General features: G+C 70.3%; 101 protein-coding genes and 3 tRNA genes (2 of these 104 cut by a window edge). 30 read left to right on the forward strand and 74 right to left on the reverse strand.

The genetic code is table 11. The features are described 5' to 3' along the window. The 9 genes in view from RL72_RS17810 to hrcA are tightly spaced (at most 52 nt apart) and all read right to left on the reverse strand, a layout consistent with a single transcriptional unit that may run on beyond the window. A protein-coding gene (locus RL72_RS17810) for an NADP-dependent oxidoreductase (RefSeq protein ID WP_045252229.1) crosses the window boundary here: on the reverse strand, nt 1-520 show its 5' portion. The gene continues 422 nt to the left of window position 1, outside the view; 520 of the gene's 942 nt are visible here — the first part of the coding sequence; its start codon is at nt 518-520; the stop codon falls past the left edge of the window. A 2-nt stretch (nt 521-522) separates the two neighbouring features. Then, a complete protein-coding gene (gene era / locus RL72_RS17815; RefSeq protein ID WP_045252230.1) occupies nt 523-1,440 on the reverse strand; it encodes a GTPase Era in 918 nt (305 codons plus the stop codon). Beyond that, nucleotides 1,430-2,746 (reverse strand): hemolysin family protein, encoded by a 1,317-nt coding sequence (locus tag RL72_RS17820; protein WP_045252231.1) that lies wholly within the window; start codon nt 2,744-2,746, stop codon nt 1,430-1,432. Before RL72_RS17820 ends, era begins: the two co-directional genes overlap by 11 nt. Continuing rightward, nucleotides 2,743-3,207 carry an rRNA maturation RNase YbeY gene (gene ybeY / locus RL72_RS17825; RefSeq protein ID WP_045252232.1) on the reverse strand — a complete coding sequence of 155 codons (465 nt, stop codon included), beginning with the start codon at nt 3,205-3,207 and terminating at the stop codon, nt 2,743-2,745. The genes RL72_RS17820 and ybeY overlap by 4 nt, the downstream gene beginning before the upstream one ends. Next, on the reverse strand, nt 3,204-4,226 hold the full coding sequence (locus RL72_RS17830) for a PhoH family protein (RefSeq protein ID WP_245762895.1): 1,023 nt from the start codon (nt 4,224-4,226) through the stop codon (nt 3,204-3,206). The genes ybeY and RL72_RS17830 overlap by 4 nt, the downstream gene beginning before the upstream one ends. A 52-nt stretch (nt 4,227-4,278) precedes the next feature. Next, nucleotides 4,279-4,626 carry an HIT domain-containing protein gene (locus RL72_RS17835; RefSeq protein WP_045252234.1) on the reverse strand — a complete coding sequence of 116 codons (348 nt, stop codon included), beginning with the start codon at nt 4,624-4,626 and terminating at the stop codon, nt 4,279-4,281. Nucleotides 4,627-4,665: 39 nt separating this feature from the next. Then, on the reverse strand, nt 4,666-5,394 hold the full coding sequence (locus RL72_RS17840; protein ID WP_045252235.1) for a 16S rRNA (uracil(1498)-N(3))-methyltransferase: 729 nt from the start codon (nt 5,392-5,394) through the stop codon (nt 4,666-4,668). 4 nt (nt 5,395-5,398) lie between these two features. Then, a complete protein-coding gene (gene dnaJ / locus RL72_RS17845; RefSeq protein ID WP_045252433.1) occupies nt 5,399-6,505 on the reverse strand; it encodes a molecular chaperone DnaJ in 1,107 nt (368 codons plus the stop codon). Between the two features lie 46 nt (nt 6,506-6,551). After that, nucleotides 6,552-7,586: a heat-inducible transcriptional repressor HrcA gene (gene hrcA, locus RL72_RS17850; protein ID WP_045252236.1), complete on the reverse strand. Its 1,035-nt coding sequence runs from the start codon at nt 7,584-7,586 to the stop codon at nt 6,552-6,554. A gap of 98 nt (nt 7,587-7,684) precedes the next feature. Between hrcA and RL72_RS17855 the strand changes: the two genes are divergently transcribed. Further along, entirely contained in the window at nt 7,685-9,124 is a 1,440-nt protein-coding gene (locus RL72_RS17855) for a carboxylesterase/lipase family protein (RefSeq protein WP_045252237.1), read from the forward strand. Between the two features lie 27 nt (nt 9,125-9,151). Here RL72_RS17855 and hemW read toward each other — a convergent pair whose 3' ends face one another. Genes hemW through RL72_RS17870 form a run of 3 tightly spaced genes read right to left on the reverse strand, consistent with a single transcriptional unit; the run spans nt 9,152 to nt 12,042 of the window. Further along, entirely contained in the window at nt 9,152-10,396 is a 1,245-nt protein-coding gene (gene hemW, locus RL72_RS17860; protein WP_045252238.1) for a radical SAM family heme chaperone HemW, read from the reverse strand. Between the two features lie 13 nt (nt 10,397-10,409). Continuing rightward, nucleotides 10,410-11,060 (reverse strand): DUF1990 domain-containing protein, encoded by a 651-nt coding sequence (locus tag RL72_RS17865; protein ID WP_045252239.1) that lies wholly within the window; start codon nt 11,058-11,060, stop codon nt 10,410-10,412. A gap of 46 nt (nt 11,061-11,106) precedes the next feature. Further along, a complete protein-coding gene (locus tag RL72_RS17870) occupies nt 11,107-12,042 on the reverse strand; it encodes a DMT family transporter (RefSeq protein ID WP_156156838.1) in 936 nt (311 codons plus the stop codon). Nucleotides 12,043-12,140: 98 nt separating this feature from the next. Between RL72_RS17870 and RL72_RS17875 the strand changes: the two genes are divergently transcribed. Beyond that, entirely contained in the window at nt 12,141-12,962 is an 822-nt protein-coding gene (locus RL72_RS17875) for a LysR family transcriptional regulator (RefSeq protein ID WP_045252240.1), read from the forward strand. An 8-nt stretch (nt 12,963-12,970) separates the two neighbouring features. Here RL72_RS17875 and lepA read toward each other — a convergent pair whose 3' ends face one another. Further along, complete coding sequence (lepA, locus tag RL72_RS17880; RefSeq protein ID WP_045252241.1) at nt 12,971-14,824, reverse strand: translation elongation factor 4; 1,854 nt, start codon at nt 14,822-14,824, stop codon at nt 12,971-12,973. Nucleotides 14,825-15,164: 340 nt separating this feature from the next. Here lepA and RL72_RS17885 point away from each other — a divergent pair, with 340 nt between their 5' ends. The 5 genes from RL72_RS17885 to RL72_RS17905 all read left to right on the forward strand — a co-directional run bounded on the left by RL72_RS17885 (nt 15,165) and on the right by RL72_RS17905 (nt 21,782). Further along, nucleotides 15,165-16,148 carry an ABC transporter permease gene (locus RL72_RS17885; RefSeq protein WP_045252242.1) on the forward strand — a complete coding sequence of 328 codons (984 nt, stop codon included), beginning with the start codon at nt 15,165-15,167 and terminating at the stop codon, nt 16,146-16,148. A 1-nt stretch (nt 16,149) separates the two neighbouring features. Next, nucleotides 16,150-17,070, forward strand: a complete 921-nt coding sequence (locus RL72_RS17890) for an ABC transporter permease (RefSeq protein ID WP_045252243.1) — start codon at nt 16,150-16,152, stop codon at nt 17,068-17,070. Beyond that, complete coding sequence (locus RL72_RS17895) at nt 17,067-19,121, forward strand: ABC transporter ATP-binding protein (RefSeq protein WP_045252244.1); 2,055 nt, start codon at nt 17,067-17,069, stop codon at nt 19,119-19,121. The genes RL72_RS17890 and RL72_RS17895 overlap by 4 nt, the downstream gene beginning before the upstream one ends. 121 nt (nt 19,122-19,242) lie before the next feature. Then, nucleotides 19,243-20,946: an ABC transporter family substrate-binding protein gene (locus RL72_RS17900; protein WP_045252245.1), complete on the forward strand. Its 1,704-nt coding sequence runs from the start codon at nt 19,243-19,245 to the stop codon at nt 20,944-20,946. A 101-nt stretch (nt 20,947-21,047) separates the two neighbouring features. Next, complete coding sequence (locus RL72_RS17905) at nt 21,048-21,782, forward strand: alpha/beta fold hydrolase (protein WP_045252246.1); 735 nt, start codon at nt 21,048-21,050, stop codon at nt 21,780-21,782. On the opposite strand, the gene RL72_RS17910 is transcribed toward RL72_RS17905, so the two are convergent. Together RL72_RS17910 and RL72_RS17915 are read right to left on the reverse strand one after the other, a co-directional pair. After that, nucleotides 21,733-23,025: an MFS transporter gene (locus RL72_RS17910; protein ID WP_045252247.1), complete on the reverse strand. Its 1,293-nt coding sequence runs from the start codon at nt 23,023-23,025 to the stop codon at nt 21,733-21,735. The genes RL72_RS17905 and RL72_RS17910 overlap by 50 nt on opposite strands. After that, nucleotides 23,022-24,377, reverse strand: coding sequence for a GH1 family beta-glucosidase (locus tag RL72_RS17915; protein ID WP_045252435.1), 1,356 nt, complete (start codon nt 24,375-24,377; stop codon nt 23,022-23,024). Before RL72_RS17915 ends, RL72_RS17910 begins: the two co-directional genes overlap by 4 nt. Before the next feature lie 236 nt (nt 24,378-24,613). Between RL72_RS17915 and rpsT the strand changes: the two genes are divergently transcribed. Further along, entirely contained in the window at nt 24,614-24,874 is a 261-nt protein-coding gene (rpsT, locus tag RL72_RS17920) for a 30S ribosomal protein S20 (protein WP_045252248.1), read from the forward strand. 101 nt (nt 24,875-24,975) lie between these two features. Here rpsT and holA read toward each other — a convergent pair whose 3' ends face one another. The 3 genes from holA to RL72_RS17935 are packed head-to-tail and all read right to left on the reverse strand — an operon-like array spanning nt 24,976 to nt 29,128. Beyond that, nucleotides 24,976-26,028, reverse strand: a complete 1,053-nt coding sequence (gene holA, locus RL72_RS17925) for a DNA polymerase III subunit delta (RefSeq protein ID WP_045252249.1) — start codon at nt 26,026-26,028, stop codon at nt 24,976-24,978. A 29-nt stretch (nt 26,029-26,057) separates the two neighbouring features. Then, complete coding sequence (locus RL72_RS17930; RefSeq protein ID WP_045252250.1) at nt 26,058-28,484, reverse strand: ComEC/Rec2 family competence protein; 2,427 nt, start codon at nt 28,482-28,484, stop codon at nt 26,058-26,060. Further along, nucleotides 28,481-29,128, reverse strand: a complete 648-nt coding sequence (locus tag RL72_RS17935) for a ComEA family DNA-binding protein (RefSeq protein ID WP_082072495.1) — start codon at nt 29,126-29,128, stop codon at nt 28,481-28,483. The genes RL72_RS17930 and RL72_RS17935 overlap by 4 nt, the downstream gene beginning before the upstream one ends. A 164-nt stretch (nt 29,129-29,292) precedes the next feature. On the opposite strand from RL72_RS17935, the gene RL72_RS17940 reads away from it, so the two are divergent. Next, a complete protein-coding gene (locus RL72_RS17940) occupies nt 29,293-29,895 on the forward strand; it encodes an HD domain-containing protein (protein WP_045252251.1) in 603 nt (200 codons plus the stop codon). Nucleotides 29,896-29,927: 32 nt separating this feature from the next. Here RL72_RS17940 and RL72_RS17945 read toward each other — a convergent pair whose 3' ends face one another. Both RL72_RS17945 and leuS read right to left on the reverse strand, forming a co-directional pair. Further along, nucleotides 29,928-31,667 (reverse strand): SGNH/GDSL hydrolase family protein, encoded by a 1,740-nt coding sequence (locus RL72_RS17945; RefSeq protein ID WP_045252252.1) that lies wholly within the window; start codon nt 31,665-31,667, stop codon nt 29,928-29,930. A gap of 43 nt (nt 31,668-31,710) precedes the next feature. Then, the gene (leuS, locus tag RL72_RS17950) at nt 31,711-34,239 is read right to left on the reverse strand and encodes a leucine--tRNA ligase (RefSeq protein WP_420847435.1); all 2,529 of its coding nucleotides are present in this window, start codon (nt 34,237-34,239) and stop codon (nt 31,711-31,713) included. 212 nt (nt 34,240-34,451) lie between these two features. On the opposite strand from leuS, the gene RL72_RS17955 reads away from it, so the two are divergent. After that, nucleotides 34,452-35,498 carry an App1 family protein phosphatidate phosphatase gene (locus RL72_RS17955; RefSeq protein WP_045252253.1) on the forward strand — a complete coding sequence of 349 codons (1,047 nt, stop codon included), beginning with the start codon at nt 34,452-34,454 and terminating at the stop codon, nt 35,496-35,498. Nucleotides 35,499-35,521: 23 nt separating this feature from the next. Then, nucleotides 35,522-36,412, forward strand: a complete 891-nt coding sequence (locus tag RL72_RS17960; RefSeq protein WP_045252438.1) for a hypothetical protein — start codon at nt 35,522-35,524, stop codon at nt 36,410-36,412. A 27-nt stretch (nt 36,413-36,439) separates the two neighbouring features. Here the strand turns inward: RL72_RS17960 and RL72_RS17965 are convergent, their stop codons facing one another. Continuing rightward, on the reverse strand, nt 36,440-37,645 hold the full coding sequence (locus RL72_RS17965; RefSeq protein ID WP_248700522.1) for a glycoside hydrolase family 3 N-terminal domain-containing protein: 1,206 nt from the start codon (nt 37,643-37,645) through the stop codon (nt 36,440-36,442). A gap of 125 nt (nt 37,646-37,770) precedes the next feature. Between RL72_RS17965 and RL72_RS17970 the strand changes: the two genes are divergently transcribed. Then, complete coding sequence (locus RL72_RS17970) at nt 37,771-39,060, forward strand: threonine/serine exporter family protein (RefSeq protein WP_045252254.1); 1,290 nt, start codon at nt 37,771-37,773, stop codon at nt 39,058-39,060. Nucleotides 39,061-39,074: 14 nt separating this feature from the next. Here the strand turns inward: RL72_RS17970 and RL72_RS17975 are convergent, their stop codons facing one another. Both RL72_RS17975 and RL72_RS17980 read right to left on the reverse strand, forming a co-directional pair. After that, entirely contained in the window at nt 39,075-40,145 is a 1,071-nt protein-coding gene (locus tag RL72_RS17975; RefSeq protein ID WP_045252255.1) for a flavin-containing monooxygenase, read from the reverse strand. Between the two features lie 35 nt (nt 40,146-40,180). Further along, on the reverse strand, nt 40,181-41,200 hold the full coding sequence (locus RL72_RS17980; RefSeq protein ID WP_045252256.1) for a helix-turn-helix domain-containing protein: 1,020 nt from the start codon (nt 41,198-41,200) through the stop codon (nt 40,181-40,183). Nucleotides 41,201-41,285: 85 nt separating this feature from the next. Here RL72_RS17980 and RL72_RS17985 point away from each other — a divergent pair, with 85 nt between their 5' ends. Further along, nucleotides 41,286-41,504: a hypothetical protein gene (locus tag RL72_RS17985; RefSeq protein WP_045252257.1), complete on the forward strand. Its 219-nt coding sequence runs from the start codon at nt 41,286-41,288 to the stop codon at nt 41,502-41,504. 11 nt (nt 41,505-41,515) lie between these two features. Here the strand turns inward: RL72_RS17985 and RL72_RS17990 are convergent, their stop codons facing one another. The 4 genes from RL72_RS17990 to lanKC all read right to left on the reverse strand — a co-directional run bounded on the left by RL72_RS17990 (nt 41,516) and on the right by lanKC (nt 48,653). Next, nucleotides 41,516-43,243, reverse strand: coding sequence for an ABC transporter ATP-binding protein (locus RL72_RS17990; protein WP_045252258.1), 1,728 nt, complete (start codon nt 43,241-43,243; stop codon nt 41,516-41,518). Beyond that, complete coding sequence (locus RL72_RS17995; RefSeq protein WP_045252259.1) at nt 43,240-45,168, reverse strand: FtsX-like permease family protein; 1,929 nt, start codon at nt 45,166-45,168, stop codon at nt 43,240-43,242. The genes RL72_RS17990 and RL72_RS17995 overlap by 4 nt, the downstream gene beginning before the upstream one ends. Further along, complete coding sequence (locus tag RL72_RS18000) at nt 45,165-45,887, reverse strand: ABC transporter ATP-binding protein (protein WP_045252260.1); 723 nt, start codon at nt 45,885-45,887, stop codon at nt 45,165-45,167. Before RL72_RS18000 ends, RL72_RS17995 begins: the two co-directional genes overlap by 4 nt. A 147-nt stretch (nt 45,888-46,034) precedes the next feature. After that, a complete protein-coding gene (lanKC, locus tag RL72_RS18005; protein ID WP_082072498.1) occupies nt 46,035-48,653 on the reverse strand; it encodes a class III lanthionine synthetase LanKC in 2,619 nt (872 codons plus the stop codon). A 261-nt stretch (nt 48,654-48,914) separates the two neighbouring features. Between lanKC and RL72_RS18010 the strand changes: the two genes are divergently transcribed. Beyond that, nucleotides 48,915-50,201 (forward strand): sensor histidine kinase, encoded by a 1,287-nt coding sequence (locus RL72_RS18010; RefSeq protein WP_045252262.1) that lies wholly within the window; start codon nt 48,915-48,917, stop codon nt 50,199-50,201. A gap of 17 nt (nt 50,202-50,218) precedes the next feature. Further along, nucleotides 50,219-50,839, forward strand: a complete 621-nt coding sequence (locus RL72_RS18015) for a response regulator transcription factor (protein WP_346218199.1) — start codon at nt 50,219-50,221, stop codon at nt 50,837-50,839. Nucleotides 50,840-51,144: 305 nt separating this feature from the next. Here the strand turns inward: RL72_RS18015 and RL72_RS18020 are convergent. Both RL72_RS18020 and RL72_RS18025 read right to left on the reverse strand, forming a co-directional pair. Then, nucleotides 51,145-51,217: transfer RNA gene (locus RL72_RS18020), tRNA-Ala, on the reverse strand. Nucleotides 51,218-51,338: 121 nt separating this feature from the next. Further along, nucleotides 51,339-52,274, reverse strand: a complete 936-nt coding sequence (locus tag RL72_RS18025) for a LysR family transcriptional regulator (protein ID WP_045252263.1) — start codon at nt 52,272-52,274, stop codon at nt 51,339-51,341. A 120-nt stretch (nt 52,275-52,394) separates the two neighbouring features. On the opposite strand from RL72_RS18025, the gene RL72_RS18030 reads away from it, so the two are divergent. From RL72_RS18030 to lysA, 4 genes are all read left to right on the forward strand, one after another. Next, nucleotides 52,395-53,963 carry an aminotransferase class I/II-fold pyridoxal phosphate-dependent enzyme gene (locus RL72_RS18030; protein WP_082072499.1) on the forward strand — a complete coding sequence of 523 codons (1,569 nt, stop codon included), beginning with the start codon at nt 52,395-52,397 and terminating at the stop codon, nt 53,961-53,963. Between the two features lie 62 nt (nt 53,964-54,025). Beyond that, nucleotides 54,026-55,528, forward strand: a complete 1,503-nt coding sequence (locus RL72_RS18035; RefSeq protein WP_045252264.1) for an amino acid permease — start codon at nt 54,026-54,028, stop codon at nt 55,526-55,528. After that, on the forward strand, nt 55,525-56,427 hold the full coding sequence (locus RL72_RS18040) for a universal stress protein (protein WP_045252265.1): 903 nt from the start codon (nt 55,525-55,527) through the stop codon (nt 56,425-56,427). Before RL72_RS18035 ends, RL72_RS18040 begins: the two co-directional genes overlap by 4 nt. Nucleotides 56,428-56,470: 43 nt before the next feature. Further along, nucleotides 56,471-57,730, forward strand: coding sequence for a diaminopimelate decarboxylase (gene lysA, locus RL72_RS18045; protein WP_045252266.1), 1,260 nt, complete (start codon nt 56,471-56,473; stop codon nt 57,728-57,730). Nucleotides 57,731-57,756: 26 nt separating this feature from the next. On the opposite strand, the gene RL72_RS18050 is transcribed toward lysA, so the two are convergent. From RL72_RS18050 to RL72_RS18060, 3 genes are all read right to left on the reverse strand, one after another. After that, a complete protein-coding gene (locus RL72_RS18050; RefSeq protein ID WP_211256083.1) occupies nt 57,757-60,102 on the reverse strand; it encodes an FdhF/YdeP family oxidoreductase in 2,346 nt (781 codons plus the stop codon). Beyond that, complete coding sequence (gene fdhD / locus RL72_RS18055; RefSeq protein ID WP_045252267.1) at nt 60,099-60,983, reverse strand: formate dehydrogenase accessory sulfurtransferase FdhD; 885 nt, start codon at nt 60,981-60,983, stop codon at nt 60,099-60,101. The genes RL72_RS18050 and fdhD overlap by 4 nt, the downstream gene beginning before the upstream one ends. A 102-nt stretch (nt 60,984-61,085) precedes the next feature. Further along, on the reverse strand, nt 61,086-61,652 hold the full coding sequence (locus tag RL72_RS18060) for a TetR/AcrR family transcriptional regulator (RefSeq protein ID WP_045252268.1): 567 nt from the start codon (nt 61,650-61,652) through the stop codon (nt 61,086-61,088). Nucleotides 61,653-61,719: 67 nt separating this feature from the next. On the opposite strand from RL72_RS18060, the gene RL72_RS18065 reads away from it, so the two are divergent. Continuing rightward, nucleotides 61,720-62,193: a DUF1772 domain-containing protein gene (locus RL72_RS18065; RefSeq protein ID WP_045252269.1), complete on the forward strand. Its 474-nt coding sequence runs from the start codon at nt 61,720-61,722 to the stop codon at nt 62,191-62,193. A gap of 8 nt (nt 62,194-62,201) precedes the next feature. Here the strand turns inward: RL72_RS18065 and rsfS are convergent, their stop codons facing one another. The 9 genes from rsfS to rplU all read right to left on the reverse strand — a co-directional run bounded on the left by rsfS (nt 62,202) and on the right by rplU (nt 69,208). Then, the gene (gene rsfS / locus RL72_RS18070) at nt 62,202-62,588 is read right to left on the reverse strand and encodes a ribosome silencing factor (protein WP_045252270.1); all 387 of its coding nucleotides are present in this window, start codon (nt 62,586-62,588) and stop codon (nt 62,202-62,204) included. Further along, the gene (locus RL72_RS18075) at nt 62,588-63,940 is read right to left on the reverse strand and encodes a hypothetical protein (RefSeq protein ID WP_045252271.1); all 1,353 of its coding nucleotides are present in this window, start codon (nt 63,938-63,940) and stop codon (nt 62,588-62,590) included. Before RL72_RS18075 ends, rsfS begins: the two co-directional genes overlap by 1 nt. Then, a complete protein-coding gene (gene nadD / locus RL72_RS18080; RefSeq protein WP_045252272.1) occupies nt 63,937-64,533 on the reverse strand; it encodes a nicotinate-nucleotide adenylyltransferase in 597 nt (198 codons plus the stop codon). The genes RL72_RS18075 and nadD overlap by 4 nt, the downstream gene beginning before the upstream one ends. 9 nt (nt 64,534-64,542) lie before the next feature. Beyond that, nucleotides 64,543-64,770: a hypothetical protein gene (locus tag RL72_RS18085; protein WP_045252273.1), complete on the reverse strand. Its 228-nt coding sequence runs from the start codon at nt 64,768-64,770 to the stop codon at nt 64,543-64,545. 48 nt (nt 64,771-64,818) lie between these two features. After that, entirely contained in the window at nt 64,819-66,117 is a 1,299-nt protein-coding gene (locus RL72_RS18090; RefSeq protein ID WP_082072500.1) for a glutamate-5-semialdehyde dehydrogenase, read from the reverse strand. Nucleotides 66,118-66,180: 63 nt separating this feature from the next. Next, the gene (gene proB, locus RL72_RS18095) at nt 66,181-66,963 is read right to left on the reverse strand and encodes a glutamate 5-kinase (RefSeq protein WP_045252274.1); all 783 of its coding nucleotides are present in this window, start codon (nt 66,961-66,963) and stop codon (nt 66,181-66,183) included. Further along, nucleotides 66,960-68,495, reverse strand: a complete 1,536-nt coding sequence (obgE, locus tag RL72_RS18100; RefSeq protein ID WP_045252275.1) for a GTPase ObgE — start codon at nt 68,493-68,495, stop codon at nt 66,960-66,962. Before obgE ends, proB begins: the two co-directional genes overlap by 4 nt. Before the next feature lie 126 nt (nt 68,496-68,621). Next, a complete protein-coding gene (gene rpmA, locus RL72_RS18105) occupies nt 68,622-68,879 on the reverse strand; it encodes a 50S ribosomal protein L27 (RefSeq protein ID WP_045252276.1) in 258 nt (85 codons plus the stop codon). Between the two features lie 20 nt (nt 68,880-68,899). Then, complete coding sequence (gene rplU, locus RL72_RS18110) at nt 68,900-69,208, reverse strand: 50S ribosomal protein L21 (protein ID WP_045252277.1); 309 nt, start codon at nt 69,206-69,208, stop codon at nt 68,900-68,902. Nucleotides 69,209-69,477: 269 nt separating this feature from the next. On the opposite strand from rplU, the gene RL72_RS18115 reads away from it, so the two are divergent. After that, nucleotides 69,478-69,777: a DUF4031 domain-containing protein gene (locus tag RL72_RS18115; RefSeq protein WP_045252278.1), complete on the forward strand. Its 300-nt coding sequence runs from the start codon at nt 69,478-69,480 to the stop codon at nt 69,775-69,777. Then, a complete protein-coding gene (locus tag RL72_RS18120) occupies nt 69,774-70,394 on the forward strand; it encodes a TMEM175 family protein (protein WP_045252279.1) in 621 nt (206 codons plus the stop codon). The genes RL72_RS18115 and RL72_RS18120 overlap by 4 nt, the downstream gene beginning before the upstream one ends. A 33-nt stretch (nt 70,395-70,427) precedes the next feature. Here RL72_RS18120 and RL72_RS18125 read toward each other — a convergent pair whose 3' ends face one another. Next, nucleotides 70,428-72,788: an Rne/Rng family ribonuclease gene (locus RL72_RS18125; RefSeq protein WP_045252280.1), complete on the reverse strand. Its 2,361-nt coding sequence runs from the start codon at nt 72,786-72,788 to the stop codon at nt 70,428-70,430. A gap of 262 nt (nt 72,789-73,050) precedes the next feature. Between RL72_RS18125 and RL72_RS18130 the strand changes: the two genes are divergently transcribed. After that, on the forward strand, nt 73,051-73,677 hold the full coding sequence (locus RL72_RS18130; RefSeq protein WP_045252281.1) for a vitamin K epoxide reductase family protein: 627 nt from the start codon (nt 73,051-73,053) through the stop codon (nt 73,675-73,677). Nucleotides 73,678-73,751: 74 nt separating this feature from the next. Here RL72_RS18130 and ndk read toward each other — a convergent pair whose 3' ends face one another. The 4 genes from ndk to ileS are packed head-to-tail and all read right to left on the reverse strand — an operon-like array spanning nt 73,752 to nt 79,282. Continuing rightward, nucleotides 73,752-74,168, reverse strand: a complete 417-nt coding sequence (ndk, locus tag RL72_RS18135) for a nucleoside-diphosphate kinase (protein ID WP_045252282.1) — start codon at nt 74,166-74,168, stop codon at nt 73,752-73,754. 1 nt (nt 74,169) lies between these two features. Then, the gene (locus RL72_RS18140; protein WP_374703405.1) at nt 74,170-74,598 is read right to left on the reverse strand and encodes a DUF4233 domain-containing protein; all 429 of its coding nucleotides are present in this window, start codon (nt 74,596-74,598) and stop codon (nt 74,170-74,172) included. Next, on the reverse strand, nt 74,595-75,950 hold the full coding sequence (locus RL72_RS18145; RefSeq protein WP_045252284.1) for a bifunctional folylpolyglutamate synthase/dihydrofolate synthase: 1,356 nt from the start codon (nt 75,948-75,950) through the stop codon (nt 74,595-74,597). The genes RL72_RS18140 and RL72_RS18145 overlap by 4 nt, the downstream gene beginning before the upstream one ends. Further along, complete coding sequence (gene ileS / locus RL72_RS18150) at nt 75,947-79,282, reverse strand: isoleucine--tRNA ligase (protein WP_045252285.1); 3,336 nt, start codon at nt 79,280-79,282, stop codon at nt 75,947-75,949. Before ileS ends, RL72_RS18145 begins: the two co-directional genes overlap by 4 nt. 430 nt (nt 79,283-79,712) lie before the next feature. Here ileS and RL72_RS18155 point away from each other — a divergent pair, with 430 nt between their 5' ends. Next, nucleotides 79,713-80,357 (forward strand): pentapeptide repeat-containing protein, encoded by a 645-nt coding sequence (locus RL72_RS18155; RefSeq protein ID WP_045252286.1) that lies wholly within the window; start codon nt 79,713-79,715, stop codon nt 80,355-80,357. On the opposite strand, the gene RL72_RS18160 is transcribed toward RL72_RS18155, so the two are convergent. The 4 genes from RL72_RS18160 to RL72_RS18175 are packed head-to-tail and all read right to left on the reverse strand — an operon-like array spanning nt 80,354 to nt 85,278. Continuing rightward, nucleotides 80,354-81,877: an ATP-binding cassette domain-containing protein gene (locus RL72_RS18160; protein ID WP_045252287.1), complete on the reverse strand. Its 1,524-nt coding sequence runs from the start codon at nt 81,875-81,877 to the stop codon at nt 80,354-80,356. The two genes, RL72_RS18155 and RL72_RS18160, sit on opposite strands and share 4 nt — an antisense overlap. Beyond that, a complete protein-coding gene (locus RL72_RS18165; protein WP_045252288.1) occupies nt 81,874-82,686 on the reverse strand; it encodes an ABC transporter permease in 813 nt (270 codons plus the stop codon). The genes RL72_RS18160 and RL72_RS18165 overlap by 4 nt, the downstream gene beginning before the upstream one ends. Continuing rightward, nucleotides 82,683-83,654: an ABC transporter permease gene (locus RL72_RS18170; protein ID WP_045252289.1), complete on the reverse strand. Its 972-nt coding sequence runs from the start codon at nt 83,652-83,654 to the stop codon at nt 82,683-82,685. Before RL72_RS18170 ends, RL72_RS18165 begins: the two co-directional genes overlap by 4 nt. 4 nt (nt 83,655-83,658) lie before the next feature. After that, nucleotides 83,659-85,278, reverse strand: a complete 1,620-nt coding sequence (locus RL72_RS18175; protein ID WP_045252290.1) for an ABC transporter substrate-binding protein — start codon at nt 85,276-85,278, stop codon at nt 83,659-83,661. Between the two features lie 164 nt (nt 85,279-85,442). Between RL72_RS18175 and valS the strand changes: the two genes are divergently transcribed. Together valS and RL72_RS18185 are read left to right on the forward strand one after the other, a co-directional pair. Beyond that, nucleotides 85,443-88,064: a valine--tRNA ligase gene (gene valS / locus RL72_RS18180; protein ID WP_045252291.1), complete on the forward strand. Its 2,622-nt coding sequence runs from the start codon at nt 85,443-85,445 to the stop codon at nt 88,062-88,064. Beyond that, on the forward strand, nt 88,064-88,324 hold the full coding sequence (locus RL72_RS18185; RefSeq protein ID WP_045252292.1) for a hypothetical protein: 261 nt from the start codon (nt 88,064-88,066) through the stop codon (nt 88,322-88,324). Before valS ends, RL72_RS18185 begins: the two co-directional genes overlap by 1 nt. 28 nt (nt 88,325-88,352) lie before the next feature. On the opposite strand, the gene RL72_RS18190 is transcribed toward RL72_RS18185, so the two are convergent. From RL72_RS18190 to tdh, 4 genes are all read right to left on the reverse strand, one after another. Then, nucleotides 88,353-88,571, reverse strand: coding sequence for a hypothetical protein (locus tag RL72_RS18190; RefSeq protein WP_045252293.1), 219 nt, complete (start codon nt 88,569-88,571; stop codon nt 88,353-88,355). Then, the gene (locus RL72_RS18195) at nt 88,568-89,224 is read right to left on the reverse strand and encodes an ArsR/SmtB family transcription factor (protein WP_045252294.1); all 657 of its coding nucleotides are present in this window, start codon (nt 89,222-89,224) and stop codon (nt 88,568-88,570) included. The genes RL72_RS18190 and RL72_RS18195 overlap by 4 nt, the downstream gene beginning before the upstream one ends. 147 nt (nt 89,225-89,371) lie before the next feature. Continuing rightward, nucleotides 89,372-90,550 carry a glycine C-acetyltransferase gene (locus tag RL72_RS18200; protein WP_045252295.1) on the reverse strand — a complete coding sequence of 393 codons (1,179 nt, stop codon included), beginning with the start codon at nt 90,548-90,550 and terminating at the stop codon, nt 89,372-89,374. Between the two features lie 8 nt (nt 90,551-90,558). Further along, nucleotides 90,559-91,602: an L-threonine 3-dehydrogenase gene (gene tdh, locus RL72_RS18205; protein WP_045252296.1), complete on the reverse strand. Its 1,044-nt coding sequence runs from the start codon at nt 91,600-91,602 to the stop codon at nt 90,559-90,561. Between the two features lie 87 nt (nt 91,603-91,689). Here tdh and RL72_RS18210 point away from each other — a divergent pair, with 87 nt between their 5' ends. Then, nucleotides 91,690-92,592: a LysR family transcriptional regulator gene (locus tag RL72_RS18210; RefSeq protein ID WP_045252297.1), complete on the forward strand. Its 903-nt coding sequence runs from the start codon at nt 91,690-91,692 to the stop codon at nt 92,590-92,592. Nucleotides 92,593-92,662: 70 nt separating this feature from the next. Then, nucleotides 92,663-94,714, forward strand: coding sequence for a M3 family metallopeptidase (locus RL72_RS18215; protein WP_045252298.1), 2,052 nt, complete (start codon nt 92,663-92,665; stop codon nt 94,712-94,714). A 46-nt stretch (nt 94,715-94,760) separates the two neighbouring features. Here the strand turns inward: RL72_RS18215 and clpX are convergent, their stop codons facing one another. The 11 genes from clpX to RL72_RS18270 form a co-directional block, all read right to left on the reverse strand. Next, nucleotides 94,761-96,029, reverse strand: coding sequence for an ATP-dependent Clp protease ATP-binding subunit ClpX (gene clpX / locus RL72_RS18220; RefSeq protein WP_045252299.1), 1,269 nt, complete (start codon nt 96,027-96,029; stop codon nt 94,761-94,763). A 172-nt stretch (nt 96,030-96,201) separates the two neighbouring features. Next, on the reverse strand, nt 96,202-97,587 hold the full coding sequence (locus RL72_RS19290; RefSeq protein WP_052674498.1) for an FG-GAP repeat domain-containing protein: 1,386 nt from the start codon (nt 97,585-97,587) through the stop codon (nt 96,202-96,204). A gap of 130 nt (nt 97,588-97,717) precedes the next feature. Continuing rightward, nucleotides 97,718-98,569: an aldehyde dehydrogenase family protein gene (locus RL72_RS18230; protein ID WP_045252300.1), complete on the reverse strand. Its 852-nt coding sequence runs from the start codon at nt 98,567-98,569 to the stop codon at nt 97,718-97,720. Continuing rightward, nucleotides 98,566-100,080 (reverse strand): aldehyde dehydrogenase family protein, encoded by a 1,515-nt coding sequence (locus RL72_RS18235; RefSeq protein ID WP_045252301.1) that lies wholly within the window; start codon nt 100,078-100,080, stop codon nt 98,566-98,568. Before RL72_RS18235 ends, RL72_RS18230 begins: the two co-directional genes overlap by 4 nt. A 13-nt stretch (nt 100,081-100,093) precedes the next feature. Then, on the reverse strand, nt 100,094-101,062 hold the full coding sequence (deoC, locus tag RL72_RS18240) for a deoxyribose-phosphate aldolase (protein WP_248700528.1): 969 nt from the start codon (nt 101,060-101,062) through the stop codon (nt 100,094-100,096). A 41-nt stretch (nt 101,063-101,103) separates the two neighbouring features. Then, on the reverse strand, nt 101,104-102,060 hold the full coding sequence (locus RL72_RS18245) for a sugar-binding transcriptional regulator (RefSeq protein WP_245762786.1): 957 nt from the start codon (nt 102,058-102,060) through the stop codon (nt 101,104-101,106). A 146-nt stretch (nt 102,061-102,206) separates the two neighbouring features. Then, nucleotides 102,207-102,857 carry an ATP-dependent Clp protease proteolytic subunit gene (locus tag RL72_RS18250; protein ID WP_045252303.1) on the reverse strand — a complete coding sequence of 217 codons (651 nt, stop codon included), beginning with the start codon at nt 102,855-102,857 and terminating at the stop codon, nt 102,207-102,209. A gap of 17 nt (nt 102,858-102,874) precedes the next feature. Beyond that, nucleotides 102,875-103,474, reverse strand: a complete 600-nt coding sequence (locus RL72_RS18255) for an ATP-dependent Clp protease proteolytic subunit (RefSeq protein WP_045252304.1) — start codon at nt 103,472-103,474, stop codon at nt 102,875-102,877. Nucleotides 103,475-103,554: 80 nt separating this feature from the next. Then, nucleotides 103,555-104,049, reverse strand: coding sequence for a tetratricopeptide repeat protein (locus RL72_RS18260; RefSeq protein ID WP_045252305.1), 495 nt, complete (start codon nt 104,047-104,049; stop codon nt 103,555-103,557). A 74-nt stretch (nt 104,050-104,123) separates the two neighbouring features. Beyond that, nucleotides 104,124-105,608 (reverse strand): trigger factor, encoded by a 1,485-nt coding sequence (gene tig, locus RL72_RS18265; RefSeq protein WP_045252306.1) that lies wholly within the window; start codon nt 105,606-105,608, stop codon nt 104,124-104,126. A gap of 63 nt (nt 105,609-105,671) precedes the next feature. Then, nucleotides 105,672-105,745, reverse strand: a tRNA-Pro gene (locus RL72_RS18270). 133 nt (nt 105,746-105,878) lie between these two features. On the opposite strand from RL72_RS18270, the gene RL72_RS18275 reads away from it, so the two are divergent. Next, nucleotides 105,879-105,952: transfer RNA gene (locus tag RL72_RS18275), tRNA-Gly, on the forward strand. 52 nt (nt 105,953-106,004) lie between these two features. After that, the gene (locus RL72_RS18280) at nt 106,005-106,373 is read left to right on the forward strand and encodes an A1S_2505 family phage non-structural protein (protein ID WP_045252307.1); all 369 of its coding nucleotides are present in this window, start codon (nt 106,005-106,007) and stop codon (nt 106,371-106,373) included. 93 nt (nt 106,374-106,466) lie between these two features. Here the strand turns inward: RL72_RS18280 and RL72_RS18285 are convergent, their stop codons facing one another. From RL72_RS18285 to uvrC, 9 genes are all read right to left on the reverse strand, one after another. Continuing rightward, nucleotides 106,467-106,823 carry an RNA polymerase-binding protein RbpA gene (locus RL72_RS18285; RefSeq protein ID WP_045252308.1) on the reverse strand — a complete coding sequence of 119 codons (357 nt, stop codon included), beginning with the start codon at nt 106,821-106,823 and terminating at the stop codon, nt 106,467-106,469. Then, nucleotides 106,823-107,071: a preprotein translocase subunit SecG gene (secG, locus tag RL72_RS18290; protein ID WP_045252309.1), complete on the reverse strand. Its 249-nt coding sequence runs from the start codon at nt 107,069-107,071 to the stop codon at nt 106,823-106,825. Before secG ends, RL72_RS18285 begins: the two co-directional genes overlap by 1 nt. Nucleotides 107,072-107,170: 99 nt before the next feature. Next, nucleotides 107,171-107,962, reverse strand: a complete 792-nt coding sequence (tpiA, locus tag RL72_RS18295) for a triose-phosphate isomerase (protein ID WP_045252310.1) — start codon at nt 107,960-107,962, stop codon at nt 107,171-107,173. Beyond that, nucleotides 107,953-109,179 carry a phosphoglycerate kinase gene (locus RL72_RS18300; RefSeq protein ID WP_045252311.1) on the reverse strand — a complete coding sequence of 409 codons (1,227 nt, stop codon included), beginning with the start codon at nt 109,177-109,179 and terminating at the stop codon, nt 107,953-107,955. Before RL72_RS18300 ends, tpiA begins: the two co-directional genes overlap by 10 nt. A gap of 10 nt (nt 109,180-109,189) precedes the next feature. Continuing rightward, the gene (gap, locus tag RL72_RS18305; protein WP_045252312.1) at nt 109,190-110,200 is read right to left on the reverse strand and encodes a type I glyceraldehyde-3-phosphate dehydrogenase; all 1,011 of its coding nucleotides are present in this window, start codon (nt 110,198-110,200) and stop codon (nt 109,190-109,192) included. A gap of 100 nt (nt 110,201-110,300) precedes the next feature. After that, a complete protein-coding gene (locus tag RL72_RS18310) occupies nt 110,301-110,927 on the reverse strand; it encodes a superoxide dismutase (protein ID WP_045252313.1) in 627 nt (208 codons plus the stop codon). 197 nt (nt 110,928-111,124) lie between these two features. Beyond that, complete coding sequence (whiA, locus tag RL72_RS18315) at nt 111,125-112,102, reverse strand: DNA-binding protein WhiA (protein WP_045252314.1); 978 nt, start codon at nt 112,100-112,102, stop codon at nt 111,125-111,127. Between the two features lie 87 nt (nt 112,103-112,189). Next, complete coding sequence (rapZ, locus tag RL72_RS18320) at nt 112,190-113,059, reverse strand: RNase adapter RapZ (RefSeq protein WP_045252315.1); 870 nt, start codon at nt 113,057-113,059, stop codon at nt 112,190-112,192. A gap of 27 nt (nt 113,060-113,086) precedes the next feature. Beyond that, on the reverse strand, nt 113,087-113,375 hold the 3' portion of the coding sequence (gene uvrC, locus RL72_RS18325; protein WP_082072502.1) for an excinuclease ABC subunit UvrC. 1,706 nt of this gene lie beyond the right edge of the window; only the last 289 of its 1,995 coding nucleotides appear in the window; its start codon lies beyond the right edge, outside the window; its stop codon occupies nt 113,087-113,089.

The following is a 113,375-nucleotide window of genomic DNA, read 5'->3' on the forward strand; positions in this document are numbered from 1 at the left end:
TGACCCGCACGCCGCGCAGCGCGGCCAACTGCAGCACCATCACGCCGACGGCGCCGGAAGCACCGTGCAGCAGGAGGGTGTCCCCGGACCGCGCATGCACCCGCTCGAGCATCTCCGCGGCCGTGGTGCCCGCCAGGAGCAGGTTGGCCGCCTGGGCGTGCGACAACGGCGCGGGCTTGCGGAACGCCTTCTCGGCGGCGAGCGTGAGCGCGGTCGCGTATCCGCCCTGCACGCGGAAGGCGATCGCCTCGACGCCGACCTCGGCCTCGCCGGATCCGATCCTCGTGTCGGGGCCGATCGCGACGATCTCGCCCGAGACCTCGTAGCCGATCGGCACCGGCAGCGAGACGCCGGGGCGGGGAGCCGCGACGTGCTTCCGGTCGGCGGGGTTCATGCCCGCGGCGCGCACCCGGATCGTGACCTCTCCGGGCCCCGGATCCGGCACGATCGTCTCGACCAGCCGCCACTGCTCCGGCGGCCCCCACGCGGGGGCCACCCAGTGCCGGGCGTCGAGTGCCATCGTCAGAACCCCAGCCGCCCGAGCTGCTTCGGGTCGCGCTGCCACTCCTTGGCGACCTTCACGTGCAGGCCGAGGAACACCCGCGTGCCGAGGAGCTCCTCGATCCCCGCGCGCGCAGTGGCGCCGACCTCGCGCAGACGTGCGCCCTTGCGACCGATGATGATGGCCTTCTGGCTGTCGCGCTCCACGACGATCGAGGCGTGCACGTCGGTCAGGTCCGAGTCCTCGCGGGGGGCGATGTCGTCGACGACGACGGCGATCGAGTGCGGGAGCTCGTCGCGCACGCCTTCGAGCGCGGCCTCGCGGATCATCTCGGCGATGCGGTCCTCCGTGGACTCGTCGGTGACCACGTCGTCCTCGTAGAGGGACGGCCCTTCGGGCATGAGCGCGAGCACCTCATCGGCGAGCACGTCGAGCTGCACGCGGGTGAGCGCGGACAGCGGGATCACCGCGGCCCAGTCCTCGCGCAGCGAATCGACCTCCATGAGGCGCTCCGTGATCTCGTCGCGCTCGGCGACGTCGACCTTCGTGACGATCGCGATCTTCTTCGCGCGCGGATAGCCGTCCAGGGACGCGGCGATGCGGCGATCGCCGGGGCCGACCTTCTCGGTCGCCGGAACGCAGAACCCGATCACGTCCACATCGCCGAGCACCTGCTCGACGAGGTCGTTGAGCCGCTCGCCGAGGAGCGTGCGCGGGCGATGGATCCCGGGGGTGTCCACGATCACGAGCTGCCCGTCGGGCCGGTTCACGATGCCGCGGATCGCCCGCCGCGTGGTCTGCGGCTTCTCGCTCGTGATCGCGATCTTCTCGCCGACCAGGGCGTTCGTCAGCGTGGACTTGCCGACGTTCGGGCGTCCGACGAACGTCACGAAGCCGCTGCGGTGCACACCCTCGTTCGCATCGCGCTCATCGCTCATCGTGGTTCTCCTTGCTGGACCTCTCGGGCCCGTCGTGATCCTCCGTGAGCGGCTCCTCGGCCCGCTCCACGAAGACGTATTCGATGCCGCGCCCGCGACCGCGCGACGCGCCGCCGGTGAGGAGGAGCCCGCGCACGACGGCCTTCGCGCCGGGAGTGGGGATGCGACCGATCTCCTTGCCGAGCAGACCGCCGATCGAGTCGACGTCGTCGTCCTCGAGCTCGACGCCGAACAGCTCGCCCACGTCCTCGAGATCCATCCGGCCACTGACCCGGTAGCGACCCGGTTCGAGCTCGACGACCTCGGAGTTCGGCCGGTCGTACTCGTCGGAGATCTCGCCGACGAGCTCCTCGATGAGGTCCTCCAGCGTCACGAGCCCCGCGATGCCGCCGTGCTCGTCGATCACGACGCACACGTGCACGGCATCGCGCTTCATCTGCTGCAGCAGCGTCTCCGCCCGCATCGACTCGGGGACGAAGACGGCGGGGCGCGCGATCTGGCGCACCGAGGCCGCACGCCAGCTGCGGTCGTCGCGGTAGGCGAACTGCACCAGATCCTTGAGGTAGAGCACGCCGACGACGTCGTCCGCCTCGTCGTCCACGACCGGGATCCGCGAGATCCCTCGGGTCAGGAAGAGGTCCATGGCCTCCGACGTCGTCGCCGTGGCGTCGACCGTGACCATGTCGGTGCGCGGCACCATCACGGCCCGCACGAACTGGTCGGTGAAGTCGAAGACGGAGTGGATCAGCTCGCGGTCGTCGGCCTCGATGAGGTCGTGCGAGGCGGCCTCGTCCACCATGCTGAGCAGCTGCGTCTCGCTGGCGAACGTGCTGCGCCCGGTGCCGGGCGTGACCCGGCTGCCGAAGACGGCGAGCCCCTGCGCGATCGGGCCCAGGATCAGGCGCACGGCGCGGATGGTCGGCGCGCACACGCGCAGCATCGCGTCGGCGTGCTGCCGTCCGAAGGAGCGGGGGCTGGCGCCGACGAGGACGAACGTGATGCCCGTCATGATGACGGCGGCCGCCAGCATCGCCCACCAGATCTGGTCGTCGAACAGCAGCACCAGCGCCACGGTCACGAGCACGGCCGCCGCGGTCTCCACGAAGACGCGCATGAACGCGACCGCGTTCGCGTGCGGCTCGGGGTCCGCGGCGATCCGCGCCAACGCGGGGGCGTTGCGGCCTTCGGATCCCATCTCCTCGAGGTCGGCGCGCGACGTCACCGACAGCGCGGCGTCGATCGCCGCCATGAGGCCGCCGAAGGCGACGAGCAGGACCGCGCCGGCGAGCAGCAGGAATGGAGTCATCGACCGTGGGAGCGCTCGTCGGCCGCGAAGCCGGCGATGAGCTCGCGCTGCAGGCCGAACATCTCCTTCTCGTCCTCGGGCTCGGCGTGGTCGAATCCGAGAAGGTGCAGCAGACCGTGCGTGGTGAGCAGGATGAGCTCGTCCATCAGCGTGTGCTTCGCGGTGGCCGCCTGCGTCTCGGCGACCTGCGGACACAGCACGATGTCGCCGAGCAGACCCGGAGGCGTCGGGCGGTCCATCGTGCCGGGGCGCAGCTCGTCCATCGGGAAGCTCAGCACATCGGTGGGTCCCGGCTCGTCCATCCACTGCACGTGCAGCGCCTCCATGGCGCCTTCGTCGACGAGGACGATGGCGACGTCGGCGTCGGGGCTGACGTTCAGCTGCGCCAGGTTGCGCTCGGTGAGGCGCAGGAGCACGGTCTCGTCGATCGCGATGGCCGACTCGTTGTTGATCTCGATCACTTCAGGCCTCGTTTCGGCATGCGGTCTCGGGGGCCGGGGCGGAGCCCGGCACGGCGCTCGGCCCGGTTGGCGAACTCCGACGCCTGCTCGCGCTCCGCGCGGGCGGCCGTGCGCTGCTCGTCGTATTCGGTGTACGCGTCCACGATCCTGCCGACCAGCGAGTGACGCACGACGTCGTCGCTGGTGAGCCGGGAGAAGTGGATGTCGTCGATGTCCTTCAGCACGCGGGTGACCACCCGCAGGCCCGACGCGCCCGTCGGCAGGTCGATCTGGGTGATGTCGCCTGTGACGACCATGCGCGTGCCGAAGCCGAGGCGGGTGAGGAACATCTTCATCTGCTCGGGAGTGGTGTTCTGCGCCTCGTCCAGCACCACGAACGAGTCGTTGAGGGTGCGTCCGCGCATGTACGCGAGGGGCGCGACCTCGATCGTGCCGCTCGCCATGAGACGGGGCACGATCTCCGGATCCATCATCTCGTTGAGCGCGTCGTAGAGCGGACGCAGGTACGGGTCGATCTTGTCGGTCAGGGTGCCCGGCAGGAAGCCGAGCCGCTCCCCCGCCTCGACCGCCGGACGGGTCAGGATGATCCGCTCGACCTCCTTGCGCTGCAGCGCCTGGACGGCCTTCGCCATCGCGAGATACGTCTTGCCGGTTCCGGCGGGGCCGATGCCGAACACGATCGTGTTCTCGTCGATCGCGTCGACGTACTCCTTCTGGCCGAGGGTCTTGGGGCGGATGACGCGACCTCTGGTCGAGAGGATCGCTTCGCCGAGCACCTCGCTCGGGCGCACCCCCTCCCGCTCGAGCATGCGCGCGGACTGCGCGACGTCGCTCGGGTGCAGCGCGTGCCCGGTGCGGGTCAATTCGATGAGCTCGTCGACGAGCTTCTGCGCCGCGCGGACGGCCGCGGGGGCGCCGGTCAGGGTGACCTCGTTGCCGCGCACCAGCACGTCGACCTCGGGGTGCTCCTTCTCGAGCATGCGCAGGAGGCGGTCCTGCGGACCGAGCAGCTGCACCATCGCGACGCCGTCCACCTCGATGCGTGCGGTGGTGATCGATTCGGCCGTTTCGTCAGAAGCCAACGAGCTTGTTCTCCTCGAGGTTGCCGAGCACATGGGCGTGCACGTGGAAGACGGATTGCGCGACGCTCGCGCCGTTGTTGAAGATCAGCCGGTACTCACCGTTGGCGTGGTCGTCGGCGATCCGCTTGGCCGCGGCGACGAGCTTCGCCAGCAGGGCGGGATCCCCGGCGGCCAGCTCGGTGACGTCGCGGAACTGCTCGGACTTGGGGATCACGAGCACGTGCAGCGGCGCCTGCGGGTTGATGTCGCGGATCGCGAAGACGTCGTCGGTCTCCAGCAGGATCTCGCCGGGGATCTCCCCGTCCAGGATGCGGGTGAAGATCGAGGGTTCGCTCATGGGCTCAGTCTATCCGCGCGATGTCGCGGGACGGCGGACCTACCAGCGGCCCCGCGCCACGTTCAGCACCGCGATCGCGGCGGGGCCGGCCGTCGAGGTGCGCAGCACGGTGTCGCCGAGCAGCACACGCTCCGCGCCCGCCGCCACGAATCGCTCCACCTCTTCAGGCGCGATGCCTCCCTCGGGGCCGACGACGAGCACGACGTCGCGCTCGTCCGGTGCGATCGCCGAGAGCCGGACGGTCGCCGTCGGATCCAGGATCAGCACGCGCTGGGCCCCGGCGCGTCGCACGAGGTCGGCGGTGCCCTCGACCGCGGCGACCTCGGGGATCCACGACCGGTGCGCCTGCTTCGCCGCCTCGCGCACGATCGTCGCCCAGCGCTCGCGCCCCTTGGCCGCCTTCGCGCCCTCCCAGCGGGAGACGCTGCGGACCGCCTGCCACGGCACGATCTCATCCACGCCGAGCTCGCACGCCGCCTGCACGGCGAGCTCGTCGCGGTCGCCCTTCGCGAGCGCCTGCACCAGCACGATCCGCGGATCCGGTCGCGGGTCTTCGCGACGCGCCACCACGCGCACCTCGACGAGCGACGGCGCCGCGGAGGCGACCTCCCCCTCGAGCCAGACACCCGCGCCGTCGCCGAGGGTGATCGGCTCGCCGACCCGCACCCGGCGCACCACGGCGGCGTGCTTGGCCTCGGCGCCGGTGAGCGAGACGACGGATCCGGCCGTCGCCCCGGTCGCCTCAGGCGTCACGAAGTGCAGCGCCATGACGTCAGCCGCGGAACCGGTCGCGCAGCTTCGAGAACAGCCCCTGGTGGAACTCGGCCAGCTTCGGCTCGGGAGCCTTGGTGCGCTTGGCGAAGTCCTCGATGAGCTGCCGCTGCTTGTGGTCGAGCTTCGTGGGCGTCAGCACCTGCACGCCGACCCGCAGGTCGCCGCGCTGGCTGCCGCGCAAGGGCGTGATGCCCCGGCCCTTGATCGTCAGCACATCGCCGGACTGGAGTCCCTGGCGGATCTCGAGCTCCACCGGGCCGTCGAGCGACTCGATCGTCGTCGTGGTGCCCAGGATGGCGTCGCTCATCGCGACCTCGAGGGTCGCCAGCAGGTCGTCGCCCTCGCGGCTGAAGCGCGGGTGCGGCGTGACCGTGACCTCGACGTACAGGTCTCCGTTCGGGCCGCCCGCACGCCCGACCTCGCCGGATCCGGGCAGCTGCAGGCGCAGACCCGTCTCGACGCCGGCGGGGATGTCGAGCCCGACCGTCCGGCGCGAACGCACCCGGCCCTGTCCGTTGCAAGTCTGGCACGGGAACGGGATCGTGGTTCCGAAGCCCTCGCACGAGCCGCACGGCGCGGTCGTGATGACGTTGCCGAGCAGGCTGCGCACCTGCTGCTGCACGTGACCGGATCCGCCGCAGATGTCGCAGGTGACGGGCGAGGTGCCCTCCGCGCAGCAGGATCCCTGGCACGTCTCGCAGAGCACGGCCGTGTCGACCTCGATGTCCCGGTGCACGCCGAACACGACGTCGGCGAGGTCCAGGGTCACGCGGACGAGGGCGTCCTGGCCGCGCTCACGACGCGACCGGGGACGCGCCGCACGCGCCCCGCCGCCCCCGAAGAACGTCTCGAAGATGTCGCCGAAGCCTCCGAACCCGCCGAAGCCGCCGTTGCCGTTCTGGTCGCCGCCCATGTCGTAGCGGCGCCGGGAGTCGGCGTCGCTGAGGACGTCGTAGGCGTGCGTCACGAGCTTGAACCGCTCCGCCGCCTCCTCGCTCGGGTTCACGTCGGGGTGCAGCTGCCGCGCGAGCCGCCGGTACGCCTTCTTGATCTCGTCCTCGCTCGCATCGCGCGAGACGCCGAGGACCTCGTAGTGATCCGTCACCATCGCCTTTCCGGGCCGCCAGCGGCGGCGTGTGTTCTGCGGCCGATCAGCGGCCGGACTCGTCTTCTTCGAGCAGCCGCGACAGGTAGCGGGCCACGGCCCGTGCCGCCGCGAGGTTGCTCTGATAGTCCATCCGGGTGGGGCCCATCACGCCGACGCGTGCGGTCCCCGAGTGGGTGAGATAGTCGCTCGCCACGATGGAGGCCTCGCCGAGGCCGAACGCGGCGTTCTCGGTGCCGATGCTCGCGGCGAGCCCGTGCTCGTCGACGCGCATCTCGCTCATGAGCCGCAGCAGCGTCACCTGCTCCTCGATCGCCTCGAGGAGCGGATGGATGCTCCCGCGGAAGTCGTGCTCGCGACGGGCCAGCGTCGCGGCGCCCGCCATCACCAGGCGCTCCTGCCGGAACTCGGCGAGCTCCTCGGCGACCGCCCGCAGCAGCGCCGCCCTCGCGGCGTCGACGCGCGGGCCGAACGCGGTCTCGCCCGCGTCCTGGACGCGTTCCGCACCGCGCCGCACCGAGCGGCCGGTGAGGAGCTCGGTGACGCCGGCGCGCAGCAGTCCGACCTCGGACTCGTCGAGCTCGACCGGCAGGGGCACGATCCGCTGGGACACTCCGCCCGCATCCGTGACCAGCACGATGAGCAGGCGGTTGGGGGCGAGAGCGACGAGCTCCACGTGCGTGACGTGCGCGCGGGCGAAGGACGGATACTGCGCGAGCGCGACCTGACCGGTGAGGCGGGTGAGGACCCGGACCGTGCGCACCATGAGGTCGTCGAGGTCGGCAGGATCGGCGAGGAAGGCCGTGATCGCGCTGCGCTGGGCGGCCGAGAGCGGCCGCACCTGCGCGAGATGGTCGACGAACACGCGATAGCCCTTGTCGGTGGGCACGCGCCCGGACGAGGTGTGCGGCGCGGCGATGAGCTCCTCGTCCTCGAGCTGCGCCATGTCGTTGCGGATCGTCGCCGCGGACACGCCGAACGCATGGCGCTCGACGATCGACTTGCTGCCCACCGGCTCGTTCGTCTCGACGTAGTCCTCGACGATGGCGCGGAGCACCTGGAGTCCGCGTTCTGAGACCATCGCTCCTCCTCACCGCTGGCACTCGTACGTCCTGAGTGCCAATCCTATCCTGTCGACCCGGGTGCAGGCCGAGACACGACACTCCCTAGGATGTGCCCATGGATCACGAGGCCGTCCGCACCAGGATCTCCGCCGGCGAACTCGTCGGTCGCCGCAGCGACGGGATCGACCGCTATCTGGGCATCCCCTACGCGGCGGCGCCGTCGGGTCTTCGACGCTTCCGCGCCCCGGAGCCACCCGAGGCCTGGGCGCGCCCGCGCGAGGCCGTCGCCTTCGGGCCCACCGCCCCGCAGCTGCCCTACACCGGAGCGACGGCCGAGATCCTCGGGACCGTCCGCATCGACGGCGACGAGATCCTCACCGCGAACGTCTGGTCGCCCGCCGGGGCGACCAGGGCGCCCGTGGTGCTGTGGATCCACGGCGGCGCGCTCGAGCGCGGCACCGCGGCCCTCTCGCTCTACGACGGCACGAGCTTCGCGCGGGACGGCATCGTGTTCGTCAGCATCAACTACCGGCTGGGCTCCGAGGGATTCTCGGTGCTCGACGACGCCCCGCGCAACCTCGGCCTGCAGGACGCGGTCGCCGCGCTGCACTGGGTGCGCGCGGAGATCGCCGCCTTCGGCGGGGATGCCGACCGGATCACCCTCATGGGGGAATCCGCCGGCGGGGCCCTCGTCGCCGCCCTGCTCGCCAGGGAGGACACCCGGGCCCTCGTCCGGGGCGGGATCGTGCAGTCCGGACCGCTGCAGGCGCAGACCGCGAAGCGCGGCGGCAGGGTGACGCGCCGCCTCGCGAAGCTCCTCGAGGTCGCCCCGACCCGCGCCGCGTTCTCCGCGCTCACGCCGGAGGCCTTGCTCGACGCGCGCCGGACCCAGTCCGCGGGCTCCTCGCCGCTCGGCGGCGCTCCCGGCTTCCAACTCATCCTCGACCAGGACTCGCTGCCGCGCTCGCCGCAGGAGGCGCTCGCCGACGCGGACGTGCCCCTCCTGATCGGCACCAACACGGACGAATACCGGCTGTGGTTCCCGCCGGCGGCGCTCGACGCGATCCGCCCGTCCCAGCTGCTGCTGGCCCGGCTCGCCTTGCGGATCCGGGCGGCGGCCGTCCGCGCCGTTCGCGCGGACCACCCCGGCGCGAGCACGGGCGAGGTGTTCGGCCAGCTCGCGACGGACCTGCTGCTGCGCGCCCCGGCGACGCGGGTGGCGCGTGCGCGCAGGGCGCCGACGTTCCTGTACGAGTTCTCGTGGCCGAGCCCGGTGCGCGACCTGCGCGCGGCGCACGCGCTGGAGATCCCGTTCGTGTTCGACGGGCTCGCGGATCCGGAGACGGCGAAGATCGCGGGCACGACCCCGCCGCAGCAGCTCGCCACGGCGATGCACGCGGCCTGGGTGCGATTCATCCGCGACGGGGATCCGGGCTGGCCCGCGTTCGATGCGCAGCGCACGACGGCGCTGTTCGACGGGCTCGGCGACGGCCCGATCGTCGGCCCGCAGCGGCGCACCGCCGCGGTGGATCTGCTTCCGGCCGAGAGGGGCTGACGGCGTCGCCGCCCGCGCGGGACGGCGTCAGTCGGTCAGGGCGCGCACCACCGCGTCGGCGAGCAGGCGTCCCCGCCGCGTGAGCACGAGGGTGCCGCGCAGCGCAGCGCCGGCATCGACCAGGCCGTCGGCGATCAGGCCCGCGACCCTGGTCCGCGCGTCGGCCGCGAGCGCGTCGAGCGGGAGCCCCTCGGCCATCCGCGAGCGCAGCAGGATCCGTTCGAGCTGTGCGGCCTCCGCGTCGGGGCGCTCGGTGCCGGCCGCCGGCGACTCGCCCATCGCGAGGCGCTGCGCATACGCCGCGGGATGCTTGACGTTCCACCACCGCAGTCCGGCGACGTGGCTGTGCGCCCCGGGCCCGAAGCCCCACCAGTCGGTGCCGCGCCAGTACGCCATGTTGTGCCGCGACCGCTGATCCCACTCCCCCGGAGCAGCGCCCGTCACGGCGCGTCGCGCCCAGTTGCTCACCTCGTACCAGTCGAACCCCGCGTCCGCCAGCACGGCGTCGGCGAGCTCGTACATGTCGGCCTGCAGGTCGTCGTCGGGGGCGGGCACCTCGCCGCGGCGGATCTGGCGCGCGAGCTTGGTGCCGTCCTCGATGATGAGCGCGTAGGCGGAGATGTGATCCGGATCCAGGTCGACGGCGGTCGTGAGCGACGCACGCCAGTCGTCCAGGGACTCCCCCGGCGCTCCGTAGATGAGGTCGACGCTGACGGCGAGCCCGGCCGAGCGGGCCGCGTCCACGGCGGTGCGGACGTTCTCCGGGCGATGCGTGCGGTCGAGCGCCGCGAGCACATGCGGCACCGCCGACTGCATTCCGATCGACATCCGCGTGACCCCGGCCTCGGCGAGCTCGCGCGCGACCGCGGAGGTGACCGTGTCCGGGTTGGCCTCGACCGTGACCTCGGCGCCGCCGACGATGCCGAACGCGTCGACGGCCGCGCGGAGCATGCGCCCGAGGTCACCCGCCGGCAGCAGCGTCGGGGTGCCGCCGCCGAAGAACACCGTGCTCAGAGGACGCAGCGGGCCGCGCTCCGCGAGGACCTCGCGGGCGAGGGCGATCTCCTGGATCAGCGTGTCGGCGTAGGCGTCCTGGCGCGCCCCGCGCAGCTCGGACGCCGTATAGGTGTTGAAGTCGCAGTAGCCGCAGCGCACCCGGCAGAACGGCACGTGCAGGTACGCGGAGAACGCGGACTCGGGCTCGATCCGCAGGTCGGCGGGCAGCCGCCCGTCCGCCGGCGCCGGATCCCCGAGCGGGAGCGGGCCGGCCATCAGGACCGCGCCATCAGACGGGCGTCGCGTACAGCGGGGAGATCGCGCGCAGGTAGCGGGCGAACAGCTCGCGCCGGCGGCGCTTCACGAGGTAGGGGAAGCTCCGGTACAGGAAGCTGTTGGGCCGGTCGAAGGCGCGCACCGTGAACCACACCTCGTCGGCGTCGTTCCACTCGATGTCGAAGGACTCCTCGCCGCTCACCACGGAGCCGGCGACCGTGCCGAGCACGAATCCGATCCGATGCGTCTGCTCGGTCACGGAGATCACCCGCAGCTCCGCGTCGGCGCGCATGCCGCCGACACGGCCGTGCAGCTTCAGGGTCATACCGGGACCCGCCCAGGGCGTGCCGTCCTCGTCGTAGCGGGGTTCGATCTCGGTGCTGCTCGGCGCGACGGGATGCCCCTCCGCATCGAAGCTCACGCCGGCATAGCCGGGGCTCGAGGCGGGGCGCACATCCGTGAGCTGCAGTCCGGCCGCGCGCTGGGCCGTCCAGGACAGCAGGGCGTCGCCCGCCGTGCGGAACCGTTCCTCACCGCTGCCGAGCCGCCAGGACTCCTCGGCCGGGATGCTGTGCTCCGGCGGATACTGCATCAGGTCGGGCGCGTGGGTCGCGCCCACGGCGGCATAGTCCACCGTTCCTTCTCGGAATGTCCCGCGACGCATGAGAACCAGACTACTGGCCGGGCGCGACTCACTCACTCAGGTTCTCCTAAGGCTGAGGTGCTGAGCGCGCGGGCACGCGCGACTCGTCCTCCGCCGCCTCGGCGGGCGGATCCGCCGCGGCGGGTCGTTCGTCGCCGAGTCGCAGCACGGAGGCGGCCGCCCCGAGCACCAGCCCGGTCACGCCCGCGACGGTGAGCGGCTCCCCCAGCACGATCAGCGCGGCCACGGCCGTGGCCGCCGGGATCACACTGAACAGGATGGACGCGGCATCGGCGCCCACGGCGCGCACGAGCGCCGAGTACAGAGTGGTGCCAGCGAGACCGATCGCCACGATCCCGCCGAGCAGCGCCCAGGACGCCGGATCCGCGGGCGGGCGGGGCGGTTCGGTCCACACGAGCGCACCGGTCACGGGCACGGACACGAGCACGCCGATCAGCGTGAACATCACCGGATGCACGGTGCGCAGCGATCGTCCCTGCCAGAGCGCACCGAGCGAGACCGCCAGCAGGGATCCGCCGACCGCGAGGATCATCGGGCCGATCCGCGGATCCGACAGCACGATCGGCAGGCAGGCGACGAGCACCGCCGCCGCGCCGAGAACGACCGCGAGCAGAGCACGGCGCGAGCTGCGTCGACGCAGGATCAGCCGCGACAGCACCACGGTGACGACGGGGTTCATGGCGATCACGAGTGCGGTGAAGCCGGCGCCGACGCCGTGCCCGAGCGCCCAGTACGCGCCGACGAACTGACCGGCCTGGGACAGCAGCCCCGCGCCGGCGGCGGCGCCGATGAGACGTCCGCGCGGGATCGGCGTGCGCAGGAGCGCGCACACGACGAGCAGCACGACGACGGAGATGCCGAAGCGCAGCAGCAGGAGCAGGAAAGGGCTCATCGTGCGCAGCGCGAGCGCGGTGAGCGCGTAGTTCACCGCATAGAGCGTCACCATGGCGCAGGCGGACACGGCGATGGTCGATCTGGTCATGCCGTCAGGCTTTCCCGCGCTCACCACGGCGCACGCATCACATCACGAATCCTGATGGATACTCACCTCCCGGACGCCACGTGCCGGAGGATGGACGCATGAGCAGCATGGAGATCGCCGAGCTGCGCAGCCTCGTCGCCGTCGCCGCGTTCGCCGGCGTGGGCAGGGCCGCCTCGGCCCTGCACGTGACGCAGCCGACGGTCTCGGCGCACCTGCGCCGGCTCGAGGCGACGCTCGGCGTCGCGCTCGTCGAACGCCGCGGACGGAGCATCGCGTTCACCGTCGCCGGTGAGTCCCTCGTGCGCGACGCGCATCGCATCGTCGCCCTGCACGACGAGGCCCTCGACCGCATCCTCGGGACTCCGGAGGACGACATCGTCGTGGCATCGACCGACATGGCCAACGCCTCGGTCCTGCAGACGGTGAGCGGAGTGCTGTTCGCCCGGCACCCGGAGCGACGGGTGCGCTTCCGGTTCCACCGCACGGACAGCCTGCGCCGCTTCGTCCGCACGCATACCGCCGACGTCGTCCTCGGCTACGGCGACCTCGGCCCCGGGCGGACCGAGATCGGCCCGGTCCCGCTCGCGTGGTTCGGCGCGGCGGACACACCGGCCGACGCCGGACTGGTCGTCTTCTCGGCCCCGTGCACGCTGCGCGACGCCATCCTCGCGGCACCGGGGGCCCGAGGACGCGAGGTCGTGCGGGAGTGCCTCGACCTCTCCAGCGTGCTCGCCGGCGTGCGCTCCGGTGCGGGGATCACAGCCCTCCCGGCGTTCCACCGCGCCGAGACGCAACTGCGCGAACTCGCTCTGCCGGCACCGCCGCCGCTGCCGTTGACGATGGTCGCCTCGTCACGCATCCCTGCGGAGACGCGGGGCGCCCTGGTCACCGCGCTCCGACGCGCCGTCGCGCGCGTCTGAGGCGGCTCCTACTTCTTGTCCTTGCCCTCGACGTCGCCCGAGAGCGCGGCGATGAACGCCTCCTGGGGGACCTCGACGCGGCCGACCATCTTCATGCGCTTCTTGCCCTCCTTCTGCTTCTCGAGGAGCTTGCGCTTGCGCGTGATGTCGCCGCCGTAGCACTTGGCGAGCACGTCCTTGCGGATCGCGCGGATGGTCTCACGGGCGATGATCCTGGCGCCGATCGCGGCCTGGATCGGAACCTCGAACTGCTGGCGAGGGATGAGCTTGCGCAGGCGCTCGGCCATCATGGTGCCGTACGCGTAGGCCTTGTCGCGGTGCACGATCGAGCTGAACGCGTCGACCTTCTCGCCCTGGAGCAGGATGTCGACCTTGACCAGGTCGGCCTCCTGGGATCCGCTCGGCTCGTAGTCGAGCGACGCGTACCCCTGCGTCTTCGACTTGAGCTGGTCGAAGAAGTCGAACACGATCTCGCCGAGCGGCATGTTGTAGCGCAGCTCGACCCGCTCCTCGGAGAAGTACTCCATGCCCAGCAGGGAGCCGCGGCGCGACTGGCAGAGCTCCATGACCGTGCCCACGTAGTCCTTGGGCAGCAGGATCGCCGCCTTGACCATCGGCTCGGACACGGATCCGATCCGCCCGTCCGGGTATTCGCTGGGGTTGGTGACGGTGACGGTCTCACCCGTGTCGCTCGTGAGGACCTCGTAGATCACGCTCGGCGCGGTCGTGATGAGGTCGAGCCCGAACTCGCGGGAGAGGCGCTCGGTGATGATCTCCAGGTGCAGCAGGCCGAGGAAGCCGCAGCGGAAGCCGAAGCCGAGCGCGACCGAGGTCTCCGGCTCGTACTGCAGCGATGCGTCGGAGAGCTTGAGCTTGTCCAGAGCCTCACGCAGCTCCGCGTAGTCGCTGCCGTCGATCGGGTAGATGCCGCTGAACACCATGGGCTTGGGGTCGGTGTACCCGGCAAGGGCCTCGGCGGCGGGCTTGCGGGCGTTCGTCACGGTGTCGCCGACCTTGGACTGGCGCACGTCCTTCACGCCGGTGATGAGGTAGCCGACCTCGCCGACGCCGAGGCCCTTGGTGGGCACGGGCTCGGGGCTGGAGACGCCGATCTCGAGCAGCTCGTGGTTCGCGCCGGTCGACATCATCTGGATCCGCTCGCGCGGCGAGAGCTTGCCGTCCACCATGCGGACGTAGGTCACCACGCCGCGGTACGCGTCGTACACCGAGTCGAAGATCATCGCGCGGGCCGGGGCGTCGGCGTCGCCGACCGGGGCCGGGATCTCCTGCACGAGCCGGTCGAGCAGATCCTCGACGCCGGCGCCGGTCTTGCCGGAGACGCGCAGCACGTCGTCCGGGCTGCCGCCGATGAGGTCGGCGAGCTCCTTCGCGTACTTCTCCGGCTCGGCCGCGGGCAGATCGATCTTGTTCAGCACCGGGATGATCGTGAGGTCGTTCTCGAGCGCCAGGTAGAGGTTCGCGAGGGTCTGCGCCTCGATGCCCTGCGCGGCGTCGACGAGCAGGATGGCCCCCTCGCACGCGGCGAGGGAGCGCGACACCTCGTAGGTGAAGTCGACGTGGCCCGGGGTGTCGATCATGTTCAGCGCCACGGTCTCGCCGTCGACCTGCCACGGCATGCGCACGGCCTGGCTCTTGATCGTGATGCCGCGCTCGCGCTCGATGTCCATCCGGTCCAGGTACTGCGCGCGCATGTCGCGGTCGGAGACCACGCCGGTGATCTGGAGCATCCGATCGGCCAGGGTCGACTTGCCGTGATCGATATGGGCGATGATGCAGAAGTTGCGGATCTGCTGCGGCGGCGTGGCGGCCGGCTGCAGCGGAGTGAGGGCGCGAGGTGACATGGGGTCCTGAACGATGCGGGGTCCGGCGGGCGGATCGGGCTGTCCCGGCGAACCGGGTATCCCGACGATTCTACGGGAGCGCCGGACGGGCGCGGAGGCGGCTCGACCGCAGGACGGGCTCGGACGGGGCCGCGCGCGATATACGGGTCAGCGCCCGCGCGGTGATAGTCTCGCGAAGTTGCCGCGATCCGGAACCGGGTCCCAGCGTCGGCAGCACTCCGTCTCGCCGCTTGCGCGCGCGGAGCACCGAGTCACCGGTTCGGTTCGTGTTGAATGACAACGACCCAGCGCTGCGTCGGAGATCCCGCACGGCGTCTGTGACAAGAGAGAGAACACCGTCTTGATCAAGTACCTGCTGCGCCGAACGCTCGGCTGGCTCCTCATGATCGTGGTGGCGACCAATGTCACGTACTTCCTGGCATGGGCCTTCCTGGACCCGCGCAGCAACTACGTGGGCCGCAAGCCGCCGCTGTCCCATGACCAGATCTCACGGCTGCTCGAGCCGCGCAACCTCGACGACAGCGCGCCGATCCTGCAGCGCTGGTGGAAGTGGTTCACCGACATCGTGCTGCACTGGAACTGGGGCGTGAGCCCGGTCGGCCAGTCCGTGAACGACCAGATCGCCTACCGCATGTGGGTCTCCGGCGAGCTCGTGCTCGGCGCGACGATCATCGCGGCCGTGCTCGGCGTCGCGGTCGGCGTCTACACCGCTTCGCGCCAGTACAAGCTCGCGGACCGGGTGTGGCAGGGGATCTCGATCGTCACGATGAACATCCCGATCATCGTCGCCGCGCTCGGCATCGTCCTGATCGCCATCAGCATCAACAACGCCGTCGGCTTCCGGCTCTTCTACGTCACCGGATCCAGCTCGGACGGCGTGAGCGGGTTCTTCCCGGTCCTGATCGACAGCCTGCAGCACCTGATCCTGCCCACGATCGCGCTGGTGTTCATCGGCTACTCCAGCTACCACTTCCTGCAGCGCTCCCTGCTGCTGGACAACATCAAGGCCGACTACGTGCGCACGGCGCGGGCGAAGGGACTGACCAAGCAGCAGGCCATCCGCAAGCACGCGCTGCGCACCTCGCTGATCCCGGTCGCGACCCAGCTGGCGTTCAACATCCCGACGGTGTTCACCGGCGCGGTGCTGACCGAGACGATCTTCGCGTGGAACGGCATGGGCCGGTACTTCATCGACACGATCAGCAAGAACGACGTGCACGGCGTGGTGGCGATCGCCGCCTTCACCGCCGTGCTCACGGCCATCGGCGCCATCCTCGCCGACATCGCCGTGGTGGTCCTCGATCCGCGAGTGAGAGTGAGCTGACATGTCCTCTGCAACGGTTCAGCCCCCGGTCGGGCCCGACACCACCGCGGCCCGCATCCCGCGCAAGCGCATCGGCACGTTCCGGCTCTACTACCGGCGCTTCGTGCGCAACCGTCCCGCGGTCGCCGGGGTCATCATCTTCGCGCTGCTCGTGGTGTTCGCCATCGTCGGCCCGCTGATCGCCCGGTTCACCCCGATCTACCTCGACTTCACCGCGCTGGGCACTCCCCCGGACAGCACCCACTGGTTCGGGACCGCGGCGGACGGCGGCGACCTGTTCGCCCAGACCGCGGTGGGCCTGCAGCGCTCGCTCATGATCGCGCTCACCGTGTCGATCGGCACCACGGTGCTCTCGGCCATCGTCGGCACCGCCGCCGCCTACTTCGGCGGAATGACCGAGCGCATCATCCTGCTGATCATCCACTTCCTGATGGTCGTGCCGACGTTCCTGATCCTGGCGCTGATCTCCTCCAACGCGGGCGGCGACTGGCGCGTGATCTCGCTCGTGATGATCTTCGTCGGCTGGTTCTTCCCGGCCCGCGTCATCTGGACGATGGCGCTGTCGCTGCGCGAGCGCGAGTACGTGCAGGCGGCTCGCTACATGGGCGTGCCCGGCATGACGATCGTGCTGCGGCATCTGCTGCCCAACATCGGCTCGCTGCTGGTGATCAACTTCACCCTCGGCGTGGTCGGCGCGGTGATCTCCGAGACCGGCCTGTCGTTCATCGGCTTCGGCGTCAAGATTCCCGACGTCTCGCTGGGATCCCTCATCGGAATCGGCGCGAACTCCGTCTCCAGCGCGCCGTGGACCTTCTACTTCCCCGCGCTCGCGCTCACGATGCTGACCGTCTCGATGGCGCTCATCGCCGACGGCCTGCGCGACGCCCTCGATCCCACCTCGGCGGCGGGAGGCCGCGCATGACCGCTCCTCTGCTCTCCGTCCGCGACCTGCACGTCAGCTTCGCCTCCGAGTCCGGGCGCGTCGACGCCGTCCGCGGCGTCTCCTTCGATCTCGAGCCGGGCCGCACGCTCAGCATCGTCGGCGAGTCCGGGTCGGGCAAGTCGGTCACCTCGCTCGCGATCATGGGCCTGCTCGACGAGAACGCGAAGGTCACCGGGTCGATCATGTTCGACGGCATCGAGCTGGTCGGCAAGAACGACAAGGAGCTCTCGGCGCTGCGCGGCAACGGGATCGCGATGATCTTCCAGGATCCGCTGACGTCGCTGACCCCGGTGTTCACGGTGGGCGACCAGCTCATCGAGGCGCTCACGGTGCACCGCAGCATGTCGACCGCGGACGCCACGGCGCGCGCGATCGAGCTGCTGCGCCTCGTCGGCATCCCGAGCCCCGAACGGCGCCTGAAGTCGTTCCCGCACGAGTTCTCCGGCGGCATGCGCCAGCGGGTGGTGATCGCGATCGCGATGGCCAACAACCCCAAGCTGATCATCGCGGACGAGCCGACCACGGCCCTCGACGTGACGATCCAGGCTCAGATCCTCGATCTCATCGGCACGGCCCAGCGCGAGACCGGCGCCGCCGTCATCATGATCACCCACGACATGGGCGTGGTCGCGAAGACCGCCGACGACGTGCTCGTCATGTACGCGGGCAAGCCGGTCGAGCAGGCGCCCGTGCGCGAGCTCTTCCACGAGACCCGGATGCCGTACTCGATCGGCCTTCTCGGCGCGATCCCGCGCGTGGACAAGGCGGAGAAGCAGCCGCTGGTGCCGATCAAGGGCAATCCTCCGCTGCTGATCAACCTGCCCGACGAGTGCCCGTTCGTGGCCCGCTGCCCCATCGCCACCGAGGCGTGCCGGGTCAGGGAGCCCGAGCTGCGGCCGATCACGACGGGCGAGGGCGGCGAGCACCGGGTCGCGTGCGTGCGCGCCGACGAGATCGAGAACGGCCTCATCGGAGGCGTGCCGGTCTATCCCGTGCCCGAGCTGCCGACGAGCGCGCTGGATCGCATTCCGCGCGAGGAGCGTCCGATCACGCTCGACGTCCGCAACATGCGCAAGACGTTCCCGCTCACCAAGGGCGCGTTCCTCAAGCGCAAGGTCGGCGAGGTGCACGCCGTCAAGGGCCTCACCTTCGACATCCGCGAGGGCGAGACCATGGCGATCGTGGGCGAGTCCGGCTGCGGAAAGACCACGACCCTGCTGCAAATCATGGATCTGGTCACGCAGACCGACGGCGAGATCACGATCGCCGGCACCAAGGTCTCGGAGCTGCACGGCGGCAAGGCCGAGCGCACGGTCCGCCGCGACCTGCAGATCGTGTTCCAGGATCCGATGGGCGCGCTCGACCCACGGCTCACTGTGGCGGACGTGATCGCCGAGCCGCTGCGCGCGATCGGCGTGCCGCGTGCGGAGGCCGACCTCCGGGTCGACGAGCTCATGGACCTCGTGGGACTGGATCCCGCCCACGCCAGCCGGTTCCCCGGAGCCTTCTCGGGCGGCCAGCGCCAGCGCATCGGCATCGCCCGCGCGCTCGCGACCAACCCCAAGATCGTCGTCCTGGACGAGCCGGTCTCCGCGCTGGACGTGTCGATCCAGGCCGGCGTGATCAACCTCCTCGACGAGCTCAAGGTCAAGCTGGGGCTGTCGTACCTGTTCGTCGCGCACGACCTGTCCGTGGTGCGCCACATCGCCGACCGGGTCGGAGTCATGTACCTGGGCGAGTTCGTCGAGCACGGCGACGTGGACGAGATCTTCGACAACCCGCAGCACCCGTACACCCAGGCGCTGCTGTCGGCCATCCCGGTCCCGGATCCGGACATCGAGCGCACGCGCGAGCGCATCGTGCTGCAGGGCGATCTGCCGAGTCCGGCCGACCGCCGCGACGGCTGCGCCTTCACGTCCCGCTGCCCGCTGTACAAGATGCTCCCCGAGGACCAGCGCGTCCGCTGCGAGACGGTCGTCCCCGTCCTGCACGGGACGGATGCCCAGGCGAACGCCTGCCACTGGCGCTGAGTCGGAGTATTCCGGTTGACATCGGAACGGTAACGGTTGCGTCGATGTACCGGGCGGTTCCGGTTCACGCCGGTTAACTGTCCCCTGTCCCCAAAACGCCGAAAGGCATCGAAGGAGAACCATGAAAAGGCAGCACAAGCTGTGGGGCGTCGTCGCCCTCACAGGGGCGCTGGCAATCGCCATCAGCGGTTGCTCGGCACCGGGAGGCTCGAACGGCGGCACCGACAAGCCCGCCGAGACCAAGACCGCGGACTACAACCCGCAGCCGCGTGAGAACCTCAAGCAGGGTGGCGAAGTCCACTTCGGCATCAACGAGATCACGCCGCAGATGAACCCGTTCCAGGCGGACGCGTCGGCCGACACCACGCGCCTGGCGAGCTGGTACACCCCGCAGGTGCTGCTGATCAGCGCAGACGGCAAGGTCTCGCCGAACCCCGCGTACCTCGACAAGTGGGACATCGGCGAGAAGGACGGCAACACCGTCATCACCGGCAAGATCAACGACAAGGCCGTCTGGAACGACGGCACGCCGATCGACTGGACCGCCTTCGAGGCGACCTGGAAGGCGAACAACGGCACCGACGAGGCCTACAAGGTCAGCTCGACGGACAACTGGAAGAACATCGAGTCGGTGACCAAGGGCGCCACCGACAAGGACGTCATCGTCACCTTCAAGGGCAAGTTCGCCTGGCCCGAGGCCGTCTTCTCCACGATCCTGAACCCGAAGGTCAACTCGGCCGACGTGTTCAACACCGCCTACGTGGAGAACGCGCACCCCGAGTGGGGCGCCGGCCCGTACAAGCTCACCAAGTTCGACACGAAGGGCCAGAGCGCGACGCTCGAGCCCAACGAGAAGTGGTGGGGCGACAAGCCGCTGCTCGACAAGGTCACCTTCACGGGGCTGGACTCGACCGCGCGCATCAACGCCTTCAAGAACGGTGAGATCGACGCCGCCGAGACCCCCAACAAGGACGCTCTCGCGCAGGTCGCCGGCATGAAGGACGTCGTCACCTACCGCGCCCAGCGCACGTCGAAGACGGTGCTGATCGTCGACTCGTCCAAGCCGCAGTTCAAGGACATCAAGGTGCGTCAGGCGTTCTTCCTGGGCGCCAACATCGATGAGCTGAAGAAGGTCATCTGGAACGGTCTCGGCTACTCCGAGAACGCCGTGGGCTCGATGAACCTCTACAGCTTCCAGGACGGCTACGCCGACTCCTTCAAGGAGGCGGGCCTGAAGTTCGACGCCGCCGGCGCCAAGAAGCTCCTCGACGAGGCGGGCTGGAAGGAAGGAAAGGACGGTGTCCGTGAGAAGGACGGCGTCAAGCTCTCCGTCGTCTTCCCCAACCACAACGACTCGCCGACCATGATCGCGATGCTGAAGGCCCTGCAGCAGCAGGAGAAGGCCATCGGCATCGACATCAAGATCGAGCAGCGTCCGTCGTCCGACTTCTCGACCGACTTCACCACGAAGAACTGGGACGCGTTCTCGCTGCAGTTCACCGACGGCGACCCGTTCGGCCCGGCGTACTTCTGCCAGCTCTACTGCTCGGACAGCTCGCTGAACCTGTCCGGCACGAGCACGCCGGCGATCGACGAGAAGATCAAGAGCGACGTCGAGTCGCAGACGACGGCCGAGGCGTGGACCAAGGCCGCGATGAAGCTCGAGCCGGAGATCGTCAAGGAGACCTGGGGCGTCATCCCGCTCTACAACGGTCCCTGGATCGTCACCGCCAAGAAGGGTCTGTCGAACCTGACCCCGGAGCCCTACGTGGGCCTCGACGGGTTCGGCGTCCAGCCGGTGGAGAACGTCGGCTGGGAGAAGTAAGCACCCGCCGTTCCGGAGCGGGGCCGGTGGTTCGCCACCGGCCCCGCTTCTGCGTGCCGGGCGGGCGCCGTACCCGCGTTGTGCGGCTTAGACTGGCGCCCATGCGTCGCCGTACCGTCCCGCCGGCCTCGGTCGTCTTCGTCCACGGGATCCGCACCTCCGCGACCATGTGGCGCTCGCAGCAGGAGTATCTCGCCGAACGCGGCACTCCCTCGGTCGCCGTCGACCTCCCCGGCCACGGCACCCGCATGGACGAGCCGTTCACCCTCGGGGAGGCGATGCACACCGTCGACAGCGCAGTGCGCGAGGCGAGCGGGCGCGTGCTGCTGGTGGGGCACTCGATGGGCGGCCTGCTGAGCACCGCGTACGCGGGGGCGGAAGAGCCCGCCCCGATCGCCGGCTTCATCGGCGCCTCGTGCACCGCCCTCCCCCGTGGCGCAGGACTCGCCGCCTACCGCATGCTCGCGGGCGCGCTCAACGCGATGCCCGACCGCGGGATGTGGTTGAGCCGCCGCGTGCTCGACGCCACGCTCCCGGCCTCGACGCGCGACGACTTCGGCGCGGGCGGGTTCGCGATGGCGGCCCAGGACGCGGCGCTGCGCGCGCTGTCCGAGCTGGACCTGGTCGCCGCGGTCCCCCGTATCGGCGTGCCGACCTGGTTCGTCAACGGCCAGTTCGACCAGCTCCGCACCCACGAGACGCTGTACCGGCGACTCGCTCCCGACGCGGAGTTCGTGATCGTGCCGCGCACCACGCACCTCGTCACCGCGATGCGCCCGCGCGTCTTCAATGCGGTGCTGGAACTCGCGCTGGCGACGCTGGAGACGTCGTCCTGACCGCGTAGGTCATCGCCGCGCCCACCACCGACAGCACGGCCGCGGCGCCGAACAGCAGCCAGAATCCGCCGACGAGGGCCACGAGGCCGGCGCCCAGCAGCGGGCCGAGCAGCTGCCCGAGCTGCGCGGACACGTTGACGAGGCCGAGATCGCGCGCGTGGTCGTCCGGATCCGTGAGCAGGTCCGTCGCGAAGGCGAGGCTCACCGCCATGTAGGCGCCGTAGCCGGCACCCATGATCGCCGCGGCGACCGAGGTCATCACGAGCGACGGGCTGATCAGGATCACCACGCCGGAGAGCGCCTGCACCACGGCCGACACAGCTGTCAGCGTGCGCCGCCGGCGGAGGGGGTCGGCCGAGCGGCGGTCGGACAGCATGCCGGCGACGATCGAGGCGATCACGACGAACACGGTGTAGATCACGATGAGCAGCAGCAGATCGTTCTCCGCATCGGCGGAAGGAACCCTCACGCCGTAGAGCAGGAAGAACAGCAGCAGCGACGTGCCGAACGCATTGCCGATGTTCACGACGAGACGACTGACCAGCAGCCAGAGGAAGTCGCGGTCGCGCCAGGACGCGCGTCGGCCGGCCGCACGCGGCGCAGGCAGCGCGAGCTCGTGCGCCGGGGCGTCCGGCAGCAGCAACGCGGTGCCGATCCCGATGACGGCGATGACGGCGGCCAGCAGCAGATACGCCGGCCAGACGTCGAGCCCGAGCAGCACGACGGCGCCGACCCCCACGACGATGCCGACCGCCTGGGCGGAGCTCGCGGCCGCCGATGCCGAACCGCGCTGGGTCGTCAGCTGATCGGCGATCATGGCCGTGAGCGCGGCCATCGCGACCGACACGCCCACCGACACCACGATCCACGCGCCGCCGACGGCGATCGGGCCGCGTGCGAGTCCGGTGAGCACGAGCCCCGCGGCCGCCAGCACGGAACCGCCGATCGCCCACGGACGACGACGGCCCCAGCGCGAGCGGGTGCGGTCGGACCAGCGCCCAGACACCGGGCCGGCGACGATACCGACCAGCCCGCCGGCCGAGAGCACGATCCCTGCCCACACCACGCCGGAGATCCAGTCGTCGCCCGTGCTGTGGGTGTCGAGCTGCAGCGGCAGCAGCAGCTGGATCGGGGTGAGCTGCACCGTCCACACCGCCAGCCAGGCGAGCGTGAACAGCACCATCCACAGCGGTCCGACGCGCTTCGCAGCCGCGCCGGTGACGGCACCCGAGCGCTCGGTCATGAGCGTGCCTCCTCGATCAGTGCGCGGAACCAGGCGTAAGAGGCCTTCGGGGTGCGCCGTCCCGTGGCCATGTCGACGTGCACGAGCCCGAATCGCTGGGTGTACCCGTCGGCCCATTCGAAGTTGTCCAGCAGCGACCACACCGTGTAGGCGTCGACACGCACGCCCGCGCGCAGGGCATCGAGCACGGCGCCGATGTGCCCGCGCAGGTAGTCGATGCGGTCGGCGTCGTCGAGCGGACCGTCGACCTGGTCCGGCTCGGGGAACGACGCCCCGTTCTCGGCGATCACCACCGGCGGCAGCGCCTCGCCGTAGCGCTCCTTCGCGTCGACGAGGAACGCGGTGAGGGCCTCCGGCACGATCGGCCACAGCGGACCGAACCCGGTCACGGGTGCGCCGGGCGTCGGAACCACCTCGAAGGGCACGGGGCCGGCGGCCGCGGCGACCGTCGTGGGGTTGTAGTAGTTGACGCCGTAGACGTCGCAGGGAGCGCTGATCAGGGCGAGGTCGCCGTCGTGCACGGGCAGCGCGGAGACGTACGGCTCGAGGTCGGGATAGCGCCCGAGCAGCACAGGGTCCGCGAACATCCTGTTGTGCACCAGGTCGTACAGGTACGCGGCCTGGAGGTCCTCCTCCGACCGGGAGGCGGGCAGCACCTGGGTGTGGTTGTTGACGATGCCGATCCGGGTCGCGCCATGCCCGCGAAGGATCCGCACCGCGTATCCGTGCGCGAGCAGCTGGTGATGGGCGGTCGGCAGTGCGTCGAAGAGCAGGGTCCGCCCCGGCGCGAGCTCGCCGATCGCATACCCCTGCAGCGTCGTCGAGACGGGCTCGTTGATCGTGTACCAGTGCCGCACCCGGTCGCCGAGGGCGTCGGCCACGACCTCGACGTACTGCGCGAACCGCTCGGCCGTCGCGCGGTTCAGCCAGCCGCCGTCTGCCTCCAGCCGCGAGGGCAGGTCCCAGTGGTACAGCGTGGGGGTGGGCGTGATGCCGGCGTCGAGGAGCCGATCGACGAGGCGGTCGTAGTACGCGAGCCCCTGCGGGTTCGGACGGCCCTCCGGCAGCACGCGCACCCAGGAGAGCGAGAACCGGTACTGGTCGACGCCGAGGTGCGCGAGCAGCGCCACGTCCTCGGCGACGCGGTGATAGCTGTCGGGTCCTGGATCGGCCGTGCTGCCGTCGCGCACGCGCCCCGGCGTGTCGACGAAGTCGTCCCAGATCGATCGGGAGCGTCCGTCCTCCGCTCTCGCCCCCTCGATCTGGAAGGCCGCGGTCGCCGCGGAGAATCCCAGGCGCCGCAGCAGCGCGCGATCGAGCGGCGGTGCGCCGTGTGCAGGGGGTACGGGCATGGACGACTCCTTCGGGTCCTTCGCCAGCATGCACCATCGCGTCCCTACGTCCCGCGCGCGACGCGCCCGGATCCGGGCCCTTCCCTGCGCAGTGTTCCGGTTCGGCTCCTGCGCGGATCCCTGATAAGATCGGTGATTGGCTTGCGTGTCAGGTCCCACCCCTGCACGCTGCCGGAGGCGCCCCTCTACCGCCAGGCCGGCACAACCATCCATCACTCGAACGAAGGTTTCCATCCGTGGCGAACATCAAGTCGCAGATCAAGCGCAACAAGACCAACGAGAAGGCGCACGAGCGCAACAAGGCCGTCAAGAGCGAGCTCAAGACCGCCGTCCGCAACACCCGCAAGGCGATCGCCGGTGGCGACAAGGCGGCCGCCGAGGCCGCCCTGAAGGCGGCGACCAAGAAGCTCGACAAGGCCGTCAGCAAGGGTGTCATCCACGCGAACCAGGCGGCTAACCGCAAGTCGTCGATCGCGAAGCAGGTCTCCGCTCTCTGAGCGATTCTCTTCCGAAGGCCCGTCCCCGCTGGGGGCGGGCCTTCGTCGTTCCCGCGGGAGGCCGGCGCACGTCCGGCTCCGGAGGCGTCGCTCGGCGTCGCTCAGCGGCCGCCGGCACCGTAGGGCGCGCGGGTCGCGATCACCGTGACCATGCGCTCGAGCGCGAAGATCGGATCGCGCGCCGCGCCTTTGACGTCGGCGTCGGCGCGGGCCGTGGCCTGGATGGCGAGCCCGAGCGTGCGCTCGTTCCAGCCGCTGAGGTCCCGACGCGCGCGGTCGACCTGCCAGTCCTTCATGCCCAGGCGCGCGGCGAGGGCGGCGTTGGACTCCCGGGATCCGGCGACGCGCGCCATCGACCGCAGCTTCATCGCGAAGGCGGCCACCATCGGCACGGGATCCGCGCCGGACGCGAGCGCGTGCCGCAACGCCACCAGCGCCTCACCCAGACGTCCGGCGATCGCCGTGTCGGCGACCACGAAGGCCGAGACCTCGACGCGCCCGCCGTAGTAGCGCTCGACGATCTCGGGGGTGACGTCGCCCGGCACGTCGATGATCAGCTGCTGGCAGGCCGCGGCGAGCTCGGTGACGTCATCGGAGAAGGCCGAGACGAGCGCCCGCAGCGCCTGCGGGGCGATCCGGCGCCCTGCGGCCCGGAACTCTCCCGCAGCGAAGTCCGCCTTCTCGTCGTCGCGCTTGATGGCGGGGCAGGCGATCTCGATCCCGCCGCCGGTGCCGGCGCGGACCGCGTCCAGCAGCTTCTTGCCGCGGACGGTCGCACCGGTGTGCCGCAGGACGACCGTCGCGCCCTCCTGCGGGTGCTCGAGATAGGCCACCGCCTCGGCGAGGAACGCATCCGTGCACCGCTCCACGCCGGAGATGCGCAGCAGACGCGGCTCACCGAACAGCGACGGCGAGGCGAGCCCGAGCAGGCTGCCCGACTCGTAGTCGTCGGCGCGGAGATCGCTCACCTCGAGCGCCGGATCCTCCGCACGCAGGTAGGCGCGCACGCCCGCGATCGCGCGTTCGGCGCAGATCTCCTCCGGGCCGGACACCAGCACGATGGGGGCGGGACGAGGCTCTCGCCAGGACACCTGCGGGATGTTCGTCCCCTTGCCTCCACGTCGTGCGGCGGAGGAAGAGCGCGGTGCAGGCATGCCACCAGCGTACCGGCGGGCACGGACCTTCACGGCGCTCGCGCCGTCGTCCCCGGGGTCGGCCCCGGCGTCTCCGCCGGCACCGGGCGCGCGGTCCAGACGCGCAGGCCGTCCTCGCCCTCGGCCACCAGGATCGTCCCGCGCTGATCCGTGCGGAGGACCGGCGTCTGCAGGGCGCTGAGCATCTCCAGGGTGCTCGCACGCGGGTGACCGTAGTCGTTTCCCGCCCCGACGGAGATCAGCGCGAGCGCCGGATCCAGGTCCGCGTAGAGCTGCGGATCCTGATCTGCACTGCCGTGATGGGCCACCTTCACGACCGTCATGTGGCGGGGATGCGCCATCCGGCGCAGCATGCCCTGCGACGCGGCGGAGAGATCGGCGAGGAAGAGCGACCGGGGCACGCCTCCCCCGGCGACCTCGAGGATCACGCCGACGTCGTTTCCGGGCGGGAACACCTTCTCGGCTCGGCGCGGCCACAGCACGCGCCAGTCCGCGCCGCCGAGGTGCCCGGTCATTCCCGCCGCCGCGTCGATGAGGCGCGCTCCCCCGTTCCGGAGCCGATCGAGCTGCCCCTGGTGCGCGGCAGTGTCGACCGGTCCGTGCAGCACCACGTCGGCGCGTCCTCGAAGCAGGTCGGACGCGCCCGCATGATCGTGATCGAAATGCGTGAGCACCAGGACGTCGAGCCTGTCGACGCCGAGATCCGTGAGGCATCGCTGCAGCGGCTTCGGATCCGGCCCGGTGTCGATGAGCATCGTGCTCCCTGCGCTGCGCACCAGGATCGCGTCGCCCTGCCCGATGTCGCACATCGCGATGCCCCAGTCCGCGGGCCGTTGCAGGAGCACCACGGGTCCGCTGACGAGTCCCCATCCGGCCGAGACGCCGAGCAGCACCGCCACCGCACCCCCGACGATCGCACGCCAGGGGTGCGGAAGCGGCCGGTGCGGCGCGATCACCCAGAACGCCGCCGCGCTGAGCGCCGCCACGGCGAGAGACGTGAGGATGCCTGCGGGAACCTCGATGGTCGCGATCGGAAGACCCGCGGTGGCGACGGCGGTCTGCGCGATCCAGGCCGAGGGCAGCCACGCCGTCGCCGCCAGCAGGTCGGCGAGAGGCGGGATCGGCAGGGTGAGGCAGGCGAGGAGACCGAGCACGGTCGCGATCGGCGACGCCGGCTCCGCGAGCAGGTTCGCGACGACCGAGACCAGTGACTGCTGCGCGGCGAACAGGGCGATGATCGGCCCGCAGGCGAGCTGCGCCGACAGCGGCACCGAGACGGCGAGCGCGACAGGACGGGGCAGCCATCGCGCGAGCCCGTCGGAGAGCGGGGGCGCGAGCACGATCAGTCCCGCCGTCGCGGCGGCGGAGAGCGCGAAGCCGGGTGCCGCGGCGAGACGGGGATCCGTCAGGAGGAGCACCGTCACGGCGAGCAGCAGCACCGACAGGCCCGCACGCGGCCGGCCGAGCAGAAGCGCCGTCATCGCTGCCGCCGCCATCGCCGCCGCCCGGATGACGCTCGGCTGCGGTGTGACCAGCACGACGAAGCCGGCCAGAGCGAGTGCGGCGACCGCGACGCGCGTCCTCCGTCCCCCTCCGCACAGCGCGACGACTCCGAAGGCGGCTGCCGCGACGAGCGCCAGGTTGCTGCCACTGACCGCCGTCAGGTGCGAGAGACCGCTCGCCTTCATGGCGTCGCCGAGCTCCGCGCTCACCGACCGGACGTCGCCGACGGCCAGGCCCGGCAGCAGCTCCGACCCGGGCTCCGGCAGCCGCTGGGCACGGACGATGAATGCGGCGCGCACGTCGCCGGCGATCGTCTCGACCGGACCCCCGCGGGACACCTGCACCACCGGCTGCTGAGCGAAGAGCACGACCGCGGCGCGCTCTCCGGCGTCGGCCGCCTTGACCTGCGCCGTGAACCGCAGAACGGTTCCCGGTCCGAGGGAGCTCCAGCGCTCCTCCGACCGCACTCCGACGCGCACGGGCACCGACAGGGGCGCCGGATCGTCCCCCGTGCCGAGCCGCACCGCATCCGCGTCGGCCCAGAGCCGCCCGTCGGCGCCGAGCGAGGGCAGCGAGCGCACGCTCACCTCGGCGCCCACCACATGGCCGGCGAAAGCGGCGGCACGGTCGCGTGCGGGAGCGTCCCCCGCCGCCGAAAGGCCGATCGCAGCGGCGACCGCGAGACACACCACGGCCAGCGGACCGGCGTGCGCGAGCAGCCGGGCCGCGGCGCCGTTGCCTGGTCGGCGACGGGCGAACAAGATCAGCACCACGGCGAGAGCCGTCGCCCCCGCGAGCGGCCCTCCCGACGCGGGCAGGAACGAGACAAGCAACCCTGCCAGCCAGGCCGTGACGGCGACCGGGACCATCCGCACATCCCGCAGCCGGCGAGGCGGCGTGCGCGCCCCTCCCGTCCGCGACGGCACGCGGACGGCGCCCGACGTCGCGCTCATACGCGCACTCGATCCCGGATACCGGCGAGCATCTTCTCGCCGATGCCGGAGACGCCGAGCAGATCGTCGACGCTGGTGAACCGACCGTTCGCGGTGCGCCACTCGATGATGCGCTGCGCGATCGCCGGACCCACCCGGGGCAGCTCCTCGAGCGCTGCGGCATCGGCCGTGTTGAGATCGATCAGCGCACTCGTCGTCGCGGGGACGGCCGTCGATGGGCTTCCGGCAGACCCGGCGGAGTCCGGCGTCCCGCCCTGCGCGGGCACCAGGATCTGCTCCCCGTCGGTGAGGGGCCGCGCGAGGTTCACCGCAGCCAGATCGGCGGTCGGCAGCGTGCCGCCCGCCGCGGCCAGGGCATCGGCCACCCTCGCCCCGTCGTCGAGCACATAGAGTCCCGGCGTGGCGACGTCGCCCAGCACATGCACATACACGCTCCCCGCCGAGATCCCTCGGCCCCCGGCGCTGGGCTCCGCGGTGACGGCGATCTGGGCCGGGCCGGTCGAGCGGCTCACCAACCCGATCCCGACGGTCACCGACACGGCCGCCAGCGCCACGACCACCGCCGCGCCGAGCCCGAGCCGGAGCCGCCGCCTCCCCGGGACGACGACGGGCTCCGTGCTCTCGGACTCCGCGATCTCTGTCACACGGTGACGTTAGGCTCCGCGACATGTCCGGCGCGGGACGCCCGCAGAACCCGTGCGCAACCCCGGCGAGTGCTGCCGTGTGGAGGGCGCAGGGGCGACCGCCCGCCCGTGCCGCACCGGATACGCTGAACCCGTCCCCCGACACGCGATCGACCGGAGCGACCATGCGCCTGCACGACTTCCTCCCGCCCCACACCGCCGCCGCCCGCGGCGCCCGAGAGCTGGTCGCGCAGTTCCACTCCTCCGCGCTGTCGAACCACGTGCACCGCAGCTGGCTCTGGGCCGAGGCCTTCGCGCTCGTCGAGGGACGCACCGGCATCGACCACGAGTTGCTCTACACGGCCGCGCTGCTGCACGACATCGGCCTCGCCCCCGAGTACGACAACCACGTGCTCGGCTACGAGGAGGCGGGCGGCTTCGTCGGGGAGGCGCTGGCCGCCGGCGCCGGCTGGCCGGCCACGCGGCGGCGGCGCGTCAACGAGGTCATCGTGCGCCACAACTGGCCCTCGGTCGACCCCGATCTCGATGTGGAGGGCTACCTGCTGGAGACTGCCACCGGACTCGACGTGTCCGGACGGCGCGACGAGGAGATCCCCGTGGAGTTCCGCCGCGAGGTGCTCGCCGCCTACCCCCGGCTCGATCTGGCCGACGAGTTCGGCGGGTCGGTGCGCACGCAGTCGGAGCGCAAGCCGCACAGCCACGCGCGACGCCTCATCGACGGCGGTCTGATCGGCAAGCTCGCGGCCAACCCGCTCGAGCGCCTCTGAGCGGATCCGGGATCCCCCGCGAAGCCGCCCCCTCAGCGCCCCAGCGCGGCGCGCAGCGCGTCGGCGTAGTGCGGGCCGATCCTGTCGTGCCCTGCCTGCGTGAGATGCACGTTGTCGGCCTGCGGCGCCGCGTAGTCGCTCACCCACCCCGCGACCGACACGGCGTGGACGCCGATCCGCCGGGCCTCCTCCGTCACCGCCGCGTCCATCGCCCGCCGCGCCGCATGGGCCGCGTCGCTGCGGCTCATCACGCCGTTGACCACGATCGCGGCGTTCGGATAGGCCTCGCGCAGCATGCCGATGAGCTGATCCTCAGCCGCCGCCACCTCGGTGGAGGGGCGCTTCTGCGCGGCGTCGTTGCCTCCCAGTGTCACGATCACGACACCAGGATCCCCCTCGGGGAGCAGGAGACGGTTGCTGGACACGCTCTCGGTGAATCCCGCGCCGAGCCCGCTGATCGGCGCCAGGTAGCCGGATCCGCCGAAGCCGAGCTTCACGATGTGGGAGAACCCGGCTCCCTGCGCTCCCTGCTCGATCCAGGAATTCCCTCCGCACTGGGAGTCGCACAGCAGCACCGCCGTGGATGCGTCGACCGGAGTCGAGGGAATCGTGAGCAGTCGCCCCGCGCGCAGCACGGTCTGCCCCTTCTGCCAGTCCTGGTGCGATCCGCGGTCGTCGCTCCAGGAGTCCTTCGTCGGCCAGCCGAACCTCGCCGGATCCGCCGTCCAGACCGCGAAGTTCGCCGCATCCAGCCGGAACACCCCTGAGCCCTCGTGCCACAGCAGCACGCCGCCGGTGAAGCTCTGATAGCGGCCGCCGGGCACGTCGACCTTGTCGCCCGTGGGAGGACCCAGTTCGCCCTCGGGGCCGCCGAGCTCCTCGTAGCGGTTCTGGATGTCCCCCGCCGTGGTCGCGCGGATCGTCCCGTCGCTGTCCGATCGGTACAGCACGCCGCCCTGGAAGGACTGCATCGAGCCGCCCTCGAAGCGCGACGCCTCGGCCGTCGGAAGGCCGAGAGCCCCATCGGCTCCTCCGCGCTCACGGTACGACGCCAGGAACGGCGTCTGGACCGAGTGCGCTCCCGTGCCCGACGACCACCACACCTCGCCGCCGTCGAACTCCTGCACGAGCCGGTCACCCGACGCGCGCTGGGTGCTCTTCGGATAGCCGAGCGGGCCGGAGGCCGAGCCGGCACGGCGATGGGCGTCGGCGATGTCGGAGACCGTCAGCACGGCTCGCCCGTCCCTGACGTAGACGACGCCGTTCACGAACTCCTGCACCCGGGCGCCGCGCCGATCCGCGTGCTCCGTCGTCGTGGGGAAGCCGAGCCCCCCGCGCTCCTCGGAGTACCGCAGCCACGACCGCCAGACCGCGCCGCGCACAAGGGTCGTCTCCTCGCCGTCCGCGAAGATCCCGGCCCGCTGGAAGGCCTGCCACGGCCGGTCGGCGGAACCGCTCTCGTCCGCGATCGGCAGGCCCAGGGACGCGACCCCGCCGAGCTCGTCGAAGGCTTCGCCCACGGCATCACCGCGCACGATGTGCGCGAACCCGCTCGGGCCCGCGTAGATCGACCCTCGGCGATAGTCCTGCGAGCACACCCCGCCGCTGCATGTCTCACGGTTCCACGCGGCGCCCAGCTCATCGCTGTGCCGGTGCCAGAGCACGCCGATCGCACTGGTGTCGCTCACCGGGCGCGGCAGCTGCCACGCCAGCAGCAGACCGGCGCCGGCCAGCGCCGCGATCACCACCGCCGTGCCGAGCACGCGCCTCATCACCCGGAGGGCGCGCGCTCCTTTCCCCCCGGAGCGCACGGACTCAGCCCTTGACGGCGAAGTTCACGATCTTCGGGGCGCGGACGATCACCCGCACGATCTCCTTGCCGTCGAGGGCGCGCTGCACCTTCTCGTCGGCACGGGCGAGCGCCTCCAGGTCGGCTTCGCCGATCTTGGCGGGGACGTCCAGCGTGGCGCGCACCTTGCCGTTGACCTGCACGGCGCAGGTGGCCGTGTCCTCGACGAGCAGGAGCGGATCCGCCTGACGCCAGGTCACCAGGCCGACGGACGGCTGGTGGCCGAGGATCTCCCAGATCTCCTCCGCCGTGTGCGGGGCGACCAGGTCGAGCATCACGGCCAGGGTCTCCGCGGCCTCCCGCACGGCGGGATCGGCGGCCCCGGCACCGGTGTCGATCGTCTTGCGGATCGCGTTCACCAGCTCCATCAGACGCGCGACGAGCACGTTGAACTTCGTCTGCTCGACCAGCGCCGGGGCATCCGCCAGCAGGTGGTGGGTGACGCGGCGGAGGGCCGCGTCACCGCCGGCGAAGACGACGTCGACCGGGCTCGCCACGTCGTGCGCGACGCGCAGCGCGCGGGCCAGGAACTTCTGCGCACCGGTGGTGGAGACGTCCTTCCAGTCCTTGTCGTCCTCCACAGGACCCGCGAACGCCAGGGCGACGCGCAGGGCATCGGCGCCGTAGGCATCCAGCTCCTCCTGGAACAGCACCAGGTTGCCCTTGCTCTTGGACATCTTGGCGCCGTCCAGGATCACCATGCCCTGGTTGATCAGGCTGGAGAACGGCTCCGTGAAGTCGATCAGCCCCATGTCGAACAGCACCTTGGTGATGAACCGGGCGTACAGCAGGTGCAGGATCGCGTGCTCGACGCCGCCGATGTAGGAGTCGATCGGCGCCCAGCGCCGCGCCTCGTCGACGTCGAACGCGACGGTGTCGCTGTTCGGCGACAGGAAGCGCAGGAAGTACCAGGAGCTGTCCACGAACGTGTCCATGGTGTCCGGGTCGCGCAGCGCCGGCTCCCCGGTGGTCGGGTCGACCGTGCGCACCCACGACTCCGCGGCGCCCAGCGGGCTCGATCCCTTCGGGGAGAGATCCAGGCCCTCGACGCTGGGCAGGCGCACGGGCAGCTGGGCCTCCGGCACCGGCACGATCTCGCCGTCCTGCGTGTGCAGCATCGGGATCGGGGTGCCCCAGAAGCGCTGACGCGAGATCAGCCAGTCGCGCAGGCGGTAGTTCTTGGCTGCACGCCCGGTGCCCGCCGCCTCCAGCTGCTCGATCGCACGGGCGATCGCGTTGCGCTTGGACAGGCCGTTCAGCTCGCCGGAGTTGATCATGCGCCCGTCGCCGGTGAGGGCGACACCGGTCTTGCCAGGGTGCTGATCGTCGAGCGACTCCAGCGGCTCGATCGGAACGCCGTCCTCGTCCACCTCGATGACGGGCAGCGCGCCGGTGATCGGGGCCGTGGTGTCCACGACCACCTTCACGGGCAGGTCGAAGGCGCGCGCGAAGTCGAGGTCGCGCTGGTCGTGCGCGGGCACGGCCATGACCGCCCCGTGCCCGTAGTCGGCGAGCACGTAGTCGGCCGCCCAGATGGGCAGGCGCTCGCCGTTGACCGGGTTGATCGCGTAGCGGTCCAGGAACACGCCGGTCTTCGGACGGTCGGCGGACTGCCGGTCGATCTCGCTGGTCTTCTGCACCTGGGTCAGATAGTCCGCGAAGCGCTTGCGGACATCCTCATCCGCCCCCGCGGCGAGCTCCGCCGCCAGGTCGGAGTCCGGGGCGACGACCATGAAGGTCGCGCCGTGCAGCGTGTCGGGACGCGTGGAGAAGACCGTGACCACGCCCTCGCGTCCCTCGATCTCGAAGTCGACGTCGGCGCCGACCGAGCGGCCGATCCAGTTGCGCTGCATCTGCAGCACCTTGTGCGGCCAGAAGCCCTCGAGCTGGTTCAGGTCGTCCAGCAGCCGGTCGGCGTAGTCGGTGATCCGGAAGTACCACTGCGTGAGGTTCTTCTTCACGACCTCGGCGCCGCAGCGCTCACAGCGTCCGTCGACGACCTGCTCGTTCGCCAGCACCGTCTGGTCGTTGGGGCACCAGTTGACCGGGCTCTTCTTGCGGTACGCCAGACCGCGCTCGTACAGCTTCAGGAACAGCCACTGGTTCCAGCGGTAGTACTCCTCATCGGACGTGTGCAGCTCCCGGCTCCAGTCGAACGAGACGCCGTACGTCTGGAAGCTCGCCTTCTGCTGGGCGATGTTCTGATACGTCCACTCGCGCGGGTCCGCGCCGCGGCGGATGGCCGCGTTCTCGGCGGGCAGGCCGAACGAGTCCCAGCCGATCGGGTTCAGCACGTTGTGCCCGCGGTGCCGCCAGAACCGCGCGACGATGTCCGAATACAGATAGTTCTCGGCATGCCCCATGTGGAGGTCGCCCGAGGGGTACGGGAACATCGCGAGCACGTACTTGCGCGGGCGGACGTCCTCGGCGCCGCCGGCGCGGAACGTCTGGTTCTGCGCCCAGTACGCCTGCCACTTGTCCTGGAGCTCGCGCACCGACAGCGAGTCGTCATTCGACGGGGAGGCGGTGTGGGACGGGTTCTCAGACAACACGACGACCATTCTTTACGGCACGGAGAAGAGCGCCCCGAACAGGGCGACCTCCAGATTATCCCAGGCCGTGCCGGGCAGGGCTTCTCACCCGACCACCCCCACCATCCCCCGCGGGGAAGGAAAGAACGGGGCGGGCATGAAAGACTAGAGCCGCTATGCCCTCCTCCTCATCCCGACCGGAGCGGATCCACTGGTTCGCCCGCCTGGAGCACCGTTTCCACGCGTGGCGCGAACGGCGTGCCCGCAAGCGCGGTCGCACCGCGACGATCGTGCCGTTCCCCGGGTACGGCGGCCCGGGCTGGGTCCGCGTCGTCGGACGCGTGCTGATCCTGCCGAAGACCCGCCGCGGCGGCAGGGATGCGAGCGTGCGCGGCTGGCGCAGCTTCGTCGGGATCCCGGTGAGCTTCGCGACCGTCACGATCACGGTCGCCGGGCGCGCGCACGAGGTCGCCGCCGACCGCGGAGGCGTGGTCGACTGCCGCATCGACGCCGACCTCCCGTCGGGATGGCAGGAGGTGACGATGTCGGTCGAAGGGCAGGATCCGATCCCCGCCCGCGTGTTCATCGTCGCCGAAGACGTGCGCTTCGGCGTCGTCTCCGACGTCGACGACACCGTCATGGTGACCGCTCTGCCGCGTCCGCTGATCGCCGCGTGGAACTCGTTCGTCGTCGACGAGCACGCCCGCACCCCGGTTCCGGGCATGGCCGTGCTCCTGGAGCGGCTGATGCGGGACAACCCCGGCTCGCCCATGATCTACCTCTCCACGGGCGCGTGGAACGTGGCGCCGACGCTGAACCGGTTCCTCTCCCGGCATCTGTTCCCGGCCGGATCCATGCTGCTCACCGACTGGGGCCCCACCCACGAGCGGTGGTTCCGCAGCGGCCGCGAGCACAAGCTGCAGAACCTCGGCCGCCTCGCCGAGGAGTTCCCGCACGTGCGCTGGCTCCTGATCGGCGACGACGGCCAGCACGACGAGGCGATCTACGGCCAGTTCCTCATCGAGCACCCGGACAGCGTCGCAGCCGTCGCGATCCGCCGCCTGCTTCCCGCCGAAGGAGTGCTGGCGGGGCGACGCGCCGCCGCGCGCGCCGACGGAGAGCAGGCCGAGCCCGACGATCTCGCCCCGTGGGTGAGCGCCGAGGACGGGGCCGGGATCCTCGACGAGCTCATCGACGCCGGCGTCGTGCGCACCGAGCCATGACCTCCGTCGCCGGGATGCCGGTCATGCCGGATTCCGGCGCACCGGGTCCGCGCGGCCGTCTCGACCGCGCGGCCTGGACCGAGCGCGCGGAGGCCCATGCCGCGCGCGCCGACGCGTTGACCGCCGAGCATCGCGCACGGCAGGCGCGGCGGGAGAAGCACCCGGTGCACGACTTCCTCTTCACCTATTACGGCTACAAGCCGGGTCAGCTGCGCCGGTGGCACCCGGGAGCGGGCGTGACGCTCGAGGACGCGCCGGAGCGGGCCGCATGGCGCTGGTACTCCCCCGCCCCGGGATCCGAGGCGCTCGCGCCCGACGCCGCGGCGTACGCGGCGGAGAAGCCGGAGCTCGCGCGCCTCGTGCGCCTGATGCTGGCGCGCACCGCGGCGCGCCCCGGCCAGTTCGGCTGCTTCGGCCTGCACGAGTGGGCAATGGTCTATCGCACGCCGGAGCACCGCCACGAGGTCCCGCTGCGCCTCGGGCAGGCCGGAACCGACGCCGTGGTCGAGCAGGGCGAGTTGCGCTGCACGCACATCGACGCGTACCGCTTCTTCACGCCCGAGGCGGTGCCGCGCAACCGCCTCGCCCCGACCCGTGAGAGCCAGCCGCACCTGGAGCAGCCGGGGTGTTTGCACGCCGGGATGGACGTGTACAAGTGGGCCATGAAGCTCGGCCCGCTCGTGCCGGGCGAGCTGCTGCTGGACGCGTTCGAGCTGGCCCGGGACATCCGGATCCTGGACATGGAGGCGGCACCCTACGACCTCTCGGACTGGGGAGTCGAACCGGTGCGCATCGAGACGGCGGAGGGCAAGGCCGAGTACGTGCGCCGTCAGCGGGGATTCGCCGAGCGGGGCAACGACCTGCGGATGCGGATCCTCGACGCCTGGGGCCCCGCTCCGCTCCCCGCGTCCTGAGCGAGCCGCCGGCGCGCCGAAGGACGCTCAGCGCGGGTGCTGATCCGCGATCTGCAGGCGAAGGGCGACCGTGTGCGACGCCGCCTCGGCGAGCCGCTCCTTCGGCAGCCCGCCGCCGTGCACGGCGGCCGTCACACCGTCGGCGATCCGCCGTGCCGTGTCGGGTCCGGCACCGTCGAGGGCGAGCACGAGATCGCTGCCGGCCGCGATCGAGCGGACCGCGTCGGCCACCTCATCGGCATACGCGGGATCCCCCGAGTCGACCAGCATGTCGAGGTCGTCGGTCACGATCACTCCGTGGAAGCCCAGGTCGTCGCGCAGGATCCGGTGCCAACGGGGCGAGAGCGAGGCCGGCTGCGCGTCGACGGCGGTGTAGGCGAGATGCCCCATCATGACCAGGGGCGCCCCGGCCCTGATCCCGGCGAGGAACGGCGGCGCGACCTGTGCGCGCCAGGTCTCGAGATCCATCCCGGTGGCGGGGACCGCGTGGTGCGAGTCGCCCTCCACCGCACCGTGGCCCGGGAAGTGCTTGAGCGTGCTGAGCACCGAGGGCGCCTCTCCTCGCACGGCCGCGTCGACGCGCTCCGCCGCCGAGGCCGGATCCGTCCCGAAGGAGCGGTCGTACATGAAGGAGTCCGGCCCCTCCGCCACATCGGCGACCACGCCGAAGTTCACCGAGACGCCCGCCTGGGCGAGCAGCGTCCCGCGTGCCGCGAACGCGGTGCCCGCCGCACTCGCCGGCTCCGACTTCAGCACGTCGGCCCCGGGCTCGGTGTCCCAGGGCAGCCGCACCACGTCCCCGCCCTCCTCGTCGGTCGCGATCAGCGGAGGCAGCTGCGGATCGACGGTGAGCGCGGAGGTCACGGCGCGGAGCCCGTTCGGGGTGGGAGGAACGTTGCCTCCCATCAGGATGAAGCCGCCGAACCCTCCCGTCATCAGGGCGTGCAGCGTCGCGGGGTCGGTGCCCGCCGTGTTGCCCATCACCACGGCCGCCGCCTGCTGGGCGACGTCCATGCGGTCCACGATCCGCCGGGCCCGCTCGTCGACGGACGGGACGGCCGTCGCGGCCGGGGTGGGCGATGCCGTGCGCTGCGCCGATGGGCTCGCACTCCCGGGCGCGCTCCCCGGAGAGGCGCACGACGCGACGAGGAGCAGAGCCCCGACGATGGCCCCTGCCGCGACGATGCGGCGACCGCGCCTGGGCTCGCCGGCCATGTCCGATCGCCCCTGCATGCCTTCCAGCCTATGCGGCTCGTCGGCACGCCATCGGGCGGGAGCCGTACGGTCTGGAGGGGGCGGCACGCCCGCGCGACGGCCGCCGCGCGGGCGGAAGCCGACAGGTTCTACGATTCTCTGTGATGTCCCCTACCGAACCCGTCTCCGCGGATGTCGCGCTCGGCGATCTCGGAGCGCTGCTGCTCGACTCCGGCGTCTCCGTCACCGACGTGCGCGGCACGCTGGAGCGCGCCCGCGACGCCGTCACCCCCGACACCGAGCTGGCCTTCGCGGTGCTCCCCGAGCACGTGTTCGTGAGCCGCCCCGGAGTTCCGCGGGCGACCACCATCGCCGCCGGCGGCGGACCGGGTCTGACGTTCCGGCAGACCGCGCACGCATCGCTGCTCGCGCGCCGGCTCGAAGCGGGCCGGGTCACTCTGGATCAGGTCCCGGCACACATCGCCCACATCCGCGGCCTCGAGCGCCGTCATCCGGTGCTGCAGACGGCTCTCGGCGGGGCGCTCCTGTCCGCGGGGCTCGCGGTGCTGTTCCGCTGTCCGTGGTGGGCGGTCGTGCTGGCGCTGCTCGTGGGCGCGCTCGTGGCGTCGATCGTCCTCATCACCGAGCGCATCCGCGCCGCCGCCGCCGTGATCCCGTTCGTGGCATCGCTGATCTCGACGCTCGTCGTCGGAGTGGTCGCCGACCGGCTCGACTTCGGCGCGGTGCCCCTCTTCGCCGTCTGCGCTCCCGTGGCGCTGCTGGTCCCCGGGGCGCTCATCACGAACGCGCTGCTGGAGCTCACCGCCGCCGACATCGTCACCGGCGCCTCGCGGCTCGTCTACGGGCTGATCATGCTCACGTTCATGGCGGCGGGGATCTTCACCGGCGCCGCCGCGACCGGGCTCCGCGTCGATCCGCATTCTGCGGCGCTGGTGGGCGAGACGTCGCTCGTCACCGGCCACGGCGGATGGGAGGCCGTACCCCCTCTGGCCGGGAGCTGGATCGGGGTCGTGGTGCTCGCGATCGGGATCGGCCTGAGCTTCGGATCCGGCTTCCGGCTCACCATCGCGACCGTGATCGTGATGATCTGCACCTATGCGGCGCTGATGCTGCTCAGCCCCTTCACGGGCAGCACCGTCGCCACCGGCATCACCGCCGGCCTGCTCTTCTTCGCCGCCCGCGTGCTGGAGAGGGTGACGCTGGCCGTCCCCGCGACCGTGTCGTTCCAGCCCGCGTTCCTGCTGCTCGTGCCGGGGACCGTGGGACTGGTCGCGCTCGCCTCCTTCGACGCCGCCGCTCTCGCCGCCGCGCCGATGATCTTCATCAGCCTGTGCATCGGCACGAAGGTGGGTGCCCTCCTCGCGGATCTGCTGCGCGTCACGCGCCCCGTGTCGCCGTCGACCGCGACGGGCTCGATCCGCATCATCCGCTGAGCGACCGGGATCCGCTACCGGACGTCGGCCGCGACCCGCGAGCGCGTGAGGAACTGACGCACGCCCCGGGCCGCCGTGCGTCCGGCACGGTTCGCACCGATCGTGCTGGCCGAGGGCCCGTAGCCCACCAGCTGGATCCGCGGATCCTTGACGGCGGTCGTCCCTCGACCCCCGTGGTCGAGCTGGATCCCGCCGAGCTCGCTGCGCAGGTGCAGCGGGGCCAGATGGCCGATCGCGGGCCGGAAACCCGTGGCCCACAGGATCGCGTCCACCCGTTCGAAGGAGCCGTCCGCCCAGCGCACGCCGTCCGGTTCGATGCGCGCGAACATCGGCCGCCGCGCGTCGTAGACTCCGAGGCGCGCCGCCTCCTGCTCCTGCGGCCTCAGCATCAGGCCGGTCACGCTCACCACGCTCTGCGGAGCCAGCCCCTGCGCGACCCGCTGCTCCACGAGGGCGACCGCGGCCGCCCCCGCCTCAGGCGTGAAGTCGTCGGTCCGCCAGACCGGCGGCCGGCGTGTCGCCCAGACGACGTCGGCGATCGGCGCGAGCGCACCCAGGAACTGCACCGCGGACGCTCCGCCGCCGACGACGAGCACCCGCTTGCCGCGGAAGTGCTCCGGGCCCGGATAGTCGACAGTGTGGAACTGCTCGCCCAGGAACGTCTCCATGCCCGGGTAGTGCGGGACGAACGGCTGCGTCCAGGTCCCGGTCGCGTTCACGAGCGTGCGCGTCCGCCACTCGCCCTCGGTCGCGTGCACCAGGAGGACGCCGTCCTCGTCGGTCACGCGGTCCACGTGCACCGGCCGGAGCACGGGCAGCTCGTGCTCGCGCTCGTACTCCGCGAAGTACGAGGGCACCGCGCGGTTGGCGTGCGCCGTGGTGCGCGGGGGCGGGACGGCTCCCGGCAGCTCCGCGACGCCGTGCACGTCCTGCATGGTGAGCGCGTCCCAGCGGTGCTGCCAGGCGCCTCCCGGCGCGTCGTCCGCGTCGAGCACGAGGTGCGGGATACCGAGCCGGCGCAGATGGTACGAGCTCGACAGGCCCGCTTGCCCTGCGCCGATCACGATGCTGTCGAGGATGTCCACGGGCTGTGCAACGCCCGGAATGCGGCGCCTGTTCCCTAGTGCGCCGCGACGAGGTCGCGTTCGGGCGTCGCCGCGATGGTCTCGAGCATCTCCGCGACCTCGCAGGCGTACGACCGGCGGTAGGCGCTCGGCGCGATGCCCACCTCGCGGGTGAAGTGATGGCGGAAGAGCGTGGCGCTGCCGAAGCCGCACGACGCGGCGATCTCCTCGATCGACGCGTCCGTGGTCTCGAGCGCCAGGCGCGCCTGCAGCACCCGCTGCGAGGCCAGCCACTGCATCGGCGTCACGCCCGTCTCCGCCACGAAGCGGCGCGCGAAGGTCCGGCTCGACATGTGCGCACGCTGGGCGAGCGCGGCCACGGAGTGCGCCTCCGCGAGCCGGTCCTCCATGTAGGCGAGAACGTCGCCCAGAGCGTCCGAGGACACCTGGGGCACCGGCCGCTCGATGTACTGCCGCTGCCCGCCGTCCCGCTGCGGGGGCACCACCATGTTCCGCGCGATGACGTTCGCGATCGCGCTGCCGAGCTCCCGGCGCACGAGGTGCAGGCTCGCGTCGATGCCGGCGGCGGTGCCGGCGCTGGTGACGAGGTCGCCGTCGTCGACGAACAGCACGTCAGGATCCACCCGCGCGGTCGGATACCGGCGCTGAAGCTCCTCGGCGTACCGCCAGTGCGTCGTGCACGGGCGCCCGTCGAGCAAGCCGGCGGCTCCGAGCATGAAAGCGCCCGAGCAGGCGCTGAGCAGGATCGCGCCCCGATCCGCCGCGCGGCGGAGGGCCTCGAGCAGTTCTTCCGGGTACTCCTCGGCGGGCCGGACCTGCGCGGCGGGGACCGCGATGACGTCGGCGTGCTCCATCGCCTCCAGGCCGTAGGCGGGAATGACCTGGGCGCCCACCTGCGTGGTGACCGGGCGATCTGCCTCGAGACCGCAGACGCGGAAGTCGAACGCGGGGACGTCGGAGTAGACGCTCCGATCCAGGCCGAACACCTCGCTCAGGAGGCCGAACTCGAAGGCGGCGAGACCGTCGATGACAGGAAGCGTGATGCTGTGCAGCATGCGACCAGCGTAGTGGCTGGATCTTTATGACGAAAGTCTTTCCGCCACCTGGTGGCAGGAAATGCACGCTCGTACCTTTAGAGCCATGACTGAGACCACAGCTTCGCACACGTCCTTCCGGAGCCTGAACCGCGCGCACGCCGGCGCTCGCTCCGTCCCCCAGCCCACGTCCACACGCCGCGTGCGGATCGGATTGCCGATCTGGCTCCCCCGCGCGATCCTGCAGCGCGGCGGCATCGCGACCCGCGACGACGTACGCGCCCTCCGCGACCTGGAGGCCGCCCGCGACCGCAGCGACTGGTGAGGAAGTCGTAGTCAGGCACGAACGTTCTGCTGCGCGGCGAGGTCGCGGTACAGATCATTCCTGTCCATCAGCTCGTCGTGTGTTCCAGCGTCCACGATGCTGCCACGATCGATGACCACAATCTTGTCGAAGTGGCGCACTTCGGCGAGTCGGTGGGACGCCATTACGACAGTCTTCTCGCGTGCACGATCACGAACCAGTGAAGACAGTCGTTCCGCGGAGATGACGTCCAAGCTCGATGTCGGTTCATCCAGCAGCAAGACACTGCGGCCGGAGAGGAGAGCTCGCGCAACCCCCAGCCGTTGCCGCTCACCGCCGGACAGATTGTTCCCGGACGCTGTTAGCTGACGGTCGAGCACGTCTGCATCGCGGTCGACGAACAAGCCAACGTCCTGCAGCGCTTGGCGAAGCACATCGTCCGGCAGTCCGCGCTGCTCGATATCCAGATTCTCACGCACAGTGCCGCCTAGCGGTGGTGAGTTCTGCGGCACCCATGCCAAGCGGTCACGGTAGTCGGTCAATGAAATGTCCCGCGCTGCGACACCGTGCAGCCGCACGCTTCCGCTGCTCGGCTCATAGAACCGTTCAAGGAGCGCAAAGATCGTGGACTTCCCTGACCCGGACGGCCCGACGAGTGCGACGTGTTCACCCCGGCGAATGGTGAGGTTGAGCGGGCCGATGCCGGTCACATCTCCGACGGACGTGTGCGGGTACTCGAAAGTCACATGGTCCAACGCGAGCAACCGCTCCCCCGCGTCCACGCTCCCCCGCAGGGGTTCCGCCCGGTTTTCTCCCTCCGCGGCCGCCGAGGCGATCTCCTCGACGCGGTCGACGGCGGCGAGACCCGTCTGAATGCTGACGAACGTCGAACCCACCTGCGATACAGGCCCGACCATCATCATCAGGTACATCAGGAACGCTATGAGCTCACCCAGCGACAAGGTGCCGTCAGCGACGCGGATGCCTCCTACTGCGAGAGTGACGATGAGGAGAGCTTGAGCGGCCAGGGTCATCACCGGTTGCATGTACGCACCCAGCCGCGCCAGCCGAACAGCGTTGTTCCTCACGTCACCGGCATCAGCAACGACAAGGGCGAGCTGCTGTTGGCTGACGCTGTAGGCGCGGATCAGCGGTAACGCGGTCAACGTGCGTTCAAAACTGCCGGAAAGTGTTGCCGTGGCGGCCTGTGTCTGCGCAGATGCCGCGCGCACCAGTCGCCCCATGACGGTGGAGAGCACGGTGGCAAAGACGGTGATCGCCAGCGAAAGCACGAACAGCACCGGGTCAATGGTTGCCATGAGGGTCGCGGCGACGACGAAGGTGACGACCGCAGCCAGCAGTTTGAAAACGCCTGTAGTGAGGACGGTCGATGATGCAGCCGTGTCAGAGACCATGCGGGAGAGGAACTCTCCCTGCGGCACACGCTGCAGGTGCACCATCGGCAGTGAGAGGATGCGTCCCGCCACACGAGTGCGCAACTGGAGTACGAGATCATGCGCGGTGCGCGCCAGAGCGTAGGACTCCACGCCGGCAAGGAGCGCCTGGGTGATCACCACCGCCGTCAGGATCAGCACCGCTGGCACCGAGACGGAGCCGGAGGTGAGGCCGTCGAACATCTGCTGCAGAAGGAGAGGCTGGGCAAGTCCCAAGCCCGCGCCAAGAAGCGACAACACGACCAGCGCGCCGAGTCGCCAGCGGTGGCGTCGGATGAACTCCCGGAGTGTGGCGCTTCGGATCATCTTTTGGCCCTCCGAGTCGCGATGATTCCTGCGACGAGCACTGTGAGGGTGAACAGGCATGTCACTCCCACGAACGTGAGCGCGATGTCGCCCCACGGGATGGCGCCGAACGCGGTCGCCATCTGTTCCGGGTCTTGGGCGAGGTAACGCCACGCGATGAATGCGAATGCACCGGCAAGCAGCACGCCGCTGGAGACGATGAGGACGAGAGCCTCGGACAGCAACGTACCGACCGTGCGCAGACGAGAGATGCCGAGCAGGTTCAGCAAACGGAACTCGTCTCGCCGATTCAAGACGGACGCGGCGAGCCCCTGGATCATGGCGACGATGGTGAGGCCGTAGATGGTGCCGAACAAGGCGATGTTGCCGGTGGCGGCGTTGCTCTTACGAAGGGCGATTCGGGAGTCGATGAACTCCTTCTTCGACATCGTTGGGGCGTGGTCGTCGACGGAAGCGGCGATGCTCGCCACAGCGTGCTTGTCCGCTTTCACGAACACGCGGATGTCCCATACCTCCGGGTCAAGTGTGCTCAGCATCTCCCAATCGATGAGCAGCCCTGTGTAGAGCCGGGATGTGACGACGGCGGCGATCGTGAGCGTCGTCGTGTTCCCGTTCGGGGCTTCCACCGTGACGGTGTCGCCGACCTCGTCACCTTCCCGGGTGGAGACGACGGCCCCGTGTCCGGCGCTGTCGAAGTCGCCGGACTTCGCTCCAGTATCGAAAATGCTCCGGTACGAGTCGAGGTCGACGAAATTGAATACGGTGAGGAAAGTGCCGTCAGCACGTCCCTTCTCGATGAGCCGCGTCGTCGACGCGGAGCGCATCGCCGCGTCGACACCCTGCTCGTCGACGATCCGCGCGACGATGCTGTCGGCTTCCTGGACGGTGGCAGGTTCGGCGATGAGGTCAGCGTCGAGCTGCGTCTCAAAGCTGGCTTGCATTGTGGCCTGATCAGGCCCAGCCCCAATGGCGAAACCGCCCATCACCGCCATGAGGACGAGCAGCGGCAGGACGTTGGAAGCGAATCGTTGCGAATCCCGCCAGGCGCGCTGTGCGACGAGGACTCCGGAGCCTCCGATGAGCGGCCGGAGAACCCATCCCCAGGCGCGGGCGACGACGGGAACGAGGATCGGCGCGAGCGCTCCGAGTGGGAAGACGATGAGCAGCGGCACGATGATGGACGCGATGGGGTTCTCGCTGCCGGTGTCCGGCATGAAGATGAGGAAGGTGGCGAGTCCGATGACGGACCCACCCGCGACGATGACTCGGACGACGCTCATCCGCTTCGCGGGCGTACCGGTCGCGGATGCGGTAAGGGAAGCGAGGACGTCGTTCGTCTGCTTTGAACGCAGACTCAGCCAGGCGGCAACCATGGAGCAGAGGATCATCCCGGTCGCGACCGCGATCAATGTCAGGATGGGGAACCCGAAGTCCACCCGCAACGACTTGCCGAACACGCCCACATTCTGGAGGAGCAGGTAAAACGGATGGGCGAGGACGCCTCCGATGACGACGCTCGGCACGGCGACCATCGCCGCAAACACGAGCGCCTCGCCGGTGACCATGACGCGGACGCGAAGAACGCTGGCTCCTGCGAGGCGGAGCTGACCGAGCTCCCGCCGGCGCAGGGCGAGCATGTTCCGAAAGCCCAGGTAGACCAGGACGAGTGCAATCACCACGGTGGTGAAGCACATGACTTGCAAGATGCCCTGCGACGCCTTCACCGCGGCGCGTACGACGCGCGCATCGAACTCGGACAATGCGCCGACCCGCAGCGCCTGTCCGCTCGCCAGTCCGGTGAACAGGACCATCTCCGCTGTGGCGACGACCGTAGCGATGCTCAAGAGGGCGGCAACACCTAGGTACGCCGAGCGATGCCGCCGAACGAACGCGACGGAAATGGGCAGCTGCTGAGCCGCGCTCATCGGGCGGCGCTTTCCAGACCTGTCATCCGTGAGCTGACAGCCTCCGCGCTCGGCGCCTCCATGACGTCGACGAGGCGTCCATCAACGAGGAACAAGACGCTGTCGGCGTATGCGGCAATCTTCGGATCATGGGTGACCATCACGACGGCGGTGCCGACCTCACGGAACTGCCTAAGCTGATCCATCACGAGGAACCCGCTCTTGCGGTCGAGGGCTCCGGTGGGCTCGTCGGCGAAGATGACCCGTCGAGTCTGGGCGAGGGCACGCGCTATTGCCACTCGTTGCTGCTGCCCCCCGGAGAGTTCTGCCGGGTACGAGTTGAGCTTCCCGGCGAGGCCGACGCTTGCGAGAGCTGCCTCCGCTTGGTCTCGGCTGATCACGGCTCCCCCGAACAGGGATGGCAGCGTGACGTTCTGCAGTGCGGTGAGAGCCTCGATGAGGTTGAAGCTTTGGAAGATGAACCCGAACTGATCGCGTCGCAGAAGGTCGAGCTGACGTTGCTTCGCAGTGGTCAGCTCGGTTCCGTCGAACGTCACGGATCCGGTGGACGCGCGGATGAGGCCGGCGAGACAGTACAGCAGGGTCGACTTTCCTGATCCGGACGGTCCCATGATGGCCGTGAACGACCCCGGTTCGAACGTGCAGCTGACGTCGTCGAGAGCACGCGTTTCCACCCGTCCGTTCGAGAACGTGTGGCCCAGTCCAGTCGCCGCAAGCATTGTTCACCCTTTCAGTGATGAAGCGTGTGGGACGCGCATCAATGCGCGTCCCACACGTCCGTGTATCAGTTCGGTCCGCAGGAGATGCTGATACCGCTGTTGTTGCCGTCACACCAGATGCTGATGCCGGATCCGAAGAGACCGGCCTCAGGCTCGGACTCGTTCGACAGGCCCTGCAAAGAAAGCAATGCGCTCATTGTGTTCACCTCGTTCAATGTCATCGTCGATGGGCGTGGGAAGAGTCACCGGAAACCACCGGTTCGGGTCCTCTTCGAGCTGAGAAAGGAGCGCGCCGACATATCCGGCGGCTCCGGTGGAGAAATCTGCCGAGAGATGGTGACCGTTGTCGCCGAGCACCATCCGTGTTTCTGGGTCGTCTCCGCAGAACAGGAAGCTGTCGGCGGTGAATGTCATCAGCCTCGCCCGCTCGCCGCCAGAAGCGGATACGGGAAGGAGCGCACAGGCGACGCCCGCCGTTCCCCGAAAGAGACCGCCGTTCATGCTGATGAGGCCGTCCACGGCCTGAGTGAGCCGTGCGATCTCATCCCGGTACCGGGCCGGTGCGCATTGTGCGAGGGCGAACGCGATCCCCGCGGCGCCCTCGGAAAGGTAGCCGTAGGAGACACGGGAGTAGTCAACGCGAAGGGCCCCGCTATCCGCCGTGGTGAGCTGGGCGAGTTCGCGGTGGAAGCAGATATCCATCAGGTGTTCCCAGGAGTCATCTCCCGTCACTTCCGCCAACCGACGACAGGCCAACCCGACTCCGACCCATCCATCGAACAACCCGATCGCGTTGCCCGTCTCCGACTGCGGGCTGACGATGTCCGCAGCCCCCGTGATGCGGGCTGCGAGCGACGCCGCACACCGGTCGAGCAAGCTGCGGGCCACGCCATCCCGGTCGCCGGCAAGGTCGCACAAGGCGAGGACGGTTCCGGACAGGCCACTGCGCACCGAGAGATCGGCTCCCGGATCGGGGCTTGATGCTCCAGCGAGGAGAATCACTTCGGCAGTGTCTGCATCCCCGAGTTCGGCGAAGACGGACGCGATGCCGGCGCTGCCTCGGAGGAGACCGTGAAAGGGGATGTGGTCCGTATCGCGCAGGCGTGCGCTCAACCAGTTACGGTCCTCGGTGACGTCGCGGCCCGCTCTCGCGAGCATGAGCATGACTCCCGCTGCCCCGGTCTCGATGTTCAGGAGCGCACCGGCGCCGTCCGCGAACTGTGTCGCGTCGCCCGGGTATCGCCGATGGCCGTCGCGCCGGGACCATTCGATGCCATTGCACACCTGGTCCACGAGGCGATTCGCCGGCACGAGCGCGCTACCTGCGGCGTGCCGGAATGGGTGCGAGGTTGCCACGGCGTCCACGGGCACCGCATCGACAAGTGCGTTCACGAGCTCGGACACGTCTGCGGGGAACTGTTCCGCGACTTTCCGGGCCCGGTACGTGAGCACGGACGGGTCAAACGACCCTGCCAGTGATGGCGAAAAGAGGTGCAAGACCACCGCTGCGAGTGCATATCTGTCCCGGTCGCGGTTCGATGTACGCACGTGCGGGACGAACCCGGGAGTGCCGATGCTGCCGACAGCCGACGCTTCCAAGGGTCGAGCTGCTTCCATGTCGATGAGACGGACACGGTTCCCGTCGATGAGGATGTTCTTCGGCTGCAAGTCGAGGACGCTCCACCCGGCGTCGTGGATCTGCGTCAGGGCCGCGACCATTTGCTGGGCAAGCGGTAGAGCTCTCACGGCATACGCGCTGAGACCGGTGGGATCGGTGCTGAACGGATAGTTGCTCGCCACCCATGCCTGCACGGTGACACCGGGGATGTACTCCTCGATGAGGAACTCGTGGTCACCGAGGACCCGGTAGTCGACCGCGTCCACGACGGCACCGACATGGGCGAGCGCGGTCAAGGCGCTATGTTCGTTGCGCAGACGTTCGGTGGCGTCGGTGGAGTCTGAGCTGAAAGCAGACCAGCGCCGAGCCTCCTTCAGCACGAACCGACCCCTGTCGGAGTCGGCAAGGTACACGCCACCGGCGTTGCTGAAATGAAGGCTAGAACGCACGACGTACGGGTGAAGGAGCTCTTCCAGTTCACCGGGCGCAGGGTTCAGGCGCTCCTCGACGAGTGCACGGATCAGGTCTGGCGGCTCAACGAAAGCGGGGAGCGTGAAGACCGCGGCACGGTTGTCGTGGACCTTCTGCCCGTCCGGAGCTTGGATGGCGTACCCCGTCGAGCCGTCGGCGTAATCAAGGCGGTCCATGAAGAACGCTCCGTAACGGAAGTAGACCGGGCTTTCGCCGAACTTCACGTCGGAGAGGATGTACGGGCCGTCGAACCCGCGAAGAGCCATATCGAACAGCGGCAGAAGCTCGCAGAACTCCTCATCCGTGCGAGGGAAGACGGTGATGAACATTCCGGCCGAGCCTCGGTTGGCGTACTTATTGCTTGTACGCTGCAGCTCCGCCTCGTCCGAGAGGTGTTTGAAAGGAACGCGCCGCTCGACGCAGATGTCAGCGACAAGACGAAGTGTCTCATGGGCCGTGCCGGGGTGGGTGCTTATGTGGATCTTCCACCCTTGGCGAGGGAGTGCACTGCCATCGTGCGGGTGGAAGACAGTCCAAGGACCGAATCGTGTCGACGACCACGAGGCGGGCATGGGGTGCACGAAGCCTCGCGTGGACGCGCTGGAGGTAGTCTGCTCGTAAAACGCCCTGCCGGGCGCGCAGTGCTGCAGCCGGATCATCGACCGGTTGCGGTACATCAGGGCTCACCTCGCCCGCCAAGACATGCTGGCGCCGGTGCAGCAAGGCTTGGTGATGCGGAACACGAATGAGTTGTCATCGCATCCCCTTCCGCTGCATCGTGGTGGACCGATCGCCTCCTGGTCTCGGCGTCCTACACCCATAGAACCCAGCGGCGGCGGTGGGCACGATGTCCCCTACCCCCCTCTTTGAGGTAGGGCTGGCCATACCTTCTGACGACGTTCGCGATGCGGGGCACGGGGAATCCCTAGGCTGGACCCATGACGGCGGCGGGTCACGTGTGGGCGGCGATGAAGCTGCCCCCTTGGCGCTTCGCTCTCAGCGGTTGGCCGTGGCGTGCGCTGCTGTACCTCATGCTGAGTGTGCTCATCGGCGCGGCTCTCGTTCCGCTCGCGGTTTTCACGCTGCTTTTTGTGCCGTTCTGGGCGCTCATCCTCGGATCGCTTGAACGTCGTCGCACCAGCCTGGTCGGGTTTCCTCGACAGGCGAGCGCCCATGGTGTCATCGACGCGAGCGAACGGCACCACTGGATCAACATCCGTCTGACCGAGCGAGCGACATGGCGGGAGACGCTTGCGCTCGTGTGGGACCTGTTCTACGCGCTCATCGCCCTTACCGTGTTGTTCTTCGAGACGATCACTCTTCTGGCGCTCGCAATGGTCGCTGTCGCGGGGATCACCGGGCCGACGCCGACGCAGTTCTTCGGGGATGCCGAAGGCATCATGACTCCCACCAATTGGTGGCCGGTCGCGCTGATCACCCTCGTCGCGCTCGTATTGTTCGGGTACATCAACGCCTGTTTGGCCATCGGACAGGCGTGGGTTCTGAGACCGCTGTGCGGTCCGCGTGCGCGTGGTCTTGACCCCGATGTCCAGCGTCTCCTCAATTCACGTCGTGCCCTTGCTGAGTCGTCCGATGCGGAGCGCCGCCGCATCGAACGCGACCTCCACGACGGCGTCCAGCAGGAGCTCATCGCTCTCGGCGCGCGCATCGGGATGATCGGTTTAGAAGTCGATGAGCTCGCCTCTCGAGGCATCGACGCCGCTCACCTTCAGCGAGCCGTGGACGAAGCGCAAGCCCAAGCGGAGCATGCGATGTCCACCCTCCGTGACACCGTTCGCGGTATCCACCCCTCCGTGCTCGCCGACTATGGTCTACGCGCGGCGCTGGAGGAGCTGTCCGAGCGGAGCAACATCCGGGTGACTCTCGAAGGAAGCCCCGGCGTCCGCGTCCCCGCCGCCCTTGAAACCACTGCCTACTACCTGGTCGCCGAGGCTCTGACGAACATCGCCAAACATGCTTCAGCGACATCCGCTGTCGTTGCGACCGGCACAGATGGAGAGTCTTTCATCGTCACGGTCACCGACAACGGAAGCGGTGGTGCCGACGAGCGCAACGGGACTGGCCTTCGAGGACTCTCCGACCGTGCGGAAGCTCTGAATGGTCGCCTAAAGGTCACAAGTCCTGCTGGTGGGCCCACCGTTGTACGGATGGACCTGCCCCTCCCCCACGAAGGAGACACGTCGCATGCGAATACTCATCGCTGAGGACTCGGCGCTTCTGCGTGAAAGCCCTCATCGCCCTACTCGAGCGCATCGGCCACACCGTCGTCGGCGCCGCAGAGACAGCTCCACAGCTGGAGGAGGCTTTCGCCGCTCTGGAGCGCGCGCCTGACATCATCATCACTGACGTCCGCATGCCCCCGGGAAACAGAGACGACGGTCTACAGGCCGCCTTGCGTATCCGTGAGCTGCAGCCTCACCAGCCGATCCTGGTCCTTTCGCAGTACCTTGCCGACACGAATGCCCGCCGTCTTCTCACCCTCCCGCAAGGAGCTGTCGGGTACCTGTTGAAAGACCGGATCAACCGGGTCCGCGACTTCGCCGGCGCCCTGCAGAACATCGCGAGCGGGGGAACCACCATCGACCCTCACGTCGTCCAGCACCTCCTCAGTGCGGCGCATCCAGGCCCACTGGATACTCTCACGCCGCGGGAGACGGAAGTCCTCGTCCTGATGGCGGACGGCCAATCAAACGCCGCCATCGCGGAGAAGCTCGTACTCAGCGACCCCGCTGTCGGCAAACACGTCGGGCGCATCTTCCAAAAGCTCGGACTCAGCCCGGTGGACGAAAACCGGCGCGTCAGGGCTGTGCTCACGTACCTACAAGCCTCGCGAACCCCCTAGGCCATACGTCTCGTTGAATCGTTCGCTGGCGCTCGATCCCGGCGGCCGCCCTGGACGAGAGCTGGCCGGACTTCGTCCGCGTCGCCTTCCTCTCCGAGCATCTGCTCGATCGCTCCCCGATCGCTCCCCGATGAGCCCGATCATCCGCCTCCGGAGCGACGGATGAGGAGATCGCCCGATTCGGACGACGAGGCTGACGCGGCGCGACAGACGCGACGCCGCAGTCCGACTTCACCTCTGCGAACGCCCCGCGCGTGAGCGAGAATGAGAGAAGCCCCGAGCGCTTGCTCGGGGCTTCTTGTCGGTGGACCTGAGGGGACTCGAACCCCTGACCCCCTGCATGCCATGCAGGTGCGCTACCAGCTGCGCCACAGGCCCATCTGCTGCTCGCGGCTTCCCGCGACAACTCCCTCAGCTTACAACACCGCTTCGATCGGATGCGAATCGACCCGGCGAATCGCGGAGGCCGGGCGTGTCCGGAGACCCGCATCCTCGCCCCTCACTCGGCCTCCGCCTCGGCGCGCAGAGCGGTGAAGCCGTCGCGGACCGCGGCGACGAGCTGGCGCACCGCCGCAGACGGACGCCGGGCGGCCCCTGCCGCCGGCACGGCCACGAGGATCGATCGCACGAACGCCGGATCGTCGATCGGTCGCAGCACGATCCCGGGGTGCGTCCCGACGGCGGCCATGCGGGGCACCAGGCCGATCCCCATGCGCGCGCCGGTCATGGCCAGCATCACCTGGAAGTCGTCCGTGCGGATCGCGATCTCGATCGTGTGACCAGCGGCGGCGAAGGTGTCGACGACGATCGTGTCCATCGAGTCGCCCCCCGCCGCCGCGAACATCCACCGCTCCTCGTGCAGCGTCAGCAGCGTGGGGACGTCGATCGAGGTGCGCGATGCGAGCGGATGCCCCACCGGGAGCGTCAGCAGGAGCGGTTCCCGGTGCACCTCGATCGCCGTCACCGTGGAGCGGAAGGCGAGCCCGTACCCCGGCACCGTGTAGACCAGCGCAGCGTCGACCTCGCCGCGGTTGCTGCGGTCCACGAGGGAAGGCACCTCCTCGAGCACCACGTCGACCTCGATCCCCTGGTCGTTCAGCCGCAGCACGACGGGCGGCAGCAGCTGCGCCGCCGAGGTGAAGGTGCCGAAGCGCAGCCGCGTCCGGCCCGTCTGCGTCAGCTCCCGAGCGTCGGTGATCGCGCGCTCGCTGAGGGTGAGGATCTCCTGCGCCCGCTCCAGCAGGAGCATCCCCACGGGTGTCAGCCGACTCCCCCGCGGCGAGCGCACGAGCACCTCGGCGCCGACCAGGCGCTCCAGATTCTTGAGGTGATAGTCGACCGTGGGCTGCCCCCAGCCGAGCCGACGCGCGGCCGCCGTGACGGAGCCTTCCGCGTGGACCGCCCTGAGGGCTTCGAGCTGACGGAGATCGACCATGAGACACCAACCTCCTATGTTGATCCAGCTTCCCAGAAGCTCTGAGTCACATACAGGATATGGTGGGCGGGCGAACTTCGGGGGATTCCTCGACGAACGCCGCAGCCTCACCATGGGGGAATGCACGCTTCCGAGTCCGTCCTCGTCGCACCGTCGCCCACTGGCGCGTCTGAGCCGGGCACCCTGCGGGTCGGCGACACCGGCCGGCACGCGGCGACCCCCTACGCCGACGCCCTCGAACGGCACGCGAGCCGATCCCCGATCCAGCTGATGGTGCCCGGCCACAGCGGCAACGGCTCCGGCATCAGCGGTCGTCTGGCGGACTACTTCGGCGAGCGCGTCCTGCAGCTCGACGTGCCGATGCTCCTCGACGACATCGACCTCGGCGAGAACTCTCCCCTGTCGCAGGCGCTCGAGCTCGCCGCCGAGGCCTGGGGTGCACGCCGCACCTGGTTCCTCGCCGGCGGCGCCTCGCAGGCGAATCGGATCGCGGCGCTCGCGGTGCGCGGTCTCGGCGCGAACGTCCTGTCCCAGCGCAGCGCGCACTCGAGCTTCAGCGACGGCGTACTCACGGCAGGGCTCACCCCCTCGTTCGTGCTCCCCTCGGTCGACGCCCGGTACGGGATCGCGCACGGCGTCTCCCCCTCCGCGCTCGACGACGCCCTGACGGCGGCCGCCGACCGCGGGCAGCCGGCGAGCGCCGTCTACATCGTCTCGCCGAGCTACTTCGGGTCCGTCGCCGACGTCGCCGGTCTCGCCGAGGTCGCCCATGCGCACGGCGCCCCGCTGATCGTGGACGGCGCCTGGGGGCCGCACTTCGGCTTCCACCCGGATCTGCCGGAGTCGCCGACCCGCCTCGGCGCCGACCTGGTCGTCTCGAGCACGCACAAGCTCGCCGGATCCCTCACCCAGTCGGCCATGCTGCACCTCGGCGACGGACCGTTCGCCGATCGCCTCGAGCCGCTCATCGAACGCGCCGTCTCCACCACGTCGTCGACCTCCTCCTCCGCGCTTCTGACGGCATCCCTGGACATCGCCCGGCACGCGCTGATGACCGGTGCCGACGCGATCGGCCGGTCGATCGCCGGAGCGGACGCATTCCGCGCGGCGCTGCGCGAGGATCCGCGCTTCTCGGTGGTCAGCGACGGCTTCGGCGCGTTCGACGACATCGTCGGGGCCGATCCTCTCCGTGTGCCGATCGACGTCTCCGCCACGGGCGTGAGCGGCCACTGGCTGCGTCAGCACCTGCTCGAGGTCGAGGGCATCTACTTCGAGATCTCGACCGCCACGGCGCTCGTCGCCCTCATCGGCGCCGGCAAGACGCCCGATCTCGCGCACGTGCACCGCGTGCTGTCGGCAGCGGTCGACTCCGAGGAAGCGCACGCCGAGCGCGCCCAGGCCGACGCCGCCGGCTTCCCCCCGCTGCCGCCCTCCGGCGCGCTGCGCATGCTCCCCCGTGACGCGTACTTCGCGGCCACCGAGCTCGTCCCCGCCGCGCAGGCGGTCGGCCGCATCTCGGCCGACACCCTCGCCGCCTACCCTCCGGGGATCCCGAACGTCATCCCGGGCGAGGAGATCACGGAGCAGACCGTGGCCTTCCTCCAGGCCGTGGCCGCGTCGCCCAGCGGATACGTCCGCGGCGCGGTCGATCCGGACGTAGCGCGATTCCGGGTGACGAGAGAAGACTGACTCCCGATCCTGCCGAACCCGCATCGCGCGCAGGATCACACATCCAATCAAAGGAGACTGGAATGACCACCATCGCCCAGCAGTTGCTGCGCCGGAAGCCGACCACGCCGGTCGGCGCCGGCGAAGTGCACCTGAAACGAAGCATCGGGCTGTTCTCGCTGACCATGATCGGCGTCGGCGGCACGCTCGGCACCGGAATCTTCTTCATCCTGTCGCAGGCCGTGCCCGTCGCCGGCCCCGCGGTGATCTGGTCGTTCGTGATCGGCGGCGTCGTGGCAGGCCTCACGGCCCTCTGCTACGCCGAGATGGCGGGCGCCGTGCCGGTGTCCGGATCCACCTACTCCTACGCCTACGCGACGCTCGGCGAGGGGACGGCCATGGCGGTCGGCGCGTGCCTGCTGCTCGAGTACGGCGTCTCCACGGCGGCGGTCGCGGTCGGCTGGTCGCAGTACGTGAACCAGCTTCTGCAGAACCTGTTCGGCTGGCAGATCCCGGTGCAGTTCTCGCAGTCCCCCGAGCAGGGCGGCATCATCAACGTGCCGGCCGTCATCGTGATCGTGCTGTGCGGCCTGCTCCTGCTGCGCGGCGCCCGTGAGTCGACCCTGGTGAACAGCATCATGGTGGTCATCAAGATCTCGGTGGTGCTGTTCTTCTGCGCCGTCGCCTTCACCGGTTGGAACGCCGACCACTTCCAGAACTTCGCCCCTGCGGGCTTCGCGGGCATCGTCGGCGGCGCCGGGATCATCTTCTTCTCGTTCGTCGGTCTGGACGCCGTCTCGACGGCCGGAGACGAGGCGAAGAACCCGAAGCGCAACCTGCCGCTCGCGATCATCTTCGCCCTCGGCATCATCATCACGCTGTACGTGCTCACCTGCCTCGCGGCCCTCGGCGCGCAGGCCCCGGCGAAGTTCGAGAACCAGGACGCGGGCCTCGCCGCGATCCTCCAGAACATCATCGGATCCACCTGGCCGGGCACGGTCGTGGCGATCGGCGCGATCATCTCGATCTTCTCGGTCACGCTGGTCTGCCTCTACGGCCAGACCCGCATCCTGTTCGCGATGTCGCGCGACGGCATGATCCCGCCGGTGTTCGCGAAGGTGGACCCGCGCACCCTGTCGCCCGTGAACAACACGATCATCGTGATGATCGCCACGAGCGTCCTCGCCGCCGTCGTCCCGATCAACTTCCTCGCCGAGATGACCAGCATCGGCACGCTGGTCGCGTTCCTCGTCGTCTCGATCGGCGTGATCATCCTGCGGGTGCGCGAGCCCGAGCTGGAGCGCGGCTTCCGCCTGCCGCTCGGCTGGACCATCCCGATCCTGTCGATCATCGGCTGCATCGCGATCATCACGCAGCTGCGCTGGATCACGATCGTGGTGTTCCTGGCGTGGGCCGCCGTGTTCCTCGTCTTCTACTGGTTCTACGGCCGCACGCACTCGGCGCTGGCCGTCGGGCACCCGGTCGTCGCCGCGGCCGACGTGCCGTACACCACCGCCGTCGCCCAGCCCAGCACCGGCGAGGTGCGCCAGGCCGCAGCCGCGCGCCGCAAGGACGGCGAACGATGAGCCTGCTCGTCGGTCTGAGCCCGGCGAGCCGCTCGGCGTCGGTTCTGCACCTCGCGGCGATGCTGGCGCGGTCCACCGAAACCGACCTGATCGTCACGACGGTGGTCCCGCAGACCTGGCCGCGCGCGGCGACCGCCCGCGACGACGCGGAGTGGCACGCGTTCACGCGCGACGCCGCGAACGCCGTGCTCGACCACGCCGCCGCCGTCCTCGGCGGCACCGTGCCTGCGGAGTTCGTCCTGCATGAGGCGTCCTCCGCGCGGCGCGGGCTGCTCGAGCTGGCCGAGGCCCGCGACGCGGGCATGATCGTGATCGGCTCGTCCTCTGCCGCGCCGCTCGGGCGCATCGCGCTGGGGTCCGAGAGCGACGCGCTCCTGCACGCCTCGGCGGTGCCGGTCGCGATCGCGCCGCGCGGGTTCCGCACCAGGGGTGAGGCCCGGGTGGGCCGCGTCACGGCCGCCTACCGGGGCACCGACTCGTCGGCGGACCTCGTGCTCGGCGCCGCGACCGTCGCCGGCTCGGTGGGCGCCGCGCTGCGCATCGCCTCGTTCGCGGTCGTGCCGAACGTGTCGGGCGCGGCGGGGGCAGGGCTCGACGCCGAGCGGATCATCGCCGACCAGTGGGCGGCCGACATCCAGGCGCACGCCACGCAACTCCTCTCGGAGGTGTCCGCCCTGCCGGGCGCCCCCGAGCTCGCCGGCACCGTGATCGGGATCGGGGACACCTGGGAGACCGCGGTGGACGACGTCGAGTGGGACGCGGACGAGGTGCTCGTCGTGGGATCGAGCAGTCTCGGGCCCCTCGCGCGGGTCTTCCTCGGATCCAACGCGACCAAGGTCGTCCGGCACTCCCCCGTTCCCGTCGTGGTCGTCCCGCGCCGCGCCCTGGATCCCTCCTGACCCGGCCGTCGTCCCGGCCACCCCGACCGCGAAGGACCTGACCATGTCGCACCCCATCCTCGAGCTCCTCCCCGAGGGGACGACCGTCGACGCCGACGGCACCCTCCGCTTCGGGGGGTGCCGGGTCGACGACCTGGCACGCGAGTTCGGCACTCCCGCGATCGTCGTCGACGAAGGCGCCCTGCGGGCGCGGGCGCGGGAGTACCGCACCGAGCTGACCTCGCGCTGGCCGAAGGCCCGCGTGGTGTTCGCCTCGAAGTCGTTCCCCGCGACCGCCGTGCAGCGCGTCATGGTCGAGGAGGGGCTGGGACTCGACGTCGCGGGCGGCGGCGAGATCCTCGGCGCCCTGCGCGCCGGCGTGGATCCCGCTCTGCTCGTGCTGCACGGCAACGCCAAGTCGACCGAGGAGCTGCAGATCGCGGTCGACGCCGGACTCGGCCTGGTCGTGGTCGACAACGCGGACGACGTCGACCGGCTCGAGCAGCTCGTGCCCGCAGGCCGCACGCAGGACGTGCTCGTGCGCATCATCCCGGAGGTCGAGTCCTCGACGCACCCGCACGTGCAGACCGGCCAGGTCGGATCCAAGTTCGGGCTGACGATCCCGGCGGCGAAAGAGCTCATCGCCCGGATCGAGGCCAGCCCGAAGCTCTCGATGCGCGGAGTGCACGCCCACGTCGGATCGCAGATCATGGATCCGTCCGAGCTGGCCGCCGCCGTCGCCCCGCTCGCCGCGCTCGGCACGTTCCCGGTGTACGACCTCGGCGGCGGGCTCGGCGCGCGCTACACCTACGACGAGCATCCGGCCACCGTCGCCGAGTACGTCGAGGCGCTCCTCGCCGCCGCCCGGGAGCACCTGCCCGCGGACGCCGAACTCATCATCGAGCCGGGCCGCAGCATGGTGAACGACTCGGCGATGACGCTGTACTCGGTCACCACCGTCAAGCGCGACGCGCGCACGTTCGTCGCGGTCGACGGCGGGATGGGCGACAACCTCGAAGTGGCACTGTTCGCGCAGCGCTACGAGGCCGCGCTCGCCGGCCGCCTCGACGAGGAGGCCACGGAGGACGTCGTGGTCGTCGGGCGCCACTGCGAATCCGGGGATGTGCTCATCGACCCGCTTCAGCTCCCCGAGGTGCACGTCGGGGACCTCCTCGCGGTCCCCGCGACGGGCGCCTACACGCACACGATGGCCAACAACTACAACGGCTACCGTCGCCCGCCGGTGGTGTTCGTGCACGACGGGCAGGCCCGCGCCGTCATCCGCCGCGAGACCTGGGACGACCTCTTCGACCGGGATCTCTGAGAGCGGTCGGCGCCCCCGGCGGTGGTTCAGGCCGCGGAGGGCGCCACCGTCACCTGGATGCTCTTCATGAGCGGCTGGTCGCTCTGCACGCTGAAATCGGCGTGCCCGATGAGCACGTTGAGCTCGGGCATGTACCCCGCGGCGTTCCCTCGCGGAAGGTCGTACGGCACCGCGCGGAAGGCGTGCACGATCCTCGTGGATCCGTCCTTCGACGTCGAACGGATGTCGACGAGATCCCCCTCGGCGATGCCTCGCGCGCGCATGTCGTCCGCGTGCAGGAAGATCAGCTCGCGCAGGTTCTTCACGCCGCGGTAGCGATCGTTGTTCGAGTAGATCGTGGTGTTCCACTGGTCGTGCGAGCGCATCGTCTGCAGCACCAGGGTCTCGTCCGAGGCGGGGATCACGTCGGGCATCGGCGCGAGCGAGAACTCGGCCAGACCCGACTCCGTCTGGAACACCCGCTCCCGCGCGGGCTGCGGGATCCGGAAGCCGTGCCGACTCTGGATCCGCTGGTTGAAGCCCTCGAAACCGGGCAGCACCTGAGCCATCACGTCGCGGATCCGGTCGTAGTCGGCGATGTACTCGTCCCATGGCGTCTGCGTGTCCGGAAGCGTCGCCTTGGCGATCCCGGCGATGATCGCGGGCTCCGAGCGCAGGTAGGCCGACGCCGGGCGCTTGCGTCCGATCGAGAGATGCACCATGCTCATCGCGTCCTCGACCGTCACGCCCTGCGGGCCGGCTTCCTGCTGGTCGCGCTCGGTGCGTCCGAGACACGGCAGGATCACCGCCTTCTCCCCATGCACGAGATGGCTGCGGTTGAGCTTGGTGCTGACCTGCACCGTGAGGCGGCACTTGCTGAGCCCCTCGGCCGTGTACGGGGTGTCCGGGGCGGCGAGCACGAAGTTGCCGCCCATACCGACGAACACCTTGACGGTGCCGTCGTGCATGCCGCGGATCGTCTTGACCGTGTCCAGCCCCTCGTGCCGCGGCGGATCGATGCGGCAGACCTCGGCGAGCCGGTCGGTCCACGCCGGCGGGCGGTGGTCGATCCCGCACGTGCGATTGCCCTGCACATTGCTGTGTCCGCGCACGGGCGACGGGCCCGTGCCGGGGCGCCCGATGTTGCCCCGCAGGAGCAGCAGGTTCACGATCTCGCGCACCGTGTCCACCCCGTGCTCGTGCTGGCTGACGCCGAGGCACCAGCTGATGATGGTGCGCTCCGAGCCGAGGTAGACCGCCGCCGCCGCACGGATCTGCTCTTCGGTCAGCCCGGATTGACGCACGAGCTCTCCCCAGGGCGTCGCCTCGACGAGCGCGCGGTACTGCTCGACGCCGTTCGTGTACTCGCGCAGGAAAGAGGTGTCCAGCACGGTCGGATCCGTCCTGGCCTCCTCGAACACGACCTTGGCGATGCCGCGGATCAGGGCGAGATCGCCGCCGATGCGCACCTGCAGGTTCATGGTGCTCGTGTCGGTGCTCTTGAACAGCGCCATGTCGACGAACTCGTGCGGCACGATCGTGCGGGTCGCTCCGGCCTCGACCAGCGGGTTCACGTGCACGACCTGCGCTCCGCGGCGCACCGCGTCCGACAGCGCGGTCAGCATTCGCGGAGCGTTCGAGGCCGCGTTCACGCCCAGGATGAACAGCGCGTCGCACTCCTCCCAGTCGCGCAGGTCGGCGGTTCCCTTGCCCGTGGCCAGAGAGGCCTTCAGCGCGCGACCGGACGCCTCGTGGCACATGTTGGAGCAGTCCGGGAGGTTGTTGGTGCCGTACTCGCGCACCATCAGCTGGTACAGGAAGGTCGCCTCGTTGCTCAGACGGCCGGAGGTGTAGAAGCTCGCCTCGTCGGGGCTGTCCAGCCCCTGCAGCTCCTCGCCGATCAGGGCGAACGCCTCGTCCCACGAGATCGGGACGTAGCGGTCGGTGGCCGGGTCGTAGCTCATCGGCTCGGTGAGCCGGCCCTGGTCCTCGAGGTCGAAGTCCGTCCACTGCGCGAGCTCGGCGACCGTGTGCTGCGCGAAGAACTGCCGGTCGACGCGCTTGTGCGTCATCTCCCAGGTGACGTGCTTGATGCCGTTCTCGCAGATGTCGAGCCGAAGGTTGCCGAGATCGTCGGGCCACGCGCAGCCGGGGCAGTCGAAGCCCGAGCGCCCGTGGTTCATGATGAGCATCGCCTCGGACCCGGCGATCGGCTCGCGTTCGCGCAGCAGCACCTTCCCCACCGACATCGCCGCTCCCCAGCCGGCCGCCGGGTGGTGGTAGGGCTTGCGGGACCAGGCTGCCGTCGTGCGCGGCCCGTAGCCGCCCTGGCGGGGCTCTTCGGGCATGAGGCCGAAGGCCGTGCCTCCGCGTGCGTCCACGTCGTCGCTCATCGCTGTGCGCGTCCTTCCTGAACGGGGGCGTCGCCCCGCGTCACCGCATCGATCCGCACACGATGCTCGTGCGCGTACACGTTCATGGATCGCCCTCGGACGAAGCCGAGCAGCGTCAGCCCGGACTCCTCAGCCAGCTCCGCCGCCAGCGACGACGGCGCCGACACCGCGGAGAGGATCGGGATCCCGGCCATCACGGCCTTCTGCACGAGCTCGAAGCTCGCACGCCCGGAGACCTGCAGCACGGTGCCGCGCAGCGGCAGCCGTCCCTCCTGCAGCGCCCAGCCGATCACCTTGTCGACCGCGTTGTGCCTGCCGACGTCCTCACGGATCACCAGCTGCGCGCCGGTGGCGGCATCGAACAGTCCCGCCGCGTGCAGTCCCCCGGTCTTGGCGAAGGCCGCCTGTCCGGCCCGGAGCCGGTCCGGCAGCTCGGAGATCCACTCGGCGTCGACGGTGACGTCGTCCTGCATCACATCGTGGTGCGAGATCGTGCGCACCGCGTCGATGCTCGCCTTGCCGCACACGCCGCACGAGCTCGTCGTGTAGAAGCGCCGGCTCTCGTCCGCGGTCGGAAGGCGCACTCCGGGCGCGAGCGTCGCATCGAGCACGTTGTAGGTGTTCTCCGCGCCGCCCGTGCCGGGGCCTCCGCAGTGGATCGCGGCGAGGAAGTCAGAGCGGTCGGTGATCACGCCTTCTGAGACGAGGAACCCGATCGCGAGCTCGACGTCGTGCCCGGGCGTGCGCATCGTGACGGCGAGCGGTGCTCCCCCGATGCGGATCTCGAGCGGCTCCTCGACCGAGAGAGTGTCGGCGCGGCGTCGTACGCCCTCGCCGAGAGCGATCCGAGTGACCGGCCGCAGCGTCGTGATCCGTCCCACGGCTCGACCCTACCCGTCGATCGCCGTCCGGCGGGGTCACCCGACCGTCTTTGTCAGCGAGGACAAAGGACGCGCTCGCCCGGCACCGGTGCGCGCCGGATCTCAGCCGCGGCGTTCGAACAAGGCGACCATCGCGGCTCCCCGGGCCTCGTCGAGCTCCGCGTCGAGACGGCCGTGCGCGTCGAGCTGGCTTACTCCGTGCAGTGTGCTCCAGAGCAGCTCCGCACGCACCGCGCGCTCGCGGGCGTCCGCTCCGCCGACCGCGTCCTCCAGCAACCGGAATCCGCGGCGGAGCACCGCCGGCGTCTCGTCCGCCGCGAAGACGACGCTGCTGCGCGCGGACGCCATGGCCTCGTACACCGCCGGATGCGCGCGGGCGAAGTCGAGGTACGCCGAGACCAGGGCCCGGAGCCGGTCCGCACCGTCTGCGGCGACGTCCATCGCCTCGGCCAGCTCCGCGTAGCCGTCGACGACCACGCGGGCGACGATGTCGTCGCGTCCGCCCGGGAAGTGCCGGTACAGGATCGGTTGGCTGACGCCCACCGCGTCCGCGAGGCGGCGCACCGTCACCGCCGGCCAGCCCTCGCTCTCGGCGATCTCCCTGGCGCTGCGGACGATGCGGGCATCGCGCTCGCGAATTCTCTCGGCGTCTTGCGCTGATCGGGCCATGGTCGTACCTTAGCATTGCTAACAGTTAGCATCGCTAACACCAGGATCCCTCTCGATCGGAGAAGCAATGTCCCTCGTCATCGGCATCACCGCCGTCCTCGCCGTGCTCGGCCTCGCCGTCATCTTCGGCACCGACATGAGCGTCGCCGTCGTGCAGCGCGCCGTCTACGCCGAGCTCGACGACCGCACCCTCGTGCAGGTCGTCGGCCGCGGCCACCACTACGGAGACCGGCGCTTCCCGGTCGTCGGCATCGGAGGGACCATCGCCACCGCGGCGACCGCACTCCTCGCCTTCCTCGGGGGCATCGCCTGGACCGGACTGCTCGCCGCCGCCGCGCTCGCGCTGGTGATCGTGTGGCTCGTGCTGTTCGTCGGCGTCGCGAAGCCCATCAACACACGGTTCACCGCCGCCGCGGCCGCCGGAGAGATCCCCGCGGACGCGCGCGCCCTGCAGGCACGCTGGGAGTCGATCATCCCGCTGCGCGCGGGGCTGCTCGGAGCGGCGATCGCCCTGCTGTGCGCGACGCTCTTCCTGCTCTGACGCGGTGCTCAGTCCTGGTCGACGGACGCGCTCAGCGGAGCGGGCTCGGCGATCGGCACCACGGGGCAGTCCTTCCAGAGGCGCTCGAGGCCGTAGTAGGTGCGCTCCTCCTCGTGGAAGACGTGAACGATCAGGTCGCCGAAGTCGAGCAGGACCCAGCGCGCTTCGCTGCGACCCTCGCGGCGCACGCGCTTGTACCCCGCCTCGATCATCTTGTCCTCGACCTCGTCCGCGATGGCGGCGACGTTGCGCTCGCTGTTGCCGGTGACGAGCAGGAAGATGTCGACGAGCGGCAGAGGCTCCGACACGTTCAGCGCGAGCAGATCCTCTCCACCCTTGGATCGGGCCGCGTCGGCGGCGATCTGCAGCATGTCCGCTGCGGAGGGAGACTGCATCAAGAGAACGCTCCAGTGGTGATGGCGACGATGAGAGCCCCGACCAGGGCCACCGCGAGTGCGCCGGCGGTGATGGTCAGCGCGAGCATGAGCTTGTTGCCCTTCTCGGGCTCCGGCGGTCGGATGACCTCGCCGGCAGGCTTGATGGTGCCGATGGCGGCGCTCGCCGCGATCGGGGTGGGCGAGGACGCCGGGGCGAGCTCGCCGTCGACGAGGATCGCGTCCACCTCCTTGCCGTCGGCCACGCCGTCGGCGTGACCGCGAGAGCCCAGTCCCGCGGGCAGCTCGTAGCTGCCGGTCACGAGGATCTCGCCGGTCGACGCGACGGGGCCGGACAGCGAAGGCGCGGTGGGCGCCTGCTGGAAGATCAGCGCGTTGGGCGCCGCGTGGTGCGATCCGGTGGAATCGCCGATCAGCGTGTCGAACGACTCGATCGCCGGCGCCTTCGGCTCCTCCGTCAGCACCCGCTGGCCGAAGGCGGGGTTGAGCGAGGATCCGGATCCCGCGGACGGGGCGCGGTCGTCGTCGGCGCCCGACGGGGTCGCCCGGACGGACTCGGACTCCGCGACGAGAGCCGACCATGCGGCCGGCTGCGCGGTCTCGGGCGCGGCGGCGGCAGGCGTCTCGGGCTGGGCGGCCGGCGCGTCGACGCCGGAGTCCTCCGGAGCGGTGGTGGCGTGCCAGGTGCGCCCGGTCTCCTCCTCGGCCCGCATCACTGCCGAGGCGGACACGGGGGCGACACCCTGCTCGGCATCGTCCACGCCGTCCTGCTCATCGAGCGAGCGCGCGGGCTCGGGCGTCAGCGGGGCGGCAGGCGCGTACGAACGACGACGACTCGGGTACGCCGGACGCGGGACGTCGGTGATCATCCCCTCCTGCGCAGGCGCAGCCTGCGGTGCGCTCTCGGCGGCCGATGCGGGCGTCGCAGACGGAACCGGCGGCGCGGGGCGCTCCGGGACGACCGCCGGGACAAGAGGCGCCACGGGCTCCGGGAGCGCCTCCGGCTCGGGGAGCTCGAACGGCGTCGAGCCATCGGTCACCGGCAGCGACCCGGTGCGGATGCGCTCCTGCTCCCGGATCTGGCGACGGGTGAGCGGCTCCTCGACGTCCTCGACGGCTTCGGGCTCAGCCTCAGGCTCCACCGCGTCGACCTCGGGCGCGGCGTCGACGGCTTCGGTCTTCGCCACCGGCTGAGCGTTCGCCGCGCTCAGCAGACGAGCCGCCTCCGCCTCCTCCTCCGTGACGATCGGGGTCGATCCGGTGAGGCGGGCCTCCCGCAGCTGCTTCCGGGTCAGCTGGCCGTTGCCCGCTGACCGATCAGCAACATGCCCGTGCTGATCCGATGTGCTCATGACGTGCTCCGATAAAGATGATGCTTCGCGATGTACTGGACCACCCCATCCGGTACCAGGTACCAGACCGGGTCTCCCTCACGGACACGGGATCGACAGTCGGTCGACGAGATCGCGAGGGCGGGGACCTCCAGCTGGCTGACGTCGTCGCTGGGAAGACCGTCCGTGCTCAGCACGTGCCCCGGTCGGGATACCGCGACGAAGTGGGCCAGATCCCACAGTTCATCATGATCCCTCCAGCTGAGAATCTGCGCCACGGCGTCCGCGCCGGTGATGAAGAAGAACTCGGCGTCGGGGCGCTGCGCCTTCAGATCGCGGAGCGTGTCGATCGTGTACGTCGGACCGTCGCGGTCGATGTCCACGCGGCTGACCGTGAATGAGGGGTTCGACGCCGTCGCGATCACCGTCATCAGGTAGCGGTGCTCGCTGTCCGACACGCCGCTCTTCTGCCACGGCTGGCCCGTCGGCACGAAGATCACCTCGTCGAGGCCGAACGAGTGCGCGACCTCGCTCGCAGCCACGAGGTGACCGTGATGGATGGGGTCGAACGTCCCGCCCATCACGCCGATCCGCGGCGCCGGAGTGGTCGTCATCGGCTCAGCTCAGTGACCGTGGCCGGCCCCGTGTCCTTCGTGACCGTGCTCCGCCGCCCACGCCTCCGCCTTCGCGGCGTGGCGGTTGGCGACGTTGCGGTAGGAGAGCGCGACCAGGCCGAGCAGCGTGAACACGCCTGCCGCGATGAAGAAGAACGGGAGCGTCTCCAGCGTCACGTTGCCGTTCTGCTCGGTGTTCTCTGCGGCGGTCTGCACGAGCTGTGCGACGAGGTTCATCGATTCTCCAGAGTGATCAGGGTGGATCTCAGCTCCTCAGTCTAGTCCTCAGGCGCGCGTCTGCCCCGCCCCACGCGCGAGCCACTTGGTGCTGGTCAGCTCGGCGAGCCCCATCGGACCCCTCGCGTGCAGCTTCTGGGTCGAGATGCCCACCTCGGCGCCGAAGCCGAACTCGCCGCCATCGGTGAAGCGCGTCGACGCGTTCGCCATCACCACGGCCGAGTCGACCTCGGCGAGGAACCGCTCGATGGAGAGGGCGTCGGTGCTGATGATCGACTCCGTGTGGCCGGTGCTGTACTGCCGGATGTGCGCGAGCGCGCCGTCCAGATCGTCCACCACGCGCATCGACAGGTCCAGGCTCAGATGCTCGAGAGCCCAGTCCTCGTCGCCGGCCGGGACGGCGTCGGGAACCAGGCGCCGGATGTCGTCGTCGCCGTGGATCGTGACGCCCTGCGCGATCAGCGCCGAGGCCACCGCGGGGACCAGGCGATCGGCCGCGCTGCGCAGCACCAGCACGGTCTCGACCGCGTTGCAGACGCTCGGACGCTGCACCTTGGCGTTCACGACGATGTCGCGTGCCCAGTCCAGGGGTGCAGTGTCGTCGAGGACGATGTGCACGACGCCCGCGCCCGTCTCGATCACGGGAACGGTCGACTCGGTGACGACGGTCTCGATCAGTCCCGCACTGCCCCGCGGGACGAGGACGTCGATGAGCCCCCGCCCGTGCATCATCGCGGTGGCCCCGACGCGCCCGAAGTCGTCGACGGTCTGGATCGCCTCGGGGGTGATCCCGACTGAGGCGAGGGCGTCGCGCATGACCTGCACCAGCACGGTGTTGCTCTCGCGCGCGGCGCTGCCTCCGCGCAGCACCGCGGCGTTGCCCGAGCGGAGGGCGAGGGCGGCGATGTCGACGGTGACGTTGGGCCGGGCCTCGTAGATCGCCCCGACGACGCCGAACGGGACGCGCACCTGCTCCAGGGCGACGCCGTTGGGCATGCGGTGACCGCCGACCACGCGACCCACCGGGTCGGGCAGTGAGGCCACCTCGCGCACGGCGGCGGCCAGCGCCTGGACGCGCTTCTCGTCGAGGCGCAGCCGATCCAGCAGTGCGTCGCCGATGCCCTCCTCCGCCCCGCGGGACAGGTCCCGGGCGTTCGCCGCGATGATGTCGGCCGATGCTGCGACGAGCGCCGAGGCGATGGCCTCCAGGGCGGCGGTCTTGCGATCGCTCGTCAGACGCGCGGTCTCGCGGGCCGCCTCCTTCGCGGCGCGCATGCGCGCCTCCGGGGAATCCGTTCCGGCAGAGGCTTCGGCGGGCACGGCGAAATCGGCGATCACGGTGGACATGCGGTCAGTGTACCCACGCAGCGCACCGCCGGGGCGCGGGATGACGGATCCGCCCCGTGCGCGTCAGACAGCGGGTTCGAACCAGGTGCCGATCGATGCGCCGGACAGGGCCTCCCCCACGAGATCCGCGCTCGTGACGAGCACGCCGATCCCGCTCGCCGCCGCGAGCCGCGCGGCCGAGACCTTGGTCGCCGCTCCTCCGGTGCCCACGCCGTTGACGACGGACGCCCCGAACTCCAGGCCGGACAGGTCGGCTCCCGCGGCGACCACGTCGAGGGGCTCTGCGGCCGGATCGGACGGCGGCCGCGTGTACAGCGACTCCACATCGCTGAGGAGCACCAGAGCGTCGGCCCCGGTCAGCTGAGCGACGAGCGCGCCGAGCCGGTCGTTGTCGCCGAAGCGGATCTCCTGAGTGGCAACGGTGTCGTTCTCGTTGACGATCGGCAGCACCCGCAGGCCGAGCATCCGCTCCATGGCCCGCCGCGCGTTGCTGCGCGAGGTGGGATGCTCCAGATCCCCGGTCGTCAGAAGCACCTGGCCCGCCACGATGCCGTGCGGGCGCAGCGCCTCCTGGTAGCGGTAGATCAGCAGGTTCTGACCGACGGCGGCCGCCGCCTGCTGCGTGGCGAGGTCGGTCGGACGGGCGTCGAGCTGCAGGAAGGGGATCCCCGTGGCGATGGCGCCCGAGGAGACCAGCACGATCTCGGTGCCGCGGGCGTGCGCCGCGGCCAGCGCCTCCACCAGGACGGGGATGCGCCACGCGGACTCGCCGCTGATCGACGAGGAGCCGACCTTGACGACGAGGCGCGCCGCCCCGGGCAGATCCGCCCGGGTGAGCGCCGTCACAGCGTGTCCTCGCCGGCGTCCTCCACGTCCTCGCCCTCCGCCGCACGGCTGGCGAGGCGCTGCTCCTCGAGCTCGGCGCGCGCGGCCGCCTTCGCGTCCATGCGCTCGTGGTATCGCTCGCGGCGCTCGCTCGTGGTGCGTCGGGTGTTCGGGTCGAAGCGCGAGTCGAGACCGCGCGGGGACGTAATGAGCTCGGCCGCAGAGCTCAGCTGCGGCTCCCAGTCGAAGACGATGCTCTCGCCCGGGCCGATGACCACCGTGGATCCGCGCACCGCTCCCAGGCGGAAGAGCTCGTCCTCCACCCCGAGCTTCTCGAGGCGGTCGGCGAGGTAGCCCACCGCCTCCTCGTTCTGGAAGTCGGTCTGCTGCACCCACCGGACCGGCTTGTCGCCGAGGATCCGGTAGATGTTGCCGTAGCTGCCGCCTTCGACGCGGATCTCGAACTCGCGCTTCGCACCCCTCGGGCGGATGACGACGCGCTCCTTCGGCGCCTCCGCGGCGGCGGCCAGCTCCGCGCGATGCGCGTCGACGAGCTCGCCGAGGGCGAAGGTGAGCGGGCGGAGCCCCTCGTGCGAGACGGTCGAGATCTCGAACACGCGGAAGCCGCGCTCCTCGAGCTCCGGGCGCACGAAGTCGGCGAGCTCCCGCGCCTCGGGCACGTCGATCTTGTTGAGCGCGATCACCTGCGGGCGCTCGAGCAGCGGAACCTGACCCTCGGGGACCTCGTAGGCCGCGAGCTCCGCGAGGATGACCTCGAGGTCGCTGATCGGGTCGCGGCCCGGCTCGAGCGTGGCGCAGTCGAGCACGTGCAGCAGCGCGGAGCACCGCTCCACGTGCCGCAGGAACTGCAGGCCCAGACCGCGGCCCTCGCTGGCGCCCTCGATGAGGCCGGGCACGTCGGCCACGGTGTAGCGCGAGTCGCCGGCCTGCACGACGCCCAGGTTCGGGTGGAGCGTCGTGAACGGGTAGTCGGCGATCTTGGGGCGCGCCGCGGAGATCGCGGCGATCAGGCTCGACTTGCCGGCGGACGGATAGCCGACGAGCGCGACATCGGCCACCGTCTTGAGCTCGAGCACGACATCGCCCTCGAACCCGGGGGTACCCAGCAGCGCGAAGCCGGGGGCCTTGCGCTTCGGCGTGGCCAGGGCGGCGTTGCCCAGGCCGCCCTGACCGCCCGCCGCCACGACGAATCGTTCGCCGGGGGTGACCATGTCGACGAGGACCTCGCCCTCGGGCGACTTGACGACCGTGCCCACCGGCACCGGCAGCTCGAGGTCCTCCCCGTCGTAGCCGGAGCGGTGGTCGCCCATGCCGAAGCCGCCGTTCTGCGACGTGCGGTGCGGCGAGTGGTGGTACGAGAGCAGCGTGCCGGTCTGCGGGTCGGCGACGAGCACGATGTCTCCGCCGTCGCCGCCGTTGCCGCCGTCCGGCCCGCCGAGGGGCTTGAACTTCTCCCGGTGCACGGAGACGCAGCCGTTGCCGCCCTTGCCCGCGCGCAGGTGCAGCGTCACCCTGTCGACGAACGTGACCATGCGGGGATCCTCCTGGAATTGCGGGGTGGGGACTACGGGTTTCGTGCCGGGATATGGAAACGGGGCGAGCCGAAGCCCGCCCCGTTGCCGAAGCCTGCCCAGCCGCCGGCCGGGCCCGCCGAAGCCTTACTCGGCGGCTGCGACGATGTTGACGACCTTGCGGCCGCCCTTCGCGCCGAACTCGACCGCGCCGGCGGCGAGGGCGAACAGCGTGTCGTCGCCGCCACGGCCGACGTTGACGCCGGGGTGGAAGTGCGTGCCGCGCTGGCGGACGATGATCTCGCCGGCGTTGACGGTCTGGCCGCCGAAGCGCTTCACGCCGAGTCGCTGTGCGTTGGAGTCACGACCGTTGCGGGTCGAGCTCGCACCCTTTTTGTGTGCCATTTCTCAGCTCCTCTTCGTGCTTACTTGATGCCGGTGATCTTGACGCGCGTGAGGTCCTGACGGTGGCCCTGGCGCTTCTTGTAGCCGGTCTTGTTCTTGAACTTCTGGATGACGATCTTGGGGCCGCGGAGGTGGCTGACGACCTCGGCCGTGACCTTGACCTTCGCGAGCTTGTCGGCGTCGGTGGTGACCTTGTCACCGTCGACGAGGAGAACCGCGGCGAGCTCGACCTTGTCGCCCTGGGCCGCCTTCAGACGGTCGAGCTGAACGATCGTGCCGACCTCGACCTTCTCCTGGCGTCCACCGGCGCGCACTACTGCGTAAACCACTTCATACCTGTTTCGTTGGGGAGCGGGACTGCTCCGTAATCTCACGGGAAGACTGTGCTTGCATCGCGCCACAGCAGAGGGATCCGCAGTGGCGGGCGCGAGTTGCATGATCCCGCGGCGGCCGAGTGGGGCGTCCGGCGCGGTGCACCAAGGAGCTACTTTACCGGATGCCCGGCGACCTCGCAAAGCGAGCCCGACCGTGTCCGCCTCCTCCCTCCGCTGCCGGCGGAAACGGGCCCGCCGTCGGCGCCGCGCCCTAGGATCGCCGCATGGCGATACTCGTGGACGATCCGATCTGGCCCGCGCACGGCCGGCTCTGGGCGCATCTGGTCAGCGACGCGGACGTCGAGGAGCTGCACGCGTTCGCCGCCGCGCACGGTATTCCCGCGCGGGCGTTCGACCTGGACCACTACGACGTGCCGGACGATGCCCTTCCCCGGCTCGTCGCCGGCGGCGCGGAGCACGTCGGCGGCAAGGAGCTCACGCGTCGCCTCATCGCCTCGGGGCTGCGCGTGCCCGCGCGCGACCGCGTCGGCGGCCATGACCACGGCACGAGGATCGCACGATGACCTCAGGGCGCCTCGAGGCGTTCAGCGACGGCGTCCTCGCGATCATCATCACGGTCATGGTGCTCGGCCTCGCCGTGCCGAAGGGCTCCTCCTGGACCGACCTCGTGCAGACCTCGGGCCTGGGTCTGCTCACGTACCTGCTGAGCTTCGTGTACGTCGGCATCTACTGGAGCAACCACCACCATCTGTTCCAGCTGCGCCCTGCCGTCGACGGCGTGGTGCTGTGGGCCAATCTGCACCTGCTGCTGTGGCTGTCGCTGTACCCGTTCACGACGGCGTGGCTCACCGAGACCGACGTCGCCGAGGTGCCGACGATCGTGTACGGGCTCAATCTCCTGGGCGCGGCCATCGCCTACACGATCCTGCAGCGCACGATCGCACGCGGACCCGATCGCGACAGGGTCCGCGAGGCCTTCGGGCGCGACGTGAAGGGCATCGCCTCTCTCGTCCTCTATCTCGCCGGCATCGGGCTGGTCTTCGTCGCCCCGTGGCTGGGCCTGATCCCGTTCGTCGCCGTGGCCGTGATCTGGCTCGTGCCGGATCGGCGCGTCGAGCGCTACCTGCGCGCCCACGCGGCCGTCGGCTCCCCCGACGACGAGGAGGGCCCGACGCCGTAGCGTCGAGCCCTCCTCGGACGGTCTGGGTGCCGGTCAGCCCTGCTCGCGCGGCGGCGCAGCCTCGGTCGTGTGCACGACGGCGGTGCCCGCGGAGAGGCCCGCCGTGCTCACCCGGCGTCGGTTGCGGCCCTGGCCGGGCGCCTTGGGCTCGGGCAGCGCGTCCAGCACGGAGTCGAGCAGCTGCTCGGTCTCGGTGCGCGGCGCCTTGGCGCGGTCGGATCCGCGCTTCTTGCGCTGCTTCTTGGTCCGCTCGGCGACGGGAGCCTCCGCGGCGACGTCCTCGGACGCGTCGGCCGGGGCCGGGGCCTCACCGGCGGGTCGGGTCGAGGCGGCGATCTGGGCGAGCGCCGACTTCGCGCCCTCCGGGATGCTGTGCGTGCCTCCGTTCGCCGGCGCCGCCGGGGCGGACGGCGGGTTGCCGCCGTTGGAGGATCCGCCGTTGGAGGATCCGCCGCGCTGACGACGGTTGGAGCTCTGCTGGGGGGCGGCCGCACGGTGCTTCACGACGGGGTCGTGGTGCACGATCACGCCACGCCCCGCGCACACCTCGCACGGCTCGCTGAAGGTCTCCAGCAGGCCGAGGCCGAGCTTCTTGCGCGTCATCTGCACGAGGCCGAGCGAGGTGACCTCGGCGACCTGGTGCTTGGTGCGGTCGCGGCTCAGGCACTCGACGAGGCGTCGCAGCACGAGGTCGCGGTTGGACTCGAGCACCATGTCGATGAAGTCGACGACGATGATGCCGCCGATGTCGCGCAGGCGCAGCTGACGGACGATCTCCTCCGCCGCCTCGAGGTTGTTCTTGGTGACGGTCTCCTCGAGGTTTCCGCCCGATCCGACGAACTTGCCGGTGTTGACGTCGACGACCGTCATCGCCTCGGTGCGGTCGATCACGAGGGATCCGCCGGAGGGCAGCCAGACCTTGCGATCCAGGGCCTTCTCGATCTGCTCCGTCACGCGGTACGCGTCGAACGGATCGCGCTCGTCCTCGTAGGCCTCGACCCGGTCGAGCAGATCCGGGGCGACACTCTCCAGGTACGACCGGATGGTCCGCCCGGCGTCGGCGCCCTGGATGCGCATGCGGGTGAAGTCCTCGTTGAAGACGTCACGGACGATCTTGACGAGCAGATCCGGCTCCGCGTGCAGCAGTGCAGGAGCCTGCTGGGTCTCGACCTGCTTCTGGATGTAGCTCCACTGCGCGGTGAGGCGCTGCACGTCGTTGGTGAGCTGCTCCTCGGTCGCACCCTCGGCCGCGGTGCGCACGATGACGCCGCTGGACTCGGGGAGCACCTCCTTGAGGATGCGCTTCAGGCGCGCACGCTCGGTGTCCGGGAGCTTGCGCGAGATGCCGTTCATGGAGCCGTTCGGCACGTACACCAGGTAGCGGCCGGGCAGCGAGATCTGGCTCGTCAGACGGGCGCCCTTGTGCCCGACCGGATCCTTCGTGACCTGCACGAGCACGCGGTCGCCGGCCTTGAGGGCGAGCTCGATGCGTCGCGGCTGGTTGCCGGTCTCGACGCCGTCCCAGTCGACCTCTCCGGAGTACAGCACCGCGTTGCGGCCGCGGCCGATGTCGACGAACGCCGCCTCCATGCTCGGGAGCACGTTCTGGACCCGGCCGAGGTACACGTTGCCGATGAGCGACGCGTCCTGGTTGCGGGCGACGTAGTGCTCCACGAGCACGTTGTCCTCGAGCACGGCGATCTGGGTACGGCCGTTCTTGGAGCGCACGATCATCTCGCGGTCGACGGCCTCGCGGAGAGCGAGGAACTCCGCCTCGGTGACGACCGGGCGGCGGCGACCCGCGTCCCGGCCGTCGCGGCGGCGCTGCTTCTTGGCCTCGAGACGGGTGGATCCCTTGATCGCCTTGGGCTCGGTGATGTACTCGACCACGCGCTGACGCTGACGCGGCTCGCCTCCCTCGCCGCGGCCACGGGCGCGACGGTCGTCGCTCTCCCGGCTCTCCCGCGTGCGCGCCGGAAGCGGCACGATCGTGGGCGCGTAGAAGTGCAGCTGGGTGGACACCCGCGACACGAACACCTCGGGGATCAGCCCCAGGCTCACCGCGGTGACCGCCTCGGGCTCGGTCGGCGCCTGCGGCGCGGCCTCGGCCGCAGCGTCCGCGGCGGGCTCGGTGCTCGCCTCGGAGGATGCGCCGTCGGCGGCCTCGGGCTCGGCCGGGACAGCCGCCACCTCAGGCTCGGCCGGGGTCTCGGCGACCTCGGACTCGGCCGGGGCCTCCGCAGCCTCAGGCTGCGCCGGTGCGACCTCGTCGGTTGCGGACTGCACAGCCTCGACGGCGTCCTCCCCCGTCGTCCGCTCTGCGGAGTCGAGCGCTACCGGCAGCAGCGCGTCGAGGTCGAGGGTAGGGGTGTTGTCATTGTTCTCGTCGGCCATCTCTGGCGTACTCCCTGCACGACGGCCCTGCCGTCGTGAATTCTCTCGTGCGGTGCGCTCGGCCCCGCGAACTCAATCGGTCTGCGATCGGCGTGTGCTCTGATCGCTGGAGGCCGGAGCCCCCGAAGTCTGTATCCGTCGTCCGCCGTCCTGGCGGTGCGACCCGTCCATTATCGCACCATCTGCGCGGGATGCCCGCCTCGACGCGAACGGATGCGCGCCCGTGCATCCCGCACAGAGGGGCGACTGCCATAATCGCGACATGTCTGCACAGCGCAACCTCTCGGGCCACCGCCCCGTCGGCTACGCCATCTGGCTCATCGTGGCGAGCGTGGTCGGCTGGTGGGCGGCGTTCCAGCTCACCCTCGACAAGCTCGAGGTCCTGGCCCACCCCAAGGCGGCCCTGGGCTGCGACATCAGCGCCTTCGTGCAGTGCGGGGCGAACCTGGAGTCGTGGCAGGGATCGGTGTTCGGCTTCCCGAACCCGCTCATCGGACTCACCGGGTGGATGGCACCGCTCGTGGTCGGCGTCGCGATCCTCGCGGGCGCCCGCTTCCCGCGCTGGTTCTGGGCTCTGTTCGGTCTCGGCATCACGGGCGCCTTCGTGTTCATCGCCTGGCTGATCGGGCAGAGCTTCTTCGCACTGCACACCCTGTGCCCCTGGTGCGGACTCACGTACATCGTCGTGATCCCCACCTTCCTCGCCACGATCCAGCAGCTGTTCGCGAACGGCACGTTCCCGATCAGCCGCAGCGCGCAGGAGACGGCCCGCAAGCTCGGAGTCTGGGTGCCGCTGGCCTCGATCCTCGCCTTCGCCGTCGTCGTGGTGCTCGCGCAGTCCGCAGGGGTCGACCTCGTCGGCGAGGTCGTCCGCCTCGTGCGCGGCTGACCCGCACCGACGCAGAACGCCCTGCCGGCCCTTCGGAAGCGAAGGAGCGGCAGGGCGTTCTGCGTGTCGGCGACTCAGCCGAACCAGATGCCGAGCTCGCGCGCGGCGGACTCGGGCGAGTCGGAGCCGTGCACGAGGTTCTGCTGGACCTTGAGGCCCCAGTCCCGGCCGAAGTCGCCGCGGATCGTGCCGGGCGCTGCGGTGGTGGGGTCGGTCGTGCCGGCCAGCGAGCGGAATCCCTCGATGACGCGGTTGCCGGCGAGACGGATCGCGACGGAGGGACCCGAGAGCATGAACTCGAGCAGCGGCTCGTAGAAGGGCTTGCCCTCGTGCTCGGCGTAGTGCGCGGCGAGGAGGTCGCGGTCCGGCTCCACCAGGCGGATGTCGACGAGCGCATAGCCCTTGGACTCGATGCGGGCGAGGATCGCGCCGGTGAGGCCGCGGGCGACGCCGTCGGGCTTGACCAGGACGAGGGTCTCTTCGGTGGGCATGTCAGTCACTCTCTGTCGGATGAGCGGGGGCTGAGGGATGTGCGGCCGCGGCGCGGTCGGCGCGGCCGCCGACGATCATCGCGTAGGTCCACATGCCGCCGAAGACGATCGCGACCAGACCGATCGCGGGCACCAGGAAGGCGGACAGCAGGACGATGACCTGCAGGATCCATCCCATCACGATTCCGGCCCGGCTGCCCATCAGGCCGGCGGCGACGATCATCGCCAGCGCGACGACCGCGCCGCCCACGATGCCCCACCAGGGCTCGATGTCGGGCCCCAGGGCCTTGAGCCCGAAGACGGTCAGGCCGGCCAGTCCCACGACGACGGCCTCGAACACGAGCACGATCGATCCGAGCTTCTGGGCGAGCCCGCGGGGCGCACGGGCGCGCCGGCCCGCGGGCCGACGACCCTGCGGCGCGCCCGTCACGCCCGCCATCCGCTCTTCCAGTCCTCGTCCTCGGCGAGGGCGATCGCCTCACCGGCGAGCACGACGGATCCGGCGATGATGACGGCGCGGCGATCCGCCGACGCCGCCCACTCGCGGGCCGCGTCGGCCGCCTCGACGAGCGCCGGGTGCACGGTCGCCCGCCCTCCCACGCGCTCGACGAGATCGGCCAGTGCGTCCGGATCGCTGGCGCGATCCGAATCGGGCGCTGTCGCGAACACGTGCTCGACGGCCGGCAGCAGCGTCTGCACGATGCCCGCCGCGTCCTTGTCGCCGAGCACGCCGAGCACGAGCCCCCACTCGTCGAAGTCGAAGCTGTCCTTCAGAGCCGCGGCGAGCGCCCTGGCACCGTGCGGGTTGTGCGCGGCATCGACGATCACGGTCGGCGCGACGCCGAGCAGCTGCAGGCGCCCCGGCGAGGTCGCGCCCTGCAAGCCCTCAGCCAGCACGTCGCCGACGATGGCGCGCTGCGACCCGCCGATGAGCGATTCGACCGCCGCGATCGCGAGCGCGGCGTTGAAGCCCTGGTGCTCGCCGTACAGCGGCAGGTACTCCTCGCGGTACTCGCCGGCGAGCCCGCGCACGGTGATCTGCTGCCCGCCGACCGCGAGCCGCTGCTCGACGAGCGCGAAGTCCTGCCCTTCGAACGCGATGGAGGCGTCCCGCTCGGCCGCGACACGGCGCAGCACCGCCTCGGCCTCCGGCGCCTGCCGCGAGGAGACGACGGCCGCGCCGTCCTTGATGATGCCGGCCTTGACCTCCGCGATCTTCTCGATCGTGTCGCCGAGCCGGTCCGCGTGATCCAGGTCGATGGGCGTGAACACCGCCACGTCGCCGTCGGCGGTGTTCGTCGAGTCCCAGGATCCGCCCATGCCGACCTCGAGCACGAGCACGTCGACCGGGGCGTCGGCGCAGGCGACGAACGCGAGCACCGTCAGCAGCTCGAAGAACGTCAGGGGCGCATCCCCGGCCGCGTCGAGCTCGGCGTCGACGATCCCCACGAAGGGCTCGATCTCCTCCCAGGCGTCGGCGACGGCGGCGTCGGCGATCGGCTCGCCGTCGATCATGATCCGCTCCGTGAAGCGCTCCAGGTGCGGACTCGTGAACAGTCCGGTGCGCAGGCCGTGCGCGCGCACCAGGCTCTCGATCATCCGCGCGGTCGACGTCTTGCCGTTCGTGCCGGTGAGATGCACGACGCGGTACGTCTTCTGCGGGTCGTCGAGGAGCTCGAGCAGGCGCGCGGTGCGCTCCTTGCGGGGCTGCACCCACCGCTCCCCCGCGCGCTCCAGCAGCGCGGCGTACACGGCGTCAGCGCGTTCGCGATCATCGCTCACGATGCGTCTCCGATCCGGCTCACGGCGACGGAGAACCCGCCGCGGTTGGCGTAGGTGCCCGCGGCGATGTCCGCCACGAACTCGGCCACGGCGAAGTCCGCCCCCGCCTCGAGGACGACCGCCTCGACGGCGAGCGTCTCCTCGGCGACCCCGGCGGCGTCGAACGCGCTGCGGACCGCCGTGGCGTCGTCCGCGTCGTCGAAGCGCAGCTGCAGCCGGATCCGGTCGCTCACGTCGAAGTCGGCGTTCTTGCGGGTGTCCTGCACGGCGCGGATCACGTCGCGCGCGAGGCCCTCGGCCTCGAGCTCGGGCGTCGTCGCGGTGTCGAGCAGCACGAAGCCGCCCGTCGGCACGACGGCGAGCGCCTCGCCCTCGGGCCGCCCCGTGGTCTCCAGCGCGAGCTCGTACTCGTGCGGCTCCAGCGCGATCCCGTCGGCGGTCACCACGCCGCCCTCCTCGGTCCAGAAGCCGTCCTTCGCGGCGCGGATCACCCGCTGCACGTCCTTGCCGAGCCGCGGACCCGCCGCGCGGGCGTTGACACTGAGGCGGTGGCTGATGCCGTACTCCGCGGCGGTGCCCTCGCCCTGGGCGACCAGCTCGACCGCCTTGACGTTGAGCTCGTCGCGGAGGATGTCCTCGAACGGCGCCAGCGCCGCGGCCTGCGGGGTGACCACGGTGAAACGGGCCAGTGGCAGCCGCACCCGCAGCTTCTCCTTCTTGCGCAGCGCGTTGCCGACGCTGGAGAGCTCGCGCACCGCGTCCATCGCGTCGCGCACGTCGTCGGCATGCGGGAACAGCTCGGCATCCGGCCAGTCGGCCAGGTGCACGCTGCGCCCGCCGGTGAGCCCCTGCCAGACGCGCTCGCCGACCAGCGGCACGAGTGGCGCCGCGACGCGCGTCAGCGTCTCCAGCACCGTGTAGAGCGTGTCGAACGCCTCGGTCGTCGTGGGGTCGGACGGGTCGACACCCACCCAGAACCGATCCCGGGAACGGCGGATGTACCAGTTCGTCAGCACCTCGGCGAAGTCGCGCAGGCGCGAGGCCGCCGTGGTCGAGTCGAGGCCCTCGAGGTCCTCCTGCACGCCGCGCACGAGATCGCCGGTGCGGGCGAGGATGTACCGGTCCAGCACGTCGGTCGAGTCGGTGCGCCAGCGCGCCTCGTACCCGGAGCCGTCGGGACCGCCCGCCGCGTTCGCGTAGGTGGCGAAGAAGTACCAGGAGTTCCACAGCGGCAGGATGAACTCGCGCACGCCGGCGCGGATCCCCTCCTCCGTCACGGACAGGTTGCCGCCGCGCAGCACGGAGCTCGACATCAGGAACCAGCGCATGGCGTCGGATCCGTCCCGGTCGAACACCTCGGAGACGTCGGGATAGTTACGCAGGGACTTCGACATCTTGTAGCCGTCGGAGCCCAGCACGATGCCGTGGCAGCTCACACCCGTGAACGCCGGGCGATCGAACAGCGCCGTCGACAGCACATGCATGAGGTAGAACCACCCACGCGTCTGGCCGATGTACTCGACGATGAAGTCGGCCGGCGAGTGCGAGTCGAACCACTCCTGGTTCTCGAACGGGTAGTGCACCTGCGCGAACGGCATGGATCCCGAGTCGAACCACACGTCGAAGACGTCCTCGATGCGGCGCATCGTGCTCCGCCCCGTGGGGTCGTCGGGGTTCGGCCGGGTCAGCTCGTCGATGTACGGGCGGTGCAGGTCGACCTCGCCCTCCGCATTGCGCGGAAGGCGCCCGAAGTCGCGCTCGAGCTCTTCGAGCGAGCCGTAGGCGTCGACGCGCGGGTGCTCGGGGTCGTCGCTCTTCCAGATCGGGATCGGGGATCCCCAGTAGCGGTTACGGCTGATCGACCAGTCGCGCGCGCCCTCGAGCCACTTGCCGAACTGGCCGTGCTTGACGTTCTCCGGCACCCAGGTGATCTGCTCGTTGTTCGCGAGCATCTCGTCCTTGAAGTCGGTGACGCGGACGAACCAGCTCGAGACGGCCTTGTAGATGAGGGGGTTCCGGCAGCGCCAGCAGTGCGGGTACGAGTGCAGGTAGCTCTGCAGCCGCAGCAGCCGTCCGGACGCACGGAGCAGCCGCACGAGCGGCGTGTTCGCGTCCATCCACAGCTCGCCCGCGACATCGGTCACCTGCGGCAGGAAGCGTCCTCCCTCATCGAGCGAGAGGATCGTCGGGATCCCGGCGGCGCCGGCGACGCGCTGGTCGTCCTCGCCGTACGCGGGCGCCTGGTGCACGATCCCGGTTCCGTCGCTCGTGGTGACGTAGTCGTCGACGAGGATCTGCCAGGCGTTCTCCGTGCCCCAGGTCGCGGTGTCGGCGTAGTAGTCGAAGAGGCGCTCGTAGGTCACGCCGCCGAGCTCCGCTCCGGTCACCGTCTGCTGCACCGCGGCGAGCGCGTCCTCCGCGCTCTCGTAGCCGAGGTCCTTGGCGTAGCCGCCCAGGAGGTCGCGGGCCAGCAGGAAGCGGTCGCCCTGCGCACCCTCGGCCGCTCCGTTCGGCCCGGCCGGGACGACGGCGTACGCGATCTCCGGCCCCACGGCGAGCGCGAGGTTGGTCGGCAGGGTCCACGGCGTGGTGGTCCAGGCCAGGGCGCGCACGCCTCCGAGGCCCAGGGAGGCCGCCTTCTCCCCGGTGAGCGGGAAGCTCACGGTGACGGACGGATCCTGGCGCTCCTTGTAGACGTCGTCGTCCATGCGCAGCTCGTGCGCCGAGAGCGGGGTCTCGTCGCGCCAGCAGTACGGCAGCACGCGGTACCCCTCGTAGGCGAGGCCCTTCTCGTAGAGCGTCTTGAACGCCCAGAGCACGCTCTCCATGTAGCTCAGGTCGAGCGTCTTGTAGCCGCGCTCGAAGTCGACCCAGCGCGCCTGCCGGGTGACGTAGTCCTGCCACTCGTGCGTGTACGCGAGCACCGAGTCGCGCGCCTTCGCGTTGAAGACGTCGATGCCCATCTGCTCGATCTCGTCCTTCTCGGTGATCCCGAGCTGCTTCATCGCCTCGAGCTCGGCCGGCAGGCCGTGCGTGTCCCACCCGAACACGCGATCGACCTTCTTGCCCCGCATGGTCTGGAAGCGCGGGAACAGATCCTTCGCGTAGCCGGTGAGCAGGTGACCGTAGTGGGGCAGGCCGTTGGCGAACGGCGGGCCGTCGTAGAAGACCCATTCCTCTGCGCCCTCGCGCTGCGCGATCGACGCGCGGAACGTGTCGTCGGCCTCCCAGAACGCGAGCACCTCGCGCTCGATCTCGGGGAAGCGCGGGCTCGGGGTCACGGCGGCCGGGCCGAAGGAGGATCCGGTGGGAGAGGTGCGCGGGTAGGTCATCGTGTCTCGCAGTGTCGGTGGCGGATGCTGCTCGCGGGGACGATCCTGTGCTGCGTCGAGCCGAGGACCGCGGTACCACCCTGCGTTGCTCTCGACCTGGGCCGAGAACCACTCTCACTGCGGCTGTGACGGGCCTGCCCCGCTCGGTTCTACTGACTCGGCCGCTCAGCCGGCTGCGCCTGCGCTGAGCGTGTCGAAGCGTTCTTCCGAGAGCTCCCCGGTGATGGCCGGATCGATGCTCGTGCGCCCAGTCTACGTCCTCCCGGGGCGACCGCGATCAGGCGGATCGCCCCCGGACGAGGAGATCCCGCGCGGATCCGCCTTCTGCCGGTCGATCCGCCTCCTGCGGAGCGTCGTCGCGGAGCCCGGTGCCGCACTGCGGCGACGCCGGCCGGGTACGGCTGTCGGCGGGCCGCCGTAGGGTCGTGGCATGGCCCGCAGCACCGAACGCCCCCTGCCGCCCCGCGTCTCGCCACCGGATCTGCCGGAGGAGCTCGCCGAGGCCGAGGGCCGCCGGCACGGCGACCATCTGGGCCAGCGGATCCCGCTCGCCGAGGATCTCGCGCACGCGCAGTTCGAGCAGTGCGTGCTGTGCGGCTCCGCGGACCGGGTCGACCTCACCGGCGCGACCCTGCTCGACGTCGAGATCGCCGACGCCAGGACCCCCGTGCTGTCGCTCCGGGACGCGACGATCCGGCGGCTGCGCATCGCCGGAGGCCGGATCGGCACGCTGGATCTCTCCGGCGCGCACGTCGCCGAGCTGATCCTCGAGCACGCCCGCGTCGACTACCTCTCCCTCGCCGCGGCCAGGGTCCAGGACTCCCTCATCGCCGACTGCACCGTGGCGACGCTGGATCTCCCCTCCGCCACGATGACCCGGGTGCGGTTCGAGCGCAGCAGGGTCGACGAGGTCGACACCCGCGGTCTGCGTGCCGATTCCCTGGATCTGCGCGGGCTCGACGCCCTGGCGTTCCTCGATGTGACGGCTCTGCGCGGCGCCACGCTGACCGGCCGTCAGGTGGAGTCGCTCGCCTCCGTGTTCGCGCAGGCCGCCGGCATCGACGTGCAGGACTAGTCGAGCCCGGAGGCGGCGACCAGCTCCCGGGTGAACGGGTGCTGCGGATCGCGGAGCACGGCGGCGGACGGTCCCTGCTCGACGATCGCGCCGTCCTGCATGACGAGCACGTCCTCCGCCGCGGCGGCGACGACCGCGAGGTCGTGCGAGATCAGCACCATGGTCAGGCCGCGCTCGCGCTGCAGACGGTCCAGCAGCGCGAGGATCCGTGCGCGCACGGTCGCGTCGAGGGCGGACACCGGCTCGTCGAGCACGAGGACCTCCGGATCCGCGGCGAGAGCGCGGGCGATCGCCGCACGCTGGCGCTGCCCTCCGGAGAGCTCCGCCGGGCGCCGCGCGGCGAGCCCTGGGTCGAGGTCGACCTCGCGCAGCAGCGCCGCCACGCGCTCCCGGCGCACCGTGCGGGGCGCGCCTCCCGCGGCGAGCGCCTCGCGCAGCGAGCGTCCGATCGTCCAGCGCGGGTCGAACGCGCCGAGCGGGTTCTGGTGCACGAGCTGGATCCTGGGCCGCGTGCCCCCGGCCCACGCGATGACGCCGTCGTCCGCGCGCTCGACGCCGATGAGGATGCGGGCGAGGGTGGTCTTACCCGATCCCGACTCCCCCACGATGCCCAGGGTGCGCCCGTGTCGCAGTGAGAACGCGACGTCCCGCAGCACCGGCCGGTCGAAGCGCTTGCGCAGCCCTGTCACGGTGGCGAGCACCTCGGCGTCGTCCCCGTCGAGCGCTCGCGGCGTCGGCGCCGCGGCGCGCACCAGCTCCCGGGTGTAGTCCTCCCTGGGCGCGGCGAGCAGCTGCGCCGCCGTCCCCTGCTCCACGACGCGGCCGCCGCGCAGCACCACGACCCGGTCGGCGATCCTGCGCACCGCGGCCATGTCGTGGCTCACCAGCACCACGGCGGTGCCCGCGTCCGTGATGAGACGGAGCAGGGCGAGCACGCGGGCCTGCACCGTCGCGTCGAGCGCGGTCGTCGGCTCGTCGGCGATCAGCAGCGCGGGATCCCCCGCGAGGGCGCTCGCGATCAGCGCGCGCTGACGCAGCCCGCCGGAGAGCTCGTGCGGGCGCTGCCGTGCGCGTCGGAGCGGATCCGGCATCGCGACATCCGTCAGGAGCTCCTGCACACGCGCGCTGCGCTCGGCGCGGGTGAGGCGCGCGTGGATCTCGAGGGGTTCTGCGACCTCGGCGCCGATGCGGCGCAGCGGATCGAGCGACACCAGCGCGTCCTGCGAGACGAGGGCGACCCGGGTTCCGCGCAGCGCGCGCCAGGCGCGGTCCGGCAGCGCCCTCGCGTCCACCCCGCCCACGTCGAGCGTCGCCGCCGACACCGCCGCGCCGACCGGACTGAGCCCGAGCAGCGCCCGCACGGTGAGGGACTTGCCCGCGCCGGACTCGCCCACGAGAGCGACGCACTCGCCGGGCGCGACCTCGAACGACACGTCGTCGACCAGCGCACGTCCGCCGATCGCGATCCGCAGGTCCGCCACGCGCAGCGCAGGACGGATGCCGGACAGTGCACCGCTCATCCGCGCCTCCCTTCGGCGCGGGCGCGCAGAGCACGCCCGAGGAAGGTCGCCGAGAGCACCGCGAGCATGATCGCGACGCCGGGGAAGACGGCGATCCACCAGGCCTGCCCCAGCACGTTGCGCCCGCCGGCGAGCATGAGACCCCACTCCGGCGCGGGCTCCGTCGGACCCAGGCCGAGGAAGCTGAGCCCTGCGGCCGCGAGGATGCTGGATCCGAGGCCGATCGTGGCGAGCACGCTGAGCGAGCCCAGGACGCCGGGGGCGACGTGGCGGCGGAACGCGGTGAAGGCGCCCACGCCGAGGATCCGCGCTGCTTCGACGTGCTCAGCCCGGCGCAGCACCTGGGTCTGGGCGCGCGCGAGGCGCACGTACACGGGGATCGCGGCGAGGGTCACGCCGATCGCCACGTTCGCCGTACCCGGACCGAGGATCGCCACCACCACGAGCGCCAGCAGGAACTCCGGGAACGCCATGAGCACGTCGTTGGTGCGCATGAGCGCGACGTCCACCACCCGGGGGGCGATACCTGCCGCCGATCCCACGAGCAGGCCTGTGACGAGGGCGAGCACGGTCGCGAGCAGGCCGATCCCGAGCGAGCGCCCCGCGCCGTGCACGACGCGCGCGTACACGTCGCGCCCGCTCTGATCCGTGCCGAACGGATGCCCGGGGCCGGGCGGGAGCAGTGCGTCGCGCACATGGGTCTGCACCGGATCCGCAGGGGCGAGCAGACCGGGTGCGAGGGCCGCGAGCACGACGAGGGCCAGCACGAGCAGCGCGAGGACGAGCAGTGCTCGCCGAAGGGCCGTCATTCCACATCCTCCGGGCGTGCGAGCGCCGGGACCGCCGGCACGCGCGCACCGCGCAGACGCGGATCCAGGAACGGCGCCGCGAGCTCCACGGCGGTGTTCACGACGACGAACACCAGCGCGCTGAACAGGATGATTCCGGTCACGACCGGCAGGTCGCGGCCGGTGATCGCCGCGAGCGTGACCCGGCCGAGGCCCGGGCGTGCGAACACCGTCTCCACCAGCACCGCCCCGCCGAGCAGGGAGCCCACAAGGTAGGCGCTGAGGGTGAGCGCGCCGATCGAGCCATGGCGCAGCGTGTGCCGCAGGGTGAGCCGGGCGTGGTCGGCCCCGCGCGCACGGACGGTCAGAGCCCACGGCTGGCGCTCCGCCGCCTCCACCCCGTCGCGGACCACCTGCCCGAGCAGCGCCGCGACGGGCAGCGCGAGCGTCAGCGCCGGGAGCACCAGGCTCGCACCGGTACGGCTGCCGGCGACGGGGAACCAGCCCAGACCGAACGCGAAGACGGTGAGCAGCAGCAGCCCGATCCAGAACACCGGCGACGAGAGCACGATCAGCTCGCCCGTCGCGATCAGCCCGCGCGCGAACGGCCGGCGCGCGAGGAGCACCCCGGCGAAGGCGAGCAGCACCGCGATGGCCAGCGCCAGGCCGGTCAGCTGCAGCGTCGCGCCGAGCTGGCGACCGATCACCTCGCTCACCGGCAGCCGCAGCTGATACGAGGTGCCGAGGTCTCCGCGCAGCAGATCCCCGAGCATCGACAGGTACTGCTGCCAGAGCGGGCGGTCCAGCCCGAGGTCGGCGCGGATCCGGTCCTTCACCGCCTCACCGACCTGCGCCTGGGGCCCGAGCATGACGCTCACGGGGTCGCCGGGAAGCACTCGGAAGGCGAGGAAGGACAGCGTCGCGGCGCCCCACAGCACCAGCGCGATCGACAGCGCGATGCCGCCGAGCCGGCGCAGCAGGGGCCGCATGCGACTACTTGACGCTGGTGCCGAAGAACAGCGGACGGCCGTAGATGTCGAAGGTCAGGTCCGACACCCGCTCGCCCGCCGCCGTGATCGCCGAGGTGACGTAGAGCGGCACGATCGCATCCTGCTCGGCATTCCACTCCTGGACCTGCGCGTAGACCTTCGCGCGCGCGGCGTCATCGGTCGTGGCGATGCCGTCCTTGAGGAGCTGGTCGAGCCTCGGGTCGCTCACCGAGGACGCGTTCTGGAAGCCGTCCGTGGCCAGGTGCGGACGCAGCAGGTCGGGGTCGACGCCGGAGAAGTCCCAGTCGGTGATGTCGAAGGTCTTCGGTCCGTACTTGGCGTTGTAGGCGCCGGGCTCGAGCGTCTCGCGCGTGATCTCGAAGCCGACCGCCTTGAGGTCGGACTGCACGGCGTTCGCGAGGGCGGCGTGATCGTCCGAGACCGGGGTCCAGGCGATCCAGTTCGCCGTGAGACGGTGGCCGTCCTTCATGCGGACGCCGTCGGCGCCGCGCTGGGTCCAGCCGGCCTCGTCGAGCAGGGCGTTCGCGCGGTCCTTGTCGAACGGCCAGCTCTTCTCGAGGCCTTTGTCGTACCCCGGGGTGGTCGGCCCGAGGATGCTCCACGCGCGGGGGAACTGACCGAAGAAGATCTTGTCCACGGCCGTGTCGACGTCGATCGCGCGCGTGAACGCCTCGCGCACCTTCTGGTCGGAGAACACCCCGTTCTTCTCGTTGAGGAACAGCGAGTACGGGAGCCCCGGAACCCGCACCGAGGTCACGGCCGCCTTCCCCTTGACCTGGGAGACGAGATTCGGCGGCAGCTGCGACGCGAGGTCGATCTCCCCCGAGGTGACGGACCCGCTGCGCACCGAGGCCTCCGGCAGGATCTGCACGCGCAGCGTCGTGAACTCCGGCGCCTTCATGCCCTCCGGCGCCCAGGAGTACTTCGCGTTGCGGGTGTACACGATCTCCTGGTCCGGCGTGTAGGACGAGATCCGGAACGGGCCGGTGCCGACGGTGACGCCCTTGCCGCCCGCCGCGAGGTCGGCCGCGTGCTCCTTGAGCACCTGGGGAGCGTAGAAGCCGAGCTGCGCCGTGCTCGCGGCCTGCAGGAAGGGCGCGTACGGCTGCGAGAAGGTGACCTTCACGGTCGTCGGGTCGATCACCTCGGTGCCCTTGTACAGCTCCCCGCCGAGCATGCTCGCCGCCTGCGCGGACTTGGTGGCCGGATCGGCGATCCGATCGAAGTTGGCCTTGACCGCCGCCGCGTCGAACTTCTCGCCGTCCGTGAACGTCACATCGTCGCGCAGGTGGAACGTGTACGCGGTCCCGTCCTCGGAGACCTCCCACTTCTTCGCCAGCCAGGGGACGAAGGATCCGTCGGGCTTCTGGAACACGAGCGAGTCCAGCACCGCCCGCTGCACCATCGCGGTCACGTCGAGCTGGCTGGTCTGCGGATCCATCTTCCCCGCCGACAGGAGGCTGCCGTCGACGCCCCAGACGAGCTCGCCGTTCGCGTCGGAGGACGCCGCGCCGGACGACCCGGAGCAGGCGCTCAGCGCGAGCGCGGCGGCCGCGGCGAGCGCGGCGAGGGGCAGGATTCGACGCCGGAGCGGAGAAGGCATGGGGGTTCCTCGGGAGTGCTGTGTGCGGGACACTCCAGGCTACCGGTTTGTGGACAGAGTGGATCTATCGGGGACGGCGACGCGGGGCCCGGCCGGTAGACTGTCGGCACACCCCACACTCAGGCACGCTCACACGGTGCCGCACACATCGCACGAGGAGATCCATGTCGTCGTTGAACGCGATTCCCGACAAGCCCGCGCTGGAAGGCCTCGAAGCGAAGTGGGGTGAGCGCTGGTCGACGGACGGCACGTTCCTGTTCGACCGGATCCGCGCCGCGCAGAGCGGTCGGGACGGCGTCTTCTCGATCGACACCCCGCCGCCCACCGCGAGCGGCAGCCTGCACATCGGGCATGTGTTCAGCTACACGCACACCGACATCAAGGCGCGTTTCGAGCGCATGCGCGGCAAGAACGTGTTCTACCCGATGGGCTGGGACGACAACGGCCTGCCCACCGAGCGCCGCGTGCAGAACTACTACGGCGTGCGCTGCGACCCGTCGCTCCCCTACGACCCCGATTTCACCCCGCCCTTCGAGGGCGGCGACAACAAGTCCTCCCGCGCCGCCGACCAGCTCCCGATCAGCCGTCGCAACTTCATCGAGCTCTGCGAGAAGCTCACCGAGGAGGACGAGAAGCACTTCGAGGCGCTGTTCCGCCAGCTCGGCCTCAGCGTGGACTGGACGCAGACCTACCGCACGATCTCCAACGAGTCGATCCGCCAGAGCCAGCTCGCCTTCCTGCGCAACCTGGAGCGCGGCGAGGCGTACCAGTCGCTCGCCCCGACGCTGTGGGATGTGGACTTCCGCTCCGCGATCGCTCAGGCCGAGCTCGAGGACCGCGACCAGCAGGCCTCGTACCACACGATCGACTTCCCCTTCGCGGACGGCTCAGGGCACATCACCATCGAGACGACGCGACCGGAGCTGCTGCCCGCCTGCGTGGCGATCGTGACGCACCCCGAAGGCCCGCACAAGCACCTCATCGGCACCAAGGTGCGCACTCCGTTCTTCGACGCGGACATCGAGATCCACGGCCACCACCTCGCCCAGCCCGACAAGGGCACGGGTGCGGCCATGGTCTGCACCTTCGGCGACGTGACCGACATCGTGTGGTGGCGCGAGCTGCGCACGACCGACGGCCGCGACCTGCCGAACATGACCACGATCGGCCTGGACGGCCGCTTCCTGCCCGATGCCCCGGCCTCGGTGACGGACGCGGACGCCGCGGCCTGGTACGGGGAGAACATGGCGGGCAAGACGGTGTTCTCCGCCCGCAAGGCCCTCGTGGAGAAGCTGCAGGAGACGGGCGCGATGACCGCCGTCGGCAAGCCGTTCAACCACGCCGTGAAGTTCTTCGAGAAGGGCGACCGGCCGCTCGAGATCGTCTCCACGCGCCAGTGGTACATCCGCAACGGCGCGCGCGACGCCGAGCTCCGCGAGCAGCTGCTCGCGAACGGCGCCGAGCTGAGCTGGCACCCGGAGTTCATGCGCGTCCGCTACGAGAACTGGGTGGGCGGCCTGACCGGCGACTGGCTCGTCTCGCGGCAGCGCTTCTTCGGCGTGCCGATCCCGCTCTGGTACGCCCTCGACGAGAACGGCGAGCGCGACTACGACCGCGTGCTCACCCCGGATCTCGCGTCGCTGCCGATCGACCCCACCTCCGACGTGCCCGCGGGCTACACCGCGGAGCAGCGCGGCGTGCCGGGCGGCTTCGACGCGGAGGCGGACATCCTGGACACCTGGGCCACCTCCTCGCTCACCCCGCAGCTCGCGGGGGGCTGGGAGCGCGACGCCGAGCTGTGGGATCTCGTCTCGCCGATGGATCTGCGTCCGCAGGGCCAGGACATCATCCGCACCTGGCTGTTCTCGACCATGCTGCGCTCGACGCTCGAAGACGGGCGCACGCCGTGGCGCAACGCGGCGATCAGCGGCTTCATCGTCGATCCCGACCGCAAGAAGATGTCGAAGTCGAAGGGCAACGTCGTCACCCCGGCGGACATCCTCGACGCACACGGATCCGACGCCGTGCGGTACTGGTCGGCGTCCAGCCGCCTCGGGGCCGATGCCGCGTTCGACCCGCAGAACCCGACGCAGGTGAAGATCGGCCGCCGCCTGGCCATCAAGATCCTCAACGCGGCCAAGTTCGTGCTGTCGTTCCCCGTGCCGGAGGGCGCCGAGATCACCCACGCCCTGGACGCGTCGATGCTCGCCACCCTCGACGAGGTGATCCGCGACGCGACGGCGGCGTTCGAGAACTACGACCAGGCCCGGGCGCTCGAGATCACCGAGGCGTTCTTCTGGACGTTCTGCGACGACTACCTCGAGCTCGTCAAGGAGCGCGCCTACGACCGGACGAACGTGGGTCAGGCCTCCGCCGCCCTCGCCCTGCGCCTCGCCCTCTCCGCGCTGCTGCGCCTGCTCGCGCCCATCGTGTCGTTCGCGACCGAGGAGGCGTGGAGCTGGTTCGAGGACGGCTCGGTGCACACGGCGGCCTGGCCCGAGCCGCTCGGTCCGCTGCCCGGTTCGGCCGAGGCCGGGGACCCGGTGATCCTCGCGACCGCGAGCAAGGCCCTGATCGGCATCCGCCGCGCGAAGACCGAAGCCAAGGCCTCGCAGAAGACCCCGGTGTCCTCGGCCACGATCAGCGCGCCCGTCGCCGACATCGCCGCCCTCCAGGCGGCGGCCGACGACCTGCGCGCCGTGGGCCGCATCGCCGAGCTCGCCTTCGCGGAGGCGGACGATCTCGCCGTCACGGCCATCGAGCTGGCGCCCATCGAGGGGGCGTGATGCAGCTCGGCACGCGCTGGGCCGCGGGTTCCGAGCCGCCGGCTTCGGTCCCCGCGGCGCTGCGCCCGGCGATCGCCGAGGCGGAGGCGCTCAGCGTGGCCGGCGGCACCCTGAGCCTGCAGACCGGGGCCTTGAACGTGCTGCGCGGCACCTGGACGCTCACCTGGCTGGAGGGCCGGCCGATCGCCGAGCTCGACACCGGGTGGGAAGTGCTGCGCACCGCCTCCGGCGAGGTCGTCGTCCGGCCCTTCGAGGACTGACCTCCCGACGGCCCCGGTCGGCGCGTCCTCAGCGCGAGCGCGAGCCGATCATCTGCAGCGCATGCTCGAGCAGGTAGGGATCGGACCGGCGCGACTGCTGCTCCCGCAGCAGGTCGAGCGCCAGCAGCCGGCGCTCGGCGCGGCGCTCGATGCGCCGGCGCACCCGCATGGTGATCGCGTCGGCGATACGAAGTCCCGTCCGCTCGACGAAGGTGGGCGCGGCGATGTGCAGCGTGGCGGCGGTCATGACAGCTCCTCGGTCTCAGTGGTGCGGAGGGCGACGGCGCCCTCGGGGCGTCCGTCGGGAAGATCGAACAGGTCGGCACGGACGGTGACCCGTCGCACTCCGGGACCGGTCTGTCCCCGGTAGCGCTGCACGGCCGCCTCGACGAGGGCGTCGATCTGCTGCGCCAGCTCCTGCAGCTGCGGCGCGGTCATGTCGAGCATCGTCGTCATGTGATGCGCCGCGTCGCGCCACTCCTGGGGCACCTCCGACTGGGGGCGGTGCAGGTGATCCATGAGGCGCTGGTGCCGGTTGCGGAAGAACTCGTCCTCGACGATCTGCGCGGCCGCCCGGCCCGAGGGCGTCATCTCGTCGTTGGGTCCGGAGAACGACATCCGGCCGCGCGGGCGCTCCCACCAGCGCTCGCGCGCCGTGCCCCGCCCCGCGACTTCGCGGATCAGATCGCGGGCGGCGAGTGCGCGCAGGTGGTAGCTGGTGACGCCCGAGCTCTCCCCGATCAGCGCGGCGAGCGAGCTCGCGGTCTGCGGGCCGCGTTCGGCGAGCAGATCCAGGATCCTGACCCGCAGCGGATGCGCGAGCGCCTTCAGAGCACTCGCATCGAGGGTGCGCATCTCATCCGTCGCGGTCTCCTGCGCGGGGTTCTCGTTCGAGGTCATGATGCAAAGATAGCTTTGCAAGCATCTCTTTGCAAGAGTTTCTTTGCATCCACGTTGTCTGCGCGATGCGCGGAGGACGCAGAGCAGCGCCCCTCCGGTCGCCGTCGCCGAGTGGCGCGGATCGGAGGGGCGCTGCGAACAGAACGATCAGGCGGCAGCGGCGCGCGCCGCCACGAATGCCGCGACGCAGCGCTCCACCTGCTCCGCGGTGTGCGCCGCGGACAGCTGCACGCGGATGCGCGCCAGGCCCCGAGGCACCACGGGGAAGCTGAACGCGGTGACGTAGACGCCCTGCTTCTGCATCTCCGCGGCGATGCGTGCCGTCAGCGCCGCGTCGCCGAACATCACGGGCACGATCGGGTGCTCGCCGGGCAGCAGCTCGAAGCCCTCCTCCGTCATCCGGCGGCGGAACAGCGCGGCGTTGGACTGCAGCTCGGCGCGGAGCGACCCCGATCCCTCCACGAGGTCCAGGGCCTGCAGCGTCCCGGCGACGATCGACGGGGCGAGCGTGTTCGAGAACAGGTACGGACGCGCGCGCTGGCGCAGCAGCGCCACGATGTCGCGGTGCCCTGCGACATAGCCGCCGCTCGCGCCGCCGAGCGCCTTGCCGAACGTTCCCGTGTAGATGTCGATGCGCCCCTCGACGCCGCACAGCTCAGGCGTGCCGCGGCCGTGCTCCCCGATGAAGCCCACCGCGTGGGAATCGTCCACGAACACGAGGGCGTCATAGCGCTCCGCGAGATCGCAGATGTCGGCGAGGGGCGCGATGTAGCCGTCCATCGAGAACACGCCATCGGTGACGATCACGCGGAACCGCGCGTCCGCGGCGGCCTTGAGCTGCTCCTCCAGGTCCGCCATGTCGCGGTTGCGGTAGCGCAGGCGGCGCGCCTTCGACAGCCGGATGCCGTCGATGATCGACGCGTGGTTGAGCTCATCCGAGATGATCGCGTCCTCGGCCGTGAACAGGGTCTCGAAGACCCCGCCGTTCGCATCGAAGCACGACGAGAACAGGATCGCGTCATCGGTGCCGAGGAAGCCCGACAGACGCCGCTCCAGCTCGAGGTGCTGCTCCTGCGTGCCGCAGATGAAGCGGACGCTGGCGAGACCGTATCCCCAGTCGTCGAGGGCTCCCTTCGCCGCGGCGACGAGGCGGTCGTCGTCCGCGAGGCCGAGGTAGTTGTTCGCGCAGAAGTTGAGCACCTCGGCGCCGTCGGCGATGATCTCCGCCCGCTGCGGGCCGCGGATCCCGCGCTCGTGCTTGGTGAGGCCCGCCTCGTCGATCCCGGCGAGCTCCGCCGCCAGGTGCTGCTGGAATGCTCCGTACATCGTGTCTCCTACAGTTCGGTCCAGTCGAGGATGATCTTGCCGGTGCCGGCCGAGGCCGCCGCCGCGAACCCCTTCTCCCACTCGCGGGCGGGCAGCACCTCCGCGATGATGCGGGAGATCGACTCGCGCAGCACGGGGCTGGTCTGCAGCATCGCGCCCATCGCGTTCCAGGTCTCGAACATCTCACGCCCGTAGATGCCCTTGACCGTGAGCATATGGGTGACGATCTTGCCCCAGTCGACGCCGAACGGGCCGGTGGGCAGTCCCAGCATCGCGATCCGCCCGCCGTGGTTCATGTTGTCGATCATCGCGGGGAGTGCACTCGGCGCCCCGCTCATCTCGAAGCCGATGTCGAAGCCCTCGCGCATGCCGAGTGCACGCTGCGCATCCCGGATGTCCTCCCGGGACACGTCGACGACCGCGTCCGCGCCCATCTGCCGGGCGAGCTCGAGGCGGGGCGCGCTCACGTCCGTCGCGGCGATGAAGCGCGCGCCCACGTGCCGCGCGATCGCGATCGCCATGAGGCCGATCGGGCCGCACCCGGTGACCAGCACGTCTTCACCGACGAGCGGGAACGCGAGCGCCGTGTGCACTGCATTGCCGAGGGGATCGAAGATCGCGCCCAGCTCCGGGGTCACGTCGGAGTGATGCACCCAGACGTTGGTGGCGGGCAGCGTGAGGTACTCGGCGTAGGCGCCGTCGCGCTGCACGCCGAGTCCGATGGTGCGGATGCACATCTGGCGGCGACCGGCCCGGCAGTTGCGGCACATGCCGCACACGATGTGCCCTTCGCCCGAGACCCGGTTGCCGACGGCGATGTCGTGCACGAGGGGGCCGACCTCGACCACCTCGCCGTAGAACTCGTGACCGGGGATCAGCGGCGCCTTCACCGCGGACGCCGCCCAGTCGTCCCAGCGCTGGATGTGCAGGTCGGTGCCGCAGATGCCGGTGCGCAGCACGCGGATGACCACCTCGTCGGGTCCGGCCACGGGGTCCGGCCGGTCGACGAGCTCGAGGCCCGCGTGCGGGCCGTCCTTGTAGAGAGCCTTCATGCTTCGATCCCACCGCGAACAACCCTGTAGATCAATCCCTACCTTCTGGAGTAACCATTAAGCATCGCTACATGCTTGAATGATCATATGCAGTTGCAGCAGCTCCAGATCCTGCGCGAGCTGGGCGCTCTCGGCAGCGTGACCGCCGTCGCCGAGGCGCTGCGGGTGACGCCGTCGGCGGTGTCCCAGCAGCTTGCCGCGCTGCAGCGCGGCGTCCGCGCCCCGCTGACCAGGAAGCAGGGGCGCACGCTCGTGCTCACCCCCGCCGGTGAGGCCCTCGCGGAGGCGGGCGCCGCCGCGCTCGACGCCATGGCGGCTGCCCGATCCGCCGTCGACGAGTTCGAGGCGGCCGAGGGCGGCGTGGTGACGATCAGCGGCTTCCTGAGCGCGGCCCAGGCGCTGTTCGGACCGCTTCTGCGCGAGCTCGGATCCGGTCCGGACGTCCCCGCGATCCGCTTCACCGACGAGGACGTGGCGCAGAGCGACTTCCCGGCTCTCACGGCGCGCTACGACCTCGTCCTGGCCCACCGCATGGAGCACAGCCCGCCGTGGCCGAAGACCGGCATCCGCGTGCTCACCCTCGCCGCCGAGCCCCTGGACGTGGCGCTGTCCCCCGAGCATCCGCTCGCGCAGCGGGCATCGCTGCAGCCGTCCGACGTCGTGGGCGAGCGCTGGGTGACGAGCCGCGCCGGGTACTCCCCGGACGATGTGCTGCGCACGATCTCCGCGATCACGAACCGGCCGGCGGAGATCGTGCACCGCATCAACGACTACGGCGTCGCCGCCTCGGTGATCGCGACCGGCGACGTGATCGGCGTGCTCCCCCGCTACACGTCGCCGGGCACCGACGCCGTGGTGCGGCGCCCGCTGCAGTACGTCAGCACGAACCGGATGATCGACGTCCTCGCGCGCCCGGAGAACCTGCGTCGTCGCTCCGTACGGCTCACCGCGGAGGCGCTCGGCCGGGTGATGACGCGACTCGCCCGCTGACGGCGGAAACCTGCTGCCGATCCCCGGGATCTGTGCACACGCGCCCCGGGGCGTCTCCTAGGCTCGGAGCATGACGGTCGAGACGAATCCGCTGCTCACGCCCTCCCCGCTGCCCTACGCCGTGCCCGACTACGGGCGCATCCGCGCGGAGCACTACCTGCCGGCCTTCCGGCAGGGATTCGACGAGCAGCTGGCGGAGATCCGGCGGATCACGATGGCGCGCTCGATGCCCACATTCGAGAACACGATGGAGGCCCTCGAACGCAGCGGGGAGCTGCTGGACCGCGTCGCGCATGCGTTCTACACCGTCAGCTCCGCGGATGCCACGGCCGAGATCCAGGCGATCGACGAGGAGCTCGCGCCTCTCATGGCCGCCCATCACGATGCGATCCTGCTGAACGCCGCCCTGTACTGGCGGATCTCGCAGCTGCACGCGCAACTCGGCGTCCTGCCGCTCGAACCCGAGCAGCGCCGTCTCGTCGAGCGCTGGCACCGCGAGATGACCCTCGCCGGCGCCGCCCTCGACGATGAGGCGAAGGTGCGCCTCACCGACCTCAATCAGCGTCTGTCCTCGCTGAGTGCGACGTTCGAGAAGAACCTCCTCGCCGACACCAATGAGCTCGCCGTGGTGTTCGAGGACCCCGCCGAGCTGGACGGCCTGAGCGCCGGCGAGCTCTCGGCCGCGGCACGGGCGGCCGCCGAGCGCGGCCTCGACGGCGGGTACCTGATCGCACTCCCCCTGTTCACCGGGCATCCGGCTCTGGCGGTGCTGACGAACCGGGAGAGCCGTCGCCGGATCATGGAGGCGTCGCGGTCGCGGGGCTCTCACGGCGGCGAGCACGACAACCGCGCCGTCCTGAGCGAGATCGTCGCGCTCCGCGCAGAGCGCGCGGCGCTGCTCGGCTACCCCACTCACGCGGCTGCGGTGACGGCTGATGAGACGGCCGGGACCCCCGAGGCGGTGGAGCGCATGCTGCGCGACCTCGCCGCGCCCGCGGCGCGCAACGCCGAGACGGAGCGCGCCGCGCTGCAGCAGCTCATCGACGAGACGGAGGACGAGCCGTTCCCCCTCGAGGCGCATGACTGGGCCTATTACACCGAGAAGCTGCGCACGGCGCGCTACGACATCGACACCGCGGCGCTGCGGGCCTGGTTCGAGGCGGAGCGGGTGCTGCAGGACGGGGTGTTCGCCGCGGCGGGCCGGCTGTACGGCCTGTCGTTCCAGGAACGGCCCGACCTCCCCGTCTACCACCCCGGCGCCCGCACGTTCGAGGTGTTCCAGGAGGACGGCTCGCCGCTCGGCCTGTACGTCCTCGACCTGTACACGCGCGACAGCAAGCGGGGCGGCGCGTGGATGAACGAGATCGTGAGCCAGTCCGCCCTCCGCGGCACGAAGCCGGTGGTCGCGAACAACCTGAACGTGGCGCGCCCCGCCGACGGCGAGCCCACGCTGCTGACGCTGGACGAGGTCAACACGCTGTTCCACGAGTTCGGGCACGCGCTGCACGGCCTGTTCTCGGACGTGACGTATCCGCACTTCTCCGGGACGGAGGTGTTCCGCGACTTCGTCGAGTTCCCGAGCCAGGTCAACGAGATGTGGATGCTCTGGCCCGATATCGTGGGCGCCTACGCCCGCCACCACGCGACGGGCGAGCCCCTCCCCTCCGACGTGATCGCGCGTCTGCAGGCGACGGAGACTTTCAACCAGGGATTCGAGACGAGCGAGTACCTCGCTGCGGCCTGGCTCGACCAGGCGCTTCACGCGCTGCGCGCGGGGATGCGGATCGACGACGTCGCCGCGTTCGAGGCGAACGCCCTCGTCGACATCGGCCTCGCCGACCCGGCCGTGCCCACGCGGTACTCGTCCGCCTATTTCGCGCACATCTTCGCCGGCGGTTACAGCGCCGGCTACTACTCGTACATCTGGAGCGAGGTGCTGGATGCCGACACCGTCGAGTGGTTCCGGGAGAACGGCGGGCTCACGCGCGCGAACGGCGAGAGGTTCCGCCGACGTCTGCTCGCGGTCGGCGGTTCCCAGGATCCGCTCGAGGCCTACCGCGGCTTCCGTGGTCGTGATGCGGAGATCGCCCCGCTGCTGAAGCGGCGCGGGCTGGACGTCTGAGAGGGCTGTGGGCGGCGCGCAGGCGCCCGCCCACAGCAGGGGGGGCTCACGCGCTCTTGCGCTTGCGGGCCAGCACGAGCGTGGGAGGAGCACCCTCATCGACGGCGGCGCGGGTCACGACGACCTTCTGCACGTCTTCCGCCGACGGGATCTCGAACATGATCGGTCCGAGCACGTCCTCCAGGATCGCGCGCAGACCGCGGGCGCCCGTCTTCCGCTCCACAGCAAGGTCGGCGATCGACTGCAGCGCATCGTCTTCGAACTCCAGTTCGACGCCGTCGAGCTGGAACATGCGCTGGTACTGCTTGACCAGGGCGTTGCGCGGACCGGTGAGGATGTCGATGAGGGCGGCCTGGTCGAGCGGGGTGACCGAGGCGACGACGGGAAGCCGGCCGATGAACTCCGGGATCAGGCCGAACTTGTGCAGGTCCTCCGGCAGCACCTCGCTGAAGAGGTCCAGATCCTTGCCCTTGTCGTGCAGCGGGGCGCCGAAGCCGACGCCGTGCTTGCCTACGCGCGAGGAGATGATGTCTTCGAGGCCGGCGAAGGCGCCCGCCACGATGAAGAGCACGTTCGTCGTGTCGATCTGCAGGAATTCCTGGTGCGGGTGCTTGCGTCCGCCCTGCGGCGGCACCGACGCGACGGTGCCTTCGAGGATCTTCAGCAGCGCCTGCTGCACGCCCTCGCCGGAGACGTCGCGAGTGATCGAGGGGTTCTCCGCCTTGCGGGCGATCTTGTCGACCTCATCGATGTAGATGATGCCGGTCTCCGCGCGCTTGACGTCGTAGTCGGCGGCCTGGATGAGCTTCAGGAGGATGTTCTCCACGTCCTCGCCGACGTAGCCCGCCTCAGTGAGCGCCGTCGCATCGGCCACCGCGAACGGCACGTTGAGCCGCTTGGCGAGCGTCTGCGCGAGGTAGGTCTTGCCGCAGCCGGTGGGCCCGATCATCAGGATGTTGCTCTTGGCGATCTCGATCTCGTCGGCCTTCTGCTCGGCCGGCTGCAGCGTTCCGCGTGCGCGAACACGCTTGTAGTGGTTGTAGACCGCGACCGAGAGGGCACGCTTGGCCTGGTCCTGCCCCACGACGTACTCCTCGAGGAAGGAGAAGATCTCGCGCGGCTTCGGCAGGTCGAACTCCGCGACCTCGCCGTTGGCCGACTCGGCCATGCGCTCCTCGATGATCTCGTTGCAGAGCTCGACGCACTCGTCGCAGATGTAGACGCCGGGACCCGCGATGAGCTGCTGCACCTGCTTCTGGCTCTTGCCGCAGAACGAGCACTTGAACAGGTCGGCGCTCTCACCGATTCGTGCCATGTGCGTCCTCCTTCGAGACGTGGGCCGCGGTCGCCGCAGCGCGTGCGATCACGACGTGATTCACCGTGCGGCGGAGCCGCGATTCGAGCCTAACCGCTGCACCCGACATCGGGCCGTATCGCCACGGATCGCCGCCCTTCCCCGCTTCGCGCCCGGCGAACACGCCGACCCCTCAGCTGATGAAGCGGAACCCGCCCCAGCCGTTGCCGATCTGCTGGTACGAGCCGATCGTCCCCGATCCGGTCCCCCGATAGAGCCAGAGGGTCTGATCGGTTCCGTTGCGGCCGATGATGTCTGCGTTCCCGTCGCCGTCGTAGTCGCCGGCGCCGGTGATCGTCGAGAAGATGTTCCAGCCCCAGCCGATCTTCCGCGGAGCGGTGAATCCCGTGCTGAGTCCGAAGTAGGCCCACAGGTCGCCGTTCACGTCACGGGCGATCAGATCGCCCCGTCCGTTGTTGTCGAAGTCGCCTGCGACGAGCGCCGTCATCCCCGACCAGCCGTTGCCGATCTGGACGCGGCCTCCGAACCAGCCGTTGCCCAGGCCGGGATAGGCGTACAGCGCGGCGTCGGGTCCTCGGGTCACGAGGTCGGGCCGCCCGTCGCCCGTGAAATCCACCCCGCCCGTGAGCAGACTGTAGGCCGATGTCCATCCCGACCCGACCTGCAGGCCGCTGTAATGACTCGATGCGTCGCCGGAGTAGTAGAACAGCCTGCCGTCGGTGCGCGTCTGAAGCAGATCCCCGGCCCCGTCCCCGTTGAAATCGCCGTGCACGATCGCCGAAGTCGTCTCCCACCCGTTGCCGAGCGTGTTGCCCGTCAACGCGACCGCGCCCGTGGGGCCGTAGCTCAGGTACTCGACCAGGTAGCCGTCGTCGCGCACTCCCAGCAGATCCGACTTCATATCGCCGTTCAGATCGAAGGGGCCGTTCGGCGCCAGGCCGCCGACCCCACCGCGGTATTCGAAGTGGTTGTGATCGCAGGAATCCTCGAACTGCGTCCATTGCGCCGGGACGCTGAGGGGGCTGCGGCATTGATACTGCCCGAGCCCTGCGGGGGCGGGCAGCGCGGTGAACATCGAGTTGATCAGCGCAAGGTCCTGCGCCGTGGCGCCCGTGGAAGGGACGCCGTTGACGCGGGAGATGTCCACCGCGTGGCCGCCTCCCGATCTCCAGTGATAGCTGCTGGTCCCGATCGAGCTGAGTTCCCCGGTGCAGAACCTGTTCAGCGACGCGACGTAGAGGGAGAACTTCCTGTCGACGATCGTCGTCTTGAGCGCTTGGAGGATCACCGGGTCGATGAGGCAGTCGCGTACCTGGCCGCCGACGACGTGAGAGAACAGCGCGCCGTTCGCGTACCCGCGGATCTGCGCCATCGGCTCCGGATTCCCGCTCAGCATGCCGCTGTTGACGATCTGCTGCGCCAGAGTCTGGGACGCGGTCGGAGGGGCCGTCGCCGACGCGGCGCTCCTCGGCACGACGACACTCGTCGCCACGAGGGCGGCAGCAAGTACCGCGAGCGTGAGCCGCCGCAGGGAGTTCGGGTGCACGAATCGCTTCACGCGTTCAATATATTGCCTGCGCTCACCACTCTCGAACGCGCACTCGCGTCCTCGCCGTCACGACGACAGGGCCCGCCCCGCATACAGCGGAGCGGGCCCTCAGAGCCGCGGAAGCCTCGCGGCGGTTCGCTCAGACCATGCTCTTCGGGTGCCAGACCGTCTTGACCTCGGTGAAGGCCGCGATCCGCTGCGGGGAGGCGACGACCTCACCCGGCGTGAGCACCCGCTTGAGCGTGTCCGCCGCCGTGATCTGCAGATCGACCCAGTCGATCCCGCCGGCGCCGGACAGATCCAGCGCGTTCACGTCGGCGTGCGCGGCGAGCCACGGCGCGAGCTCCGCCGCAGAGCCGGTCAGCACGTTGACGACGCCGCCGGGCAGATCACTCGTGGCGAGCACCTCCGCCAGGCTGATCGCCGACAGAGGGTAGGCCTCGCTGGCGACGACGACCACCGCGTTCCCGGCGACGAGGGCCGGCGCGACGACCGAGACCAGGCCGAGCAGCGCCGAGTCCTGCGGCGCGATGATCGCGACGACGCCCGTGGGTTCCGGCGCGGAGATGTTGAAGTAGGCGCCCGCGACCGGGTTCAGGTTGCCCGCGACCTGCGCGTACTTGTCGCACCAGCCCGCGTACCAGACCCACCGGTCGATGGCCTCGTCGACCTGTGCGCCCGCGACGGCCGCGGACACGCCCTGCTGCGCCACGATCTCGTCGACGAACTGGGCGCGGCGCCCCTCGAGCACCTCGGCCACCCGGTACAGCACCTGACCGCGGTTGTACGCGGTGGCCTTGGCCCACCCGCCCTGTGCGCTGCGGGCGGCCTTGACCGCGTCGCGGGCGTCCTTGCGCGAGGCCTTCGCGGCGTTGGCCAGGAACGCGCCCTTCGGGGTCGTGACCTCGTAGGTGCGGCCGGACTCGCTCCGGGGGAACGCCCCGCCGATCGCGAGCTTGTAGGTCTTGGGAACGGTCAGTCGCGCGCTCATGCCGCGCCCCCCTTCTTCGCGGCGACGGCTTCGCCCTTCGCGTCCGTCCGCCCGGCCACGGCGCGCGGCGCGGCCGATGCCGGACGCAGGTACGCGGCCAGGCCCTGCTTGCCGCCCTCACGGCCGTAGCCCGACTCCTTGTAGCCTCCGAACGGACTCGACGGATCGAACCGGTTGAACGTGTTGGCCCACACCACACCGGCGCGCAGCTGGTCGGCGACGGCCAGGATCCGGGATCCCTTGTCGCTCCAGATCCCTGCGGACAGGCCGTACGGCGTGTTGTTCGCCTTCGCGATCGCCTCGGCGGGGGTGCGGAACGTCAGCACCGACAGGACCGGGCCGAACACCTCCTCGCGCGCGATCCGGTGCGAGGCCTCGACGCCGGTGAAGATCGTCGGAGCGAACCAGAAGCCCTTGTCCGGGATGACGCAGTCGGCCGTCCAGCGCTCGGCGCCCTCGTCCTCGCCGACCTGGCTGAGCTCGCGGATGCGGGCCAGCTGCTCGGCGGAGTTGATCGCGCCGATGTCGGTGTTCTTGTCGAGCGGGTCTCCGAGGCGGAGCGTCGACAGGCGCTCCTTGAGCCGGTCGATGACCTCGTCATGGATCGACTCCTGCACCAGCAGGCGGCTGCCCGCACAGCACACGTGCCCCTGGTTGAAGAAGATGCCGTTGACGATGCCCTCGATCGCCTGGTCGATCGGCGCGTCGTCGAACACGATGTTCGCCGCCTTGCCGCCGAGCTCCAGGGTCAGCGCCTTGCCGGTGCCCGCGACGGCGCGCGCGATCTCGCGCCCCACCGCGGTGGATCCGGTGAAGGCCACCTTGTCGACGTCGGGATGGCGGACGACCGCCGCGCCGGTCGCGCCTGCCCCGGTGACGATGTTCACGACACCCGCCGGCAGATCGGCCTGCTGCAGGATCTCCGCGAAGATCAGTGCGGTGAGCGACGTCGTCTCGGCCGGCTTCAGCACCACCGTGTTGCCTGCCGCGAGAGCCGGGGCGACCTTCCACGCCAGCATCAGCAGCGGGAAGTTCCACGGGATGACCTGACCGGCCACGCCGTGCGCCTGCGGATTCGGACCCGCACCCGCATAGTCGAGCTTGTCCGCCCAGCCCGCGTAGTAGAAGAACCACGAGGCGACGAGCGGCACGTCGACGTCGCGCGACTCCTTGATCGGCTTGCCGTTGTCCAGGCTCTCCGCGACGGCGAGCTCGCGAGCACGCTCCTGTACGAGGCGGGCGATGCGGAAGAGGTACTTCCCGCGGTCGCGCCCGCTCATCTTCGACCACACCTTGGTGTAGGCGCGGCGCGCGGCGGCGACGGCGAGGTCGACGTCCTCGTCGGAGGCGTGCGCGATCATCGCGATGCGCGATTCATCGGCAGGCGAGATGGTCGCGAACGACGCCCCGCGTCCCTCGACGAACTCGCCGTCGATGAAGAGGCCGTATTCGTCCTTCAGTGCGAGGATGCTCCGCGACTCGGGCGCGGGCGCGTAATCCAGGAATCCCATGCGTGGTCCTCCGTCAGTCGATCGTGACGTAGTCGGGGCCGGAGTAGTGGCCGGTGGTCAGCTTCTGCCGCTGCAGCAGCACGTCGTTGAGCAGGCTGGAGGCGCCGAACCGGAACAGGTGCGGCTGCAGCCACTCCTCCCCTACGGTCTCGGCGACGTGCACGAGGTACTTCACCGCGTCCTTCGAGGACCGGATGCCGCCGGCCGGCTTCACGCCGACCTTCGCGCCGGTCAGCCGATGCCAGTCGCGCACGGCCTCCAGCATGAGGAGGGTGACCGGCAGCGTCGCCGCCGGCGAGACCTTGCCGGTCGACGTCTTGATGAAGTCGCCGCCGGCCAGGATGCCGAGCCACGACGCGCGCTTGATGTTGTCGTACGTGTTCAGCTCGCCGGTCTCGAGGATGACCTTGAGCGAGGCGGACGTGCCGTCCTCGCGGCGGCAGGCGTCCTTGACCGCGACGATCTGATCGAACACCTGCCCGTAGCGCCCTGCGAGGAAAGCGCCGCGGTCGATCACCATGTCGATCTCGTCGGCGCCCGCCTGCACCGCGTCGCGGGTGTCCGCGAGCTTGACGGCGAGCGAGGCACGACCGCTCGGGAAGGCGGTCGCGACCGCCGCGACGGAGATGCCGCCGTCATCGGGGTCGCCGTGACGGGAGCCCAGCGCCTCGACCGCGTGCGGCACCATGTCGCCGTAGACGCACACCGCCGCGACGGAGGGGCAGCTCGGGTCGGAGGCGTCCGGCAGCTTCGCCTTGGAGACGAGGGACCGCACCTTGCCCGGTGTGTCCGCGCCCTCGAGCGTGGTGAGGTCGATGAGGCGGATGATCGTGTCCAGCGCCCACGCCTTGGACGTGGTCTTGATCGAGCGGGTGCCGAGTCCCGCGGAGCGCTGCTCGAGCCCCACCGCGTCCACACCCGGCAGTCCGTGCAGGAAGCGCCGCAGCGTGAGGTCGTCGGGGGCGCCGCCGAGCACCTCCAGCGCGGTGCGCCGCGCGAGTTCGGTCGTCGTCACAGTTCCGGTCACTTGTCCAGCTCCAGGAGAGTCAGGGCGGTCGCCTCATCGGTGACCACCATCGTGCACAGTTTCGAGGCCACGACGGTCCGGGCGATGTCGTGCTTCGCCTCTCCCGCCGTGACGAAGACGGCGGTGCGCGCGTCGCGCAGCCGTTCGAGGCTCAGTCCCACCGTCCGGGCGTCGAGTTCGGGATCGACGATGTTGCCGTCCGCGTCGATGTAGCGACCGAGGACGTCTCCGACCGCGCCGCGACGGGCCAGCTCGTCGATGTCCTGAACCGTCAGGTATCCGTTCTCGACGTGCGCGGATCCGGCGTCGCAGACCCCCGCCGTGAACAGGTACGCGTCGGCCTGCGCGGCCTGCTCGAGCACGCCGGCGACAGTGCGGTCGCGCTCGATGGCCTGCTTCGTCTCGAGCCGCTCCAGGATCGCGGGGCTGGGCAGCAGGGCGACCTGGCCGGCGGCGCGCTGCGCGATCGTCGCGGCGAGGGAGGCCGCGCCGCCGGGGCGCCGGTTGACACTCACGCCGCCGTTCATCTGCACGACGGTCACGCTGCGCGCCCATCCGTCGGCCATGCGGTCGGCGACCGCGGTGAGAGTGCGCCCCCAGCTCACGGCGAGCGTCTTCGGGACGGGACGGAGGGCGGCGAGGTGGTCGGCCGCCCCCTGGGCGACCCGTCCCAGGGTCTCCGTGTCGCTGGGGCCGTTCGGCACCACCACGGCGTCGGCGAGGCCGAAGCGCTCGCGCAGATCCCGCTCGATGCCCAGCTTGCGGGCGCGCGGGTGGACGATCTCGATGCGGACGATGCCGTCCGCGCGCGCCTGCTGCAGGAGGCGCCCGACCTTCCAGCGCGAGATGCCCAGGAGACCGCCGATCTCGTCCTGCGTCTTGTCCTCGTCGTAGTAGAGCTCCGCGACACGGACGGCGAGCAGTTCGTCGTCGTCGATGGCGATACGGGGCATGCTCCGAGGGTACCGCGTGACCACACGCACGCGCACGGATCTGCTCATATGAGCAGGTGGCGACGCTCACTCGCGCAACCGGAGCGCGAACGCCGCAGGGCGGCCCGGAATCGATCCGGGCCGCCCTGCGGCGTGGTTTCAGCGGGTCAGCTCAGCGCCTGGCGCTTGCGGCTGGACAGCACCTGGTCGACGATGCCGTAGTCCTTGGCCTCCTCGGCCGAGAGGATCTTGTCGCGATCGATGTCACGGTTGACCTGCTCGACCGGCTTGCCGGTGTGCTTGGCCATCGTCTCCTCGAGCCAGGTGCGCATCCGGAGGATCTCCGCCGCCTGGATCTCGATGTCCGACGCCTGGCCGTGCCCCGCCTCGCCCATCGCGGGCTGGTGCATCAGCACGCGGGCGTTGGGCAGCGCGAGACGCTTGCCGGGGGCGCCCGCCGCGAGCAGCACCGAGGCGGCCGATGCGGCCTGCCCCAGCACGACCGTCTGGATCTGCGGCGCGACGTACTGCATCGTGTCGTAGATCGCGGTCATCGCGGTGAAGGATCCACCGGGCGAATTGATGTACATCGTGATGTCGCGCTCGGAGTCCTGGCTCTCCAGGACGAGGAGCTGCGCCATCACGTCGTCGGCGGACGCGTCGTCCACCTGCACGCCGAGGAAGATCACTCGATCCTCGAACAGCTTGTTGTACGGGTCCTGGCGCTTGAAGCCGTAAGCGGTGCGCTCCTCGAACTGAGGAAGGACGTAGCGGCTCGAGGGCAGGGTGCCGGCGGAGCGGAACGTGGGTGTGTACATGGGTGTCCTCTCCAGCCTTACTTGTCCGAGCCGTCGGCGCCGGTGCCGCCACCGCCGTGCACGTCACTGGCGTGCTCGCGCATGTGGTCGACGAAGCCGTACTCGAGGGCCTCCTGCGCCGAGAACCAGCGGTCCCGGTCGCCGTCGGCGTTGATCTGCTCGACGGTCTTGCCCGTCTGCGAGGCGGTGATCTCGGCGAGACGCTTCTTCATGTCGAGGATGAGCTGCGCCTGCGTCTGGATGTCGCTCGCAGTGCCGCCGAATCCGCCGTGCGGCTGGTGGAGCAGCACGCGGGCGTTCGGGGTGATGTAGCGCTTGCCCTTGGTGCCGCTGGTCAGCAGCAGCTGGCCCATCGAGGCGGCCATTCCGATGCCCACCGTGACGATGTCGTTCGGAACGAACTGCATCGTGTCGTAGATCGCCATGCCTGCGGTGATGGAGCCGCCGGGCGAGTTGATGTAGAGGTAGATGTCCTTCTCAGGGTCCTCGGCGGCGAGAAGGAGGATCTTCGCACAGATCTCGTTGGCGTTCTCGTCCCGCACCTCGGATCCCAGCCAGATGATGCGATCCTTGAGCAGCCTGTCGAAGACGCTCGTCGCGACCAGGGGTTCAGCCATTTCCGCTCCTGTTTCCGTGTTCGGTGATTCGAATCTACCGGCGACAACGCGCACGCCCGGCCGTGTTCGCCGTCGGCATATCAGGCGCCGCGGCGCGCGATCTCCTCGGCGTAGGCGGTCATCGAGCGGCGGTAGCGCGGCATGTGCTCCACGAGCGCGAGGATCGCGACGCCGACGCCTTCCTCGGGCCGCCCTGCGCTCACCAGCGCGAGGGCGTGCATCGCCGCGATCGCGTCCCGGTAGGGCGAATCCGGGTGCGACTCCTGTTCGGCGGCGATGAGCGCGAGGGCCTCGTCCACCTGACCGAGGTTGCGCAGCGTGCTGGCGAGCTGGATCGTCGCCTGCGCGCGCCGGTCGTCGTCGAGGCCGCGGGCGAGGGCGAGCCGGTACAGCGGCACCGCGTCCTCGGGGAGGTCGCCCGAGTCGCGGGCACCCGCCCGCTCGAACGCCGCCTCCGCATCGTCAGATGCACGCTCGGCCGCGATCGCGTCGATGCGGGCGATGACCTCCTCGTCGACGAGTCCGCCCGCGGCGGCCTCCCAGACGGCGTCGATGCGCTCCTGCCAGTCGTCCATGCGTCTCCTCCAGGGATGCGAAGAGGGCGGGTGCGCACGGCACCCGCCCTCTTCCGGGATCTCGGATCCGAGGATTACTCGGCGTCCGCAGCCTTCTCCGCCGCCTTCTTGGCCGGAGCCTTGCGCGCAACCGGCTTCTTGGCGGCGGGCTTCTCCTCGGCGGGAGCCTCGGCGGCGTCCTCGGCCTTGGCGGCGGCCTTCTTCGCCGGAGCCTTCTTGGCGGGCGCCTTCTTGGCCGGGGCCTTCTCCGCCGGGGCGTCCTCGGCCTGCTCGGCCTCGTCCTCGACGGCCACGAAGCCGGTCAGGTCGACGGGCTTGCCGTTCGAGTCGACGACGGTGACCTTGCCCAGCGCGACGGCGAGCGCCTTGTTGCGGGCGACCTCTCCGACGAGCACCGGCAGCTGGTTCGCGGACTGCAGGGCCTCGACGAACTCCTGCGGCGCCATGCCGTACTGCGCGGCGGACTGGATCAGGTACTGGCTCAGCTCGTCCTGCGAGACCTGGACGTTCGCGTCCTCGGCGATCGCGTCCAGCAGCACCTGCGTCTTGAACTGCTTGGTGCTGGCCTCGGTCACCTCTGCGCGGTGCTCGTCGTCCTCGAGGCGGCCTTCGCCCTCGAGGTGGTTGTGCACCTCGTCCTCGATGAGCTGCGGCGGGACGGGGATGTCGATCTGCTCGAGCAGCGTCTCGACGAGCTTGTCGCGCGCGGCAGACGCCTGCGTGAACACGCCCTGCTGCGAGACCGACTCGCGCAGGCTGTCGCGCAGCTCGCCGATGGTGTCGAACTCGCTCGCGATCTGCGCGAAGTCGTCGTCCGCCTCGGGGAGCTCGCGCTCCTTGACGGCCTTGACCGTGACGGAGACCTCGGCCTCCTCGCCGGCGTGGTCGCCGCCGACGAGCTTGGAGCGGAACGTGGTGTCCTCACCGGCGGTGAGCGACTCGATCGCGTCGTCGATGCCCTCGAGCAGCTCACCCGAGCCGACCTCGTACGACACGCCCTCGGCGCGGTCGATCTCGGCGCCGTCGATCGCGGCGACCAGGTCGAGCTCGACGAAGTCGCCGGACGTGGCCGGACGGTCGACGGGCACGAGCGTGCCGAAGCGGGAGCGCAGGCGGTCCAGCTCTGCGTCGAGCGCCGCGTCGTCGGCCTCGACGGCGTCGACGGTCAGCGTGATGCCGTCGAGCGAGGGGACCTCGATCTCCGGACGGACGTCGACCTCGACCTCGACCTTGAGGTCGCCGGAGAAGTCCTTCTCGTTCGGCCACTCGACGACCTCGGCCGACGGACGGCCGACGACGCGGAGGTTGTGCTCGAGGGTCGCCTCGCGGAAGAAGGTGTCGAGACCCTCGTTGACGGCGTGCTCGATGACGGCGCCACGGCCGACGCGCTGGTCGATGATGGGCGCGGGCACCTTGCCCTTGCGGAAGCCGGGGATCTGCACGTCCTGCGCGATGTGCTCGTACGCGTGCGCGATGCTGGGCTTGAGGTCTTCCGGGGTGACCGTGATGTGCAGCTTGACCCGGGTCGGGGCAAGCTTCTCGACGGTGCTGTTCGCCATGCTGGTGTGTCTCCTTGTGAATGTCCCGCGCGGAAATCCCCGCGAGTGCGACGTATGTGAACGTCGGGGCGACAGGATTTGAACCTGCGACCTCCCGCTCCCAAAGCGGGCGCTCTACCAAGCTGAGCTACGCCCCGGGTTGGCAACCCGCGCGCGCGGGAACGGCCTTCACGAGTCTAACGGAACGGAGCACCCCCGTCAGTCAGGTATGCTCGATGGAGTCCCGCGGCGTTCGCCCGGGTCGGTCCCGGCGCCGATGGCGCAAGGTCCGGGGGTGTAGCTCAATGGTAGAGTCTCAGTCTTCCAAACTGATTGCGCGGGTTCGATTCCCGTCACCCCCTCCACTTCCTCCCTCCTCCCCGGCGTAGAGTTCGCTCCGTCGGAAGGAGCAGTGACATGGAGATCACGCCGGAGCGCGTCACCGCGCTCCGACCCGACGAGGTGTTCGTCTTCGGGTCGAACGCGGAAGGGCACCATGGAGGCGGCGCCGCGCTCATCGCGTACCGCGACTTCGGCGCGGTATGGGGCGAGGGGCACGGCCATCACGGCGACACCTACGCCATCGACACGATGAGCGGCCTCGAGGTGCTCGCCGCCGAGGCGCGCACGTTCGCGGAGTACGCCGCCGCACACCCCGAGCGACGATTCCTGCTGACCCCGGTGGGCTGCGGGATCGCCGGATACCGGCCGGACCAGGTCGCTCCCCTGTTCACGGGGCTCCCCGACAACGTGACGGTTCCGCGCAGCTTCGTCCCCTTCCTCTGAGCGACGCCGCCGGCGCCCCGAGCTCGGGCTCCCGCGAACGCCGAAGGCCCCCGCCGAGCGGGGGCCTTCGGAAAGCAGACGGCGCCGAGCGGATCAGCCCTGGCCGCGACGCTCGCGCAGCTGCGCGAGCGCGTCGCCGAGCAGCTGCTCGGCCTCCTCGTCGGTGCGACGCTCCTTCACGTACGCGAGGTGCGTCTTGTAGGGCTCCGCCTTGGCGATCTCCGGCGGGTTCTCCTTGTCGCGCCCTGCCGGCAGACCCGAATGCGGGTGGTCGATGATGTCCGGGATCTCCTCCTCGGGCAGCCCCGCCGCGAAGTACCGCACGGTCTCGTTGCCGAGTCCGTCCCAGTACGAGATCGCGATGCGGTCGGCGTGGTAGCCGTGGTCCTGCTCGCCCATGGGGCCGGAGCCGACCCTCGTCCCTCGGATTGCGTTGCCGCCGGTAGCCATCAGATCGCCTCGAACTTCGTGATGAGGCCGAGTCCGACGATCGCGACGAACCAGACCAGGGCCAGGACCACCGTGAACCTGTTGAGGTTGCGCTCGGCGAGTCCGCTGGAGCCGACCGCCGACGACATGCCGCCGCCGAACATGTCGGAGAGGCCTCCGCCGCGCCCCTTGTGGAGCAGGATCAGAAGGGTCAGCAGGACGCTGGTGATGCCCAGCAGCACCTGCAGGATGAACTGGATGATATCCACGGATCGGCCTTTCGCTCGGGCCCGCACGGGCGTGCAGGATCCCGGGTAACGGTCAATTATACGTCGAGACGTCCCCGCCCCTGAGGGCGGGGACGCGTGTCAGACCCCGACGTGCTTCTGATAGCGGACGATCGCGGCGAACTCGTCGACCACGAGGCTGGCACCGCCGACGAGGGCGCCGTCCACATCCGGCTCACGCATGAAGCCTGCGATGTTCGCCGACTTCACCGAGCCGCCGTAGAGGATGCGGGTCCGTGCGGCCGCCTCGTCGCCGAGGACCTTCGCGATCACGCCGCGCAGCACGGCGCAGACGTCCTGCGCCTGCTGCGGCGTGGCGGCCTGACCGGATCCGATGGCCCAGACGGGCTCGTACGCGATGACGATGTCCGCCTTGGCGTCCAGACCCTGCAGGGCCGTCTCGAGCTGACCGGCGGGCACGGCGCTGGCGCCGAACTTCTCCAGATCCTCCGCCGTCTCGCCCACGCAGATCACCGGCACGAGGCCGTGCGTGATGGCCGCCTTGGTCTTCGCCGCCACGATCTCGTCGCTCTCGGCGTGGTACTCGCGTCGCTCGGAATGCCCGATGATCACGTAGCTCGCGTCGAGCTTTGCGAGGAACGCGCCGGAGATCTCCCCCGTGTAGGCGCCGGAGTCGTGCTGCGACAGGTCCTGTGCACCGAACGCGAACGGGATCTTGTCGGCGTCGATGAGCGTCTGCACGCTGCGCAGGTCCGTGAACGGCGGGAAGATCGCCACCTCGACCGTTCCGTCCTCGTGCTTGGCGTCCTTGAGCGTCCAGTGCAGCTTCTGCACGAACGCCACCGCCTGCAGGTGGTCGAGGTTCATCTTCCAGTTGCCCGCGATGAGGGGGGTACGACTGTTCACTGCCATCCGAGGACCTCCAGTCCGGGGAGCTTCTTGCCTTCCAGGAACTCGAGGCTGGCGCCCCCGCCCGTCGAGATGTGACCGAACTGGTCGTCGGCGAAACCGAGCTGGCGCACGGCCGCGGCGGAGTCGCCTCCGCCGACGACGCTGAGGCCCTCGGTCTCCGTCAGCGCCTCGGCGACGGTCCGGGTGCCGGCCGCGAAGGCCGGGAACTCGAACACGCCCATCGGACCGTTCCAGAACACCGTCTTGGATCCGCGGATCGCCTCGGCGAAGCGCGCGGCCGTCTCCGGCCCGATGTCGAGGCCGATGCCCGAGGAGCCGAAGGAGGTGGACTCGATCGCGTCCGCCGCCGCGGTCTCGTGCGCCGCGTCCGCGGAGAACGAGGCGGCGACGACGACGTCGGTGGGCAGCACGAGCTCGACGCCGCGCTCGGCGGCCTCGGCGATGTAGCCGCGGACCGTGTCGAGCTGATCCTTCTCCAGCAGGCTGGAGGCGACGGCGTGGCCCTGGGCCGCGAGGAACGTGAACAGCATCCCGCCGCCCACGAGCAGACGGTCGACGCGCGGCAGCAGGTGCGAGATCACGCCGAGCTTGTCGGAGACCTTCGAGCCGCCGAGCACCACCGTGTAGGGGCGCTCGGGGTTCTCGGTGAGCCGGTCGAGGACCGTGAGCTCCGCCTCGATGAGGAGGCCCGCCGCGGAGGGCAGGATCTGGGCGAGCTCGTAGACGCTGGCCTGCTTGCGGTGCACGACGCCGAAGCCGTCGGAGACCAGGGCGTCGCCGAGGGTGGCGAGCTGCTCCGCGAAGGCGCGGCGCTCCGCGTCGTCCTTCGCGGTCTCCCCCGGGTTGAAACGGAGGTTCTCCAGCACGAGCACGCCGCCCGGCTGCAGGGCGGCGACCGCTTCCTGCGCCGAAGCGCCGACGGTGTCGGTCGCGAACGCCACCGACTGCCCGAGCAGCTCGCCGAGGCGGGCCGCGACCGGCGCCAGGCTGTACTGCGGGTCCGGGGCGCCGTCGGGACGACCGAGGTGGGAGCACACGATGACACGCGCCCCCTGGTCGATGAGGGCCTTGAGGGTCGGCACCGACGCACGAACACGGCCATCGTCCGTGATGACCCCGTCCCGCAGGGGGACGTTGAGGTCACAACGGACGATGACGCGTGTTCCGTCGAGCGAACCGACCGATTCCTTCAGGGATTCGAGGGTGCGCAGAGTCATGGAAATGAGCTTAGAGCCGCTCGGCCACGTACTCGGTGAGGTCGACGAGACGGTTGGAGTAGCCCCACTCGTTGTCGTACCAGCTGGAGACCTTGACCAGGTTGCCCGACACATTGGTCAGCGTGGAGTCGAAGATCGAGGAGAACGGGTTGCCCTGGATGTCGCTGGAGACGATCTGGTCCTCGTTGTACTGCAGGTAGCCGTTGAGACGTCCCTCGGCGGCGGCCTTCGCGTACGCGGCGTTGACCTCGTCAGCGGTCAGGTCCTCGCGCTCGGTGATGAGCGTCAGGTCAACGATCGAGCCGGTGGGAACGGGCACGCGGTAGGAGGAACCGCTGAGCTTGCCGTTCAGCTCCGGCAGCACGAGGCCGATGGCCTTGGCCGCGCCGGTCGACGCAGGGACGATGTTGATCGCGGCGGCACGGGCGCGGCGCAGGTCGCTGTGCGGTCCGTCCTGCAGGTTCTGGTCGGCGGTGTACGCGTGCGCGGTCATCATGAAGCCGCGCACGATGCCGAACTCGTCGTTGAACACCTTCGCGAGCGGGGCGAGGCAGTTCGTGGTGCACGAGGCGTTGGAGATGATGTGGTCGGTCTCCGGGTTGTACGTCTCCTCGTTGACGCCCATGACGATGGTCGCGTCGTCACCGGTCGCAGGAGCGGAGATCAGCACCTTCTTGGCGCCGGCCTCGATGTGCTTCTTCGCGAGCTCGGCCTTGGTGAAGAAGCCGGTCGACTCGATGACGATGTCCACGCCCAGCTCGCCCCAGGGCAGGTTCGCGGGATCGCGCTCTGCGAACGCCTTGATGTGGTGCCCGTCGACGGTGATGCTCTCGTCGTCGTAGCTCACGTCCGCCTTCAGGACTCCGCCCACGGAGTCGTACTTGAGCAGATGCGCGAGGGTCTTGTTGTCGGTGAGGTCGTTGACCGCGACGATCTCGAGGTCGGCGCCCTGTTCCAGAGCTGCGCGGAAGTAGTTGCGTCCGATGCGGCCGAAGCCGTTGATACCGATCTTGACAGACACGAAAGTCTCCTGGTTCTTACTCAAGGAAGTGCGTGATTCTTGCAGATAACGCGGACAACGGCGTCCTGATGGGTTTTTCGCCCATCAGGACGCCCATCTTTTACGACAGTACCAGCAGTCCGTTGGTCTTTTCGCGCGCTGCCGCGAAGCGCTGAGCCACGTTCTCCCAGTTCGCGATGTTCCACGCGGCCTTGACGTAGTCGGCCTTCACGTTGAGGTAGTCCAGGTAGAACGCGTGCTCCCACATGTCCAGCTGGAACAGCGGCACGGTGCCCTGCGCGGTGTTGCCCTGCTGGTCGAACAGCTGCTGGATGATCAGGCGCGCGCCGATCGGGTCCCAGCTCAGCACGGACCAGCCCGAGCCCTGGATGCCCATGGCCGCGGCGGTGAAGTGCGCCTGGAACTTCTCGAACGAGCCGAAGAACTCGTCGATCGCCGCACGCAGCTCGCCCTCGGGCTCGCCGCCGCCGTTCGGCGACAGGTTGGTCCAGAAGATCGAGTGGTTCACGTGGCCGCCGAGGTTGAAGGCCAGGTCCTTCTCGAGCTTGTTCACGTTCGCGAGATTGCCGCTCTCGCGCGCCTCGGCGAGGGACTCGAGCGCCGCGTTCGCACCGGCGACGTAGGCGGCGTGGTGCTTGTCATGGTGCAGCTCCATGATCTTGCCGCTGATGTGCGGCTCCAGGGCCGCGAAGTCGTAGGGAAGGTCGGGCAGCGTGTAGATCGCCATGTCGATGTCATCCAATCCGCGCCGCGCTCGCGGCGCTTGCCGGTCCCCCGAAGCGCGGTGGTGCGCACGGGGCGGACGTCTTTCATCCTACTGACGGCAACGCGCGGATTCCCCGGATCCTTCCGGATGTGACGCCTTCGCGGGCCTCGCCCGGGCGCGTTTCCACGTTCCGGAACGAAAGCCCGCGAAGGACGAGGTCAGACGTCGAGTCCGGCCGGAACGGCTGCCTCCGTGCCGGGGATCCCCTCGGTCTGCGCGCGCTTGTCGGCCATCGCCAACAGGCGGCGGATCCGTCCTGCGACGGCGTCCTTGGTGAGGGGCGGGTCGGCGTGGTGCCCGAGCTCGTCCAGGCTCGCGTCGCGGTGCGCGAGGCGCAGCGCCCCCGCCGTGCGCAGGTGCTCGGGCACGTCGTCGCCCAGGATCTCGAGTGCACGCTCGACACGAGCGCAGGCGGCCACGGCGGCCTGCGCGGAGCGACGCAGGTTCGCGTCGTCGAAGTTGACGAGACGGTTGACGCCCGCGCGCACCTCGCGGCGCTGGCGCATCTCCTCCCACGCCGCGGCCGTCTTCGACGCGCCCATCAGCGCGAGGATCGCGCGGATGCCCTCGGGCTCACGGACCACCACGCGGGGCATGCCGCGCACTTCACGGGCCTTCGCCGCGACGCCGATGCGGTGCGCGGCGCCGACGAGGGCCATCGCGGCCTCGGAGGACGGGCACGCGACCTCCAGCACCGCGGAGCGGCCGGGCTCGCTGAGCGACCCCGCGGCGAGGAACGCTCCGCGCCACAGGCCGGCGAGCTCCTCACGGGAGCCGGTGGTGAGGCGGTTCGGCAGGCCGCGCACAGGACGGCGACGCTGATCGAGCAGGCCCGTCTGACGGGCCAGAGTCTCCCCCGCGGCGATGACGCGCACGGCGTACTTCGCCCCATCGTGGCTGGACGCGCCCTGGATCGGGGCGATCTCCGGCCGCACGCCGAAGAGCTCGGCGAGGTCGCGCGCGACACGCCGCGCGAGCAGCTCCGCATCCACCTCTGCCTCGACCGCGATGCGGTTGGCGATCTGGTGCAGCCCCCCGGCGAACCTCAGCACTGCCGTCACCTCCGCGACGCGCACCGAGGGCGGTGCGTTCCGGATGCTGACGAGCTCGGCCTTGACGTCGGTGGTGAGTGCCACGGGTCTCCTTCTCACGGGCGGCGCCGGATCTCGGCGCAAGGGATCAGCTTACCCGGCCGAGGCCCCCCGCACCTGCGGGGCAGCGTCTCACTCGCGCCCGAGGTCGCGGTGCCGCACGGTCACGGCGACGCCCGGGATCTGACCGAGACGAGCCGCGAGCTCCTCCACCATCGCGACGGAGCGGTGCTTGCCGCCGGTGCAGCCGATCGCGACCGTGGAGTGGCTCTTGTTCTCGCGCTGGTAGCCCTCGAGGATCGGTCGGAGCGCGGCCGTGTACGCGTCCAGGAACTCCTGAGCGCCCTCCCGGCTGAGCACGTAGTCGCGCACCTCGGCATCGAGCCCGGTCGATCCGCGCAGCTCATCGATCCAGAACGGGTTCGGCAGGAAGCGCATGTCCGCCACGAGGTCGGCATCCGAGGGCAGTCCGTACTTGAAGCCGAAGCTCATGACGGTGAGCTTGTGCCGCGCGGCGCCCTCCTCGGCGAACACCTCGTTGACCTTGGTCGCGAGCTGGTGCACGTTGAAGTTCGAGGTGTCGATGACGATGTCGGCCGCCTCGCGCAGCGGCGCGACCCTGGTCCGCTCGGTGCGGATGCCGTCGAGCAGCGTGCCGTCGCCCTGCAGCGGGTGCGGGCGGCGGACCGACTCGAAACGGCGCACCAGCACGTCGTCCGAGGCGTCCAGGAAGACGACCTGGACCGAGCCGTGCTCGCGCAGCGCCCTGGCCACGCCGGGGAACCCGTCGAACAGATCGCGGCCGCGCACGTCGACCACCGCGGCGACCTTCGGCAGCGCCGCGCCTCCGAGGTTGGCGAGGTCGAGCAGCGGCCGGAGCATCTGCGGCGGGAGGTTGTCCACGACGTACCACCCGAGATCCTCGAGCGCGTTGGCGACGGTCGAGCGACCAGCGCCCGACATTCCGGTGACGATCAGGAACTCACCCTGGTCGGCGCTCATCTGCTCTCCTCCTCGCTCCCTCCCAGCCTAGTCAGAAGGCGGGGTCGCCGAGGCATCGGAATCGGATCCGGCACCGGCCATCGCGAGCTCCTTGGCGGGGACCGCCTCGGACGCGAGGTGCACCCGGATCGCCTCGGCCAGAGCCGGACCGATCCCCTGCACCTCCTGGATCTCCGCGGCACTGGCCCGTCGCAGCGCGGCGACCGACCCGAAGTGCCGCAGCAGAGACTTGATCCGCGCGGCGCCCAGACCCGGGACCTCGCCCAGGATGGAGGCGATGTCGCGCTTGCGCCGCTTGCGCTGGTGGGTGATCGCG

This window comes from Microbacterium azadirachtae, from assembly GCF_000956545.1.
Lineage (GTDB): Bacteria > Actinomycetota > Actinomycetes > Actinomycetales > Microbacteriaceae > Microbacterium > Microbacterium azadirachtae.

What these genes read in the sequence shown, in the direction of transcription:
- tdh (WP_045252296.1), bottom strand. Translation starts at nt 91,602, where the DNA reads ATGAAGGCTCTCTACAAGGACGGCCCGCACGCGGGCCTCGAGCTCGTC.
- RL72_RS17990 (WP_045252258.1), bottom strand. Translation starts at nt 43,243, where the DNA reads ATGATCCGAAGCGCCACACTCCGGGAGTTCATCCGACGCCACCGCTGG.
- RL72_RS17840 (WP_045252235.1), bottom strand. Translation starts at nt 5,394, where the DNA reads ATGGCGCTGCACTTCGTGACGCCTGAGGCGACCGGGGCGACGGCCGGA.
- RL72_RS17985 (WP_045252257.1), top strand. Translation starts at nt 41,286, where the DNA reads ATGACTGAGACCACAGCTTCGCACACGTCCTTCCGGAGCCTGAACCGC.
- RL72_RS18130 (WP_045252281.1), top strand. Translation starts at nt 73,051, where the DNA reads ATGTCTGCACAGCGCAACCTCTCGGGCCACCGCCCCGTCGGCTACGCC.
- RL72_RS18040 (WP_045252265.1), top strand. Translation starts at nt 55,525, where the DNA reads ATGAGCCTGCTCGTCGGTCTGAGCCCGGCGAGCCGCTCGGCGTCGGTT.
- RL72_RS17895 (WP_045252244.1), top strand. Translation starts at nt 17,067, where the DNA reads ATGACCGCTCCTCTGCTCTCCGTCCGCGACCTGCACGTCAGCTTCGCC.
- RL72_RS18250 (WP_045252303.1), bottom strand. Translation starts at nt 102,857, where the DNA reads ATGTACACACCCACGTTCCGCTCCGCCGGCACCCTGCCCTCGAGCCGC.
- RL72_RS18155 (WP_045252286.1), top strand. Translation starts at nt 79,713, where the DNA reads ATGGCCCGCAGCACCGAACGCCCCCTGCCGCCCCGCGTCTCGCCACCG.
- RL72_RS17955 (WP_045252253.1), top strand. Translation starts at nt 34,452, where the DNA reads ATGCCCTCCTCCTCATCCCGACCGGAGCGGATCCACTGGTTCGCCCGC.
- RL72_RS18075 (WP_045252271.1), bottom strand. Translation starts at nt 63,940, where the DNA reads ATGAGCACATCGGATCAGCACGGGCATGTTGCTGATCGGTCAGCGGGC.
- RL72_RS18165 (WP_045252288.1), bottom strand. Translation starts at nt 82,686, where the DNA reads ATGACGGCCCTTCGGCGAGCACTGCTCGTCCTCGCGCTGCTCGTGCTG.
- RL72_RS17820 (WP_045252231.1), bottom strand. Translation starts at nt 2,746, where the DNA reads ATGACTCCATTCCTGCTGCTCGCCGGCGCGGTCCTGCTCGTCGCCTTC.
- RL72_RS18000 (WP_045252260.1), bottom strand. Translation starts at nt 45,887, where the DNA reads ATGCTTGCGGCGACTGGACTGGGCCACACGTTCTCGAACGGACGGGTG.
- RL72_RS17960 (WP_045252438.1), top strand. Translation starts at nt 35,522, where the DNA reads ATGCCGGATTCCGGCGCACCGGGTCCGCGCGGCCGTCTCGACCGCGCG.
- hrcA (WP_045252236.1), bottom strand. Translation starts at nt 7,586, where the DNA reads ATGGTCTCAGAACGCGGACTCCAGGTGCTCCGCGCCATCGTCGAGGAC.
- RL72_RS18215 (WP_045252298.1), top strand. Translation starts at nt 92,663, where the DNA reads ATGACGGTCGAGACGAATCCGCTGCTCACGCCCTCCCCGCTGCCCTAC.
- RL72_RS18115 (WP_045252278.1), top strand. Translation starts at nt 69,478, where the DNA reads ATGGCGATACTCGTGGACGATCCGATCTGGCCCGCGCACGGCCGGCTC.
- RL72_RS18200 (WP_045252295.1), bottom strand. Translation starts at nt 90,550, where the DNA reads ATGTACGGAGCATTCCAGCAGCACCTGGCGGCGGAGCTCGCCGGGATC.
- obgE (WP_045252275.1), bottom strand. Translation starts at nt 68,495, where the DNA reads ATGGTCACGTTCGTCGACAGGGTGACGCTGCACCTGCGCGCGGGCAAG.
- tig (WP_045252306.1), bottom strand. Translation starts at nt 105,608, where the DNA reads ATGGCGAACAGCACCGTCGAGAAGCTTGCCCCGACCCGGGTCAAGCTG.
- hemW (WP_045252238.1), bottom strand. Translation starts at nt 10,396, where the DNA reads ATGGCCGGCCCGCTCCCGCTCGGGGATCCGGCGCCGGCGGACGGGCGG.
- RL72_RS17980 (WP_045252256.1), bottom strand. Translation starts at nt 41,200, where the DNA reads ATGCTGCACAGCATCACGCTTCCTGTCATCGACGGTCTCGCCGCCTTC.
- RL72_RS18160 (WP_045252287.1), bottom strand. Translation starts at nt 81,877, where the DNA reads ATGAGCGGTGCACTGTCCGGCATCCGTCCTGCGCTGCGCGTGGCGGAC.
- RL72_RS17995 (WP_045252259.1), bottom strand. Translation starts at nt 45,168, where the DNA reads ATGAGCGCGGCTCAGCAGCTGCCCATTTCCGTCGCGTTCGTTCGGCGG.
- RL72_RS17865 (WP_045252239.1), bottom strand. Translation starts at nt 11,060, where the DNA reads ATGCGTCGCGGGACATTCCGAGAAGGAACGGTGGACTATGCCGCCGTG.
- clpX (WP_045252299.1), bottom strand. Translation starts at nt 96,029, where the DNA reads ATGGCACGAATCGGTGAGAGCGCCGACCTGTTCAAGTGCTCGTTCTGC.
- RL72_RS18010 (WP_045252262.1), top strand. Translation starts at nt 48,915, where the DNA reads ATGACGGCGGCGGGTCACGTGTGGGCGGCGATGAAGCTGCCCCCTTGG.
- RL72_RS18245 (WP_245762786.1), bottom strand. Translation starts at nt 102,060, where the DNA reads ATGCCCCGTATCGCCATCGACGACGACGAACTGCTCGCCGTCCGTGTC.
- RL72_RS18230 (WP_045252300.1), bottom strand. Translation starts at nt 98,569, where the DNA reads ATGAGCGCGCGACTGACCGTTCCCAAGACCTACAAGCTCGCGATCGGC.
- rpmA (WP_045252276.1), bottom strand. Translation starts at nt 68,879, where the DNA reads ATGGCACACAAAAAGGGTGCGAGCTCGACCCGCAACGGTCGTGACTCC.
- RL72_RS18035 (WP_045252264.1), top strand. Translation starts at nt 54,026, where the DNA reads ATGACCACCATCGCCCAGCAGTTGCTGCGCCGGAAGCCGACCACGCCG.
- holA (WP_045252249.1), bottom strand. Translation starts at nt 26,028, where the DNA reads ATGCCTGCACCGCGCTCTTCCTCCGCCGCACGACGTGGAGGCAAGGGG.
- RL72_RS18195 (WP_045252294.1), bottom strand. Translation starts at nt 89,224, where the DNA reads ATGACCTCGAACGAGAACCCCGCGCAGGAGACCGCGACGGATGAGATG.
- RL72_RS17905 (WP_045252246.1), top strand. Translation starts at nt 21,048, where the DNA reads ATGCGTCGCCGTACCGTCCCGCCGGCCTCGGTCGTCTTCGTCCACGGG.
- era (WP_045252230.1), bottom strand. Translation starts at nt 1,440, where the DNA reads ATGAGCGATGAGCGCGATGCGAACGAGGGTGTGCACCGCAGCGGCTTC.
- RL72_RS17910 (WP_045252247.1), bottom strand. Translation starts at nt 23,025, where the DNA reads ATGACCGAGCGCTCGGGTGCCGTCACCGGCGCGGCTGCGAAGCGCGTC.
- RL72_RS18185 (WP_045252292.1), top strand. Translation starts at nt 88,064, where the DNA reads ATGCAGCTCGGCACGCGCTGGGCCGCGGGTTCCGAGCCGCCGGCTTCG.
- RL72_RS18190 (WP_045252293.1), bottom strand. Translation starts at nt 88,571, where the DNA reads ATGACCGCCGCCACGCTGCACATCGCCGCGCCCACCTTCGTCGAGCGG.
- RL72_RS18085 (WP_045252273.1), bottom strand. Translation starts at nt 64,770, where the DNA reads ATGAACCTCGTCGCACAGCTCGTGCAGACCGCCGCAGAGAACACCGAG.
- lepA (WP_045252241.1), bottom strand. Translation starts at nt 14,824, where the DNA reads ATGTCACCTCGCGCCCTCACTCCGCTGCAGCCGGCCGCCACGCCGCCG.
- RL72_RS18050 (WP_211256083.1), bottom strand. Translation starts at nt 60,102, where the DNA reads ATGAGCGACGACGTGGACGCACGCGGAGGCACGGCCTTCGGCCTCATG.
- RL72_RS17945 (WP_045252252.1), bottom strand. Translation starts at nt 31,667, where the DNA reads ATGAGGCGCGTGCTCGGCACGGCGGTGGTGATCGCGGCGCTGGCCGGC.
- RL72_RS17915 (WP_045252435.1), bottom strand. Translation starts at nt 24,377, where the DNA reads ATGCCCGTACCCCCTGCACACGGCGCACCGCCGCTCGATCGCGCGCTG.
- RL72_RS17835 (WP_045252234.1), bottom strand. Translation starts at nt 4,626, where the DNA reads ATGAGCGAACCCTCGATCTTCACCCGCATCCTGGACGGGGAGATCCCC.
- rapZ (WP_045252315.1), bottom strand. Translation starts at nt 113,059, where the DNA reads ATGAGCGCCGACCAGGGTGAGTTCCTGATCGTCACCGGAATGTCGGGC.
- RL72_RS18300 (WP_045252311.1), bottom strand. Translation starts at nt 109,179, where the DNA reads ATGACTCTGCGCACCCTCGAATCCCTGAAGGAATCGGTCGGTTCGCTC.
- RL72_RS17900 (WP_045252245.1), top strand. Translation starts at nt 19,243, where the DNA reads ATGAAAAGGCAGCACAAGCTGTGGGGCGTCGTCGCCCTCACAGGGGCG.
- RL72_RS18210 (WP_045252297.1), top strand. Translation starts at nt 91,690, where the DNA reads ATGCAGTTGCAGCAGCTCCAGATCCTGCGCGAGCTGGGCGCTCTCGGC.
- RL72_RS18025 (WP_045252263.1), bottom strand. Translation starts at nt 52,274, where the DNA reads ATGGTCGATCTCCGTCAGCTCGAAGCCCTCAGGGCGGTCCACGCGGAA.
- valS (WP_045252291.1), top strand. Translation starts at nt 85,443, where the DNA reads ATGTCGTCGTTGAACGCGATTCCCGACAAGCCCGCGCTGGAAGGCCTC.
- lanKC (WP_082072498.1), bottom strand. Translation starts at nt 48,653, where the DNA reads ATGTACCGCAACCGGTCGATGATCCGGCTGCAGCACTGCGCGCCCGGC.
- ndk (WP_045252282.1), bottom strand. Translation starts at nt 74,168, where the DNA reads ATGCCCACCGAAGAGACCCTCGTCCTGGTCAAGCCCGACGGCGTCGCC.
- RL72_RS18065 (WP_045252269.1), top strand. Translation starts at nt 61,720, where the DNA reads ATGTCCCTCGTCATCGGCATCACCGCCGTCCTCGCCGTGCTCGGCCTC.
- lysA (WP_045252266.1), top strand. Translation starts at nt 56,471, where the DNA reads ATGTCGCACCCCATCCTCGAGCTCCTCCCCGAGGGGACGACCGTCGAC.
- RL72_RS18120 (WP_045252279.1), top strand. Translation starts at nt 69,774, where the DNA reads ATGACCTCAGGGCGCCTCGAGGCGTTCAGCGACGGCGTCCTCGCGATC.
- RL72_RS18235 (WP_045252301.1), bottom strand. Translation starts at nt 100,080, where the DNA reads ATGGGATTCCTGGATTACGCGCCCGCGCCCGAGTCGCGGAGCATCCTC.
- RL72_RS18060 (WP_045252268.1), bottom strand. Translation starts at nt 61,652, where the DNA reads ATGGCCCGATCAGCGCAAGACGCCGAGAGAATTCGCGAGCGCGATGCC.
- RL72_RS18255 (WP_045252304.1), bottom strand. Translation starts at nt 103,474, where the DNA reads ATGGCTGAACCCCTGGTCGCGACGAGCGTCTTCGACAGGCTGCTCAAG.
- RL72_RS18285 (WP_045252308.1), bottom strand. Translation starts at nt 106,823, where the DNA reads ATGGCTACCGGCGGCAACGCAATCCGAGGGACGAGGGTCGGCTCCGGC.
- RL72_RS17870 (WP_156156838.1), bottom strand. Translation starts at nt 12,042, where the DNA reads ATGACCAGATCGACCATCGCCGTGTCCGCCTGCGCCATGGTGACGCTC.
- RL72_RS17930 (WP_045252250.1), bottom strand. Translation starts at nt 28,484, where the DNA reads ATGAGCGCGACGTCGGGCGCCGTCCGCGTGCCGTCGCGGACGGGAGGG.
- RL72_RS18310 (WP_045252313.1), bottom strand. Translation starts at nt 110,927, where the DNA reads ATGGCGATCTACACGCTGCCCGACCTTCCCTACGACTTCGCGGCCCTG.
- RL72_RS18260 (WP_045252305.1), bottom strand. Translation starts at nt 104,049, where the DNA reads ATGGACGACTGGCAGGAGCGCATCGACGCCGTCTGGGAGGCCGCCGCG.
- RL72_RS17965 (WP_248700522.1), bottom strand. Translation starts at nt 37,645, where the DNA reads ATGCAGGGGCGATCGGACATGGCCGGCGAGCCCAGGCGCGGTCGCCGC.
- RL72_RS18280 (WP_045252307.1), top strand. Translation starts at nt 106,005, where the DNA reads ATGGAGATCACGCCGGAGCGCGTCACCGCGCTCCGACCCGACGAGGTG.
- nadD (WP_045252272.1), bottom strand. Translation starts at nt 64,533, where the DNA reads ATGACGACCACTCCGGCGCCGCGGATCGGCGTGATGGGCGGGACGTTC.
- RL72_RS17855 (WP_045252237.1), top strand. Translation starts at nt 7,685, where the DNA reads ATGGATCACGAGGCCGTCCGCACCAGGATCTCCGCCGGCGAACTCGTC.
- RL72_RS18090 (WP_082072500.1), bottom strand. Translation starts at nt 66,117, where the DNA reads ATGTCCACCGTGATCGCCGATTTCGCCGTGCCCGCCGAAGCCTCTGCC.
- RL72_RS17970 (WP_045252254.1), top strand. Translation starts at nt 37,771, where the DNA reads ATGTCCCCTACCGAACCCGTCTCCGCGGATGTCGCGCTCGGCGATCTC.
- RL72_RS17940 (WP_045252251.1), top strand. Translation starts at nt 29,293, where the DNA reads ATGCGCCTGCACGACTTCCTCCCGCCCCACACCGCCGCCGCCCGCGGC.
- rsfS (WP_045252270.1), bottom strand. Translation starts at nt 62,588, where the DNA reads ATGCAGTCTCCCTCCGCAGCGGACATGCTGCAGATCGCCGCCGACGCG.
- RL72_RS17875 (WP_045252240.1), top strand. Translation starts at nt 12,141, where the DNA reads ATGAGCAGCATGGAGATCGCCGAGCTGCGCAGCCTCGTCGCCGTCGCC.
- RL72_RS18030 (WP_082072499.1), top strand. Translation starts at nt 52,395, where the DNA reads ATGCACGCTTCCGAGTCCGTCCTCGTCGCACCGTCGCCCACTGGCGCG.
- tpiA (WP_045252310.1), bottom strand. Translation starts at nt 107,962, where the DNA reads ATGGCAGTGAACAGTCGTACCCCCCTCATCGCGGGCAACTGGAAGATG.
- RL72_RS18125 (WP_045252280.1), bottom strand. Translation starts at nt 72,788, where the DNA reads ATGGCCGACGAGAACAATGACAACACCCCTACCCTCGACCTCGACGCG.
- RL72_RS17830 (WP_245762895.1), bottom strand. Translation starts at nt 4,226, where the DNA reads ATGGTGCAGCTGCTCGGTCCGCAGGACCGCCTCCTGCGCATGCTCGAG.
- RL72_RS17890 (WP_045252243.1), top strand. Translation starts at nt 16,150, where the DNA reads ATGTCCTCTGCAACGGTTCAGCCCCCGGTCGGGCCCGACACCACCGCG.
- RL72_RS18175 (WP_045252290.1), bottom strand. Translation starts at nt 85,278, where the DNA reads ATGCCTTCTCCGCTCCGGCGTCGAATCCTGCCCCTCGCCGCGCTCGCC.
- ileS (WP_045252285.1), bottom strand. Translation starts at nt 79,282, where the DNA reads ATGACCTACCCGCGCACCTCTCCCACCGGATCCTCCTTCGGCCCGGCC.
- RL72_RS18170 (WP_045252289.1), bottom strand. Translation starts at nt 83,654, where the DNA reads ATGCGGCCCCTGCTGCGCCGGCTCGGCGGCATCGCGCTGTCGATCGCG.